Origin of the sequence: Spirosoma soli (assembly GCF_042684525.1) — a bacterium.
GTDB classification, from domain to species: Bacteria; Bacteroidota; Bacteroidia; order Cytophagales; family Spirosomataceae; genus Spirosoma; species Spirosoma soli.
On record NZ_JBHULN010000001.1, the window covers coordinates 115344 to 230686 of the forward strand.

Below are 115343 nucleotides of genomic sequence, written 5' to 3' on the forward strand. Positions count from 1 at the left end.
GCGAGGGTAACGTGCGGCACATTATTCAAACCCGCAACGGCCGTTTGCTGGTTGCTAATCTGTTGGGAATACTCCGCTACGAACCTGCTCAGGACCGGTTTGTGCAGGTACCCAATGAGCGGTGCCACGACGAAGACTGTCGGTATGGCCGAGGCATCTCTGAATTACCCGACGGGAAGTTTATTGAGGCAACCTACGGGGGTCTGTTTGTACTCGATTCAGAACTAAGGCCAATCAGCAGAACTGACTCCGGTGGTACGTATTTCGGTGCACTCTACTTCGATGCCGCAACGAATCTAGTGTATGCTGGCCGACGCGATCAGGATCTGGTTATTTACCGCTACGAAAAGGGTCAGCTCAACCCATTGTATGTTACTCTACCCGGTCATAACATCATGCAGATTACAGCTGATGCGGCACGCGGGTGTTTATGGCTTTGTACAGATCGGGGCTTGATACGCTTCGATGCCAAACGACGACGTACCCTCCGTACCTATACCGTCCGCGACGGGTTGCCTGATGACGTCATTTATGGTATGTTAGTGGATAAACGTGGGAGCTTCTGGCTAAGTACGAACAACGGACTGACAAAATTTCTTCCGTCCGAAGAGAAGTTCAGTCCTGTAGTATCTACAAAAGGCCGCGAGTACAACAGCCAGGCGTCGCTGATTGCCTCTGATGGTACGTTTTACTTTGGCGGGGTACACGGTTTAGATCGATTTGTGCCTGAGAAGCTAGACATGTATCGTGCTAACGTACCGATACGCATCGTAGATTTTCGAGTAAATGACAAACCTTACCAGGCTGATGGCTTCGTGGGCGAAACGGGTACGGTAGCCCTTACGCATGAACAACGCACAATCTCAATCGAGCTCGCTGCTTTAGACTACTTTAGCAACGGTAAAAATCAGCTTTTATATCAAATGTCTGGCATTGACCAGAACTGGGTCAATCTTGCAGATGGCAGCTATACGATTCGCTACCCGGATCTGTCGCCTGGTAACTACACATTCCAAGCTCGGGCCATAGACGCCCGGGGTCAACTTACCCCTATCACTCGGTTGACAATATATATACGTCCTCCTTTTTGGCAGCAATGGTGGTTTTGGATGCTCTGCTTATTGATGGTAGCCAGTAGCGTTTTCTTTTGGGTCCGCGCTTATAACCGCCAGAAGCTAAATCGGCAGCGCAGGCTGTTACAGAACACCTTGGCAACGCAGGAAAACGAACGTCAGCGCATTGCGCGAGACCTGCACGACGACGTAGGTAACACATTGGCAGCCGCTAAGGGCGCACTCGAACTGGCCGAAGAACGAAAACCGCCTGGCGTTGAACTGCCGGAGGTAGCAAAGGCGTATGCGCTGATTAACAAAGCAGGCAACGATCTTCGAAGCATTACTCACGACCTGATGCCCGTTGAATTTGAAAAGTATGCCCTTCCTGATGTAGTCGCTCAACTCGTCGAACGAGTTAACCGAACCTCGCCAACCCGGTTTGAGTTCATAATATTTGGTCATGTGCATCGCCTGAAGCCCGAGCGTGAGTTAGTTACATACCGGATCATTGCCGAATTGATTCAAAATGCTTTGAAGCATGGCGGACCGGGAATAGCGATTGTACAAGTAGGATACTATGAGCGTCAAATCAGTATTTTAGTAGAAACACCATTACATAAAGAGAAAGAAAGCTCGCCCTTTTCTGAGCAAGTGTCAGCCGGAATAGGTCAAAAAAATATAACTTACAGGGCAGAATATCTCCGTGCCACGTTGACTACTGATAGCAACGCGGAAAGCTATACGGTTATGCTCGACGTCCCGTATGATTCCACACCGCCCCAGTCCCATTAAAGTCCTTATTGTCGACGATCACCGACTGTTTAACGATGGGTTGGAATCCATGCTTGCCGATGCACCCGATTTAACGATTGTTGGTCAGGTTTACAACAGCCGCGAAGCCCTTGAGGCCGTTTACCAGCTTCGTCCCGATATACTTATCGTCGATTTCAACATGCCCGAAGTTGATGGTCTTGAACTCACTCGGCAAGTCATCGAGCAGTATCCTACGCAACGTATATTGGCCTTAAGTATGTACGGTGAGCAACGGTACATTGATGATTTCAAGAAAGCCGGAGCCGCAGGATATATGCTTAAGACCTCTACTAAAGACGAGCTGTTAACGGCCATTCGGGAAGTAGCGCGCGGCCACTTCTATTTCGACCCCAAACTCGCCGACACTAAGCAGTTCGATAATCATGCCGACGATCTGTTTCTTAAAAAGTATAAACTATCGCCCCGGGAAGTCGAGATCATACGCTACATTAAAGAGGGGCTCAGCAGCACACAAATTGCTAAGAAGGTAAGCTTAAGCCCTTACACTGTTGATACACACCGTAAGAACATACACGCCAAGCTAGGTATTAATACGGTAGCCGAGTTGGTTCGTTTTGCCATTGAAATGGGTATTTAAGCTGCCATATTACTAAATATACCCAAATCTGGGTATTGCGCTTTCTGTAATCAGGAGGGAAATTTGTCTTGTTATCTTCCATCCACACCTCACGATTTTTGATCGGTCGCTCGTCTGCATTTGAGCGACCGATTTTTTTACGCCCACATCATCGGTTTCATCAAATTTTTCTAAACAATGGATTTCTTCCTTGGGTTAAACTTACGAAAGTCTATTAATCTATAGACTAAATAAAAACCCAATAAAACCATAGCATTGTTATGAAAACAATGGAAGAATTCATGGAGCACACGATCCAGGATCTGTACTCTGCTGAGCAACAAGCGCTTGAAGCTATGCCACAATTGGCCCAACGCGTGCAAAACGAGCAACTACGCCAGGCCTTTGAAACGCATCAGCGCGAAACCGAGCAGCAGGTACAACGGCTGGAGCAGATTGCGCAGCAAATGGGCATCGATCCAGAAGGAGAAACCTGTATGGCTATGCAAGGTTTAATTGAAGAAGCCCAGGATTTGCTATCTCAGCTGGAAGATGGCCAGCTAGCCGATGCCGCCATTATTGGTGCAGCCCAGAAGATGGAACACTATGAAATTGCCGCCTATGGCACAGCCCGGACGCTGGCTCAGCAAGCAGGCCAAAACCAGGCCGCTGACCTATTTGAGCAAACATTGAAAGAAGAAAAGTCAACAGACGAAAAACTGACTATGATTGCCACTCAAGGTGTTAACCAGCAGGCAGCTCAGTCATAATAAGCATAAACCGATTGAACAAACAATGCGTGGCTAACCGGTCACGCATTGTTTGTTTTTAAGTACGTAGTCAAAAATAGTCATGAAATGGTCAACAGTCTTACTGATCATGACCAATTCATGACAATACCTGACTATTTTTGACCATGTACTTACTCCATTGCTGCACTAATGCCCGCTACGATCCTCCTTATTGATGACGAACCCCGACTCCGCCAGTTGCTGGCTCGCATTCTTCAGTTAGAAGGGTACACAGTCCTGGAAGCCGAAACAGCCCGCGCTGGCTTGAAAACACTCGAACGAGAGGAGGTTCAGCTGGTGATCAGCGACGTTAAACTGCCCGATAAAAACGGTATTGACCTCTCGGGGCAGATTAAACAACTTTACCCAGCTACGGAAGTGATTGTCCTGACTGCTTACGGCACGATTGCCGATGGAGTTTCTGCCATTAAAAACGGGGCGTTTGACTACATCACGAAGGGCGATGACAATGATAAAATAATTCCCCTAGTCAGCCGCGCCGTCGAGAAAGCGAACTTACAATTCCGGATTAAGCAGCTCGAAGAGCAGGTGAGTCGGCGGTATGGGTTTGAACGCATTGTGGGTAAATCAAAAGCCATTCAGCAAGCCATTGACCTGGCCCGTAAAGTCGCGGTAACCGATACGACCGTGTTGCTGACAGGCGAAACCGGTACGGGTAAAGAAGTATTTGCCCAGGCCATTCATCAGGCTAGTCGACGGCAGCAGGGCCCGTTTGTCGCAATCAATTGTGGGGCACTAGGAAAAGACATTCTCGAAAGCGAACTATTCGGTCACCGCGCCGGTGCCTTTACCGGCGCCAATCGCGACCAGAAAGGGCTGTTTGCGGAAGCTGATAAGGGCACCATTTTTCTGGACGAGATTGGCGAAATGCCGCTAGACTTACAGGCCAAGCTGTTACGTGTATTGGAAACGCACGAATTTTTGCGCGTTGGCGATACTAAACCCACCAAAACAGATGTTCGGGTAGTTGCTGCTACCAACCGGGGCCTCGAACAAGAAGCCAATGCCGGTCATTTTCGGTTGGATTTATATTACCGCTTATCGGTATTTAAGATTGAGCTTCCTCCCCTACGCGACCGACGCGACGACATCCCTGACTTAGCCGAGCAATTTGCCCGGCAGGATGCGGCCAAGATTGGTAAACGTGATATTCGACTCAGCCCTGCCTTCGTGCAGAAACTTCAGCAGAATCCCTGGAAGGGTAATATTCGTGAATTGAAAAATATCATCGAGCGTGCCGTAATTCTGGCCGATTCGCCGGAATTAACTCCTGATCTTTTACCTTACGATCCGGCCTGGGGAGTTACGCAGCATGGCCTCACCGTTGCTGATGAAACCGCCCTGGATTTGGAAACTGTGGAGCGACAACATATCCGACGGGTATTACGGCACACAAACGGCAATAAAACAGAAGCCGCCCGGTTGTTAGGCATTGGTTTAACAAGTTTATACCGTAAACTAGGTGAGATGGACGCACTAACTTGATTTCCGACAGGATTTACAGGATTAGATAACTTAACACAATCCTGTAAATCCTAAATCCTGTTCATCTTGTCAAAATGCCCTCGTCAAGCCTATCTAAAAGCATCATTTTCAACCTACAGCTAGTCATTCATTAGTTTGCCCATGTCTACACACTCTTCGCTCAATAAAGTCTCCGCACAAGGTCTACTAGTGGCCATTGGGATCGTCTTTGGCGATATTGGCACTTCTCCTTTGTATACGTTGTCGGCGGTCATGCGCGGCAAAGATTTGTCAGAAACCCTGATTCTTGGGACATTATCCTGTGTGTTCTGGACGCTCACGCTTCAGACAACCATTAAATATGTAATCATTACGCTACGGGCAGATAATAATGGCGAGGGTGGCATTTTCTCGCTTTACACATTAGTTCGGCGGTTTACGGGACGCTGGTTGATGTACCCAGCCATCATTGGCGGCTCATTCCTGTTGGCCGACGGATTGATTACTCCACCTATTTCGGTTTCATCGGCCATCGAAGGCCTGCTTATTTTCAAACCTGATCTGGATACAGTTCCAATCGTAATTGCCATTCTGATTGCTTTATTTATCAGTCAGCAGTTCGGGACACAATGGCTGGGACGATTGTTTGGTCCTATCATGCTGGTATGGTTTACGTTTATCGGCATCATTGGTTTCCTCGCCCTGCTGCATAATCCGGGGGTTCTAAAAGCCGTTAATCCTGTCTGGGCTGCCCGGCTGCTAACCCAGTATCCGGGTGGTTTCTGGTTGCTAGGTGGTGTGTTTCTCTGTACAACCGGGGCCGAAGCGCTCTACTCTGACATGGGGCACTGTGGCCGGGGTAATATCCGCGTTAGCTGGATTTACGTTAAGCTGACGTTGATACTTTCTTATGCCGGTCAATCGGCCTGGCTCATGCAACACGTTGGGCAGCGCTTAGATGAAACCAGTCCGTTCTACCACATTGTACCGGCTTCTATCTTAGTATTCAGCATTGGATTAGCTACCCTGGCGACGATTATTGCCAGCCAGGCCCTCATTAGTGGCGCCTTTACGTTGGTAGGCGAGGCTATGCGGCTCGATTTATGGCCACGGCAGCGAGTGGTGTACCCAACCAATGTGCAGGGGCAGCTCTACGTACCTTTTATCAACTGGGGGCTAATGGTCGGTTGTATTCTGATTGTGCTTCACTTTCGAGAGTCGAAAAATATGGAAGCCGCCTTTGGCCTGGCCGTTACGCTCACGATGCTGATGTCTACTATTCTGATGAGTACTTACCTACGCGTGAAACGATTTTCTCCCCTACTCACCATATTGACTACGGGCGTGTTCCTGGCCGTTGAAACCACCTTTCTGTCGGCTAACCTGGTTAAGTTTGAAGAAGGTGGCTGGATATCCGTAACACTCGGACTGATGCTCATGGCTTTGATGCTGTTCTGGCAGCGGGGCGAGGCCATTAAAGCGCAACTTACCCGTTATGATTCCTTACCTGATAACCTGCCTATTCTCAAGCAGCTAAGCAATGATCTGGACATACCCAAGTTTGCAACGCATCTGGTCTACTTAACCCGAGCTAACGACTACCGGACCATTGAATCGGAAACACTGTATTCCATCCTGAATCGTGCTCCGAAACGAGCCGAAATGTACTGGTTCATTCACGTTTGCGTGGAAGACGAACCTTATGTCATGCGCTACAAGGTAGATACACTGGCGCACGAAGACGCTTATTTCGTAACGTTTTATCTGGGCTTCCGCGTTGAACCACGTATTAACTTCCTGTTCCGGATTGTGGTTGAAGACATGGTGAGAAACAGTGAAATAAGCATTGATAGCCGTTATCGATCGCTACAAACGCATCGCGTACCAGGCGACTTTAGGTTTGTGCTGTTCCGTAGTTTTCTGTCCTACGAAAACGACTTGCCCATTGGCCAGCAGCTGATCATGAAAGGGTATTTCTTACTGAAGAATATTGCCTTATCGGCGCAGGCAGCGTATGGATTAGACACAAGTAATGTGGTGGTCGAAGACGTTCCGCTGGTGCTAGCCACCCCAAAATCAATTCGGCTGGAACGCGTACCTTCTAAGTTGAAACAGCCGACCAGTTAATTTCTCGTCAGCTTACCATAATGGAAAGCCAACCCTACCAAAATGGAAGGGTTGGCTTTTTGGGTTTCTATGAAACTAAAGTATTTTACAATTTATAGCGCTGATATAAAGCAATTTACGGACAAATAAACTTATAAAGCAACGATTGGAATACTTCTTGGCATAGAGTGATCTGACAAACACTTACAACCAAATCTTCGCATGGGTACTGTCCTGCTTCTAATTGTCTCGGCTCTTCTTTGCTTCGCCGTTTTCTACAAAGCCATTGAGTGGTTCGAGAAAATTTAACTACTAACTATGCTAACGCTTCTGTTTATCGTCTCCCTGCTGGTATTCGCCTACATGCTGTACGTGTTGATTAGGCCAGAGAAATTTTAACTACCCACGGTCCGGCATACTGGCGGACGTCTCACTAAACAAATCATGACTACTGAATTTCTGGGCGTTGTTGTAATGTACGTCCTAACGGTGCTGCTGGCCATCCCACTGGGCAGGTTCATTGCCAAAGTATTTAAGAATGAGCCAAATGCATTCGACTTTATGGCTCCGCTGGAGCGACTTATTTACCGCATTGGGGGCGTTGACCCTAACCGCGACATGCACTGGAAAGAGAACCTGGTGGCTTTATTAACCATCAACCTCGTCTGGTTCGTATACGCGTTTATCCTGCTGATGACGCAGGGAAGCCTTCCGCTGAATCCGGACGGTAACCCGTCGCAAACGGCAGATCTGGCGTTCAATACGGCCATCAGCTTTATGGTCAACTGTAACCTGCAACACTACTCGGGCGAATCGGGGCTGACCTACCTCACACAGTTGGGTGTTGTTACGTTCCTGCAGTTTGTGTCGGCGGCTACGGGTATTGCTTCGCTGGTGTTGATTGTTCGGTCTTTTTTACCCCAAACCACAGACCAATCAGGCAATTTCTACGTGTTTTTCGTCAAATCGCTAACGCGTATTTTGCTGCCATTTAGCTTGGTCATTGCGATTATTCTGGCGTTTAACGGTTCGCCGGCCAGCTTCGATGGCAAGGACACGGTTATCACCATGCAGGGAGACACGGTGGGCGTGTCGCGTGGACCGGCGGCCGGCATGATTGCCATTAAGCACCTGGGCACCAACGGGGGTGGCTGGTTTGGCGCTAACTCAGCGCACCCACTGGAAAACCCGAACTACCTGACCAACATGGTTGAGATGATCGCGCAGGTGCTTCTCCCAATCGCCATGCTGTTTGCCTTAGGATTCCTGATTAATCGGCGCAAGTTTACCTGGGTGGTGTACGGTGTAATGACCATCGGGATGCTCTGTCTGCTGATTCCGACTCTTGTCACAGAAGTGCATGGTAACCCGGCGATTGCTCAGCTGGGCGTTTCGCAACCAACCGGGGCCATGGAAGGCAAAGAAGTGCGATTTGGTCCGCTGGCCTCAGCCTATTGGAGCATCGTCACGACAATTATCTCAACGGGTTCGGTCAACTCCATGCACGATAGCTCGATGGCACTTTCGGGCACCATGGAACTGCTGGGTATGATGACCAACGCCTTCTACGGCGGCTGCGGGGTCGGCTTTCTGAACTACTACTATTACCTGATCATTGCCGTATTTATTTCGGGCCTGATGGTTGGGCGGACGCCAGAATTTTTCGGACGCAAGGTAGAAGCCCGCGAAATCAAGATTGCCTCACTGGTAGCGCTGCTCAGCACGTTACTGGCAAAAGGCGGTACGGCTCTGGCAGCTTATTTGTTCGTTACGTATGGCGATGCGGATTGGGCAGTAAAACCCTCAGCGTGGTTGAACAACCCCGGCTTCCACGGTTTTTCGGAGATGTTGTACGAGTTCACGTCATCCAACGCCAACAATGGTTCCGGCTTTGAAGGACTGGGCGACAATAACTTCTTCTGGAATTTCTCGACGGGTCTTGTCATGATTCTGGGCCGTTTCATTCCGATCATCGGTCCGGTGGCTATTGCGGGTCTGCTCGCTCAGAAGAAATACGTACCCGAATCATCGGGAACGCTGCCCACCGATAACGGAACTTTTGGGCTGATGACCTTCGCCGTCATTATCATTATCACGGCATTATCGTTCTTCCCAGCCCTGGCTTTGGGTCCGCTAGCGGAGTATTTCAGTTTGAAGTAGCGAGTTGTCGACTGATGTGTTGGAGGACTTTCTCCAGTGTCATAGGTTCTGAAGGCAGTACATTTTCTTCGGAGCCGACGTGCTGATGGTGGGGTGGAACAGATTGCGTATGGCGTTCGTGAGCATTATCCCAACGAGCTATTAACACATTGTCTGCGGTTTGCCATTGATAGGAGTATTCATGCCATTCAAGCACCGGGAGATGGTTTTCTCGAACATGTAAGATAGTGCCATTGATAAGTGTAACCTTCAATCTAAAATGAAACAGATCAGGGCGTTGCTTGACTTGGATAACTTCTTGGCCGGAAATCATTTCCAGATACAGCGTAAGGTCAGGAAGCTGCATTGGAAGGGAGTAGTTGAGCCAAGCGCTTTTCGAGGATACGCAGTTGAGCTATCTCCGCTGACCAATCCATGCTATCATCTTCGCGCTCGAAAAGGTCAAACGTCTTAAGCGAAAAAAATTGATTCTTAAACTGCTCATAGTTCATGCCATACTTGCGCTCGAAAACGTCAATGGCGTCTAAACTGACCTTAATTTCTTCTAGTAAAGAATCTCTCAGTTTCTGAGCAGCAAAGTCATAAACGGATTTAAAGCCAATCTGCTGAACAGCTAATTCAATAGCAGCTTGCTGTACGGTCATAACAAATAACATTTTTTCAAAGATACCAAAAATGGCAAAGCAACAATCCCCATCTCTGTTCCAGGGTGAACTGGTGGGAACAGCAATAAAAGAATCATTCACGAAACTCAACCCGGCTGTCCTAATTAAGAACCCAGTGATGTTTACGGTTGAAATCGGCACGGTGATTATGCTGCTGGTGACGATCTACATCGCGCTGTCGGGTGATACATCGCAGGGGAGCCTGGGATATAATATCACGATTACACTCATTTTATTGGTGACGATTCTGTTCGCCAATTTCGCCGAGGCTATTGCCGAAGCGCGGGGTAAAGCACAGGCCGAATCGTTACGCAAAACGCGGCAGGAAACCCCGGCAAAGGTCATCCGTCCGGTAGGCAATTACACCCTGGACGAGATACAAACGATTCCCTCATCGCAACTCAAAAAAGGCGATGTGTTCGTTTGCGAAACGGGCGACATCATCCCGACCGACGGCGAAATCATTGAAGGCCTGGCAACCATTGACGAGTCGGCCATTACGGGCGAATCGGCGCCGGTAATTCGCGAAGCCGGTGGTGACCGGTCTTCGGTGACGGGTGGTACGAAAGTCTTGTCGGACAAGATCAAAGTGTTGGTAACGACCCAACCTGGTGAATCGTTTCTCGACAAAATGATTGCACTCGTTGAAGGAGCCAGTCGTCAGAAAACACCGAATGAGATTGCGCTGACCATTTTGCTGGCCGGTTTCACCCTAATATTCATCATCGTATGTGTGGCCTTACAACCGTTCGCTACGTATGCTAACACGCCGATCACGATTGCGGCTTTGATATCGCTTTTCGTTTGTCTGATTCCGACGACCATTGGTGGGCTGCTGTCAGCCATCGGTATTGCCGGTATGGACCGCGCTTTACGGGCCAACGTCATTGCAAAATCAGGTCGGGCGGTCGAAACGGCGGGTGATATTGACACCTTGCTGCTGGACAAAACGGGTACGATCACGATTGGCAATCGGAAGGCAACTAACTTCTACCCGGCTCCGGGCGTCAACCAGGCCGATATGATTCGGGCGAGTGCGCTGAGTTCGTTGGCCGACGAGACACCAGAAGGAAAATCCATTGTTGAATTAGCTGGTACGGATGTTACGCGTAACCTTTCAACGACTGGTGCCACACTGATTAAGTTTACGGCTGAAACGCGTTCGAGCGGTATCGACCTGCCGATTCGAGGCAGTTCAAAGAGTCGGGCCATAGATGGTCAGGTTATCAGCGAACAGGCGATGGACGTAATTCGCATCCGAAAAGGGGCAACCGACTCGATCCGAAACATCGTAACGCGGGCGGGCAATTCCTTTCCTGAATCGGTAACTGAGCAGGCTAACAAAATCGCGGCCAATGGCGGTACGCCCCTGGTCGTAGCCGAAAACGAGCAGGTTAAGGGGGTTATTGAGCTACAGGATATCATTAAGCCCGGCATCTCGGAACGGTTTGATCGTCTGCGTAAGATGGGCGTAAAAACGGTGATGGTCACGGGCGACAACCCCTTGACAGCGAAGTTTATTGCGGGCAAAGCAGGGGTGGATGATTTTATCGCCGAAGCGAAGCCAGAGGATAAAATGAACTACATCCGGCACGAGCAGCAGAGCGGTAAGCTGGTAGCTATGATGGGCGACGGTACCAACGATGCCCCCGCACTGGCCCAGGCTGACGTAGGGGTAGCCATGAACTCGGGGACACAAGCCGCAAAAGAAGCCGGTAACATGGTGGATTTGGATAATGACCCAACCAAACTGATTGAGGTGGTCGAAATTGGTAAGCAGTTGCTGATCACTCGTGGTACGCTGACAACGTTCTCAATTGCTAACGACGTAGCCAAATACTTTGCCATTGTTCCGGCTTTGTTCGTGGCGTCGATTCCGTCGCTGCAGAAGATCAACCTAATGGGGCTGCACAGTCCCGAATCGGCGATTTTGTCAGCGGTGATTTTCAACGCAATCATTATCCCGATGCTGATTCCGTTGGCGTTACGTGGGGTTGAGTACAAGCCCATCGGGGCCAGTGCGCTGCTCCGCCGGAACCTGTTCATCTATGGCTTCGGCGGTCTGGTTGCTCCCTTCATTGGGATCAAACTAATCGACTTACTAGTAGGCTTATTTGTGTAGATGACCTCACCCCAACCCCTCTCCTAAAACAGGAGAGGAGCTAGAAAACGACCGAGTCTTCACCCCTCTCCTAAAACAGGAGAGGGGCCGGGGGTGAGGTAAATAACAAAACATAACAAAACAATGACAACTCATATTGGACCGGCCCTGCGCCTGACTCTTGTCCTGATTATTATAACCGCCGTGATTTATCCGCTTGTGGTGGCAGGTATTGCCAAGTTGGCACCGGGAGGTGGTGAAGGAGTAAAAATAGAAGCTAAAGGCAGAGTAGTTGGCTATGCAGCCATTGGCCAGGCTTTCACTGAAGATCGCTACTTTAATAGCCGTCCATCGGCCGTCGATTACAATGCTGCTGGATCAGCCGGGTCAAACAAAGGACCTAGCAATCCTGATTACCTGAAAACGGTACAAGCGCGGATTGATACGTTTCTGGTGCATAACCCAGGCGTCAACAAAGCTGATATTCCGGCTGAACTGGTAACGGCTTCAGGTTCGGGTTTAGACCCTGATCTATCGCCCGAAGCCGCTAAGATTCAGGTGGCACGCATTGCTAAAGTGCGTAACCTGCCCGCCGACCGGTTGAAACAGTTAGTCGATGAGCATACTGAAGGACCTTTGCTGGGCATTTTTGGCCCGTCGAAAGTAAACGTTCTGAAACTGAATATAGCGCTGGATGAACTGAAATAAAAACCGGACTCGGGTGTCCGGTTCCTGAGCCGGACACCAGGGCTCAGGAACTAACACTACATGAGTACAGAGATAATTGGGCTAATACTGCTCTTTGGTCTGGCAGTAGGATTGGCGATTCTTTGCGGACGCTACCTAAGCCATGTGTTTAAAGGAGAAGCGAGTTTGCTGGATTTTCTGGCCCCACTCGACCGCTTGCTTTACCGGCTTACAGGGATTGATCCCAAAGTGCCGATGACATGGCAACAATATGCCGGGGCGATGGTAACGATCAACGGCGTCTGGCTGGTTTACGGGCTTATCCTGTTGATGGTGCAGGCCAGTATCCCGGTCTGGAATCAGGGCAAAATTCCCTCCATGGAGTGGACGCTGGCGCTGAATACAGCGATCAGCTTTCTGACGAGTACGAATTTGCAGCACTATTCCGGCGAAAGCGGGGCCACTTACTTTACCCAGATGGCCGTAGTAACGTTCTTACAATTCGTATCGGCAGGAACAAGTCTGGCAGTGGGTGTAGCGGTGGTTAGGTCATTACAGAGCGATACCAGCACAAGCGTAGGCAACTTTTACCAGGATTTTATTCTGTCCATCACGCGGGTGTTTTTGCCATTGTCGCTCCTAGGAGCGGTGTTGCTTCTGTTTACGGGGGTTCCAATGAATTTTGCTCCTTATCAGGTCATAAAAACATTACAGGGGGTCGAGCAAACCGTGGCCCAGGGACCCGTGGCGGCTATGTTGCCCATTAAGCACCTCGGCTCAAATGGCGGAGGTTTTTTTGGGGCAAACACTGCGCACCCATTCGAGAATCCGAATATGGTCAGCTACATCATTAACCTGATCAACGTGTTTCTGCTGCCAATGGCATTTGTCTGCTTTGTCGGGTACTTTCTGAACCGTCGGAAGTTGGGCATCATCCTGTTTACCATCATGACCGGTTGCTGGCTGGCGCTGACGATTCCGATTATAAGCCAGGAAATGGCCGGTAACGAAGCTATTAGTCAACTGGGCATCAATCAGTCGGCAGGGAGCCTGGAAGGAAAAGAAATGCGGTTTGGTACGTTAGCGTCCGCCTTCTGGTGTGGCGTAAACATTGTGATTCCAGCAGGTACGCTCACCTCCATGCACGACAGTTATACCCCCCTTTCGGGAGTGTTCATGCTGCTGGGGATGCAGTTAGATACATTCTACGGCGGAGTGGGTACGGGCTTTCTGTATATGTTTCTGTACATCATCATCGCCATTTTTATTGGTAGTCTGATGATTGGCCGAACACCGGAGCTACTGGGGAAAAAAGTGGGCATACCCGAGATTCAGATTGCCTCGTTTGTGATTGTCATACTGCCGCTGCTTTATCTGGGCGCTACTGGTATAGCCGTATACATTCAGAATACTCATCCGGATATTGGCTGGCTAAGCAACAGAAATTACCACGGTTTTACGACCATGCTTTACGAATACGTTTCGTCGGCGGCTGGCAACGGCTCTGGCTTTGAGGGGTTAGGCGATAACACGCCGTTCTGGAATCTGTCGACGGCCGTGGTCATGTTCTTTGGTCGGTTTATTCCGATTCTTGGTCCACTGGCTATTGGGGGTATCTTGTTTGAAAAACGCTTTGTGCCGCCCACAGCGGGTGTGTTACCAACCGAGTCGTACACATTCGGTTTGTTATTAACCGCCGTCATTATAATCATTGGTGCGCTGTGTTTCTTTCCTGCACTGGCTATGGGGCCAATCGCGGAGTACCTGACCCAATGAACACTTTATCGGTTTCTGGTATAAACGAAACGATCAGCAGTAGAACGCGGGTGAAACCCCCGATTGCTGACTTAAAAAGCGGGTTTCACCCGCGGTACTGTAAGTCTATGGTGCCAATAGTGAATAATTGAAATTTACAACAAAACCATAAACATGAATAAATTTTTTATCACATCGGCTTTTCTTACCGGTGTTATCACATCTACGTTCGCACAAACTACGGATACAACAACGACCTCCGCGCCTACACAAGCCCCAACTATTGCTACGCCCGCTTCGGGCTTAACCTTATCGGGCTATATCGAAGCGTATTATTCACACGATTTCACGGCTCCTAAAACAGCCCAGGAGCGTCCTGGCTTTCTGTATAATCACAAGCGAAATCGGGAGGTCAACATCAATCTAGCGTTTGTCAAAGCCGCTTATACAAGCGAAAGGGTGCGCGGTAACCTGGCCATTCAAGTGGGTACGTATCCGCAGTACAACTATGCCGCTGAACAGGACTTAGTCAAAAACATTTTTGAAGCGAATGCCGGGGTTAAACTGAGCAAAACGCGCGACCTGTGGCTCGATGCGGGTATTTTCTCGTCGCACATTGGCTTTGAAAGCGCCATCTCGAAAGATTGCTGGACGTTAACCCGAAGTATTCTGGCCGAAAATTCACCTTATTACTTGTCCGGTGCAAAACTGACTTATAATACATCGAATGGAAAATGGACTTTATTAGGCTCGGTGCTAAACGGCTGGCAGCGCATCACCAAACTACCCGGCTATAGCGGCCCATCGTTTAGTACGCAGGTTCAGTACCGCCCCTCGTCGAAGCTAACGCTGAACTGGAGTTCCTTCCTGGGCTCGGACCGGCCGGATTCGCTCAAGCAGGGACGTTTCTTTAACAACTTTTACGCCATCATCAACCCAGCGGGTAAGTTTGGCGTAACGTTAGGCTTTGACATTGGCTCCGACCGCAAACCAATTGTCAGTGGCGACCGGCGTGTAGGCAATGGTAGTTACGTGTGGTATTCGCCCGTTGTGATTGCCCGCCTGGCAACGAGTGACCGCAGCTACCTGGCTGGCCGGATTGAGTATTACGACGATAAAAATGGAGTCATCATCGGGACCGGAACGCCTAATGGCTTCCAGACCTGGGGATACTCGCTAAATTACGATTACAAAATCTTGCCGAATGCGCTGTTCCGGATTGAGGGGCGCGTATTTGATAGTAAAGACGCCATCTTTGAAGCTAAAAATAATTCAGTTAGTCGGACAAATACCTCGCTTACAACTAGTTTAGCTATTAGTTTCTAACTTTTATGTCACAGAGATTCAAGGAGGAAGGGAGATACGCGAAGATTACCTATATAGTGTGCATATATCTCCATGTCACCTCCGAGCGTCTCTGTGTTTCAATCTTATGACAACCGATAACCGCGACCAATCTGCTGAACATTTTCTCCGGCTCATCCAGCAATCACGCCGGGGTAAATTCAAGGTGTATATTGGTATGAGCGCGGGCGTAGGCAAGTCATACCGGATGTTACAGGAAGCCCATAGTTTGCTTCGCGGTGGCATCGACGTTAGAATCGGGTTTATTGAAACCCATAACCGGGTTGAAACCGCTGCGCTGGTGGATGGTTTGCCAATCATCCCCCGGCGCAAACTGTTTTACAAAGGACGCGAGCTGGATGAGATGGATGTTCAGGCGGTCATTAATGCGCACCCCGAACTGGTCATTGTTGACGAACTGGCTCATACCAACATTCCTGGCTCGAAGAATGAAAAACGCTGGCAGGACGTACTGGAAATTCTAGACGCGGGCATCAACGTAATTAGTGCTGTTAATATTCAGCACATTGAAAGCCTTTATGACGAAGTGCGCGAAATCACGGGCGTAGACGTGACCGAGCGCGTACCGGATCGGGTGCTGCAACTGGCCGACGAGGTAGTGAACATTGACCTGACCGCCGATGAACTCATTACGCGCCTGAAAGATGGAAAAATTTACGACAAAGCGAAGGTCGAGATGGCCATGCAGAACTTCTTCCAGACCGACAAAATTCTGCAGTTGCGTGAACTGGCGTTACGGGAAGTAGCTACGGCCGTCGAACGTAAGATTGAAATATCGTTGCCACCCGGTACGCAGTCGAAGGCCGAGCGCTTTTTGGCCGCTATTAGTTCAAATCACGAAATTGCCCGGCGTGTCATTCGCAAGACAGCCCGGTTGGCTGCTTATTACAACTCGCGTTGGTACGTACTTTATGTGCAAACGCCCGGTGAGGATTCGGACCGGATTAAACTCGATGTGCAACGACACCTTATCAATAACCTTAAATTAGCGACCGAACTTGGTGCCGAAGTGATTCAGGTTAAAAGCCATGGCATTGTAGATAGCATTGTGCAGGAGGCCGAAAAACGTAAGATTACAACAATTTGCATCGGCAAACCTCATTTAAGTCTGATTCAGATCATCATCCGGACAAACGCCTTTAACCAATTGTTGAATAAGTTATCGGGGTCTGACATCGACCTAATTATACTGTCGTAATTATGACCATAAAAGCCAAAATATCGTCTGCCCTAGCGTTCATGTTTGTTATCATTCTGGCATTGGGAGGCCTGGGCGCTTACTATCTGAATCAACTATCCAACGACTCGCAGGCGATCTTGAAAGATAATTACATCTCTCTGGAATACGCCAGCAATATGCAAAAGGCCTTGTCGGTAATAGGCACTGATCCCGACGCTCTCAATGATTTCGACACAACCCTCAAGAAACAGGAAAACAACGTAACCGAAGTAGGTGAGCAGGAAGCTACCTCTACGCTTCGGCGTGAGTTCAATCGGTTACGTACTACACCTAACGACCTCGCCACGATCGGCCGCATGCGGCAAGTACTATTCCAATTAGATGATCTTAATCGGCAAGCCATTGTTCGCAAAAACGAAACAGCCAAGCAAACGGCTAAAGATGCCCTTGTTTGGGTGGCCGCCGTTGGTACATTATGCTTTCTGATTGTCTTTTCTTTCATTATCAACTTTCCTGGTTACGTAGCCAACCCTCTGCGTGAACTTACGCGTGGTATTAAACAAGTGACCAGCCGCAATTTTGAAGAGCGTCTGCACTTTAGTTCTAGCGACGAGTTTGGCGAATTGGCCCGGTCTTTCAACTCAATGGCTCAGAAACTTGACGAGTATGAGCATTCAAATCTGGCGCGGGTGTTATACGAGAAGCGACGCATCGACACGCTGATTCAGATCATGAGCGAAGGCATTATCGGGCTCGATGAGAACCGGCGTATCCTGTTTGCAAATCCCGTCGCTTGTCGGCTATTAGGCGTTAAAGAGTCTGACATAAAGGCCAAGTACGCTCCCGATGTAGCAACCTCAAACGATCTGATGCGGACACTCATTCAGGATATTATGCCGCAGATGCCGGATCAATCGGACAAGGTTGGGCCCGACAAAAGTTCCATCCTGAAAATTTACGACACTGGCGCCGACGGACGTGGTAAGGAAAGTTACTTCAATAAACGAATTCACACGGTAGACGTTACGCGCACTGGTGAAGACCAATCGCAGTTGGCCGGTTATGTCATTGTTTTAGAGAATATCACTTCGTACAAAGAGCTTGACCTGGCCAAAACAAACTTCATCGCTACCGTTTCGCACGAGTTAAAAACGCCTTTGTCGAGTATCAAGATGAGTTTAAAGCTGTTGGAAGACACTCGCATCGGTCAACTCAACGACGAACAGAAGCAATTAATCACCAATGTTCGCGATGATGCCGACCGGCTTTTAAATCTGACGGGTGAGTTACTGAACATGGCCCAGGTTGAATCCGGCCAAATTCAGTTAAACCTGAAACCCGTTGCGCCAGCCGACATCATTCATTACGCTACGAATGCATTGCGGGTCCAGGGCGAACAAAAACACGTCAGCTTCGATACGAATGTGTCAACAAATCTGCCCCACGTGAAAGCCGACCCGGACAAAGCTTCGTGGGTATTAGTGAACTTTCTTTCCAACGCCGTGCGTCACAGCCCCGAAGAAAATCATGTTGAAATCTCGGCGCAACAGTTAAATGGCTTCGTTGAATTCCGCGTCCGGGATCATGGCGCCGGTATCCGACCTGAGCACCAGGATCGGGTCTTCGACCGATATTTTAAGGCACCAGGCCGAAATGGGCAGTCCAGTGGCACCGGGCTCGGCTTGGCCATTTCGAGCGAATTCATTCAAAGCATGAACGGCCAGATTGGCTTAGACACCAACGTAACCGACGGAGCTGCTTTCTACTTCCGGCTTCCGGTGGCGTAGAGTAGCCTGGCTATTGTACCGTGGGTGGAAACCCGCTTTTTAAGTTAACGTGAATAATGGATAGCGAACGATCTAAAACTTTAGTAGTCAATTTATTGTAAAGATATCTTTTGTCATCCCGACGAAAGGAGGGATCTTCTGTCGCCGGACGGAATGGTAGCCTCACCGGAAGATCCCTCCTTTCGTCGGGATGACAAAGAATGCTTGTTTGAGCTTAGAAAACTACCCCATTGTTCACGTTAAGTTAGCAATCGCGGGTTTCACCCGTGATACAGTCGCTACATTATCAGCCTGCATTACCCGGACCAGCAGTACAGACTCTTAAAAAAACAGCTCGTTTGCCACTCGAAATGTGTTACAATGCGCTTCTACAATGTCCGTTAGCCGGGGCGAATAGCCACCGCCCATTGAGACGGCAATGGGCAAGCTTTGTTTGATTGCCTGCTCGAATACGAACGTATCACGTTGCTTACATCCCTCTCGACTTACCCCCAATTTACCTAATCGGTCCGACGCCAGAATATCAACGCCGGATACATAAAACAGAAAATCCGGTTGCTCGCGCTGGATCAGGCCCGGTAGTGTATCGTACAACGTGTTTAAGTAGACATCATCGCCGGTACCGGTCGGCAGCTCAACGTCTAGATCTGACCGTTCTTTTTTAAGCGGATAATTATCTTTACCGTGCATACTGAACGTAAAAACGCGTGGTTCCCGCTGAAACATGACGGCCGTACCGTTCCCCTGATGAACGTCCAGATCAATGACCAAAATCTTCTTCGACTGGCCCGTTGCAAGCAGGTAGTGAGCGGCTACCCCTACGTCATTGAGCATACAAAATCCTTCGCCCCGATCGGGATAAGCATGGTGAGTTCCCCCCGCAACGTTCATGGCGACACCATCCTGCCGCGCTTTCTGCGTACAATCGATAGTACCCTGCGTAATGATCCATTCCCGCTGAATTAATTCGGGCGTCAAGGGAAAGCCAATCCGGCGTACCATCTTCGGATCAACTGTTAGCGTCTTCAATGCCTGGACATACTCGGGGGTGTGAACGCCCAACACCCAATGATCGTCAACAGGTGCTGGACCAAAGAAATTAGCGTCGGTGCAGGTACCTTCGTAAAGAAGCTGCTCATGAATTAACTCATACTTGAGCATAGGAAACCGGTGCCCTTCGGGCAACCGCAGCCGATAAACCGGCGAAAACGCAATCTGAAGCATGGGGTAGTGCGGGTCGTTACAACCTGTACCGTTTGATAAGGATACTGTCTGATAAAACTAGCTTCTCCTTGTTGTGTTCTATCTTTCTCGTTCTTACACCATCGGATAACTATTGTTTTTATTTCAATCGCTTGCCACTAACGGCTTAGCTACTGTTCATCAAATGCTTATGGTTTAACCTATACCCTTACCTATTCATGATTACTTAATACGCTTTATTCAGCTTGTATGAAAACCGCAATTATCACGGGGGGGGGCCAGGGTATCGGCCGGGTTACGACACAATATTTACTGACACACGGCTACCGGGTAGCTGTTTGGGAAGCTGATACCGACGCGCTGGCCGAGCTCCGCGAAGCATTCAAGGCTTCGTCGGCTCAGGTGCTGTTTGTATCGTGTGACGTGTCTAGTGAGGTTAACGTCAAAAAAGCCGCCGAACAGACCATTAGCCATTTTGGGCATATTGACACGCTCATCAACAACGCAGCCATTATGATTGAAAAGCCGCTCGATAAGCTGACGCTCGATGAGTGGAACCGAGTTATTGGAACAAACCTGACCGGAGCCTTTCTGTGCGCTAAACACACTGCGCCGTATCTGGCTGCTCAAAAAGGTAGTATCATCAACATGTGCTCAACCAGGGCCTTTCAATCTGAACCCGATACATTTCCTTACTCAGCCTCAAAAGGTGGAATTTTGGCCTTAACGCACTCACTGGCCGTCAGCTTAGGTCCCGACATACGCGTCAACGCCATCAGTCCCGGCTGGATTGACGTATCAGCCCTGAAGAAAAAAGCCAAAGCAAAACCCGATGAACTCCGTCCTGAAGATCACGAACAGCATCCGGCTGGCCGCGTTGGCCAGGCCGACGATATTGCCCGGATGATTTTGTTCCTGATCGCACCGGAAAATAATTTCATTACAGGTCAGAATTTCATTGTCGACGGTGGTATGACCCGAAAAATGATTTACGTGTAAACGGCGTAAACATCACCTCTCTTTGTCAAGTTTATATTATCTATCTATTATCTCAACTCACTTATGAATATTGAACTCGCTACCGCATCGAAAACATCTCCTCTAGAAGTCCTGGACTTACAAGTCTCATTACGGCCGTCGGCTGGGCGGTCGTTACTGTCGGTGCGTTTCCTATGTCGTAATGAAACCCATGCAAATCATTTGCACATGCCCACATTGTCGTGGTATGATGCGCATCAGTTGCAGCAGTTTTCGCAGGAACTAGCCACAGCACGTTTCCCCGAAACGTGCCAGACCGACCTCACGGAAGCGGGGCTACGACTAACGGGGTCTGTACGGAGGTTAGCTGGTCGGTGGACAACAGGTCGTACCATTAAGGTCGAACCACTTCCATCTGCACCATCCCAGTTTGCACCGTTTACCATCCATGCCTCTCACCTCGACGTTACGACCTACGCCCAGAAACTGTACAACCGGTTATGGGAAGTATTTACGCGGGCTTAGGTAAGTGTAAGCTGGTGATAGGGCACTCCGGGGGCCACGTCCGGGTATTGAAAAATTACGAATACACCCGGTCGTGGCCCCCGAGTGCTGTATCACTAACATACTTAAACGTTATGGAAAATGTAAATCAGGATGCGATGCTCAATGAGCAATCGCAAACATTCCAACCCGACACGGCTGGACCAGCTCAAGTACCAGACCAGGCCGTAACGATGAACCAAGCCTATAATCCGACGGATCTGTCTGGCGATGCAAATGGGATGCCCATGACACCGACTGATGAGGAAGAAGCCGCTACCGGCAACGATGGTACGGGGGCAGTTTCGGGCAGCCCTAATATGGAGAAAGATGTAACCATGTCAAACTTCGGTAACGGCGATACGATGGGGAATAACGACGGTACTGAAAACGATCCCGAAGAAACTGATTATGACAATCGATCAGCGAGTTAAACGTAAGTACCTCTAACACTGCTATGGTGGGCCGTGCTTGCTGTAGCTATAAAAAACCAAAAGCAGCACTCCAGTTGTGGAGTGCTGCTTTTGGTTTGGGCTAATCCTGGCTAGATACCTAAAGACCCCCCCAATGTAGCATCGTTATTTGAATTATAACGCGGAGTCGTTGACCGATCATCGGAGTCTACGGACCCCGAGTTATAATCCGTGTTGCTCGAGGTCTGCGTACCGCTGTACGACTGACCCGACTGGTAAGTCTGCCCGACGCTGCCACTATCGTTGTAGCGAGTGCCATCAGCGTTTACCGTACCGTACTGATCGCGATTTGAGTCAGTATAAGTTGAGTTGTTATCATCACCTTCGCTAGCCGCCCGCTGATTAATGAATGACTCAGCTAATTGGGTGAGCTTTCGGTCTGTGTTCTTCTCTTCTTCGAGCGTTTGCTGTAGAAGCCGGGCAGCATCATTGTAGCCCAGCACTTTTGCCAGCGTCACTACAGAGCCATACGAAGCAATTTCATGGTGCTCTACTTTTTGAGCCGCCATGATCAATCCAGCATCGCGGGTAAGCGAACCAGATTCCGTATTAGCAACGACACGTTCGCCGTCATCAGCGAGGCCATCTATGGCATCGCAAGTACCTTCGGAAGCATCAATACCAATGCTGCTGAAAACCTGCTCTAGGCGAGCAATTTGACTACGGCTTTCGTCCTGATGCTGAAGGAAAGCACTACGTACTTCATCCGTTGTGGCAGCGTCGGCCTGTACGCCTAAAACGTCAACCGCCTGTCTTTCGGCATAGTAGATATCTTGCAGCTCAGTGACAAACAGGCTACGTAGCCCTTCACCTGTATCACTATCATTACCACTGAAAAAATTCGAGATGCGATCTGTTAGGGAAGCCATAATGAATAATGGTTTAAGGTTAATTGATTGATTTCCCCGTCCATTTAGCCAAATCCATGCCAACCACTGATACTGTGTACTTTATACTTTTACAATAAATAATTGTGTTTATATTTTTCCACAGATATTGTAGAGTAATATCAAGAAGCCTCTGTGCCAGTGTGTAGTTACCTTGTGAGATATTTAACGATATAGTAATTCAGGTTGTGATAGAACCCCCAAAGCCCACCATTTCGGATGAGCTTTTTAGGTTTGTTAGTGACCGATACGGGAATCGAATCGCACCGGCGCACCGGCCGTGTTACCGCCCAGTGAAAGGGCGATGGCCTAACCGCTAAACGAATCGGTCGTCTGGTGAGCAAAACAATTGTGGGCTCATTAGCCCACTGTAAACTTAGGTTTTCGGCATAAAAAAAGCCCACCGTTTCGGATGGGCTTTTTTGTTTTTGTTAGTGACCGATACGGGAATCGAACCCGTGTTACCGCCGTGAAAGGGCGATGTCCTAACCGCTAGACGAATCGGCCGTCTTTGTGAAAAGACCCAACGTTTTAGCTTGTTTGCCGCTGCGTTGGCGAATCGTGGTGCAAAGGTAAGGGGATGTTTTAATAATGCAATAGGCACCGCCAAAATTTTTCCCGAAAAAGGGTTCCTGTGTGTTTTACTGCTATTTTTGAGAACATTAGCGTTTTCATTTTTCACCCCTATACATGAAACATTTTTTGCTGCTGGCAGGCTTGGCCGTTACGTCGTTATCAACTTCGGCGCAAACGACCTCTCCCGCATCGACCACCGTACTATCACCCGCTCAATTTTTAGGCTATAAAGTTGGGGAGCGCTACACTCCTCACCACCGTGTTCTGGCTTACGCTGAGCAAGTGGCCCGGCAATTTCCCAATCGCGTCAAGCTTCTCCCCTACGGCACCACCCACGAAGGTCGCCAGCTGATGGCGGTAGTCGTGGCCTCTGAAGCAAACCTGGCTCGGCTCGAAGAAATTCGGACCAACAACCTCAAACGTATTGGCATGCTCGAAGGTCCCGTCGTGGATTCGAAGCCAACCAGCGCTGCTCAACCTCCTATTGCCTGGTTAAGCTATAACGTGCATGGCAATGAGGCCGTCAGTTCAGAAGCGTTCATGGACGTACTCTATCAACTTATGACCCCATCCGATGCCGTCTCACGAAAAATTATGAATACGACCGTTGTCGTGCTCGATCCAGGACTTAATCCGGATGGTCATGATCGGTACGTGAATTGGTACAACCAGATGATGGGACGCGTCGGCGATCCGACCCCTTCGGCTCGGGAGCACAACGAACCCTGGCCGGGCGGTCGATACACGCATTACTTGTTCGACCCCAACCGCGACTGGGCCTGGCAAACGCAGGAAATCACGCAGCAACGGATGGCGCTCTACCAACAATGGATGCCCCAGCTACACGGTGATTTTCATGAAATGGGTTACAACAGCCCTTACTATTTTGCTCCGTCGGCCAAACCTTATCACGAAGATATTACCCCCTACCAACGGCAGTTCCAGCAAACCATTGGTCAGTATTGCAGCCGATATTTTGACAAAAATGGTTGGCTCTACTACACCCGTGAGCGCTTTGACCTGTTTTACCCAAGCTACGGGGATACCTATCCAACCTACAACGGTGCCATTGGTATGACGTTTGAGCAAGGTGGTAACAGTCGGGCTGGCTTAACCATAGAGAAGGAGGATGGGGATACGCTCACGCTTCGGCAACGCATTGACCACCATGTGGCGGCAAGCATGGCTACGCTGGAGTCCGTTGCTGACCGGCCCGCTGAAATTGTCAAGGAGTTTGGTGCATTCTTCGACAAAGCCCGGAACACTCCCGTTGGTACGTATAAAAGCTACGTTATTAAATCAAACGGTGATGCTGGTCGCATTAAAGCTTTACAGCAATTGTTGGAGCGTAATAAAATCAGTTACGGCTATGCGGGTAAGGCGTTGACAACAACGGGCTTTAACTACACCACTCAGAAAAATGAGAAAAACGTGTCGATTGCCGCTGAAGATGTAGTCATCAGTGCTTACCAGCCAAAATCAACGTTACTAAAGATTCTGTTCGAGCCCAATTCATCGCTGGAAGATTCGGCTACCTACGACATTACAGCCTGGTCCCTGCCTTACGCGTTTGGATTGCAAACGTATGGTCTGACAACCCGCATCACCCCATCGAATACACAGCCAGCATCAAGTTCACCGGCGTCAAAGACACTCGCTGCCGGTAATAAAGCCTACGCTTACATCATAAAGTGGCAGTCGCTGCCCGCGGTGCAGACTCTGGCTTCGCTATTGAAACAAAAAGTTAAAGTACGCGCCGTCGAAAAACCGTTTGAACTGGACGGCCAAACATATCCCTCGGGTACGCTGGTCGTTACCCGGGCAGGCAATGAACGCTTCGGCGATCGATTCGACGCTCTTGTGACGCAAGCTGCTACCCAGTCGGGAGCTAGCTTTGTTCCGGTGCAGACGGGTCTCGTCACGAAAGGTTCTGATTTTGGCTCTGATTTCGTTACGGGCCTGAAATCTCCTCGAATTGGCGTTATTGTCGGCGACGGCACCCCACCTCCATCCGCCGGTGAAGTATGGCATTTCTTCGACCAGGAGCTGAACTATCCCGTTACCCTCATTGATGGCAACACGCTGGGTAATGTTGAATGGAATAAGCTGGACGTGCTGGTGCTGCCAACGAACTACAACTATGGGCGGTTTCTGAATGATAAAACGCTGGCTTCCCTCAGGGAATGGGTCCGGGCCGGTGGTAAACTCATTGCCATGGAGCGAGCCACTTCATTTTTAGTCGGGAAAGAAGGCTTCGAATTGAAAGAAAAGGAGCGGTCGGCCGACGCAGGAAAATCGGGCGATAAAGAAAAGAAAGCCAATCCGGCCGATTCGCTTAAGATTTATATCGACCGCGAACGGACAGCCATTTCCGACGAAACACCAGGTAGCATCTACCGTGTTAACATCGACACAACCCACCCGTTAGGATTTGGCCTGACTGGCCCCTATTATACACTGGTGCAAAACGCTTATAATTTTGATTTCCTGAAAGAAGGCTGGAATGTTGGCTATCTGAAAACGGATAATTACGTAGCAGGTTTTTCGGGCAAGAATGCGAAAGATAAGCTAAGGAACACCCTACTGATGGGCGTACAAAACCTAGGCCGTGGTAGCATTGTCTATCTGGCGGATGATCCACTCTTTCGGGGTTTCTGGTATAATGGAAAAATGTTGTTCAGCAATGCCGTTTTTATGGTGCCTTAAGCCCATTACTTACCGATTAATCAGTAAAAGTGCACCAGCCGCCAACTGGTGCACTTTTACTTAAGTATTAACTGAAAGTTACGTGTTACTTTTGTTGCCATGACCAATAAAAAGTAACTCTGTGAAGTTATATCTACTTTTACTACTGGCGTTAATAACAACTAGCTTTTCTGGGCTTGCCCAGAAAAAGAACGAAGCTTATCAACTCCGTATTGGCCGAGCGGTTTCACCAATCGTTATTGATGGTCATGTAGAAGACCCCGCCTGGCAAGCCACCGAAGTGGCAGGTAACTTCTGGATGGTGTTACCAATGGACACTAGCCGGGCCCGCGTTCGAACGGATGTTCGTATGACTTACGACGATCAGAATATTTATCTGAGCGCGGTTTGTTATCATGGAAGTGTTGCCGGGCCTTACGTGGTCGAGTCGCTCCGACGCGACTGGAATTTCCCACGTAATGACAATTTCATTTTCTTCATCGACACCTTTGACGACCAGACAAACGGTTTTGCCTTTGGTACCAACGCAGCCGGAGCCCAATGGGACGGCCTTCTCTATGAAGGTAGTAAAGCAAATTTGAGCTGGGACAATAAGTGGACATCTGTAGTCCGCAATTACCCGGATCGGTATGTCGTTGAACTGGCCATTCCTTTCAAAACGATTCGCTATAAACAAGGCATTACACGTTGGGGGATTAACTTTAGCCGACAGGATCTCAAGACAACCGAGAAATCATCCTGGACACCCATTCCACGGCAATTTCCCACGGCGTCGTTGGCTTATACGGGCGTGCTGGTCTGGGATCAGCCACCGCCATCACCTGGCCCTAATATTTCGCTTATTCCGTACGTGTTGGGCGGCATGACACGCGATTACGAAAACGGTGTTGCCAATTCAGGACGTTTTGATGCAGGGTTAGATGCTAAGGTGGCGGTTACCTCTTCGCTTAATTTAGACTTAACCGTTAATCCTGATTTCTCGCAGGTTGATGTTGATCAGCAAGTAACTAACCTGGATCGGTATGAGTTATTCTTTCCCGAAAAGCGGCAGTTCTTCCTCGAAAACGGCGATCAGTTCACAAATTTTGGCTACGGTACCATCCGGCCATTTTTTAGCCGACGAATTGGCTTGGGTGGCGTACCGATCCGGTTTGGGGCACGACTCAGTGGTAAGCTTAATAAAGACTGGCGCCTTGGCGTCATGGATATGCAAACCGGTCACGTCGATGCCTTGGGCCTTCCAGCTCAGAATTTCGCAGTTGTTGCCCTACAACGACGCGTTTTTGCCCGATCTAACATTGGGGTGCTGTTTGTTAATAAAGAGTCGCTATCTTATGAACCTGTTGAGAACAAGCCCGTTTATTCTCGTTACAACCGAAATCTGGGTGTAGAATACAATCTGGCTTCAGCCAATAACCTCTGGACGGGAAAAGCTTTATACCTCAAATCATTTTGCCCTACCTCACTTAGTTCAGGTCAGACCAATACGGCAGCAGAGGGTAATGATGCGGTTGTGGCAGCGAATCTGCAGTATAATGACCGCCATTGGCTCATCGGTGGCCAAGTTGAATCGGTAGGCCAAAACTATACAGCCGAAGCTGGTTATGTGCCCCGTCGTGGCTACAAACGGGTGATGGGCACGGTTGGTTATACCTTCATCCCCACCGGTAGTCCTGTTTTAAGTCATGGTCCGACGCTAACGTCTACTTATTTCTTCGACCCATCCGGGCGGCAGAGCGATAACCAAAACTATTTAGGCTACACCGTTACGTTCCGTAGTAAAAGTGTCTTTACGGGTTGGGTTGCCTCAGATTATGTTCGCTTGTTGCAACCGTTTGACCCAACCAATTCAGGACGGCAAACGTTAGCTACGGGCACACAACACCGCTGGACGGCCTGGGGTACCGACTTCGACTCGAAACCACAGAGCTTACTCACCTACGGTTTTACAACCCGATACGGTGGTTACTATGACAATGGTACCCGCCTGAATCTTGCGGCCGACATTGGCTATCGCTTTCAACCGTATGTCAGCTTAGCCGCCAGTGCAAGCTATAATGACATCCGATTGCCTCAACCCTGGGGGCATACCACGTTTTGGCTGGTTGGCCCACGCTTCGATATCACCATGACGAACACCTTATACCTGACCACGTTTGTCCAATATAACGAACAGTTGAAGAACATGAATCTCAACGCCCGTATTCAATGGCGCTATAAACCCGCTTCCGATTTATTCATTGTTTATACAGATAACTACCTACCCAACATGGGTGAACCAGGCCCCTTTTCGGTAAGGAACCGGGCACTCGTCATTAAATTTACGTATTGGTGGAACGTTTGACGCCTGGTATTTAAACAAAGCACCTGTAGCTCAGTTATTTCTCCATTCATCATCAGCGAGGTGACTCACTCACTGCTTACATTAAATCAACGTTCATGAAAACTCTCCTGCGTTATTTTCCGATGGCCTTCGTGGCCATGTTTTTGACTTTGTTTCTAACGAGTTGCGAAGCCATTGGCGACATCTTCAAAACCGGTGTCTGGACCGGCGTCATCTTGGTATTCGTTGGCATTGGTGTCGTCATCTGGCTTGTCTCGAAGCTGTTTGGCGGAGGTGGCAGAAACGGTTAACCTCTACCACAATGACTATAAACAGAAAGGCGCTCTCAAGTTGAGAGCGCCTTTCTGTTTATAGTCGTACGTTGCTGATTATTACGCGACTAATTCTAGTAAGCCATCGCGCTGGAGCACAGCCCGCTGGCGTTCGCCAAGCTCACTAGATGCCTTCATCAAAGGCAAGCGCACCTCCGACGAAATCAGGCCCATAATTTCGAGAATATTTTTTACACCAACCGGATTGCCTTCTTCGTAAAGCAATGGATCAATTCGCAGGAAGTGACCAAGTTGTTTCTGGGCAAAAGCGAAATCACCCTGCAAAGCCGCGTCGATCATACCCGAGAACTTAGCGGGGAATGCATTGGCAATTACTGACATTACGCCAACTCCGCCGATGCTGATGATGGGTACAGCCTGCACATCGTCGCCGGAAATAAGCAGAAAGTCGTCCGGCTTGTCACGAGCGATTTCCATGCACTGCTCAATCACGCAGGAAGCTTCTTTTACACCGACGATGTTAGGATGTTGCGCCAGTTCACAGATCGTTTCGGCAGTCATGTTGATACCTGTGCGGAACGGAATATTATAAAGGATAACCGGCACCGGACTGGCATCAGCAACGCGGGTAAAGTGTTCAATCACCCCACGTTTACCAGGCTTATTATAGTATGGACAAACCGACAGAATTGCATCAACTCCCTCGAAGTCGATGTCCTTCATTCCGGATACAACATCGGCCGTTACATTGCCGCCTACCCCGAATATGATGGGCAGATTCTTGGGGTTGTTTTCTTTGAGGTATTGCAGTAACTGTTTCTTTTCCTGCTTAGTCACCGTGGGCGATTCGCCCGTAGTGCCCTGAAGGACAATGTAACGGACGCCCCCTTCGGAAACGTGCCGGATGATACGACCAAAGCCGTCGAAATCAAGTGAATGATCGGCGTTGAAGGGCGTCACGATGGCAACGCCTACGCCGTGAAATTTGCCGCCGTGAATACGAGTGTCCATTATTGGAAACAGGAGTTTGTTACGGCAAAGTTACGGAATTTAAGACTCGGGCAGGACCTTCGACATTTATTCATTTTCGGCACGGGAGAAGTCTTTGGGGGTAAATTCATCGGTGGGCAGTAACTCAAAAACTTCGTCGTGGATACGGGCAATGTACAATCCAGCCCGGAGGGCTTGTTTCTGCACTTCGTAGGCCCCGTCGACGAAAGCCAGCACAGCGTACAGCTTCTTACCGTTGTGTTCAGGAAAAAACTCATAAAACCGCTCGGTGATTCGTAACATCTGCTCAACATCATGCTCTTTTAAGTGGCTTTTAACTTCCACAATAACCACAGCGTTAACGGTGCCGTTGGCCAGACCAAGCACATCTATTTCGATGGTGTCGCCATTGCGTTGCGCTTTATAACGGGTTGTGACCGTGGTCATGCCAAATTGCTCACGCAACACCCGCTCCATCGATGGAAACGCCATTCCTTCTGTAAACGAGCCGAACTTGTTACCGAGGTCGCCAATTAATTTGGCATTTCGCTTTGTTATTCGGTCTGTTTCCTGCTGGCTTTGCACTATCTCCCGAAGGATCTGGCGGGTATCATCAAAATTAGTAGTCGCTTCCATTAAACAGTGGGTTTACCTTTTACAAACTTAATAAACTCATCATCAATAACTCTTGGTTTGCCAGCCTGGATTTGAATGAGTCGTTTAAAAACAGGCTGAAGCCTGGGCTACATCATTTACTTCTCCAGCATAGCCATGAACTCGTCTTCGCCAATCATCGATACGTTTAGTTTCTGCGCTTTTTCAACTTTCGACGGTCCTGCGTTTTCGCCCACAATGAGGTAGTTCAATTTTTTGGAAATACCACTGAGCACTTTACCACCGTTGGCTGCGATACGTTCCTCCAACTCCTCGCGGCTAAAGTTTTGGAAGGTTCCCGTATACAGAAACGTTTTACCGGCGAGAGAATCGCTTTCGGCCTCCACCACTTTTCGATCCGATGCGAACTGCAGGCCAGCCGCCCGGAGCCGTTCTACTAAGTTGCGGTTATCGGCGTCGGCAAACCAATCGGCCAAACTCTGCGCAATCCGGGGCCCCACATCTGGTACGTTGGCGAGCGTCTCCAGCGACGCGTTCATCAAGGCATCCATCGTACCAAAATACTCTGTTACGCGCTCGGCCGTTGTGTTGCCAACGTAGCGAATGCCTAAGGCGAACAATACGTTCGGAAAGGGCTGCGCTTTGGACCGTTCGATGGCCGTTAGAATATTTTCAACGGTTTTTTCGCGGAAGCTGACGATCCGCTTTTTACCGGTTTCTTCATCTAAAAATATTTTTTCGATACCCAGCAGGTCTTTGGCCGTCAACTGATAAAGATCAGCGGGGGTCTGCACAAGTCCCCGATCAATGAGTAGCTCAATCTTACCTTCGCCCAGGCTTTCAATATTCATGGCCCGGCGCTGGATAAAGTGCTCAAACCGCGCCTGGCGTTGAGGTGGGCATCCTTTCTCGTTTGGACAATAAAAATGCGCTTCCCCTTCTTTCCGGATGAGCGGGGTCCCACAAGCCGGGCATGTGGTTGGATAAACAATTGGTTGGGATTCTGCGGTACGTTTACTTAAATCGACACCCGTAATTTTGGGGATGATCTCCCCCCCTTTTTCAACAAACACATTATCGTGAATCATGACGCCCAGCCGTTCAATTTCATTGGCATTGTGCAGCGACGCACGTTTAACCACGGTACCCGCCAGCAACACGGGCGTTAGTAAGGCAACGGGTGTAACGGCCCCCGTACGACCTACCTGGTACTGAATTCCGTTGAGTTTTGTGTTAGCCGCCAGGGCTTTGTATTTGAAAGCAATGGCCCAGCGCGGGCTTTTAGCGGTATACCCTAACTCACGTTGCTGATCGTAACGATTTACTTTAACCACAATCCCATCCGTGCCAAGTGGCAAATCGAACCGTTTGGTGTCCCATTCATTGATAAACAGCATCACCTCTTTGATGTCGGCGCATTTCCGCCAGGTCTGCGATACGTTGAAGCCCCAGTTCTTCATAGCTACCAAGCTTTCTTCGTGGGTCTGGAACACGTCGGCACCATCCGGTGTGGGGTCCGACAAAAACGAATAGAGATAGCAATCGAGCCGCCGTTTGGCCACAATGGCCGAGTCCTGTTGCTTGAATGTACCCGAAGCCGCGTTTCGGGGATTGGCCAGTAGCGGCTCGCCGATGTCTTCACGTTCTTTATTGATGCGCTCGAACTCGGCTAACGGCAGAAACCCTTCGCCCCGCACCTCAAACAAAGCGGGTACTTCGGCAGCATTCACACGCAGTGGCACAGTCCGAATTGTGCGGATGTTATGCGTTATATCATCGCCCCGAACCCCATCGCCCCGTGTCGCCCCCTGCACTAATACGCCGTTTTCGTAGGTCATACTCAGGGCCACGCCATCAAACTTAAGCTCGCACACGTATTCGTAAGCCTGCCCGTTCAGGCCACGTCGAACACGGCTGTCAAACTCAACGAGGTCTTCTTCTGAATATGTATTGCCCAGTGAGAGCATCGGAAAGCGATGGTACACCGTAGCAAACTCTTTACTAATAGCCCCCCCTACCCGCTGCGTGGGCGAATCGGACCGCCTAAACTCAGGGTATTGCTTTTCAAGGTCATTCAGCTCGGCCAGCAGCTTGTCGAAGGTGAAGTCATCTACTTCCGAAACACTGTTCTGGTAGTATTGATAGTTGTAATAATTTAGTTGATCGGTCAGTTGGGTAATTCGCTCCTGAGGTGTCATACGCGTAAATGGGCAAGAAGCCGTAAACAAAGAATAAATAGCCTGCAGGCTCTTTTGGCCCACTAGTTGTTACGTTCTAAACTGGCAATATTGGTTTTGTTTCTTGATTCGGCCAAAAAAAGGTACTTTTACGAGATAAAAATAGAGATCAATTTGCAGTAAGCGGCAGGTCGCTTGTTTGTTATTCTGCCAACTGTCAGCTATGACCCAACCTCTGATTGCCCCCTCGCTGTTAGCAGCCGACTTTGCAAATCTGCAACGCGACCTGGAATTAATTAACCAGAGTTCAGCCGATTATCTGCATTTTGACGTCATGGATGGGGAGTTCGTTCCTAATATTTCCTTTGGTTTCCCCATCCTGGATGCCGTTCGGCGGCATTGTCAGAAACCGCTTGACGTTCACCTGATGATTACCCAGCCAGACCGTTACCTCGAAGCATTTGCTAAAGGTGGCGCATCGGTCATTCATGTGCATTACGAAGCCTGCATTCACCTTCACCGAACCCTCTCGCACATTCGTGAGCTGGGTTGCCAGGCAGGTGTTGCACTTAATCCGCATACGCCAGTGGCTGGTCTAGAAGATGTGCTGGAGCAGATTGACGTTATTCTGATCATGTCAGTTAACCCTGGTTTCGGTGGACAATCTTTTATTCCGCATACCATTCAGAAAGTAACTAAACTTAAGCAACTGCTGCTGGCCAACCAGTCGTCGGCCCTGATTGAGATTGACGGTGGGGTTGGGCTCAACAATGCCCACCAGTTAGTCAATGCAGGGGCCGATATCTTAGTGGCAGGAAGTTCTGTTTTCGGAGCCGATGATCCCTTGGAAGCGATTCGACAGCTTAAAAACAGCCGCCAGCCCATGGTAGCCTGATCGTAAAATCGTCCAGTAGTCGTAACGCTTAATCTTACTGCTTTAACGAGAGTCAATTCATGAAGAAATCATATCTGGCCGTTGTACTCAGTGCCTTTGCTCTAACAATGGCCTGTCGCGACACTCGAAATAACGATTCTGAGACATCTTTATCCACCACCGATACTACGACCGCTAATGCTCCACCTGCTCCCGAATGGTCTAGAAACGCAACCATCTATGAAGTAAATACTCGTCAGTTTTCGCCAGAAGGTACGTTCAAAGCGGTTGAGGTTCAACTTCCGCGCTTAAAGGAAATGGGTGTAGACATTATCTGGTTAATGCCTATCTACCCCATCAGCCAGAAAAATAAGAAAGGCTCTTTAGGTAGCCCCTATGCCGTATCCGATTTCAAGGCCATAAACCCCGCCTATGGAACGCTGGCCGATTTCAAGGCGCTTGTCAGACGCGCCCATGCCTTGGGGCTACATGTGATTCTCGACTGGGTTCCTAACCATACAGGACCCGATCATGTTTGGGTTAAGGAACACCCCGACTGGTATACGTTGGTAAAGGGGAAAATGATTGCCCCGATAGATCCTAAAACGGGAAAGCCAACCGACTGGACTGACGTTGTCGACCTCAATTACAACAATCCAGATATGCGCAAAGGTATGATTGAGGCTATGCAATACTGGATAAAAGAGTGCGACATTGACGGGTACCGCTGCGATGTGGCCGGTTTTGTACCGAACGACTTCTGGGCCGAACTCCGTCCTGAGCTAGATAAGATTAAAACCGTATTTATGCTCTCAGAATGGGAAGATGAGCCCGACCAGTTTAAATCGTGTTTCAACATGAACTACGGCTGGAGTATGCATAACATGATGAAAGCCGTTGCCAAGGGAGCCCGTACCGCCGACAAAATCGACTCGGTGCGGGAAGCTAACCAGAAACGGTTTCCGGCCTGGTACTATCAAATGATTTTTACTCAGAATCACGACGAGAACACGAATAACGGTACGTTAGCCGAGTCGTTTGGCCCCGCAGCCGACGCATTTGTGGTACTGAGTAGTACGCTCGAAGGTATGCCGCTCGTTTACAACGGGATGGAATCAAACCTGAACAAGCGACTCGCTTTTTTTGAGAAAGATACCATTGCCTGGGGCACTTATGCCAAGAGTGACTTCTTCAAGACATTACTAACCCTTAAACATCGTAACCGAGCTCTCTGGAACGGACTTTCGGGTGGTAAGGCGGTAAAAATTGACACGGACCGCGACGACAAAATCTACGCCTTTCATCGGCAGCGCGACAACGATCAGATAGCCGTTATTATTAACCTGAGCAATCAACCGCAAACCTTCCGGCTGTCGGGCGATGGCTTCGCGGGGGTCTATACCGAGGTGTTCAGCCATCAGTCCATGGAGCTGAAGTCAGAAATGGCAATGACGCTTAAACCCTGGGAATACCGAGTACTGACAAACTAGGTGTTGCGGTATACGCAGCTGTTGCGGGTGATAAACAACGCGTTTAAAACCGACCGCTCATCATTGATTCTTTGTAATAGTTTCGCATACTGCTTAAATTGGAGTTTTCAGTCGAGTATAGTTTTATGCGTACGCTACGTATCCTACTCTGTATTAATCTTGTAAGTTTTGCATTCGGTGGCCTGGCACAAACCGTTCAGTGGGCGAACCGAGTAGTTGGTGTGTCGTCGGAGAAAAAAGGGGAAGTAACCGGTGAGCAATATAAAGCGTCGCAAGCCTTAGGCCGTCCGAGTAAACTCCCTCAACTAGGCGAAACACCCTGCGCCTGGGCCCCCTTTTACGCAGACGGTACGGCTGATGAATGGATTCAGGTGGGATTCGAGAAACCGATACGTGCCCAGCAGATTGTAATAGCCGAAAACGTGAATCCAGGGGCGGTTATTCGAGTGATCGCCATTGATGAGAAAGGTAAGGAGCATGCCGTGTATGAGGCCAATGGCATTCAGGCTCGACAAGACCCGTTGTTGCACGTTTTTTTGAAAGACTCCGCTTTCGTGTGTCATCAGGTTAAAGTAGTCATGAACGGGGCTGCGCTGAAGGGCATTAACCAAATTGATGCCATTGGCATTTCAGAAGATACCAAACCCATTACGGTTAGCATCAACGTCTCAAAGGATACACCTAAAGATATTCAGAAAGAAAACCTCGGTAAAACAGTCAATTCACCCGGACAAGAGGTTGCTCCGGTGATTTCGCCCGATGGACGAACCCTTTATTTCACCCGTAATTTTAACAAGGCGAACGTTGGGGCATCTGATCGGCAAGATGTGTGGTACTCAACTCTTACTTCGGCCAGCAACGGTAATCCAGCGGGTTGGAGCGAGGCCGTCAACATCGGTGCGCCCATCAATAATGGCGGAGATAATGCCATCAGTAGTATTTCTGCCGATGGCAAAACCGCCTACTTGCTTAATGTCTATTTACCAGATGGGTCGATCGTGTATGGCTTATCCAAATCGATTAGGACGAAAAGCGGCTGGACATTTCCGACAGAGCTAAAAATCAAAAACAACTACAACCTGCCCGATAGTGAATCCGATAAAACCGTTACCACAGAGCTAACGGTTTCGCCTGACGAAAAAGTGATGATTTCCTCAGTGCGCCGGAAAGACTCAAAAGGAAACCGCGACTTATACGTATCGTTTCTGCAGGCTGACCATACCTGGAGTGAGCCTGCTCACATGGGTTCTGTGATCAACACCGCTGATATTGAAAGTGCTCCCTTTCTGGCATCAGATAATCGTACGCTATATTTCACATCGGCTGGACATCCGGGCTACGGCAATGGTGATATTTTCGTAAGCCGTCGGCTCGACGATACGTGGAGCAATTGGAGTGAACCTGAGAACCTGGGCCCAACGATCAACACCCCCGAATGGGACGGTTATTTTACCATTCCGGCCTCGGGCGATTATGCCTACCTGAGCTCACGGGCTGGCTCAATGGGCGAAGATGACATTTATCGGCTAAGGCTCTATCCGGCTATTAAGCCTGATCCAGTGGCCATTATATCTGGTCAGGTTTTAGATGCTCAGAGTAAAAAACCGGTAGCCTCCGAAGTAGTCTCGGGCTTGTTGGGCGAGAAAAAAGATGTAGCTAAAGTTGATTACAGTCCGGAGACGGGTGAATATCGAATGATTCTGCCCACTCAGAAAATGTATAACCTCACGGCCAGTAAAGAGGGCTACTTCCCGGCTACTGAAACTCTGGATTTAAGCAAAGACAAACGCTTTCGCGACATTCGTAAGAATCTATATTTAGTTAAAATCGAGCCTGGCCAAAAAATTGTCATGCGGGAAGTATTGTTCCAGCAAAGTCAGTTCGCCCTTGAATCGGGTGCGAGTGTAGAGCTGGACCGCGTTGTTGGCATGATGGAGCAATATCCCAGCATGGAATTGATGGTAGAAGGGCATACTGATAATCAGGGCGAATGGGAGCCTAATATGAAACTGGCCGAGGATCGGGTTCGGGTTGTTAAAGAGTATCTAACGAGTAAAGGCGTTGCCGAGTCGCGTATTCAAACCAAAGCATGGGGCCCCAGCAAACCCGTTGCCAGCAACGAAACCGAAGAGAAACGTAAACTAAATAGACGGGTAGAATTCACTATTCTAAAATTGTAAAACCAGGAATAGCACTACTTTTGCGGCAATGTTCCGCTTATCAAATCGCACTACACTATTTCTGCTAGGCGCTATTTTAGTTCTCGCCTTTGCGTTACGTCTGTACCGGGCTGGCACGTATGGCATCTTTTTCGACGAAAAATCTACGCTACTCATTAGCCAGGGCGTCGTGCTGGAAGGATTCAACCAGAAAGATGTATTCTCAAAAACGTACTTCACCCCGGCCGAATTCTGGAAGCCCAAGACAATAGCCGACTTTATTGAGGCCGATACCAGGAGTGACATCGGCAATAGTCCCTCCTACTACGCTGTTTTGTGGCTTTGGATGGAACTATTCGGTCTAAGTGATTGGTCGCTACGTATGCCCTCGGTGCTATTCAGTACGTTCACCGTTCTACTACTTTATTATTTTGTCAAACGGCATTTCAATTCAGAGAAGCTAGCCATCACAAGCGCATTCGTAGCCGCCATTGAGCCGTTTTTTATTGCGCATAGTCATATCGCCAGGAACTACTCGATGAGTTTTTTTCTAACGTTATTGGCAACTCATCTTTTACTGCTTATTCTCGAAAAAGCACGTACCAACAAACACCCAATCGGTTTGTACGTAGCTTATGGGCTAGTGTTTGTGACATCCGTTTTATCTCATTATTTAACCGTTACGGTATTTTTGTGTCATGGTTTGTACGCATTATTATACCTGCGGAATAAACAGACATGGATTACCTTAGCTTCAGTTGCAGCTCTTGGTTTGGGTTTAGTCTCTTTGTGGTTTTTGTTTGGCGGTGGTAAATACACCTTTTTTACGCTTAATTATCAGGCTCAGCTATACCGTAGTATTGCATTGACGAATCCGACGGGTTCACAGTTCGGCATTGTCTTACCAGCTACCTTTCGCAATATCACCGTCCGGGCGGTGCCGATTTTTGCCGATCTTTTCATAGTTACGAATGGCTTAGGAACGGCCATCCTGGGACTCCGGAACTCAGTCCTGGCCATTGGGCTTGGCAGTGTGGCAACGTTTTTCATCCACCAGTATTGGGCAGACAAGAATCCACCTGTTTGGGTTTATGGTATTGTACCGGTTGTTTTAGCGGTAGGATTACCCATCTACACGGTTGTTCCATTACGCTTCCTGGTATTGTCGACGGCTGTTCCATTCATTTATTTGATTGGTCGCTACGTTGTTAGCTATGTTGGAACATCCCAAAAGCATTTAGTAGTATTGATGTTTCTTTTAGCCTTCATACCCACCTTGTTCTTATTATTTATGGCCTGGCGATCAGGGCATACCTTTGGCATCACTCAGCGCTATTCAGGCTTCTCATTCCCGTACGTTTGTGTTTTCGTAGCCATGGGTTTGCAGCAGTTAATACAGTTGCCAAGATGGTTCAGCTTGCCATTGGGAGCTGTCCTGATTTTACAACTGGGCTTTGTTATACAGTTGCTGGCAGACATATACGCAGACAACCAACCCAAATACACCTACTTCGACCGACCCCGTATTTCTAATCCGTACTTCTACACGGCTCAGAAATTAAAACAGCTTTATGCGCCCGGTGATACGATTCTGTACCCGAATATGAAGCGCGTTATCTACTCGGAAAAAATAGATAAAACATACTCTCCATACGCTTTGCTGGATGCACAGTTAGTAAACGTGTATCTTCCTGAAGATGCGCAGTTTATCCAGCGGGTTGACCCCAATGAGCGTGACCGGGTCGTACTGGTAAAAGGGAAGTCCGGCGAAAAAATTACTATTTTTGACTTTCAGGACAAGAAGTACAGATACTAAGTCTCAGGCTCAAGGCTTTATGGTTAATAATCCCAAATTTGAGATACAAGTAGCCTCCGACATTAAACGACAGACGCGTGCAAACTCCATCCATTGATACTCGACAACTCCAGGGGCAGCTCCGGCTAAAGATTCTGGGGCTTTATAACCAGGCGCATGCCGGTCATATCGGCTGCTCACTGAGCTGCATCGATATGATGATTGCCACGCTGGTAGTGCACAAGCGGGAACAGGATACCTTTTTGTTATCGAAAGGTCACGCAGCGGCTTCTCTATACGCTTGCCTGAATCACCTCGGCGAGATCTCCGACGAGGTTCTGGCAACGTATTATCACAACGGCACCACCTTACCTGCTCATCCAGCACCAAACAAACATCGGGGTATCCCATTCGCAACGGGTTCGCTGGGGCATGGTTTGCCCATTGGTGCCGGTATTGCGCACGCCGGAAAACTTCAGAATGACGGCTCACGCGTTTATGTGCTAATGTCCGATGGCGAAACAAACGAAGGAACAACCTGGGAAGCCGCCCATTTTGCCTTACAGAACGGCCTCGACAACCTGATTGTGCTGATTGATAAAAACGGCCTGCAGGGCTTTGGTATTACTGCTGACGTTTTGGGCGACACAGCCGATGCTCGTAAGTGGGAAGCGATTGGCTTTGACACTATAGAAGTGGATGGTCATGATATTGAAGCGCTTACATCGACGGTTGACCAGTTGACCGCTGCACCAAACGGTAAACCTAAAGTAGTGATTGCCCACACGGTAAAAGGCAAAGGCGTATCGTACATGGAAAATCGGCTTGAGTGGCATTACCTGCCTATGAACTCCGCCCAGTACGAACAGGCTTGTGCCGACGTCACCGAACGCTACCTAACATTATCCCCGAATGTCGCCTAACGAACAACCGTTTACTAATACCATCAAGCAACTCAAGGGTCCCATTGTTGTTTTCGGGGCTAGTGGATTTATCGGTGCCAACCTACTGGAACAACTTTCGCGTGCTCGTCAGCGCAACGGACAGTCCGACGTGTACGCCCTAACGCACGATGCCACCAAAGCCTGGCGCCTAAAATTGCTGGATGTTCCGGCGGAGAATGTTGTTCACTGCGATATTTTATCAGGTACATCGGTTAAAGATGTGTTTGACCGGTACAAGCCCAAAACCATATTCAACCTGGCGGCTTATGGTGCGTACAGTAAGCAGAAAAACGTTGGCCTGACCTACGAAACCAATGTGCTGGGTACGGTTAACATTTTGGAGAATTGCTCGCCCGACATGGTCTACATCCACGCAGGTAGCAGCTCTGAATACGGCTTCAATTGTACGGCTCCCAAAGAGACCGATCCGGTCGAACCTAATAGTCATTACGCTGTATCGAAAGTTTCGGCCGCTTATACGCTGGAATATTACGCTAAAATACACGGTTTAAATACCTTAAACCTGCGGCTGTATTCCATCTACGGGGGTTGGGAAGAACCCGACCGGCTCATTCCAAGATTGGTGGAAGAGGCTCGTCAGCAGAGGCTTCCACCGCTGGTTTCGCCGGATATCAGCCGCGATTTTGTCTACGTCGATGACTGCGTAGAAGCGTTTGTGCTGGCTGCTCTGCGCGTCAATGAAGCCATTCGCGGTCGGTCGTACAACATTGCCACCGGCCAGAAAACCACCATGCGGGAGTTGGTCGACGTAACCCGGCAGACGTTTGGCATTGCGACCGAGCCGGTATGGGGAAGCATGAACAACCGCAACTGGGACCTGGCCGACTGGTACGGTGACCCGACTGCGGCTGAAAACGATCTCGGCTGGAAAGCCCGTACCTCGCTGAGCGACGGCCTTCAGCGAACGGCCGACTGGCAGATTGCCCATCAATACGAAAGTCGTGTCTTGCCCGCCTTTCAAACCCCGACGCTAAACCCGGTTATCTCGCCCATCATCGCCTGCTACAAAGACGCCCAGGCCATACCGTACATGTACGAGCGCCTGGTGAAGACCTTCAATCAGATGAAGGTGCGTTACGAAATTATCTTTGTCAACGATAATTCGCCCGATAACACCGACGAGGTGCTCAGCGAGATTTGTGCGAAGGACCCGAACGTAATTGCCATTAAGCACTCCCGTAATTTCGGCTCTCAATCGGCTTTCCTGAGTGGTATGGAAATCTCAACGGGTGATGCCGTTGTCTTGATGGATGGTGACCTGCAAGACCCTCCCGAGGTTATTCCAGAATTTTACGAGAAATGGCAGCAGGGCTTCGACGTCGTTTATGGTGTTCGGGTGCAGCGGGAAATGGCTCCGCATGTACACTTTTTTTATAAGCAGTTCTATCGGTTGTTCCGCAAAACGGCTTACATCAACATTCCAGTTGATGCGGGTGATTTCTCCATCATTGATCGAAAGGTGGTGCGTGAACTTGTGAACTTGCCCGAAACGGAACAGTTTCTACGTGGCTTGCGGGCATGGGTAGGCTTCAAACAGACGGGTGTCAACTACGTGCGGCCGGAACGGATGTTTGGTGTCTCGACCAATAACTGGACGAAGAACATCTGGTGGGCCAAAAAAGCCATTTTCTCTTTTAGCTTCGCCCCGCTTGAGTTGATGACCTATGCCGGATTCCTGTTAACAGGCTTATCAGTACTAGGCATACTTTGGCAGATTCTTGCCAAATTAGTATTCTTCCCTGATACACCAGCGGGTCTGTCAACGGTTATTATTCTGGTGATGTTTTTTGGCGGCATCAACTTGTTAGGAATCTCGTTCTTAGGCGAATACATCAGTAAGATATTTGAAGAGACAAAAAAACGACCGAAATTCATTCGAACACTGGTGCGTAAGGGTCCACAGATGTACAAAACGGCTGCCGAAATCAACGCCCTGATAGAACAACGTAGAAGTAAGTAGTTTTTGTAGTAATTGAGACGAAGACGATGAACTACCTGGAACGAATTACACTTGATACGCAAATTTGTCATGGCAAACCTTGTATTCGGGGTATGCGGTGGCCGGTTGAGGTAGTCCTTGATCTGCTGGGGTCAGGCATGACAATACCTGAAATAATAGAAGATCATCCTGAGTTGGAACGAGAAGATATTATTGCTTGCCTCAATTATGCCAAAATTACGCTATCGGGTCAGATTCCTCCTGCCATTGCTGCCTGATGAAATTCATTTGCGACGTTCATATACCAATAAAACTGTCAAAATATTTTGTTTCATGTGGGTTCGAATCGCAACACATGACTCGGCTACTCAGAGGAGATTCTACAACTGATTCCGATATTTGTCAATATGCAGATGCGACTGACAGCATTGTTATTACGAAAGACTCTGATTTCAAAAATAGTTATTTGCTACGTCAGACTCCTAAGAAATTGATACGAGTGTGTTTAGGCAATATTCCAAACGAATCCCTAATGGACTTACTGGCAAAACATCTGCCACTTATTGAAAGGCTAAATCGAAATGATGCGTTTTATGTAGAATTACATCCGAACAACATTCTCGTGTTTTCATAAAACCAGTTATTAATTAGATTTTAGCCATTACAAGTATGCGAAAAGAATTTTCAGCCGGTATTGAACGAATTGCCGCGACCGACGACAAGGTGGTGTTCATCACTGGCGACTTAGGGTATAATGCTCTCGAAAACCTTGTCGAGCTGATGGGACCTCGGTTCATAAATGCGGGTGTTGCCGAACAAAATATGGTTGGTGTAGCAGCAGGAATGGCCTACAAAGGTTATAAAGTTTTCTGCTACAGCATCGCTCCTTTTGCCGTTTACCGGTGCCTGGAGCAGTTCCGTAACGATGTTTGCCTGCATAATATGCCCGTTTTCCTGGTAGGAAACGGTGGTGGATACGGCTATGGCATCATGGGCTCAACGCACCATGCTATTGAAGATTTAGCCGCCTTGAGCAGTCTACAGAACGTTAATACGTACATCCCTGCGTTTGCTGATGATGTAGACCCTATGCTTGATCAGATCGTGGCCGAAAGCCGCCCGGCTTACCTTCGTTTGGGAGCTGGCGGTAAAACACCCGATGGAGCCAGCGTAATGGGAACGTTCAAACACGTTGTGCGCAGCAGTGAATCACTTGGTACTGTCGTGGCACTGGGTCCGGTTGTGGGTAACGTATTGACAGCCCTACAGGATGAGCAGCTTAAAGGACAGTTTGATGTGTTTACCGCTACTAACCTTCCGCTCGATTTACCCATTGAACTGGCTCATCGTTGGGCGGGGAAGCCTTTGCTAGTCGTTGAAGAGCACGTATCCATTGGCGGATTGGCCCAACAACTGTCCGTAAAATTATTAACCGACGGAGCCGCCCCGAGCCATTTTGTGAGCCTGTCGGCCCAGGGCTACCCGAACGGGCTTTATGGCGATCAAAAGTATCACCAGCACATGTCGGGTCTGGATGCCGACAACATCGTTCGTCAGCTTTCGAGTTTGCTAATCGCCGGATGACCCCACGCGACCAACCCAACCAAACGCTGTCGACCCGGCCGGACCAAACCAGATCTCACCGGGCAAGCTCACCAACGGCGGCAACTTCCGCGGGCTGGTCGCTGGGCGCCTGGCTTTTTGTTGCGTTGCCGGTAGTTGTTTTCGGGCTGGTCTGGCAATATTACGCGGTTAATGTGCCAAAATGGGACGATCATGCTTTACGGCATTTCCTTTATCTCTTCGATCAGGAAACGACGATTTCAGGCAAAATCTATCAACTATTTAAACAGCATAACGAACACCGCATCGTTTATGACCGTATCATCACAGTAATTGATTACTGGCTGTTTGGCAAGCTCAATTACATTCATTTGATGATCGTTGGTAACCTGGCGGTCGTTGGGTTACTAGCCATATTCATTTCGGTATTACGCCGGAGTGGCCGCTCGGTGTTTTATGCGGTGCCGGTTGCCTTTCTTTTGTTCAACCTCTCGCAGTGGGAGAACATGTTTTGGGGCATGGCTGCCCTGCAAAACTTTTCGGTGGTGCTGTGGATTGTACTGGCCCTTTACTTACTAAGCTATACGAACCGGTTAAGTTTAGCCGTGCTTTCGGCCGTGCTCGCAACACTGACCAGCGGCAATGGCCTTACGGTTTGGCCCCTCGGCGCTGTTCTGCTGGTCTTGCGCCTAAACGACCGGCAACGTAACGCTGAGCAACGTCGATTCAACCCGTTAATCAGTTGGCTTGGTAGTGCAGCGTTAGTAATTGGCCTCTATTTCTATGGGTTCAAGCAACCCGGCGATATAACGTATGTGCAGCCCGGCCTAGTAGCCTTGCTGAAGGGTTGGTTTGCCGTTATTGGTGCCGCTGCCGAAGCCTTTCCTGTAGGATCAGCCCTCACGAATAGCACTTTGTTAGGCTGTTTGATGGTTGTAATCACGCTTGGCGGCATAGGCTGGGGCGTTACCACCAATTGGCGTACCATTCTCCAAACCTTGGGGCAACTAACTAGCTCTTCAACCTACAGTTCTGCTAACAAAACAGTATTGTCATCAGCTACCTTATTTTTTTGGAGTTGTGCAGCTTTTGTGCTGGGAACTGCGGCTATTGTGGCCTGGACACGCACTGGATTTGGTGCTCACCTGCTCATTACGAGTCGCTACAAGCTGTACTCATTGCTGCTATTGTTGTTACTTTACACGTATGCCATTATAGAGTTACCTCAGCGAATTGGGCGCTGGGTCAACGGAATAGGGATCATAGGCAGTATCTCGCTGGCCTGGTTATCGTATTATACCTTCCTGAGCGAGGCCATGTGGTGGCGGCATTGGCTGTTAACTAACCAGTTCAACTGGACGTACAGCACCAATCGCCCGGTTGTCAGACTAGACCCGGTAACTCTCAAGTACACGAAGCCTCAACCAGCCTTCTACGACAAAGTGCTACCAACGTTGTACGGCCCCGGTAACCAGCCTGTTGTACCTATACGTATCACTAAAACATCGGCGGGGTATTCGATCCAGAACGAAACAATTCCGGCATTGGGCCTGCGCGATGAAGGCGCCTATATAGTGGCCCGTTCAAGCCGGCGTACCTATTTGTTTCCGACCCGGCAAAATCAGGCATCTGTCAGCAAAACGAAGCTTCTGCCAGGCCGCCAATTTTCGACTGGCTTTTCGTCCGTTATATCGCCTGCTGAGCTCGAAGCAGGTACGTATCAACTATTCGTGTTGACGGTGGCCAATCAAACAACGCTGTCGCCCACCAACCAAATAATTCGGTCAACTGGTCAGCCGGTTGATATGTCCAAGAAAAACTGGTAAAATCGGTTAGTTGAGTTTATTTCGCTCTGTGCTGATTTATTGATTCAATGATTACTATGCAAACAAACGCCCCAGCAAGCCCCCTAATCCGTCCAACGCTGAACCACCTCAAACAGTTGGATGGAATCCGGTTTATTGCCGTTGGTCTTGTGTTGTTCGATCATTGGATGGTTGGGCGCATCGAAGGGCTAGCGCTGGGGGCATTAGGCGTTACCATTTTTTTCGTCCTGAGCGGCTTTCTGATCACCCGGATCTTGTTGTCGAGTAAAGACAAATTACGGGATCAACCCCATGGCGGTCTAGGTAAGTACCTGAAGACCTTCTACATTCGCCGAACGATTCGCATTTTCCCGGTTTACTACCTGACGTTGTTCGTCTTAGCGCTTGTCAACGAGCCGCCCGTGCGGGAGAAGTTTGCCTGGCTCGCCTTATATGCCACGAACATCTACATGGCCATAAACCACACCTGGATGGGTACGGTAGACCATTTGTGGTCATTGGCGGTTGAAGAGCAAGTTTATCTATTTTTTCCTTTACTACTGTTTTTTGTGCCGCGTCGCTACGTTCCGCTAACATCATTGCTTATGATTATTGGTAGCGTTGGCCTTCGATATATCTTGTTTGCTAAACAACTTCCCTGGTTCATCGGCTACGTTTCCATGCCTACCTGCCTGGACGCCTTTGGCTTAGGGGCTATTATGGCGTACGGCTGGCTGTACCGGCGCGATTGGTTTACCCGGCTCTTTCAATCGTCGGCCTGGGTTATCGTCAGCTTATTGGGGTTTGTGGGCGTTGTCATTCTCACGAACTGGATTGCGCTTGATTCACCCTATGGCTACCACAACGTTATGGCCGATGTGTGGGAACGGCTGGTGGCCTCACTATTCGGTTTTTTCCTGATAGGTCGGGCAGTCCTGGGATACGGTGGGATCATGAAATGGATGTTAGAACATCCGGTAAGCCAGTATCTGGGGCGCATCAGTTACGGCTTGTACCTCTACCACAACTTCGTTTTCAACTTCTACCACACTCCACCCACGCACTTTACGGTGCGAGCCTGGCGACGAATTACAGATCTTCTCCCTTTCTTACAGAGTTCATACTTTTTTGAGTTTTCGTTTTACTTAGCACTAACTGTAGCGCTTGCCACGCTTTCCTGGTTTTTGATTGAAAAACCAATTAACAATCTAAAAGATCGGTTTTCGTATTAATCCATAGTCAGAAGGGCCTTATACTAGAAATTTGTCACTAAAACAGAGCCGATTGATAGATCAACTGGTTTCCCGGTTAATAAACTCCTATTAGCAAACGGTACCGACCCACAACAATTACCTATATTTGTGAAGTTATTAGGCAAGAACAATCTACGTCGGACCCTTTAACCAATTCAGCATTTTACAAAAATCGGTTGTCGAACGACCGACGGATCGCCAACCACCTAAAGTACACTGCATGAGCCTCCTGCTGTCAATCGTAATGCCGGCTTACAACGAAGAAGAAGTAATTGAAGTTGTTGTCAAGCAGTGGACCGATTTACTAACCCGTCAGTTTCCCACCGAAAATACCCGATTGATTGTCGTCAATGATGGCTCGCGTGATAAAACTGGTACCATATTAGATCAAATCAAAGACCGCTATCCTAAATTGGTGGTCGTGCACCAACCCAATGGTGGTCACGGCAATGCCGTTGTAAACGGCTACCGTCAGGCTGTCGCTCTAGACTCTGAATACGTTTTTCAGACCGATAGCGACGATCAGTTCATTACGGATGACTTCGTAAAACTTTGGGCAAAACGGAATGAATCGCCATTTATTCTGGGCTATCGCGAAGAGCGGTACGATGCGCCCGCGCGGTTGGTTATTACGCGGATTCTACGATTGAGTATTGCGTTCATCTATGGCACCTACATCATGGACAGCAATATCCCATTTCGTCTGATTCGGGGCACTTTCTTGCGAAAGCTGTTGGCTCAATTACCTACTCCAACGCCTTTTGCACCAAACATCTTTTTGGCCGTTATGGCTAAAAAGTCAGGTTGTAATCTTTTCGACATCCCTATTACCCATAAAGAACGGCAGACGGGTACCGTGTCCATTCTGAAATGGAAGCTGTTGAAAGTGTGCATTCAAAGTTTTAAAGAGCTGGCTCAGTTCCGCTTCGATCTTGCCGATAAGGTGAAGGCGCTCAAAGCACCGGAACCTGTTGCCGCGTAATCTGATATACGGATGCGCCTGATGGCGAAGATCTTACATTCGTATATTGCATAGTGTAGTTTCCAACTCAACTCATGAATTATAAATACGTCATCATTGGCTCTGGCCCGACGGGTCTGGGAGCCGCTTATCGGCTGAAAGAACTTGGTATCACCGATTTCATTGTTTTAGAAAAAGAAAACCGCATAGGGGGCCTCTCCAAAAGCTTCGTCGACGACAAAGGTTTTACCTGGGACGTTGGTGGTCACGTACAGTTTTCACACTACAAATATTTCGACGATCTGATGCTGAAAGCATTGGGTCAGGATGGCTGGCTCAGCCACCAGCGCGAATCGTGGGTGTGGATTGAAAATCGGTTTGTGCCGTATCCATTCCAGAACAACATTAAGTATCTCTCACCCGAAACGATGTGGAAGTGTCTGGAAGGCATCATCCACAATTATAAGTTTCCGACGAACCAAAAGCCTGCTAACTTCAAAGAGTGGATTTTGGCCACCTTCGGCCCAGGATTAGCTGAAACGTTCATGTTCCCATACAACTTTAAAGTATGGGCGTACCCAACAGAAGAAATGAACGCAGTTTGGGTCGGCGAACGGGTAGCTGTGACTGATTTGCAACGCGTTACCAAGAATATCATTTTCAATCAGGATGATTTTTCCTGGGGCCCTAACAGCACCTTTAAGTTTCCCAAACACGGTGGTACCGGTGGCATCTGGGAAGCTGTCGGTGATCTGATTGGCCGCGAATACGTTAAGCTGAATTGCACCGTTGAGAAAGTCATTGGTCCCGAGAAAAAGATTGTTCTCGCTGATGGATCAACCATTCAGTATGAACATTTGATGAGCACGGTGCCGCTCGACATCTTCACCCGTAAGGTAGAAGGTCTTGACTCGCAAACCGTAGAGACAGCCCAGGGTCTGAAGCACTCGTCGACAAACGTAGTTGGCGTTGGTTTAAAAGGGCAACCTAAAGAGAGCCTGAAAACGATGTGCTGGATGTATTTCCCCGAGTCGAACAGCCCATACTACCGCGTAACGGTGTTCTCGAATTATAGCCCGAACAACGTTCCGGACATTACCCAAAACTGGTCGTTGATGACCGAAACGAGCGAATCGTCGGCGAAGCCGGTTAATCGGGAAACCCTGATTGAGGATACCATTCGGGCTTTAAAGGAAGATCAACTGATTCTGCCCGAAGATGAAGTCGTTTCAACCTGGCACATGGCATTCGATTATGGCTACCCGACTCCATCCGTCGAGCGGGATGCCATCCTGAAGGCTGTATTGCCCAAACTCGAACCCTTTGGTATTTACTCGCGCGGCCGGTTTGGTGGCTGGAAATATGAGGTTAGCAACCAGGATCACTCGCTAATGCAGGGAGTTGAATGGGCAAACCGAGTTGCCGCCAACGTACCAGAATTGACGCTACCCTTCCCCGAAACGGCAAATGCCATGTGGGGCAAGTAAGTTGGTAAGTCGGCGAGTCGATCAGTTAGCCAGTTATAGTAGATTTACTGCCTGACAGACCGACTCGCCAATTGGCTAACTAACTCATTATGAACAAACGCATCTGGATAGGTATCAGTATTGTTGTGTTGCTGCTGGGCGGCTGGTTTGGGTATCGACAGCTCTATCCAGCAAACCGTACCGTCGGCTCACTCATACCACCGGGTGCTTTGCTGGTCCTGACCAGCGATCGTTTACAGGATACCGTTTCGGCGCGAGTGCTGCGAACCGAGATCTCCCTGCGACAGATTCCTATCTTTAATGAAGCCCGCCAACGGCTGGACCGGTTCCTGTATGCTACGGCCGATTCGGCTACCGTTTTGAAGTTTGTAACGGGCCGAAAGATCAGTTACTCGCTTCATTCGGTTTCCAAATTAACGCTAGATTACGTTTTCTACATTCCGCTTACCGACAAAGACCAACCGTTTTTAAATCGACTTGTCGCGCCCGATCCCCGACGCTATCGGGTATTGAACCATACGTTTTCAGGAGAAAAAATTCTGGATTTAGTATCGCGGTCGAACGACCCCGTTGGCTCCTTTATCCTTACCGATAACTACCTTATTGGTAGCGTATCAGGTATTTTGATTGAGAATGTGGCCAGGCGAATGCATCAGCCACTTAAGTTCTCCGGCTCAGAGTCAGCACTCGCCGAAGCAGATTTTCGGTTTGATGCCGACCATCTGGCTGGCCTCTCTATGCGTCCTGAGGTGCTCCAGTCCTTGTTCAGTAATGTCGGGTCGCTGGTGCGGTTGTTTCTACCGGAACAATTAAACTTACAATTTCGCCCTTCCGCTTCCCGATCTCACCTGATTGGTTATGCCGTCGATAATATCGGAGCCCGAAGCGACGTAGCAGCCTTGTTTGCCGGGCAGTCGCCCCAGCGCATTCAGCACGCTAACCTTATTCCGCAGACAACAGCGACGCTTTATCATATTGGCATCAGCGATGCCGCTCGTTTTGGACGCTCACTGAGCCGATTGTTAGGATCAGCCTCCAGCGAGTTCCTGCGTGATCGATTCAGTCAGATCGAACCTGCGACCGGGCCATTATACGAATCGTTAGGTAGAGACATTCTGCTTTGTCGTATGGAGTCGCCAACGGGTGCCGCCCGCCAAGTGCTTATCCTGACGGCGCAGGATGGAAAGAAGCTAGCCAACGCCTACCAGCAAGTTGCCTACCGGGCCGGTGCCAACGCCCGTGTTCCGGTAAAGTCTTTTCTAGGCCATAAAACGCTCTTTCTTAACGTGCCTGAGCTACCAGCCTCGCTGTTCAGTAGCCTTTTTTCAGGCTTTCCGCAAAGCTGGATTACGCAACATGGCTCGTCGTTGATTGTTGCTAATACCGAAGAAGCCATGCAGGATTATCTGCAACAGGTGCAACGTGGGGCGGTCTGGACCTCCGACGAGCGGCAGGCAGAACTTGTTAATACAACTCTTCGCCCGGCTAATTTTACGGCTTTCGTTCGATTGAATCGAGCGCAGATGACCTTACCAGCCACCTGGCCGGTAGCCTGGCAAAACTTAATCGACCAGATTGATCCAACTACGGGCAGCCCTGCGCTGGCGAACCTGGAGAACATGGCCTATCAGGCCAGCTACGGTAACGAAAATATTATCTCCACCGTCATTTTAGGACGTAGTACCCGTCGTGCTAGTCAGGCAGTGTTTAACAGGCTTTTGTTGCAGAAAAAGGTGGAATTCAACGCTTCCCTGATTTCGGCACCAGTGGTAGCCGGTAGTTTGAGCGACGGAGCAGCGCAATTTTACGCGCAGACCAATGCCGGGCAGTTTGTGTTGGTGACGCCCGAAGGCGAAAAAACCGTTCAGGAAACAACCGATGGTCCTATTCGCAGTAATACGCTCGCCGTTGATTTTCTTAACAACGGTCGATTGCAGTACCTATTTATGACCGACAAGACCCTGTACGTAGCCGATCCAGGCACGAACGAGGTTCATCTGCAGGCCATCCGTTTGCCCAAGGGCATTGATACATCGTATCTGGCGCGGCCGCGGGGTAGCCAACGACGGAATCTGGTCGCCCTGATTGCCCACGAAGATGGCCACGTGTATGCCCTGGACCGACAGAGCCGGTCGTTTGTACGAATCATCACAGCCCCGCGTAAAGGCCCTCTCCTACTTCCTTTTCAAGTCATTAACACGCCATCCGGTATGGACATTCTGGCTATGCAACCCGATGGTACGCTGAACCACTGGCGCGAAAATGGCACGCAATACCCTCATTTTCCTGTGCGCATTGAACGGACAAGCGAAGACGAACCCGAAGTTCAGTTTAGGGGCCCAGCCTTGTTGCCCTTTGGCCGTTCCACCATTCATACCATTACCGAAGAGGGTCAGTTGCTGACGTTGACTACAAACGGACTCATTGCCAAACGAACCCAATTATACCGACCCGTTCGTGCCGGCTCATTCCGGCTTTTTCCGGACGAAGAACAGACGAACTGGTTGTTACTTCGCACTACGGATACCGAAGTGGCCGTACTCGATCAGCAGGGACAACGCCGGTTTGAAGTGCGCGCTTTACAATCGGGCCGCAACGACGTTCGTTATCACCGGCTGGGCGCCGGTGTCGAACTGATCAGTGTGAAGTCGGGTGGCTTCACGACGCTCTACGATCTAAACGGCCGTATAGTGGGCGATCGGCCTATTCCGAGCGATTTCCCGGTGGCCTTGCAGTTTGACGAACGTAGTAACGAACTTTACATTCTGAGTGGCGCCAAGCAGGCAGTGCAGTTGTTCAGCATCCGACTTCGCTAATGGGAAGGCTAACACTGTAGTGTAAGCCCTTGACCACTATCAACCACAACTTGTATCTTTGGCCATGCGTATTTTTCGATACCTCGTTCTGTTGGCAGCTGCAGTGCTATGGGCGAGTGGACTTTTATCAACGGTTTCGCACTGGCTTTACGAAGCGAAGGTCATTGTAGATGATTATCGCTACGGCGATCTGTACCGGATTTCAGCCTTACCCCAATTTAAACTACCACAACCCGTTTGTCCGGCCTCGCACCGAGCCAGCGACACGGCATCAACGCACCTCTACCTTATTGGTGACAGTTTTTCGGAAAAAGAGCGCATCAGTCAGAATGACTTTCGGGTGAGCCACTACCAGCGCATACGGTGGGATTTTCCCCAACGCGCTCAACTTGACCCGACCAAGCGGAACGTCTTACTCATAGAAACCATTGAGCGGCATTTTCAGGATCATTTTCGGATGCCAATCAATGATCTTATCGTTGAGAGCGATACGAGTAAGGCGCCCACTCCAAAACAATCCTGGGGGCAACGCTTAGCCAAAGATTTCCACTGGAAAGACGTAGAAGAACGGCTTGAATCCGCTTTATTCAGCCAGGATTGGGCGTTCTGGTTTAAAGAATTGAAAGCCCGGCTCACCCTGAACTGGTTCGACCGGTACAATACAGGCGTCAGTTTATCGAAAGATCGGCGAAACATCTTTTTAAACTCAGACACCGACACCACGAGCCGGTTATCATCGTTCTCCCCCCTGAGCGACCAGGAGGTTGACAAGTTAGTGGATAGCGTCAACGCAGTGGCCGCCCGGTATAAGAAGCTTGGTTTCGACGAGGTCTATCTGTCAATCATTCCGAACAAAGCGACTATTCTTGAGCCGAACCGGGATGTTTACAACCACCTCATCGAGCGAGTTCAACAGCACCCGACTTTAAGGGTGCCAACGATTGATACGTATGATGCCTTCAGAAAGGCTTCTTCATCGCCTTACCTAATAAGCGATACGCACTGGACCTGCGACGGCCGGGCGATCTGGCTTAACCTAGTGAGAACCGAAATCGGCATCTGACGTACTGCTCACACGCAAATACGCCTGTTAATAGAATAAGCAACAAAAAAACAGACCAGCCGAAATCAGCTGGTCTGTTTGATTATGGACTATGTCATGCTAATTAATAGATAATTACTGATCGTAGTTTGTATTCTGCGGATCGAAGTTCGTCCAGCTGGCTAGCCAGTTCTCGGTGCCAAACGCTCCCCGATACGGCACTGCAATAAAGAATTTCTCGGAGTTAGCCTGCCCAACGGTAGCGTCGAGCTTTCCGCCCGTAACAGCGCCCGTTAACAGCGGAGAACCTCCCTGCGGTAAAAAGTTGGGCGCCGTCAGGTTGAAATTCGTAGCGTTCAGGAGCAATGATCCTATATCCGACGATGCAATGATCTGGTTACCGCGACCAGCCGCCGTGAAATAAGCATTCGCCTGGTCAGTCGTGATGGCACCACCGCCCACAACCGGCGTTAGCACGTTGGCGAGGACAATACCTTTCAGGTCTAATGCATTGCTTGTTGCGTTCGCATAGGTACCGGTAGCCGTTCCATCCAGGCGCAAACCTTCAGTATAACCGTAGATTAGTGAATTGTAAATGCTGATGGCGGAATTTCGACGTATATGAATACCCGATTGATAGCCAGCAGCCTCACGTGCAGGAGATGTAATGGTGGTATTGACTCCGAAGCTGCTCATATTGGCAAAAATAGGAGCAGTCTGAGGTAAGCCGTTTCGTGGACTTAAGGGGCTACCATCTGCATTTTCGCCCGGATTAAAATTCTCCGACTCGAAGCCGTTAGACCCTGATGGATCAGAGGTTTGTGGATCACGTAGCGCCACGCCAAACTGAACCCGGCCAATGTATCCCCAATTTGTGCTCCAGTCGTCGTCGTAGGTACGGAAGGCAACTAAGTTCTTAGCCGTTACAGTGCCACCAAACCACCCGAACGCATCGCCACTACTGTGGGAAACTTGTACGTGGTTGATGGTTGTCCTATACCCTACTCCATACAAAGTAAGTCCACTAAGTTTGTTCTCAGCCGGGGTCGAAGGAGCGGTTCCGGCAAACTCAATACGCACGTATTGCAGGGTACCCGAATTATCATCGAATTCAGAGTAGGTTTCAACAGTGCCGCGAACCCCACCCGCAAATAACGTAGTACCGGGCTGGTTAAAGGCCGCTTTACCTACCAGCACGACTCCGCCCCAATCGCCATAGCCGCGCTGTCCCGCTGGTTTCGCCGAGGTAAACACAATAGGTGCGGTAGGGGTACCCATGGCCATTATTTTGCCACGCCGTTCCACAACGAGCGTACCTGCCTGGTTTTTTCCTTCGGGATCTAGCTCCGGCCCGGCTCCTTTAATGACCGTTCCGGGCTGAATAGTCAATGTATAATCAGCCGGGATGTACACCATGCCCCGAAGCAGGTAGATTGTGTCTTTTGACCAGGTTAAATTCATGAATCGAGTACCACGTACTTCCGATATGGGTTTTGCAGATTTTTGCGCCACCGTAAACGTACCCGAGCTTTGCACTGTTTGTCCACCAGCCGTAATACCAATGGGTCCATTAGCCGCGCCTTCTGGCACAACGACGACCAATTGCGTCGGGGATGCAGAGATAACTGTAGCCGGAACGCCACCAATGGTTACGGTGTTGCTACCGGGCGTAGTACTAAAATTTTCGCCGTTGACAACAACGGTGCTGCCAACAGGTGCCGTCGCGGGTTCAATGCTAACGATACGTAGCGCTGGAGCCTGGGGTGGCGTATCCATGCCTGGTTCTTTCTTACAGGCGCTAAGAGCCGCTAATAAACTCAGCGGCAATAGCATTACGTACAACCAATGCTTAAAATGCTTCATAATAGAAAGAAAGTTAAAATGTGATAAGACCTAGTTAAGAGCGCATTTACAGGGTCCCCTATGCACGGGTGCTAGCCTTTAAGTACGGAGTCACTGGCTACTAAGAATTAGTTAACCGTAAGCTTACGATTCCTGACTACTGCATGATAACACCGGACCGTGTTGGCGGTCCGGAACCAATGACGACCTACTTAAAACACGCACTCCAGAATTCGATGCCCCTCAATGTCAATGGGCAATCGGTTAATGACTTTTACCCTACCGCTCTGCACGAAGTGTTCGATTTGGTAATTGCTGGTTTCGTCGACTACGTAAAAATGAGGGTAGTTCGCCTTGTTAAATTTCGTAGTAGGCACTACGTTCTCCACGTTGTATTTCTCGCGCACAGACTTCAGTATTTTGTGCTCCACCGTGGCGCCCAAAATGTTGCCTTCTGTTGCTGCCGTCTCCCAGTCCAACAGATAACAGGCTTTTACTGACTTAACCTGATTCCAGATGGGCAAGAAATAATCGGCCGTTTCGAAGAACACAGGGTAGTTCTTGTTCAGCTGAGGCAGATAGCCCATTACCCCACTAGGGAATATTGCTATTTTCTTATTCTGGTAAAACAAGAAGCCAGCTACGAGCACCATATACACCGGCAGCAGCCTGGCCAGTCGTAAGCGAGGCACCGACTGGCTACCCAGGAAAAAATAGAAGGCGTACACCAACTGATAGATAAGCAGGAGATGACTAGGCCACAGATACCGACTGATGAATACAGACGTATGAACAAGCGTTACCACCAGCGAAATAGTAATGGTAGCCAGGTACACAAAGCCCGCAAACAGGTAAAACAGAAGCGCTTTGTCCTCTCTGACTGCCTGAAAACCCCTACGTACTTGAGTAATAGCGACGTAGCTAAACAAGCCAACGACCAGCACAAACCGCAGAACCGGTAAGAAAAAAAGACTCGTCTTCCGTTCCAGTGTTGACGATATAGTAGGGGCCAGCTCACCAACGGTATTAAAAAATGACCGGAATGTAGGCATCGGTATCCACGAATGAGGTTTACCCGCGTCCGTTTGGATAACGAAGTTTGGATACCAGATAAAAAACCAGCCCAGCAAAACAAGCCCGTAGGTTCCGAGTATTGCCAAATAACGTCGATCCTTCGACCATAGAAACAGCAGGAAAAAGAACGCTCCTGATGCCGCCACATAAAACAGGCCGAAGTTGTGTGTAAAGACAAGCAGTAGCGCAACGATTACATTTGCCACAAGAAGCCGACCCTGTGTGGGCGTGCTCATGAGTCGGTGCGAGATCACAAAAAAGCCAAGGCTAATCAGCAGAAAAAGCGAATACGCCCGAATTTGAGTGGATAGCGTAAGGTTCAGATACGTCAGGCTGATGATGGCGGTGATGAGCACAAAATTCATCACCGGCGTACCAAGCAAAGTCGTTGTATACCTGAAAAAGAAGACAACCGTGATGGCAAAGATCAGCACTGATACCGCCCGCAAAAACTGAGGGTTGGCGCTGATGTAATGCCCGATAAACCAATACACGTTCGCAAAGAATGGGGGGTTGGCATCCATGCCACTGACCACCGCATCGTTCAGGTGCGTGATCGACGGGTCTGAAATGAGTATGTAACTCAGCACCTCGTCCATCCAGAGCCACTGCTCTTTAAAGAACATCGACGTAATGATACTCCCTGTGAGTATGATCAGAAGCGCGATACTTAACAATACGGTTGTTTTTCTGGTACGTCCCATAAGTTGTTCGTCATTAAAAGGCTACAAAATGAGAGGTAGAAGACCCGTCAAACTGTTTTAAGTGCAAACCAGATCAACTCCATCCTACTGGCGAGTCTGCTATCCATTAGCAGAGCACGCTAGTGGGCGTTATACGAGTGGTAAGGATTCCGTTACTTCGAGCTGGATAATTGGGTGATAATATGTTTTGACTAAATGACTGACCTTTGACTCCCAGACCTGCCGCTGCGCAAAATCGAATGCGTTTAACCCCATAGTGACACGCTTATCCTCATTATAGTACATCCATTCAATGGCCTTAGCCAGCTCGGCTGCTACTGTCTCTGGGTCCGTAATCGGCACTCGGATTCCGGTCGTGTCGTTGACGAGTTCCGCCTGGCCGTGCAGGTGCAACGTAACCACGGGTAGCGAATACGCCATGGCTTCCATCAATTGAGCCGGGCCGGTATCGCGTAAGCTCGTGAAATAGAAGACATCGGCCTGTTTGTAATATTCCTTTACTTTCTCGTAGCTCACCTTACCAACCCAGGTTACCCGATTCTCCAGCTTATACTTCGCAATGTATTCGGGTACGTACTTACCCATTTCGCCATCGCCAACAATGGTCAAATGAACGGGAACATCAGCCTGCACCTTACTTAGGCCATGTAACGAAAGCTCAAGGGCTTTCCGGGGCATCAGGCGGCCGACCCAGACGAGCTGCAAAGTGGCACTCGACGAACGGTAGGTCGGTTCGGCCGGAATAAAGTAGCGGCCAACGCCCCCAAACTCCTTTTCAACGGCCTTCACTCGCCCCAGCGAATGAATCATCCGGCGGGTGTCCTCATTCCAGGCCAGCACGTAATCGGCCTGTCGAACAGATTGATAGCAGCCAGGATTGAAACGCAGCATCAGATCGCTGACCATCGAGCGCATCTTCTCTTTTGTCCAGTGTTCCTTAAAATAGTGCCGCATGATGTCGGGGGCTTCCTGACCACCGCCTACCGGCCCGTAGATGAACGGCCGCTTCAGTTTATACAGAAAACTACCTAATTGCAGGCTAGTGTAGCTTACATGATGCACCAGATCAAACTGATGCGCTTTATTGAGTTTGATGGCCATCTGCAACGTGGCCCATTGCCAGTAGATATAGTGAAAATACATACCCAGCAGGCCTCGGCTGTAAGCCTTATCGACCCATTTAGGCACGGTAACAAAAACGAAATTCAGGTTAGGATACGAACACTGTTTCAGTTTTTGTTCAATCTCGGCCTTACCAATGTCGCGGGTCAGGCACCAGACCTGATAGCCTTCCTGACTAACTAACGATGAGTAATACCACCCATTCCCTTCCTCTGACCCCCGGTCAGGTATGCAAGCGTAGGCAGATATCAAGACTTTTTTCATGTTGAGTAATTGTTCAAAGGTTGAGGTATGGTTCGTTTAAGGATGGTGGAATGGCTAGTTGGGCCGCAAAGTCTTATGTCATGTGTGTGCTCTATATCTGGTCAACGCCTTGTCATTAATAGGCAACAGACGCTGATCGGTCCGAATGCGTCTGGCTTATGTTTGCTTTTAAATGATCAGCTAGCATTAAGGCGTGAGCCACAATGGTCAGCGTTGGGTTAGCGTGGCCACCGGTGGGAAACACCGACGAGCCAGCCACGTATAAATTCGATACCCCATACACCTTCGCATTTCGGTCAACGACACCCGTTTGCGGGTCATCCGACATACGGGTGGTGCCAATATGGTGTGCACCCGAATTAAACGAACGTAGCGATTCAGTCAGGTAATCACGCAGTCCCTGTTCTGAGTACTGTATCTCGCCGAGCTTCCTTTCTCTAAAATTTTCGACAAAGAGATTATGCGCCCTAACCACTGACTCGATATCTTCTTCTAAAAAGGCAATGTCTACTTTGGCCCGTGGTACGCCAAATGCATCCTTCTCCGTTTCGGATAAGTACACCCGGCTATCCCGATTGGGCGCCTGCTCCGTCTGAAAATACAGCCCCCAATATGTACTGTTCATGGCCGGAAGAATGTAAGGTAGCCGCCGTTTGGCCATCCGCTTCATGGTCAGCCGAATCAGATCGGGCATCTGCGATAATCCATTTTTAGCGATGTTGACTGAGTGCTCTTTGATTGACGGTAGCAGCTGTTTTGCCTTGCTCATGACACCCGATACCGATCGCTGCCCCGCGATAGAGAGCAAGCCTTTGACGACATAGCGCGACGAAAACATCACATCTCTATGTCCATTTACATCATTGGATAAGTATAGAAAAAAGATACTATTTAACAGCTTATGAGCCTGTTGAGCCTCTTCGGGTATCCACCAGCGCCGACGGCAGTAAACGCCTTCGGTATCGCGCTCGAAATCAACGAGCCAGTTTTCGCGGTTATTGGGGTTCACCTCGGCGTAAATCCCTTTCAGGTGCGCCATGTAGTACCGCCCAACGTTGTCGTTCTGGTTACCCAGCCCAGTCGGAAACTGCTCATTGGCCGACGCCAGCAGTAACCTGGGGTTTTCGATGCCGCCAGCCGCCAGCACAAAGGTTTCGGCCTGAATAGAAAATGAGGTTCCGTTCATCGACACGTCAACCGTCGAAACCTGGTCGCTAGCATCCAACGTATTCATCTTTACTACATTGGCGTTCAAAAGCACCTGGATGTTCTGACTACGTTCCAGCTGGCTCTTATACGTCTTGGCGAAGTTGACGGGCGGGCTCCAGCGCTCCAGCGGAAACGAAACAATCTCTTCCGAATCAAGTCCTTTCAGGATTTCGCGGCTGTTGGCCGGGAACGCTGCATGCGCATTAAACTCGTAGTCGCCAATCTGGCAAAGCTCGGCGGCTTTGCGATAATAAGGCTCTAATGCTTCGTAAGAAAACGGCCAGCCACTGTCTGGCACCCAGTCTCGCTTTTTAAAATCGAGGGGCTCAAACGGAATACAGCGCCCACCCCAGGCCGCTGAGGTTCCGCCAAACTGGCGCCGACGGTTTTCTTCCAGGGGTTCATGCGATCCAGCCTTTGCAACCACGCCCCGGTTTAAATCCTGATTTGCAATCGTTTCAGACCAACCGCCCCCGGCCACAACGACGATATTCCGCTCCGTTGCCGCTAAACCCAGCGCCACAGAAATCGCTGCCGGACCGCTGCCTATAATGCAGACATCGGTGGTCAGCGTCTGTCCTGGTTGAACGTTGTTTTTCGAAATGATCATGCTACCAGCGTTTTAATGGTGGACAGGTGCTGTGGTAAGGACGAGGTGTAACGCAACGCCCCAATGTTGTGCTCCAAATGGGCAATGTCGCTGGTACCGAAGAGAGCTACATCGATGTGTTTATCAACCAGTGCAGCACCGATCAGTAACTGCGGCAGCGATATACCGGCCAGCCCGTCGAGTTTGCGGATGGCTTCGGCCTGTTGCTCGAACTTGGGCAACATAGATTTATAGGGACGCATCACCTGGTTGGCAATGACTGGAATATTGTTGGCCCGACACAATTTGATGATGTCGTCGGCACCGGCGTCATTCCAGCAGGCGGAGGTTTGCACAATCTGCACCTGCCCGCTCCGGACGCCCTCCTCCACAACGCGGTAATCGTTGGTTGAGACGCCCGTATAACGTGCCAGTCCCATTTGCCGAATCTTCTGTAAACCATCCCAGGAGTCGGCATCAGCCATATCTTCCCAGACTGGTTCGTGCAACAGAAACGTATCAGCCGCTTCCAGGCCCAGTCGTCGGTTGCTTTTCTGAAGGCTATCGATCAGGTATGCCGCCGTGTAGTTCTTTTTAGATCCCGCTTTCTGCTTCACTTTTTTGGCCAGCTGATTCAGGGGCGACATCCAGCCGGGTGTATGCACACAAGGTAAACCCGCCTTTGTCACAATGAAGAAAGGAGCATCGTTAGCCTTCACGGCTTTTCGAATCAGCCGTTCGGCATCGCCCGAGCCATAAAAGTCAGACGTATCAATCAGGTTCAGCTTATTAGCGGATGCTATTTTCAGGAAACTACCGAAATACTCCGGCGATAGTCGGCTTCCCAGCGATCCGGCTCGGCTGGTGCCAATGCCTAAACGTGATAGTTGATCCAGCGAAATCATAACGGAGCTCTTGGTTAATATTGCTAAACTTGGTTTTCGAATTCACTCGTTTGTCCTTGTTCAGGACATCCGTTCTTCCACGGTCTCCGGCAATAAGGCCGGATATAGTTCGTCGATGAAGGTTCTGATTTTAGTATCCCATAGTTGCGATTTTGCAAACGCATACCCTGCTTTGCCCATGGCCAATCGCGCTTTTGGGTGGGCAGCCATCCATTCAACCGCTTTCGCCAGATCGGCAACTACCTGATCCGGATTTGTTACGGGTACCCGAATACCCGTTTCGTCGTTGGTTAACTCCGCCTGCCCGTGCAGATCGAGTGTAATCACCGGCAGCGAATACGCCATAGCTTCGAGTAACTGATGCGGACAAGAGTCCCGCAGACTGGTGAAGAAAAAGACATCCGACTGCTCGTAGAACTTCTTTACCTGGTCGTAGGTAACGTGACCCACCCAGTTCACCCGTTCCTTAACCCCATACTGCTCGATGTAGCGGGGAACGTCTTCGGCCATCTCACCCTTACCCCCCACAATGGTCAACGTAACCGGCAAAGCCGGATCAACCTTGCCCAACGCCTGAATCGTTAATTCCAGGGCCTTGCGGGGCAACAAACGACCTACCCACAGCAATTTCAGCGGACCATTGGGTTGATGATCAATGGGTCCTTCGGGTAAGAAAGACGTACTTAATCCAGCGTCCCAAATGCGGTTAACGGGCCTGTCGGGGCGCAGTTTTCGTACTAGCTTCATGGTGTCCATGTTGGTCACCACAACCTGATCAGCAACTTGTAATGTATGGTAATAGGCCGGGTTAACGTACTGTAATATTGTACCGACCAGGTCCCGCATCCACTCCCGCGTCCAGTATTTACCGAAATAACGTTTAAACGCCTGGGGTGCCCGCTGACCACCGCCCACGGGGCCAAACACAAACGGTTTACCCAGCCGGTACATGAAGCTGCCTAACTGAACGCTGCCATACGTAACGTGGTGCACCAGATCAAACCGGTGTTTTCGGTCGAGCTGACGCCCTACTTTAGCGGCTGTCCACTGCCAGTAGAGGTAATGAAAATACATACCAATCAGCCCTTTATGACAGAACTTATCGACCCAATCAGGCAGGGTTACGTAGTGTACAGTCAGGTTCGGAAAAAAGCCGTTGGCCATGATGGGATCAATGACGTCACGCCCGTCTTTTAGCGTCAGGCAATACACCTTCAGGCCATTCTGACTCAGCGTTGTGGCGTATGTCCAGCCGGTGGCCTGTTCAGACCCGTGGTTTGGAATACATGCGTACGCGGATAGAAGCACTTTTTTCATAGCCTTGCCTTACATGGGTTTCATCAACCGAGCCTTACGCAGAAAGAAACCAGCGCAAATCCGACCTACATCACAGAGAAAATACAGGTGCTTCGTTTTAGCGTGCGCGATGGCGAAGTTGTAGCGAACCGTTAAATTCGTTGGCGAACGGATCGACGTAAAGCTGTCGATAAAGCTTTTCCAGCTCTGTTTCTGATTAAGGAACAGCCCCGTTGCCTTGACGTATTCGTAAACCAGGCTTTTCGTGTTCACGATCAGCTTATAACCAGCCTTTTGCGCACGTACCGAAAACTCAATATCGGCCATGTAGTGAGCAAATCGCTTGGAGTCGTAAAGACCAATTTCGGTGAAGACCTGCATCGGAATCAGCGTACCCCGCCCCGGTAACGAATCCGACTTTACGTACGTCGCCCGTTTCACCAGCTCCTTATAATCATAATTGTATTCAGCCGCCAGCGGCCCGCCTTTGGCAAAGTAGAACTCACTGTATGTACCGGCAAATTCGAGCTTGTCTGGGTTGTCGATGTCGACGCTTACCGACCCAATGAGGCACGGCTTATAAGATTCATACGCATCGACCATGGTTTGCAGGTAATCCGGCTTTACTTCGGTATCGTCGTTGAGGGTAAGCACAAAGTTTTGCTCCCCAGCCACGTCATACTCCTGCGCATAGCGGACACCTACATTTGTGGCCTCAGTCCACCACAGATTACCATCTCCTTTCAAAACGATTACGTCGGGAAATTGCTGCCGAATCATCTCGTCGGTTCCATCGGTAGAACCGTCGTCGACGACAACAACCCGGTGGTTGCGATACGTTTGCACAGCCAAACACGCCAGACATCGGCGGGTCAGCTCTCTACGATTGTGGACAGGAATAACGATGGTAATCATATTGAAATTTGCGGAGTATAAACAGTTGGATTGTCTTGATGCTCATCGTCCTCGTTTTCTACCATGTCGTAGTCATCAGGGTTCACGTCGTCGGGTTGACGATGCAGCCCGTAAAACATGCCCAGCCCGACAAAACCCCAGTAAAAAACCGGCAGCTGGTACGAGATGCCAAACAGTAGTCCGCTGGCAATGAAGCCAAACAAGACAGCCTGTTCAGTCGAAAAAGTTGGATTTCGGCGGTACATGACGTACAACGTACCGAGAATGATGAATAAGTTAATGGCCAGGCCGACGACTCCGTAGTTATAGAGCATGTCGACATACTGAGAGTGAATGATGGTGCCTTTTTCCGGAAAATCTTCGTTTTCCATAATTTCGCCCCGGTCGTAGCCTTCGTATCGCCAGCCGAGCAAAGGCCGATCGTTGAACTGGTTCATGTAGTGCGTAATCTGCTCTAGTCGCCAGCTGCCCGTATTATCTTCGGCAGGATCAAAAATACCGGCAATCTGTTCCATAAACCCATCCGCCTTGATCGATCCCATAATCCCTAAAAACGGCAGGGAAGCCAACGTGACGACCATAACCGTGCCTAACGTACGGCGGACATTCAGCGAACCATCGCTGATCTTACCAATGGCTGCCAGCCCGGTTACCAGTAGCCCAGCCACAGCAGCCGACGACATAACCGAACGGTGCAGCAAGAAGACGATGAAGCCGAAAACGGCGACAGATCCGAACAAATCCCAGATTTTCTTTTCCGTAAAGTACCGAACGGTGTAGTACAAAAAAGGAATGACCAGGTAAAATGCTTCGGGGGCGGACGTTGTTCGGGTTTCGGACGTGAGCGCGTAGCTGAAAATCTGTCCCAGAAAAAGCTGGTTGACTACGTACAGCCCAAAAATGATGTTGACTGCATACTTAATCTTTAACACACCTGCCCGGGCGGCCACGAAATAGGCACTTAGCGCCAGACCACAATAGGCAAATCGTTTGATAACGAAATACGAGTAGACAGGCTTACCGTATTCGTACTGCGATTCGATCACCAAGAGAACGACACCCAAAAACAGCGCCCAGGCAGCTACTTTATATACACCTGGTTGATAGAAGTAAAACAGCACCAACGCTGGAATACCCAACAGTGCAATACCATTGACGGCCTTCTCCAGAAACGGGCTGAGCGCATTACCACCATAGGTTAAAGCACTCACCCCAAACAGCAGGGCGTAGAGCGCAATTCGATAGATCCAGGTCTTTATATTCATGTTGAGTGAATCGTTAATGGGCAGTGGTTACGGATTGGCCAGCACTTCCTGGTAAATCGACTCCGTAATGCCAACAATCTGCTGCTGATCAAATCGCTCAAGCGATACCTCCCGAGCTTGTTGAGCCAGCGTTTCGCGCAGAAGGACATTCTCCCACAGAACTTCAACCGCCTTCACAATTTCCGGAACGTTCAGTGTGGTAAGCAGTCCCGTCTTATAATTCTCCACCAACGAAGCAACGCCCCCCACGTCCGACGCCACCACGGGCAGGCCGGCCAGTTGGGCTTCGCAAACACTATTGGGGCTGTTATCAATGTACGACGGGTGCAGCAGGCAAAACGCTTCGTGGTACGTAGCCCAAAGCTGAGCCGCCGATAGCATGCCCCGGTGTTCAATATCTTCGGGTTTGATGTTTTTCAAACCCAGCGTGGTAACCATCTTAAGCAGTTCCTCTTTGTTGCCGCCCCCCGTCACGATAAACCGAATGGGCCGCGTCTTACGTAGTGTATCTATTGTTTGAAGAGCTTCCCGGATTCCTTTGATGTAATTGACGCCCCCTACAAACAGCACGGCATTCCGCTCTGTGCCTGTTGATGGCTCAATTTCCCGGTAAAACTCCGGCCGAATCAGCTCCCAGTTGTGGTGCACAATGGCGTTGGGGTGCATCTGGCGCACAATAGCCTTGTCCCAGTGGGTGCGGCAGATGAAGTGCTTCACACTGGGCATATACCGCTTCTCGTAATAACCAGCGACTAACCACGACAGATGCCGGTATTCAGGACGGCTCGGCAGGTGTCGGTAATACTCCGTGACGAATCCTTGCGCTGACAATACTTTAGGCAGGTTAACCCCATGGCCCATGACGTGGTACTGCTGCTCAGCCCCGTGAATGTGCATGAGGTCGTATTGGCTGGCAATGTCTTTGAGGTAGTTCTGAACCAGCTTGATGCGACCGGTATAGCCACGTAGGAGGTCCCACTTATCGTCGGGTACTTTCAGAAAAGTATATTTCACGCCGTTTTGCACAACCTCTTCGTCTTGTTTGATGAATGGGTTATAGCTCACGACATTGATGTTTACGTCCTGCTTTGCCACCAAACTGTTGGCCAGGGCTGTAATCCAGGGCATCGGATGCCCGGCTTTTGACGAGTGTGACGTAGCAGCCAGCCAGAGAACGTTCATGAGTTCGATGCGGATTGATGATAAAAAGAAATCAAGTCGGCCAACGCCTTTTGGTGATTGAGCTTCAGGTCGGCAAATACCGACTGTGCATTGGCTAGCTGTGTGCGTGCGGCTGGATCGAAATAAGTAGCCACTTCACTGGCCAGGCCAACAACATCGGTTCCTTGCAGGGGTCCGTGGCTTTGCGGAAGCAACTCGGGTACTCCGCCCACCGGAAGCGCCAGTACCGGTGTTTTCACGGCAAAGGCTTCAATGATCGAATACGGACAGTTATCGTTCAGCGCGGTATGAATGTATAGGTCGGTTTGCGCCACCAGTTGCCAGGGCGCTGCCTGCCGACCATAAAATTTCACCTGCTCACCAAGACCCAGGCTTTCAACCAGCTGTTCATACTCGCTACGTTTAGGACCATCGCCAATGAGCCAGATAGCAAAGTTGGTAATACCCCGCTTGCGAAGTTCATGACCAATCTGAATCAACAGCTTCTGGTTTTTCCGTTCGTCAATGTAGCCCACGTTGCTAATTAACAGCGGATCAGATGGGCGACGCGTAACGCGGTTTGCCTTAATGTTGACCGTATTATACAAAATCTGCTTGCTGATGGTAGCAGGCAGCAGATGTCTCGATTTCTCGTAGGCATAATTCGAGACAAACACGTAATGTCTGACATACGAGAAAAGATACTTATACCAGGCCGTGAGCTTTTTCAGAAACCAGCCTTTCAGCGAGTAGGTAGTAGCTAGCTCAGTCACCGGATCATCGTTGAAATGGCAGGTTAGCACAATGGGTACCCGTTTGCCTAGCGCCAGGTAAGCGGCTACGCCCGACCGTGGGTCCTGGGCATGGATGAGATCGAATGACTCGTGGCGACGGTTACGAACAGCCAGGTATAAACCTGTAAAGTAGGCGAACTCATCATAAAAGACGTGGTAAGCGCCACCCAGTGAACGCAGAATGCGCTTCAAAACCGCCAGCATCTTGCGCCAGACATACGGCGTATTGGTCGCACTGACAACGTGCACTCCTACCCCTTCGCGGGCCAGATCATCGGCCAGCGATTTGTAGTAAGTAACGACACCTGAAGGTGAGGTTGCTGCCAGAAATGTTACGATCAACACATTCATCGAATTACTTGTTTAGCATGCGATACAATCGCACGGTAAGTATGCTGTTGGGTTGCTTCCGGAAGTTGTTGAACAGGCTATCCACAGCGGCTTCGCCGTAGATCAGGAAGTTATACATCCGGTTTGCCCGCTTGGCTACCGCCTGCTGCATGGTTTCTTTTAATGACCACCGCAGGAACACCATCAGACCGTATTTGTCGCCGTGCATGTTCTGGAACACCCGGCGCTGGTTGCGAACGGCATAGTACTGTTTCCACGCGCCCGGCCAGGGGATACCGTTCCGATCGAAGGACGGTGGGTGATAGAACACCGAGCGAGGCACTGTAACTACCGGATAGCCCATCTTGATGGCGCGGGTCATGTACTCCACCTCATCGCCCCAAATGAATAATTTTTTATCGGGCAGGCCGATGTTTTTAACGACTTCTGAGTTGATGAGCGTACCGTTGAAGAAAGAAGCCACACCATACACCAGATCGAACTGGGTCATGTCTTCAACTTTCCGATACGAACGATTTGGCCGATCGACGTAGAACGCCAACTCGCTATGATCTTTATTGCTAATTGATACGCAGTTTTTGATGCAGGGCCCAATGTTGGGCGACGTCAGCAGCGTTTCGAGGGCGTCGGGAGCCGCCAGACAATCGTCGTCCATGCACCAGAGCCAGCCGTAGCCACCTTTGTAAGCCGTATCGATACCTGTAGCAAAGCCGCCAGCCCCGCCCAGATTAGGCTGCGTTACGACCGTTAAGCCCGGTTGCTCGGCCAGCCATTCGCCAGTTCCGTCGGTACTGCCATTGTTAATAATGTAGATCGCATTGAGCCGTCGGGTTTGCTCTTGCAAGCTTGCCAGACACTTTTTCAAATCGGCAAGCCGGTTGTAGGTGACCACCACGGCGGCTACGGTCTCTTTCGTGTTCATTTGAATAGTATTGAAAACCTTTCTCTGCCAAAGGCGACAGCTTCCTGTAAACTTTCCCGTTTGATAACCTGAACACCTTTATAGCGCAGGTAACCATACATGGCTATGGCGATATACGCTTCGGCACTTACCCAGGCCCAGGCGGCCCCGATGTAGCCAAATCGCTGAATAAACAGGGCGTTCAACCCTAAACCAATGACTGAACCAATGGCAGTTATCGCGAAAAAGGCCCGATCCATTCGCAGATTCAGCATGGTATGCATGCCTAACAAGTTACTAACACCAATGCAAATCGGTAGTAAGGCCACGATTTGCAACACCTGCACCGCATCCTGAAACTGCTTTCCGTAGAACAGGGTAATAAATACCGGTGCAATGCTCCAGAGTGTTATGGACACGACCAGCATGAAAATCAGCAACGGAAAAAACGTTGTGCGCACAACGCGTAGTCCCTGCTCCCGGCTTTGCCCAAAGGCACTAGCCACAATGGGAAAAAACGCCTGATTCAATGCCAGACTGACAAAAGAGCGCGAAATGCTTTCGAGCCGTGTGCCGGCCGAGAATATTCCGACGTTGTACGCATTGCTCAACAAACCCAGCAGAAACACACTCGAACTGGCGTATAACGTGATCATCAAAGCTGAAAAAAACAACGTACTGTCATCCCGGAACCGCTTCGTTAGCTGCTCGACGCTTGGCCAGCTGAACGTCACTTTAAACCGCTTAATGGCCATTCGTAAAGCCACAACGCTAATCAGTAGCTGCGCTATGCTGAGCGACAAGTTCTGATAGATATAATCGTCGGGCTGGCGGATAAACACAAACACCGACAACGAAAACAGCACTTTCACTATCAGGTTGAACATCGCAACCCGGCCCAGGTCCTCCATGGCCTGATACAGCCAGATCGGAAATAACACGATGCCAATGCAGCTGATGTATGTACAGATATGTAACCACAAATGCGCCCGAAACTCCGGAGCAAACCAGGTAACGGCCGCAAAGATGATTGTCGACAGCCCCCAGAGTAAGGCTTTTCCGGCCAGTACTTCGCTGAATGTTCGGTTCACCAGCTCCTTGTCATTCCGGTTGGCAGCAATGGTTCGGACAGCCGCCATTTCAAACCCGTAGTTGATGATCAACGTGAAGTAGGCGATGTATGCCTGCGAAAAATTAAGCAGTCCTAACCGCTCAGGTCCGATAATGCGAACGATATACGGTACGGTCAGCAACGGCAAAAGCATGTTTGCTACATGGACGCTGAAGAGTGACGCTACGTTGATAGCAAAACGCTTCATAACGGGTTTCGACAACGTTGCCGATGGCTCCTCGGTCTCCGCTACCGCATCCATAGCAGCCGCATCTTTACTGAGCATACAGATCTTTGTTAGTTACTTAAATGGTGAGTATGTGTGCGTCAATCTTAATCCGTTGCAACGCCAAAATACACGTACTCTAAGGGGTCTTCGCCAGTTGCCTGGAGCCGGTGGGGTATGCCAGCCGGAATGCGGACAAACACGCCAGACTCCAACCCGATTTCCTGCCCATTCACCAGATAATACCCGGTTCCTTTCAGGAAGAAAAAACACTCTTCCATGGTAGGGTGCGTGTGCATCTCGCAGTAATCGGTTTTTGTAAACACCCCATAAGCCACCTGTGTGACCTTTGTGGGTGTGTCGCCATTGCGCAGAAACACTTGCTTTGCCCCCTGAACGTGAGCCGTAAGCTCACGTTCAAGATGGCTCAGAGACGCTGTAATTTTCTCCATTAGGCCTCCACTAATTCGGGCACAGCTTCCCGCTTCTTAATCTGCTCCGTAATCCAGGAAAAGGTTTTCTCTACACCTTTCCGCAGCGGAGTCGACGGTGCCCAGCCTAGTTTTTCCTGAATCAATTGGTTATCCGAATTCCGGCCGCGAACGCCCAGCGGACCAGGAATGTTGTTGATCGTTAAGTTCTTGCCTGAGATATCGATCACCATTTTAGCAAAATCGTTGAGCGAGATCATCTCTTCTGAGCCGATGTTAACGGGTCCGGAGAAATCAGACTCCATCAGGCGACGGATACCTTCTACGCACTCATCGACAATCAGGAACGAGCGGGTTTGCTTGCCATCGCCCCATATTTCGATCGAGCCACCGTCTTCGGCCATCGCTACTTTACGGCAAACGGCTGCGGGTGCTTTCTCCCGGCCACCATCCCAGGTCCCCTGTGGTCCGAAGATGTTGTGGAAACGAGCGATACGGGCTTCGATGCCGTGGTTACGCTGATAGGTCAGGAACAACCGCTCCGAGAACAGTTTCTCCCAGCCGTATTCACTGTCTGGCGCTGCCGGATACGCTGAATCCTCCGAGCATTTCGGGTTGTCAGGGTCCATCTGGTTGTACTCAGGATACATGCAGGCTGATGACGAATAGAAGATTTTTTTCACCCCTTTGTTCTTAGCAGCTTCCAGTACGTTCAGGTTGCAGAGTACGGAGTTATGCATGATGCTGGCGTCGTTGGTACCGGTGAACACGAAACCTGCGCCCCCCATATCGGCAGCTAATTGGTAGATTTCATCAAGATCGTCCGTGATCACCTCGTCGGCAACGTTGGGATCTCTCAAATCACCGATAATGAACTCATCGGCGTTATCATTACCGTATTCGTTGTACTTCACATCAACGCCCCGAACCCAATACCCTTCCGATTTGAGCCGGTTTACAAGGTGACCGCCAATAAAACCACCGGCACCACATACAATTGCCTTTTTCATACTTGTGTAGACTGTTTAACGGGTGAAAAAACTTCTTTTAAGTTGAGTATTATAAATAAGGGGACTATCTCCAGATATCGCTTGTATAACCGCTTAGGCTCAGCCGCTAGCCGGAATAACCACTCCAGCGACATGTTCTGCATCCAGCTAGGAGCCTGCGCCACCCGGTCGGTATGGAAGTCGAAAGCGGCTCCTACCGTAACAATGAAGTTGACGTTGGTAAACTGAGCAAGTCGGCGGGCAAACCGCTCCTGCTTCGGAGTGCTTAATCCAATCCAGACGATGTTAGCGCCGGAACGGTTAATGGTTTCGGCCAGCGTTTTGAACTCGTCGTCGCTCATTTCGCGGAAAGGTGGGCAAAACGTACCGACCACGTTGACGTTCGAAAACTTCCGGCCAACGGCTGTTTTTAATTCATCCGCTACACCTTCTTTCCCTCCGCACAAAAAGTGTTTAATGGAGGTGTTGGCACTGTGCTGAAAGACCAGCTTGAAAAAGTCGGGGCCGTAGCAACGATCCATCTGCTTGGCACCTTTGAGCCGACCGACCCAAACACCGGGCATGCCGTCGGGCAAGTTCCAGTGAAACGAATTCAGCACCGATTTAAACTCGGGCTCTTTGAACGCAGTAACCAGCCCGTGCGCACCAGTGGCGCTCACGCACTTGCTTTCTTTGGGCATTGTGGCCTCGCACTGCCCGATCACTTCCTGCACAGCAGAGTGCAACCCAGCATCGTACAGACTGATGTCTAACACTTTGATCATAACTATGAGTGTATTGAGCGAAAAAATTACCAGGCGTTTTTATTTCCTTTGACGGCGGCCTTCACTGTCCACCAGCAGATTTTAGCATCGAGCCGGGACGATTGGCGACGGATGTAAAAATGATCGTAGCGAACCCGGTGGACCATTTTATACAGCTCTTCAGTTTCACCTCTGGCGCCCCGCGACTGAGCCAGACCCGTAATACCTGGTTTAACGGAATACCGCTCTTTGTAGCCAGGCAGGGTATGCCAGTGTTTGGCATCCAGTGGGATCGGGTGAGGCCGGGGCCCCACTACGCTCATATGGCCAGCCAGTACGTTGAGGAACTGTGGCATCTCATCGAGATTCGTTTTGCGCAGAAACCGGCCAATGCGCGTTACCCGCAGGTCATTCCGTTTAGCCTGTAGGAACTGCGCGTTCCGTTCGTAGGTCATTGTCCGGAACTTCAGACACCGAAACGGCCGACCATTCCGACCTGTCCGAAGCTGCACGAAAAGGATTGGCCCTGGCGATGTTGCTCTGATCAATAGACCAAGCAGCGGTAAAAGCCAAATAAGAATTGAGACCGTTACCAAACTCGCAACCACTACATCAAACACCCGCTTCTTCAGATCGACGATCCCTCGCCTATTCGCGTAAGGGCTAGCCTCCGTTTCGTGGTTCACATAGAAGCGAACCGTTTCACTATTGGTAGATACTTGCATCGTAATACTCATTATGGGTGGAGATAGTCGACTCACCTAAACAGCGACGACAATACCCAGCGTTACCTGTCGCCAGTTTATTTGTACGAGTAGCTGTTTTTGTAGTTATTATTGAAGTGATAAGCATCACTACCGCCCACGGCATTCAGAATGATGTTGAGGTTCTGAAAGCGCTGCTCCAGATGGAGTGTATTGAGTATTTTAAGGCAATTTTTTGGCGTAACGCCATGGCGCACCACGAACAAGGTAGCGTCGGCATAGGGAGCGATCAACTGAGCATCCGTTACAATACCGATTGGTGGCGCATCGACTATTACGTATCGGAAATTTTCCCGAAGTCCCTGAATCAGTTCTTTTAATTTCGGACCGCTCAGCAGCTCGGATGGATCTGGTGGCAGTGGTCCGCTCGGAATCAGGAAGTAGTTTGGATAGCCCGGAATCGGCTTTAGAATGTCAGCCAGGCTAGCTTCGTCGTTCAGGAAATTGCTGATTCCGACGCTATTGTCAACGTTAAACACCTGATGCAGCTTAGGCATCCGCAGATCCATTTCCAAAATGACCGTCGGTTGCCGAAGCAGGGCCAGGCTTGCCCCCAGATTCTGCGCCAGGAATGATTTACCCTCGCCACTGATGCTGGACGTGAACAGCATTACCTGGCTGTCATTAATTTCGTTTCGGCCGATGTGCAGGTTGGTGCGGATGGACCGGATCTGCTCGGCAATCACCGATCGGCTGTTCGGGGCAACGACGAGTACGTCGCGTTGGCGCTTGCTCATCACCTCACCCAGAATGGGCACCTGCGTAATACCTTCTACATCACCCCGGCGCATTACTCGGGTGTTCATCGCCGTTTTACCAGCAATGGTTGCCGTTGGAATCAGCAATCCTACTAAGCCGAACAACGCATAAATCACAACGGGCACGGGCTTAATTGGTCCGCTGCTGCTCTCGGCGGCATCGATCGTACGCGTATCGGCGATAGAAGCGGCAAACGTAACGGCCATCTCCTCGCGCTTTTGCAGCAAATACGTATACAGATCGTTCTTGATCGTTTGCTGACGCGTTTTGTCCATCAGCGACCGCTCTTGTTGCGGAATGGTTCGAATTACTTTTTCCAGTTTTTGATTCTCAGCCACATAATGCTCTCTTGAACTGGTCAACATCGACTTCATCGTTCTGACGTTTTGCCGGATGTTGTTCTTAGTCGCTTGAATTTTTTTGTCGATTGACTGTATAATGGGGTTCTCTTCGGGAGTTGTCTGCGCCAGTTGATCCCGCTCCAGTTCCAACTCCGATAATTTGCTAATCTGCCCTAACAGCACGGGATCATCCAGGCCAATGGTAGCCGGGGTACTACCCCGCTTGTCAGCCTGCTGGCTGATGAACTCCTCCAGATTATTCAGGCTCGCCAACCGAATTTTAACCTGGTTCAGTTGCGCGTCATTCTGTTGGGTTGTCTGTAAGAACGATTTTGACTGTTCGCTAAGATCAGTGATGCCCTGGTTAGCCTTATAGCTTTCTACATTCTTTTCAACCGACGCTAACTCACCCTGTACAATTCGAAGACGTTCGTTAATAAACTTCATCGTGCTCGAAGCTACTTTGTTCTTATCGGCAACGGCGGCCAAATTATACTCGTTGATCAGCTGGTTTAAAACGGCTTCTCCTTTTTCCGGAACGGCATCGTCCAATGTCAGATGCACTACCGTAGAGGTCTTGCTGGTCGGTTCAGCTTTTAGCTTACCCAGATAACTATTCACGGCGGCCGTGCGAGGCATAACCTCAACGACCAACGGTTCGGTAGACGCGCTCACCGGTTTGCGGGTCAGCAACCGGAGCTTTCCGTAAGGCGTCCACACACTTTGGTTGAGTGGAATGCGTCGGCCATTGACTGACACTGCCTTATCGCCAAGGAAGGTAATTTCCAGCGGCTTCTTGTATAAGTCTTCGTTGCCCTCTTCAATTAGCACGACAATGGGCGACTGACTATAGATTTCGCGCTTTCCGTATTTCGTATTGCGGTAATAACGAGCTTCTAAATGGAGCGTCTCCACCACCCGGCTCATCAGCGTAGACGAGTGTAGCACTTCCAGCTCGTTTTCAATTACTTTCTTGGGAGTGTATACGTCGAGCTCCTTCAGCGGGTTTGTTTGTGTATTCCCCTTCTTCTCGTCCTGAAGCATCAGACTCGCCTGAATCCGATAAATGGGTTGCTTGTAAAGTAGGTAAACGTAACCACCGGTTAAAGCCAGGCTCAGGCAGAGCAGGTACCAGGGCCAGCTTCTGAGATAGGGTAAAAGATGCGCCTGAATATTTGGGGTGGCGGGCTCTATTACCTGATAAGGTACATACGAACTAACTGATTTGGTTGCCATGTCATTTAAGTGTAACGTTGAGAGTTGAGTTTTTTTAGCGACGCGTTGCGATGATGGCGATAAGCGATAAAATTCCGGTGACAATAGGCGCCAGCTGATACGCTCTGTCGACACTGGTCACTCGTGCTTTACCCGGTTCAACATAGAGAACGTCGTTGGGATGAAGCGAGTAGTACGGCGACCGGAAGGCATCGCGCTTTGTCATATCAATGCGGGCAAAAATTCGTTTGTCGCCCTCTTCCCGAATCACAAGCACATTGTCACGTCGACCATAGATCGTTAAATCGCCTGCGAGCCCTAATGCCTCCGGAATGGTAACCCGTTCGTTGGGTATCGTAAACATCGCGGGATGAGCAACTTCACCCAGTACTGAAATTCTGAAATTCATGTTTCGCACATTAACCGTTGGCTCCTTTAGAAACACTTTTAGCTTACTACTGATCAGTTCGCTAGCCTTTGCATTCGTTAACCCTTCTACAGCCAGTTGCCCAACAAGCGGCAGCTTGATTGTTCCATCGTCGGCTACCAGATAGCCGGATGTTCGGGCCAACGGGTTATTTACATTTGCTGCCGAATTGTTATCGGCCATTGATACCGGATTGAAAAAACCGGACGCTTCCGGGTTTAAGCTGCTTACTTGTACCGAAAGGATATCGCCTTTCTTAATAGTTGGGATGAATGGTTGAGGAATGGCAACGGTGTCTTCTCTGGCAGTCGTTCCCTGAAAATATACTAATCGCTTTGCTGATGTACAGCCTTCTAGAGAAGCCGCCCAAATTGCAATTGCCAGGAATGTAAACCAGAATATTGCGCGTTCATTTGTCTTGTCATTCGTCATTTTTACTGCTGTATGTGTACTCGATAAATGGTACAATCTTGACCACACCTGATACGGATGTGTACATATAGACATAGTCGACCGCGTACCCGTATTTTCTACTCAGTTAATCGGTATTATGCAATAAGTTTGACCACTGGTACTGTCGCCAGACGGATAGTTATATTAAACACCTCCGTTTATTACGTCAGGTTGGTTAAGTAGCCTAGACACCTACGTATCTAGTATATTGAGAGTAATTTTACTTACTCTAGGTCGGCTGGTGGTTGACCGATTCTGTATCTTTGAAGCTACGGGGACATTGCAAACGTTAAAAAGCTTTCCTTTTTAACACCCGCAATAGTATCATGTCTGAAAGGTATGTAAATTGCTATCTGATAAGCAACCTATGCTATTTTTAGCCTCACAAGGCCTTTTAACTAACTCACACTAGGTATTTATTATTTTATTAAATGCTATAACTATAAGTTTACCTTTTTATCAATATGTAAATAATTATGTTGTATTTTTAGAGTCTTGTTTTTAATTATACTTATAAATACCAACTCATACAATTACTAGCCGCTTTAGATAGGTAATTAAAAAAGTCATATTTTTGGCAATGTTAATACAAATATATTTTAGCAATCTATCTTTGAGAAACTTATGAAAATTTATTACTATATAAGGCATATATTAAATATAAACAGCCATATAAACTTATAAAATTTAACAAATAATAATTTTTAGTAACATTAACTCTTCCGTTAGGAAAAAGACTTGTGTAATCATGACGGAACAGGTAGTTACATGGGTAGGCAAATTGTCGTAATATTGTCCTATATACGGTTTATTTTACTAGTATGTCTATTTGTGCCTGGTCATCTTCTCCCTTATTGAAGCCATTTCCTGGGCTTGAGTCGCAATCTGTTGTACTACACAGGCTAATCTGAGCCTGATTTAATAAAGCACCTTTGCTGGTAACACGGGCTCTGAATGATCTGCTGGCGGTCTGCCCAGCGGCAATTATTCCTAAGTTGCAACTAAGTATTTTACCACTACTCGTCCAGGTTTCTCCGCTGGCAAATTCTAATCCGTCGGGAAGTAGATTCTGTACTTGTACAGTATTCGCAGCAGCCCCACCATTGTTGCTTATCGTAATAGTGCAGGTGACAAGTTCGTTGATGGCCACAACTCGACCGCTTATGTCCATACGTAAGCATAAGTCAGCGGTGTTGGCGTCGGGCAACGGCTGGGCCGATACTACCGCCGGCAGAGCGCGCTGGTTGGGGTTAGGTGAAGTAAATACGGCTTCCGTTGGTTCTCCAACCCGAAAGTCGATCATTGCCGAATCATCTTCGCCATCTGCTGTTCCGGAGTCAGGTGTACTGTTAGGGTCTGGTAGGGAAGCCGCTGTCACTTGGGCCGAAAGGCGATATAAACCAGCCACCACTGGTTTAACCTGAAACAAAAACGTAGTATCGGCCAGTAGTCGCAGACTTTGCACATTTCCGGTCAACGTACCGTTCGAGTAGCGCAGTCCGTTGCTTTGCACTACTTGTAAATTGGGTGGCAATTGACAGCTCCACTGAGCCTGAACTGCAGCATCAGCCTTGGTACTGGCTCTATTTCGCAAACGAACCGAAACCCAGGCGAGATTACCGACGGCAAGGCATCGTTTATCTATCTGCATAGACAGTGTGAGGTCGGCCGATTCAGTAGTGACCGAAGACGTAGTTTTGAATAAAACCAGGGACGTAAATGGGGCCAGCTTTATCTGGTTTCTGTACTGATTATACCGTACGTCCTGGTAAGTGGTTTCCAATGAGATGACACTATCCCGCCGTGTGGGGTTGTACACCAGCCGGATGGAGTCACTCGGGTTAACTGCGGCCACGACTCCCTCCTGCAAACGGATGTTATCCAGCCACACGGTCTGGCCGTCTTCCGTTACCTGAAACACTACAATGGTTTTCGCTTCGTCCGCCGTTGCCGTAAATGCCACCTCATAACTCTTACGGACGGTTGTCGCCAGAATAGTCGACCGATTGCTTACGTCATAATAGGGGCCGTCCTGCTGCCGAAGGAACACCTGTACTTTCTTTCCTTCTGCCGATGCGATGGCATCGAACCGAAGCAGATAGCTTTTCGCTTTGCCAACGGTTCCAACCCCGTTGGTGACGATCATGTACGAATCTGACTTACCCGAGGAGTTGGGAAAACTGACCCGTAAGCTTCCGTCGTCCAGCCTGTTTGTATTGTCGAACACGGCCTGACCATTGCCATACGGCCCCCAGGTTGACCAGCCTTCGTTTGTACTCGCAAATTTGTTGTTGAGCCGGTACGTATTACTCAAACTTTTAATGACATATCCTTTATAAGATACAGGGCTATCCTTCGAGTCGGGGTCCTGCTGAAACCGACTGCGCCATTCGCTCAGTGTCAGGTCACTACCTACAATGCCGTTACCGTTGTTGCTAACAGCCCTGATCTTAAACAAATCATCGAATGGCCGGGCATACACGTTCTTGTCAAAGGTGCCATAACTAACCAGGTCATTACTTGTCGACTCGTAGTTAGCGACCAGTTGATGCTGCGACTTCCCGACAAATAGGTTGTTCTGCACCAGGTTATTGCGAGCAGGGCACGCCCCGTTGTTATGTGAGATTGTAAACTGGCTTTCCCGGTTGTTAAAGCTGGTGTTATTCGTTACAGTGATGTTGTTGGTAGCGTGCAGGTAAATGCCCAATCCCGAGCAGTCGAACACAGTATTGCTGCTAAGATCTACGTTCTGGGCACAATCGTCCATATAAATACCATTAGCGCCAGAATAAGCGCCGTTGGGTGCCCCTTCGGGAGCCCCAACCCCATTGTATATGATGTTCGCCTGAATACTGACGTTACTCATTCCCTGTTTGTTACCGTTCCAGGTATAGATGCCTCCCCCATCACTTTTGGTCAGACAAAACGACGAGATCGTATTACGACGAATGATTGCGTTGTTAGTGAAGACGATTCCGTTGTACCCTAGGCTGTCCAGTACGTTATCTTCTATTAGTATGCCGCCAGTACCCGCCGAATGAAGCCCTAAGGCTTGCCCGTCACCACTTTTACTGCGCCCCGGTACCAGCCCAACCCGTCGAATAGCGTTACCCCGAACGGTAACGTTTGTGTACTGCCGGATAACCAAACCGTTGTTATTAGCGCGGTTGATAAGATTGTTTTCAATGCCCAGATTCGCCCCCGTTCCGTCAATTGTTACTGCATCTTCGCCAACGTTGGTAATATCATTATTGCTCAAAATCAGGTCCGACGTGTTGGACGCATATAAACCGGTGCTGCGGGCCTGGGTAATCTGAAGATTCCGGATGGTAACGTATTTGGCGTTTACTACGCTCACAGCCATGTCGAAAGCGGTGGCTGTAATCGCCTGGTCGTTTGGGTTACCCCGGTCGTAATAAAGCCGAACGGTTTTGGCAGTTGGGTCATAATACCACTCGTCAGTCTGGTCGAGGGTGGCGGGGTGGTTCTGAATAAAATAGCCCCAGCCATCGGTCAGATTATAGCCCGAGTTATTAACGAGTGTGAGTGTATTCCCGCTTTGCTGAGAGATGATGGCCCGGTCGAGAATCCACTGAACGGGGCGGACAACGGCTTCGCCCCCTGTCCAGTTTGTCGTAAGCGGTTCCCGGCTGGTTAGCTGCGTTTTGCCCGAATGCGATTCTATGGTTAAATACCCCTTATTGGCGGCATTTAAGTTTGGATAGCGTCCGAGCGGTAAAGGAAAGTTGTTACGGTATATACCCGTTATCTGATTACCACAAGCGGCACAGGGCGCCTGCCAGATGTTACCGCCTACGTTCATCCAGTTCGTTAGAACCGCCGATCCGGCAATTATAGGTTTGTTACCACTACCATAAGCATCGACCACGATCGGTTTGCCCGCTACACCAGACTGCCGTATCGTTAGTGTACCCCGGAACGTATCGCCACGACGAAATAAGACAGCATCCCCCGCCTGTAATGGGAGGCTATTGACTTTAGTTATTGTTTGAAATGGCGTGTTTATGGATTGCCCGTTATTAGCGTCATTACCCGAGCTGGCAACGTAGTATGTTGTTTGCCCCAGGGCGGGGGCTAAGGCAGTAACCAACAAAATATTGGCTAACCAGTAGCCAATGCTTGATATCGGGCTATACGTGTACAACCCAATCCTAGGCAGGTTCTGTCCCTGCTTATTGGCAAAGAACATGCAAGTAGTAAGTTCAAGTTACGGAGATACCTGTACTAATTCACGCATTACCCAGAGTAGTTAACCTCTGGATGACATGTATCACGTACACACAAACTTAATAACCGTTAGCTAAATATTTTATATATGAAATAAATTTTATGTAAATTTTAATTTACCGATATGAAATATTATTAATATAAAATAGCCATTAAAGCCTGTATAGGCAATAGGTTTACATTGACAAAAACTAGCTATAAGGTCTTGTTTTTCGCCAAGTCAAACAGGTACATAAAGGCTGTTCTAAACCTGTCTAGCCTTTGTTGCTTGAGCCTTATGTCGTTCAGAAACAGAACACCCCGGCAAACTCAAGCCAGATGAGTTTGCCGGGGTGTTCTATAAAATTCTGGTCGAGAAAATCTGGCTGTTACAAACCAGCTGATGTTCGTTCGTCTTTTATATCATTCAACTACGGAAGGGGGTTGCCACTTTCGTCGTAATTCATAGTCGCCTTATAGGTTCCTCCTTCTACACCGTCATAATATTTCCCACCTCTGCCTTTAAAGATCTTGTTGTTAGTCAGCGTATTGTTGACCGCCTTACTTCCGTAAGACATAAACGTGGCTTGGTTGACGGAGCTGTTCTTGTTAGAAATGGTATTACCAGTAAACGTATGGTCAGCAGAGTTATCGCAAATGACGGCTTTGTTGGCCGAGCTTTCGATAACGTTTTCTGAAAATGTTCCGCCCTTGGTCGATGAGAACAGCTCCAGCATACCCGTCATGGCAAAGTTGTTTTTCGCGAACGTAACGGCTCCACCGTTGAAGAGCTGTATGCCCCCCGTACAGGTTCCAATCGTCGAGTTACCCGTGATCTCCATGCCGCCAACCAGGCTGCCATTACCACCACCATCGTTAGATCCTTCGAGAAACTTGTCGAATACGCCTTCAAATTTATTGTTAGTGATCTTAACACCCCGGGCCGCTCCGGCGATTTCAATACCAAAATGGCGACAATCCTTAATATGGTTATTGTCTACTGTCAGGTTTTCCAGGGGCCCCGATAAAGAGATGCCAAACCAGCTGTCGTGAAAGAAATTGCCACTAACCTGAATATTCTTTCCAGCGTAGATACTGGGGTTGTCGTGATTAAAGATTTCACAGGCCATTCGCTTGGCTTGTACAGAGTTGTTCCGGACAATGATGTTATCGGCTGTTTTTCCCGCAGGAATTTTTAGCGTGAACCAGTTGGTGCTATCTCTTGCTGCCACATCACTGCTACTACAGTTCTGAACGGTCAGGTTGGTTACCGAAGGACTATCGATGTAAATCGTGCCGAATTTATTCGTACCCGTTTCTGTGGTAGTAACCGTCCACGACAAGCCATCGATCACTACGTTTTTCAGCGGAATCGAGGCATCAATCGCATTGGCCAGTGACACATAGGTTTTCGGCAATGTGATCATGACCTTTCCGGCATTACCCTGCAGCGTCATCTCGCTTCTGAGCCGAACTGTAGTTTGCTGCGTGTATGAACCATCCGGAATCACCAGATTATCAACAGCGTTCACCGCGTTTTGCAGCTCGGGACCGATGTCATCGTCGGACGTTGTTACGCCAAACCAAGTGGCTATACCAGGGCCCGTAAACGCTCGCTTATAGCGGGCGCCGTTCACCGTTACCAGCACCGTTCCCATGTTGTCGGGCGTGGTTCGGTCTCCGGCATCGAGCTTAAAAACACCTTCCATACCTGGGTCAGTGATGCGAATGCTAGTTGGAACCTGGTGTTCGTTGTATTGTCGGGTTTCGGCAATTGTTTTCGCGTCTTCGCGCTCAACAGCGACAAAAGGTTCTGGATCGTTTGGCTTACAAAAAGTAGCTATATATAGAATAGACAACAATGAGCTAATACGAAGCATGATTGAAAATTTCATAACAAGTTGAATAAGTTTAATGATAGATTACTTTGATAGCGCCTTAAGGAGACATCAGTATGTTCGTTTATTTCCACTACTTACCGGCCACAGATCTCTGTAACCTGTACAGAGTTGCTATTAGCGCATACCGGCATACGTTTTAAGTTTGTTATAGATGCGCACAGGAACGCTGTAGCGCCGTAGGGTTTGCCGCTGGTAATAGTCAGTTGTCTCAACTACGTCGGAGAGCTGAAATACCCGTTGCGTTCCATTGTCCAGCTGAGTTTTGTAGCGGTTAAAGATATTCGTGTGCGTAGCCTCCTGACCAAATCCGATGTTCTCTACCTTCGACTGAGTGGGATAAACGGTGATTCCGTTGGCTCTGAAGCGATTGTAGCAGAACCGGATGTCCCAGGCATCGGCCCGCCCCTCCATCTGATCACGTAGCATACCTACCAGGTCCGAACCACCCTGCATAAAGGCTTTCTGCTGGCGGCTATCTCTGATAAACGAGTCGTAATCTGTCATTGCCCAATCAATCGACTGCCAACGATCAGTCCAGGTAGCCCAACCCCACGGACTGTGACGGGGTATAAAATACGAATCGAACTTGTAGCCGGCCGGTCGTTCAAACGGAAACGTATAGCCCGCAATGGAGTAAACGTTCTTGTTGCCTTCGTACTGCTGTAAGCACTGATTCATGTAGTCCAGAAAATTCGGCGTCGTTATCAGATCGTCTTCCACAATGATAGCCGATGGATGACGGTCCAGCACGTACGAAATTCCCCGGATAATAGAGTCCGCGCAACCGATGTTGGTTTTAGCATAATCGCGGTAGATGCTCCGGAATCCGGTAACCTTATCGAGCAGCTCATGAACCTCAGCTACTTTAGGGGCATCCTGAGCACGTTTAGGAGCATCAACAAAAATATACAGATCGCTTTCGGGCGCTAAGTAATTAGCCTGCAGGGCTTGTAGCGTTGCCTTCAGTTCAGCAGGGCGTTTGTAGGCAAATAAAACTATAGGTGCGTTCATAGTTGAGCAGTTAAAATAGTGGAGTGATTAGTATCATTGATTAACTGGATCGTATTACAGGAGACGACTACCTGGGCGAAAAGCCTCTTGGATAAGCAAGTAGTTCAGCACAGGATCAGTTAAACGGAACCCGACCATCAGCCAAACAATACCTGGCCTGCGGGTGGCATGGCCTTCTGTCAAACGTACTGAATGTCGATAGACAAACCTACTCTTTAAGCAGAAAACTAGCTAAGTTCCGTATACATAGTATATAATAAAGAAGAAATGCGCTTTATTATATACGCGAATTGACTGAAATACTTAACTGACAAGCAAGTAGCACGTTGACGACAAGTCTTGGCATGATTAAAGTCCAATTAATAGGTAGGCCGGATATAGTGTCTGATAAATAAGGTACTGCTTAAAGATTAGTGCTCTGTTCAAGCTGGATTGCCGTGTGCTCAAGGCGGCTACGGGATACGGGCAAAACCATTCCATTGAGTAGCTGAACCCAGCCTACCCGACTCTTTTTTTGCTTGAATTCGCGGATGTATGTAGGGTTAACAATTGCTGATTTATGTACTCGTATAAAATTAAACTGACGTTCAAACCATTGAAGTGGTTGAGTCACCATGGTAAACGAACCGTCTTGATAATGCACTCGGGTATAATTAGCTTCTCCTTCCAGCCACATAACCGAATTAATTAATACTGGATATCGGTGACCTGGCAAATTAATAGTAGTCATATAGAGATAATATGATTAATACATAGCAAGAATTGGACCCTATGGCTCCGACTCTATACCTAAATCTACTGACTATTGGATGAAAAGTTACGCCTTGAGTCACTCCCCGTTACCTTACTTTTAAGCCGTTAAAGCTAACTTTCCTTTATACTGAGCAGTATAGAGCTATAGGACCAGAACAGATCTTATTTACCGGTATATATAACTTATAGAATGGGTACACAAATCGTTACGTTTAATATAAAAATCTTCCTATTCGCTTCATTTAGAGCAATATACCCATTAACGGATACACATGTATGACTACTCAACGAACGACTGAAATGCACATCTCACCAGCCAAATTTTCGGGCTTAGAGACACCCCCACAAGCTGACCGGCGAGCGGAGGACGATACGTCGGGCCTTCAATCGCCAGTACCTAATGGTGAAGGAGCAAACCCCGGTGCGCCCGATGCTCAGTTCGTTCAGCACCAGGGAATATCATCAGATCGCCAGCCCCCTAAAAATGAGTCGGTCACTCAGTTTGCCGAGGGTAAGCCAATTAAGGCTATTGTTATTAGTCAGCACACGCCTGCCAAGACAACAACTGCCTTGGCTACGCAAGCGCAATACCCAACTTTAGCGATCAGTCATTCGGCAGTAACGTTCGCCAAAACCCAGCCTGGCAAACAACAGTTTGCGGTATTGACGGTATTGCAACAAGCAGCTGTTACGCCGGTGACGATCACCACCGACGCCCCCGAACATTTTCAGCTAGCCTGCGACAGTCGGCCTGTCTTTTTGCCGCATCTGACATTTACGCCATCGCCAACGGGTTCATATGTGCACGTACGTTACGCACCAAACAAGACTGGAGTACACGTTGGGCAGCTTACGCTAGAGACACCCTATGACACGCAAACGGTTACGCTAACCGGCCAGAGCGGGGCAATACTCTTAAAAGCCCCTGATCTGAGACCAATCATTCAGGCCAGAGGTGCAACCAGACCGTCAGAAAGTTTATCAAGAAAATCGCGCCTTGGTTTGCTGGCATCGCTCCTATTCTGCGGCTTAGCTTATGTGTCGTATTTGAACCGGTGTACCCTGGCTCCCAGCCTATGCCAGACCATGGCTCAGGTAAATGAGAGTGCGCCCCAGGCAGAGTCGTCGTTGACAGCCCGCTCAACGGCTGAACCTGGTTCAGCCGGCGCTAAGGCAATAGAGTCATCAGCTAATCAGACTGTAGCAAAGCGCACCGCTGCTCTAACTGCTAAGAAGGTGAAATCAGCACCAAAGGAGCTAGCCCAAAAACAGCTATTCAGCAAGAACGAGTCTTCCACGAAAGCGGAAAAATCCACTGAAGGTGCCGTTCAATCGTCGAGTACGTATCCATCCAATACATTCCAGAAAACTGAGCAGACTGAACCCCGTCAGCGACAACTTTCTGCGTCTTTACCGAATGCTACGGAAGAAAGTGATCTAGAACGAGAATTAAATCGTAAGTCTGCTGATCATTACTAATTAACTAACTCTTTATTTATGAAACGTTCCTTTATTCTGCTTCTCCTGCTAAGTTTTGGGGCTAAGGCAGTATGGGCTCAAAATGCCCAGAGTATCACCCAGGCTATTCGTTACATTAAGCTCGCCAATACGCTCCGCGCAGTGAACAAGTCCGATGAGTCGGTTAAACTTCTTATGAGGGCCCTGCCCGCCACGGTGCAGGCCAAGAACTTATATTGGGAGGCTGTTACGAATGAATTACTAGGTCTTTCCTACAATGACCTGCAAGACCCCACCCGATCGGTACGCTACCTTGAGAAGGCACGTGAGCAGTACGCCAAACTGAAATACGTGGCCAGCGCCTGGGGAGTCAACGAAGTTATCCGGGACATTTCGGGTAAGAATCTGTACGCCGGTATTCAGATCGGTGCTTCGGATATTAAGCTGGCTATTCTTAAGACAAAGTATGAAACGGATTTCTACGAGAAAGACATCAAATCAACCATCACCATACCTAATCCAACAGTTACGCTGTTTGCCGACGCATCGGGGGCTTTACGGAGTGGTCAGGATGCTCTGAGAGCGTGCCTGGATACGATCCAGCAGTATAACATTCCTAATGAGCGGGTCTTTGTGGTACTCAGCTCGGAGGTTCGGGACCAATTAGTTAAGAATCCGGAAGACCGCAAGAAACTATACGATCAACTGGTGAAGGTGCTGCCCAACAGCAATCTGAAAATCGACACAACGTTGAGCACTACGCGTCAGGCTGAGTTGTTTACGGTGGGCGCCATTCCCCGCAAGGTTTGGCCAACAACGTCGGCTCTTGAGTTAGGCAGTAATCAAACAGTTGGCGGCTATTTCGACGCGAACAAAAAATTTCATAACATAAGCTTCCCGTTCGGCACAAACACACTGGTTAGCCAAATTGACAATAAAGGAACCATGAATCTGGATGCCTTCAAACGTGAGGCCCAGCGGGTAGTTAAAGCAATAGCCGATTCGTCGGTTACGCCCCGTCTGAAGGCCAATGACACAGGTTTGCAACAACGCAGAACGGTGGGGGTAAGCGGTGATATTGTCTGGGCATTGGTGACCTATCTTTACCCCGAAAAATCCGACATTACAGCCGTGGGCATCACCCTGGATGATGTTGAGCGCTTCAAGCGCCTGGCGATGGATGACTTGAAAACACTAACTCGCCCTAATCTGGCCGCCATCGAAGATCCGACGGTGCGTGGCAAAGCAGAGAAAAACCTGAATGTTGTGCAGCAGGCACTCAATGAAAAACAACTTATTGCCGGTGCGTTGTGGCTCGAATCAATCATGAAAAGCTACTCCGCTGACTCGGTTCCAAAACGGTTTGTCTTTATCCGGAATGCCGACATTGGCTGGGTAACGGGCAAATTTCTGGAGACCATCAATTACGAGTACGAGTCGACCATTGCCAAAGGAGCCCTTTACACACGCTAGTCGTGTTGATCAGGAGTTATTCTCTATTGATGATTGTCTAGAGTTTGACCATTCTTGACAATCTTTGACTTCAACACAAAACCGCGCGGCCGCTAACTCATACTTAGCGGCCGCGTTCATTCTGCCCCGTACTTCTGCTCGAATTCTTCGACGTAATTACTGCCCACGGGAATTTCCTGTTTGCCAATGAACACTCGGGTACGTTGAAATGAACTGATTTTGGCCAGTGATACGATAAACGATTTATGCACTCGACAAAACCCATCGGCAGGTAGCTTGGCTTCTATGGCTTTCAGTGTCAGTCGACTTAAATAAGGCGCCGGTTGCTGCACGGTGTAGATTTTTACGTAGTCTTTCAACCCCTCTATGTATAAGACCTCGCTATGGAAAATCTTGATCTCGCGGTATTCGGAGAAAATAAAGAAGAAGTCGACCGGCCGCTCGCTCAGGTTTGCGAGCGTAGCGTCCGCACCCGTCGTTTCCTGAACCGGACTGGCCACTTTGCTTTGGTCGGCTGAGCTTTGCCGAAGCGCGAACAGGTCATACGCTTTATTAACCGCCTTCAGAAATCGCTCGAACGGAATCGGCTTAAGTAAATAATCAACCACCGAAAGCTCGTAGCCTTCCAGGGCATACTGCTCGTAGGCGGTGGTAAAGATCACCATCGGCGGATATTGCCGGGCACTCGTTTTAATTGATCCCCCAACCAGCGTGCGTAAGAACTGCACTCCGGTTAAGGTTGGCATCTGAATGTCCAGAAAAAGCAGATCAATCGGCTCCTGCTGTAACAGTGACAAGGCGTCGAGCGGACTGGCAAACTGACCAACCAGTTCCAGAAAAGAGACTTTCCGAATATCGTCGGCGAGAATTTCCAGGGCAAACGGCTCGTCATCAATGGCGATGCAGCGCAATTTCGGCATGGTGCAAGTGTAACGTTAAAACGACCCGAAACCGATTGTCCTTGTCTGTCAGACTCAACTCGTGCTTATCTGGGTAATGCAAAGTTAACCGCTTCTGTACGTTGCGGATACCAATACCCGAATCAGCGTTGGCCAGATTATCCTGCGTAGCCATGTCAGCTGGTACTCCCGAGGTAGAGATCGGGTTTTCGACACTAAACTTCAGTGTATCCTGAGTTACCTCGAGCCAGATGTTAATGTGGCCTGTTTGTTGACTATGCAGCCCATATTTAAACGCATTTTCTACAAACGGGATAAACAACAACGGCTCAATATGATAAGCGTCGACATCGCCTTCAACGATGAACGTGACCGTGTGGATATCCGTAAGCCGCATTTTCTGGAGGTCGATGTAATGACGCAGGTGTTCGACCTCCTGCCGCAACGGCACTTTATCCTGCTGGGCCTGATAAATCATATACCGCAGCAACTGAGCCAGCGTTACAACGGCGGCTTCGGTCTGCTCTGATTTCTGACGGGCCAGCCAACGAATGTTGTTTAGGGTGTTAAACAAAAAGTGCGGACTCACCTGGAGCTTTAGCATGGCCAGTTCGGCCGAGACTTTTTCCAGGATCATTTGCTGTTGTACTGCCTGACTTCGGGTGTGGTGTTTGAACAACGCAATCAAGGAACTAACCAGCATGGCGAACCCAAACGAGAGCGATGAACCAACCAGCATTGGCCAGGGCCGACGTGGGCCCAGTCTTATCCCATTCTGAAAGGCATTTGGCAACGGATGCGTCCTGAAAGAAGGGGGAAATGCGTAGTAACAGGCCATTCGGACCAGTACCACGCTAACTAGCATGCCAAGAAGCGTCAGCCAAAACCGCTGAACACGCTGCTCCTCAAGCAATGAAGGCGTCAGCGAATTCAGGTTGATATAAAAACACACGATGATCAACGCACTCGAAATAAATTGCGATGCGCCAATACTGATAAGATCCTGCCGGTTTCTGAAAAAATCAGGTAATGTCAGCATGGGCAGGCTGACGAAGACGACCCAGCCTATTACGTGCAGCCAGCGTTGATAGCGTTCCAGGACATTCATAATACCACAAGGTACGCACCATCCGGCTGATCTGAAGTTATTCCAGGCACTTTGCCGACACAGAGCCGCCTTCTGCCGACAAACGGCCTAAGCACCTTCCCCTGGCCCCGGTTTTCTTGTCTGTCTACACATTGGGCCCCTACGTCGGCACAAGTCATTAAATGCTCGTTAAATCTGGAGTAAGTCGTAACGCAGCTGCAACACTCAACTTTTCGGCAACGTAACAGTGTGCAGACAGAGCATTACACTCGCTTTGTCGTACAGACCAACATGAAAAAACACGTTATGAACCATGCCCTTAGGGGCTATTCTGCGCAGGGACGCATTGCTGGTGCCTCCTTAACATGGCTGTTGTTAGCCGGGTTCATTGTCTCACTCTCCGGCTGCCATAAAGCAGCCGATGATGCCGTTACCCCGCAGGCCACCAACGATAACCTGGCCGTGAACAACTGGATTCTGGACAACATGCGGGACTTGTATTACTGGAATGATAAGATTCCGGCTAACCCGGATAAAACGTTGGCTCCATCCGATTTCTTTAAGTCAATCCTTAACACATACGACGCCACAACGAACCCCACCGGTGATCGTTTCTCGTGGATTGAGCCAAGTGCCGACGACCTCGAAGCAAGCTTAAGTGGCGAAACTACAACAACCGGTATGGAATTCGCCCTGTATCTGCGCTCGTCGGGCTCCGACGACGTCATTGCGCAGGTGCTTTACGTATTACCCAACTCTCCGGCCGAAAAAGCCGGTCTTATGCGGGGCGACATCATCTCGAAAGTCAACGGCCAGGCGATTACCAAAACCAATTACTCTGATCTGCTATATTCAGGAACGACTAATTATACCTTTGGTTTGGCCACAGTCAGTAACCAAACCATAGTAGACACCGACCAGACCCGTAGCGTTACCGCAACGGTTTACCAGGAAAACCCCGTATTCCTCGACTCGGTGTACACAGTTGGTGGTAAAACGGTTGGTTATCTGGTCTACAATCAGTTTGTACCCGGTGCTAACGGCAGCAAGGCCGATGAATATGATGCTCAGGTTGATGCCATCTTCAGCAATTTCAAAGCGAAAGGGGTAAACGAGTTAGTGCTCGACCTACGCTACAATCCGGGCGGCTACACCTCTTCATCGGCCAACCTGGCCAGCCTGATCGGGAAGGGTGTCAACTCCAGCAAACTCTACTTCCGGGAGGAGTGGAATTCGACCATTACACCGTCGCTACGTCAGGAATACGGCGATAGCTTCTTTATTCAGAATTTCGCCGATAAAGCGCAAAACATTGGAAATAACCTCTCGCGGGTGTTCGTGCTGACTACCGACTACACAGCTTCGGCCAGCGAACTGATCATTAATGGTCTCCGGCCATACATGACCGTAACCACGATCGGCACAACCACGTACGGCAAAAACGTCGGCTCCATCACCATCACCGATGAAACGGGCGTGATTAAGTGGGGCATGCAGCCCATTGTGTTTAAATCGTTCAACAGTGCCGGCCAGTCCGATTATTCGATGGGCTTTGCGCCAAATTTCGAGGTTGAAGAGCCGATCAATCTCTTGCCGCTGGGCGATACGCGCGAAGCCTTATTAAGCACAGCTCTCAGCCAGATCACCGGTACGTCGGCACCAGCCCGGCAAGGCGTTGTAAACTCAAATCCATTGACAGCGCTGGGGTCGTCCATTCAACGGAAAGCGGGCGGGGCCCTTATGGTAAAGACGCTGAAGACACTTCACTGGTAATTAAAGTTTTTTAACATCTCAGGCCACCAACCCCTGGTTTGCGGATTGGGTCACCAAAGCAAGTGGCTCAATCGGCAAACCAAACGTATTCACTCACATCTCTCATTCCCATTATTATGCTTCGTGTTTCATTTCAGCTCTTTCAAAAATCTATGTCAGCTCAATTTCGCGTTCTGAGTACTCGTCTGTCTGGAAAACAAGGTAACTGGCTACTCGGTCTGCTCTGCGTTGGCTGGGCGGGTCTGCTCATCGGCTGCTCCAAGTCTGAAGATACCTCGACACTGGGTGACTGGCGACGGCGCTCCGATTTTGAAGGCGTTGCCCGCAACGCAGCCTCAGGATTCGTTATCGGCAGCATCGCCTATATCGGTACAGGCACTAACGCCGATAATGAACGATTAAATGATTTTTGGGCCTATGATCCGACCCGCAATACCTGGACCCAGGTTGCTGACTTTGCTGGCACAGCTCGGAATGCAGCCGTGGGCTTCGCGGTAGGCAACAAAGGGTACGTAGGCACAGGGTTAAATGCTAACAGCGACCGGTTGAAAGACTTCTGGGAATTTGATCCGACCGCGAATACCTGGCGACAAATCGCCGATTTTGGTGGTACAGGCCGACGCAATGCCGTAGCCTTTTCCATTGGCAACAAGGGATACGTGGGCACCGGCTTTGACGGTAATTACCTCAAAGATTTCTGGGCCTATGACCCCACCCAGAACACCTGGGTTAAAACAGCCAGCTACGGTGGTGCCAAGCGAATCGGCGCCGTTAGCTTCGTTATCAATGGCCAGGCCTATGTTGGCACGGGCAACAACAATGGCTCAGCCGAAAAAGATTGGTACGCTTACGATCCGGCTCAGGATATCTGGATCGAAAAAACCGCCTTTAGCACCGACAATGCCATTGCCCGAAGCTATGGCGTAGGTTTTGCCATTGACTCGCGTGGGTACGTAACGGTTGGTGATGCCAACACGACGGTCTGGCAGTATAACCCCGATGACGATACCTGGGCCACACTCGGCACGTTTGAAGGAGCCGCCCGACAATACGCCCTGGGTTTCGCCATTGCTGGCAAGGGATACGTGACCACGGGCAGCAATGGCACGGGCCGCTTCGATGATCTGTGGGAGTTCGATCCAACCGTTGCCCAGGATACTGATGCCAACTAAAGCTAGTTCTCCAATTACGGGTTCGTCACCGCAGGGGCGGAACCTGACCCGGCAATTGCTTTTGCTCATTCTGGTGGGTTTAGCCATTGTGACCGTTTATCAGCTCTACCGACAGCAACCGCATTATCGGGTTCAGGTGTTTCAGACCCCAAACGGCTGGGGGTACACCGTGCTGGACAACGGCATTGAACGGATTTATCAGCAACGCATACCGGGCCAATCTGGAACAAAAGGGTTTGCCTCCGAAGAGCAAGCCCGGCAGGTAGGCGAGCAGGTTGTTCTTAAGCTTCAGCGCGGGAAGGGCCTGCCAACCTTAACGCCCGCCGAACTCCGCCAGCTGGGGGTTACTGTTCCCTAACGAAGCTCTCCGTAGGGCTATGTCCATTTAATTATTAACCATTTACCACCCCTCACATGGGTAGATACAGGTGCATTGGCTTGCTGGTCGTATTAATCAGCATCGTGATATCGGCTTGCCAGTCGGGCGACCTCGACGTTGGGCAGTCGGTCATTAACCCGAATGAATTACAGGTTCAATCCATTGATTCGGTGACGATTCAAACGTCTACCGTTATCATACCCGACTCGTTTGTCACCTCTGCTGACAGCAGTATTCTGGTAGGCCAATGGACCGACGCCCAAACAGGACAGCTGCTAGCCCAGGGGTTTACCTCGGTCGACTACGTCACGAACGACCTCGACCAGACAATAGACAACACGCGCTCTGACGTACGGCTCGACTCGCTGGTGCTCGAATTGGGCTATTCGTTTGCCTATGGCGACACGGCCTCTTTATTCGAATTAGGGGTATACCGACTGAAGACTCCGCTAACTACGGGTCAGCTCTATTACAACACCAATACGGCCCCTTACGAAGCGAATCCTTTGCTTACGAAAACGGTAGTACTTCATCCTGGCAGTGGCACCCGGCAGATTCGCTTCCCGATAGCCAATGACTTAGCCCAGTCGTTCTTTGCTAAACTGGTCAGTGGCGATATCAACGACGCCACAACCCTTTCCGAATTCTGGCCCGGATTTGCCTTTGTTGGAAAGTCAACCGCCAACTCGTTTGCAGGCTTCTCAACAACATCGGCGCTAACCGGGCTTCGGTTATACTACCATACCACCGATCTGGATCGAACGGCGTTGTCGGTTCGTTTTCCGATTACAAGTACTCATTTCAGTCAACTGCGGAGCATAGGTAACGGCAGCCTTAACGCTTTACAGCAACGCTCAGACCAAATCAGTAGTACGGCAACCAACCACACTACGTTTGTGGCGCTGGGGTCTTCTTTGTGCACGCGTATTGAACTACCCTACTTGGGCCAGTTCGATAAGCCGGAGCAGTTCGCGGGCTTAAACAGTGCGATTCTCGTGATTGAACCCATCCGCCGGAACTTGAGCGATAACACTTCGCCCCCATCGCTGCTGGCCTTGTACACTACCAACAGTCAGAATGAGATCCTGGGGTCTGTACCCGCCACGGCAACGGGCGGCTCGGCAGCCGTTGCGGCTTATAGCTACGACCCCAATGCCCTGGAACTGAGTGATTCCTATAAATTCGACTTAACTAAATACATCAGTCAAATTATCAGGCGAGAGATACCAAACCGCCCCCTGTTACTGACTAACCCTGCTGGTCAATCAGACTTGCGGACGTTGATTCAGCGGGTGACGTTGGGCGATCAAAATCGATCGACTGACCGTATTCGCTTACGATTACTGATGACGTCTGGCACTTAAGCTTATTGGCTTAGGCAAGGCGGCTTCATAATACGTTGTACAGCCCTATTAGGGTTGGTTAGGGTGGAGGCAGCTTTGCCAATAGGCTATGATTAAGCGAATCTGCTCCTGAAGCCCGGCATATTCAGCCGCTTTCTGATAAAACCCCTGAACGGTGGTGTTATAAGCGGCCCGAATCAGATCCGGATTAGCCGCCGTTGTGAAGTAGACAAAGGGAATGGATTTATTGCGTAAGTATTCATTCTGGATGATGTACTCACGGAGTTCGAGGCCATCCATCTGGGGCATGTTGATATCGCACAGAATCAGAAATGGCTGTTCGTCGGTGGTTTCCAGGTAGTGGAGTGCTTCTTTCCCGTTGAAGAAAGCATACACATCGTTGGTCACCGGCAAATCCTTTATTACTTGTCGAAGAAGATATTGATCGTCTTCATCATCGTCGATCGTGAGAATAGGCCCTTTTAATGACATAAAGCATAAACGTTAAAGAGGAATTTCCTCTTTGTGTCTTAATAGAATCAGCTAACGGACCTTGTACATTTAACTGACCGTAATAGATAAACTTCTGATCCTTAGCCAGATAGTCTACCCATCAAGGCACCAACCGCTATCAGAGTGATTACTGGCTACTGCTGGAATTGGTCAGATTATAACTGCTACAAACGGATTAGGTTTAAAACCGGGTGTAAGGCGAAATTCATGGTTATCGATTCATTGACGTGTTTCGTAAACATAATTCTTTGTTTGCTTTATGAATCTGGCGTTTTGTGCAACGGTGCATTGCAGTCAGACGTACATCAAGGTATAGACTGATTACTTTACTTATTGATGTCATGATGGCCGCTGTTAAAAGACCTTAAAAGAACCTTGTTTTTCGTAAACGATGCGCGACCTGTACGTTACCTTTTAAACCGAGAAACAGCGGTCAAACTGAATAGGTAATCCAATGGCCCCAACAATCGCCCCCCCTGAAGCCGCCCGGCTGGCTAACTTTTCAGGCCCCTCATTAAGCGCTTTACTGTCTCGTTCAGAAGATGATTTCTACGGACGCCTGCAACGCATCTGGAACAACGTGGTGCAGCTTGAAGATCTTGGATTTATTCGGACGGAAGAGGACAAGTTCATCTATGCCTATCGCTTTGCCGAGGCTGAACTGCACCAGGCCTGTACGGAACGGGAAACGGCGATGGCAACCACCGGTTTCAATGTCGCAGCTTTCTGACAACCATGAAAACGTACCAAAACGAACACGTCACGGTCACCGTTGAGAAAGGAGCTCGCCTGCTTCGGCAAACGTGGGTGGGGTTGCCAACCAGCGGTCACTATCAGCGAGGCTCATTGATGTCTGTGGCGTTCACAAAACAGTACGCCGTCAACCGGTGGCTGATCGATTTGCGCCAACTGCGCATCTTTAACCCGATTGACATTCAATGGTTCGTGCAACAGTGCCTTCCGGCTTTAGCAGGTTGTTGGCCCAAAAACACGAAGATTGCTGTGCTTCTCAACAATGCTAATCAATTCGCTAAACTAGGTACTGACATAGTTCTGAAAGCCGCCATGGCTACGAACCAGACGTTGGCAAGCCGGTACTTTCTGGATAATGACGATGCCCGCTATTGGTTAATGAATGATTACTGATCTGGTCAGATACCATACGCTAACATATTACCCTAAAGCTGGTTACCGCTTACCCCGTTAGGTTCTGTGGATCAGAGGGATAAAGCATTTTGTTTGTACCCGAACGGTAGATAAAAGTTTCTAATTGCACGAGTAGATTACTGCGTCAATCTAGTATATTAGATGACCTTACGCTAACCTGGCTTTTGCCAATTAAACGTTTATAACCAGTTTGTTACCCTCGAGTTATACTGACTACGGGTGTAGTAGATTTAGTTGATTGCCGGCCTATCTTTCACGAGGTAATCTTAAGTGGAGTACTATAAACCAAATGAATTTGTAACAGATTTAATCCGTCGTTAACCCTATTACCGTATGCGCCTGTTTACTAAGCAGTTCGCTGTTGTGCTTCTGGCGCTGAGCGCTTCTATCAGTTGTTTCGCCGTGCATCAGGTAGGCGGGCAATTGGAAATGCGAGCGGTGGGCGACGTGCCCGGTCATTATCGGATTTTAGTTACAAATTACATGGAAAGCGGTCCGCGAGCCGATAACCAGCGAGGTGGGCGACTCGGCATCTTCCGAAAGCGGGACAATTTCCTTATGACGCAGATCAGCCTACAGGAAATAGGTCAGCGGCAATCCATCATCTACGCCAATGAGTATTGTGCCAATCAGCGTAACCTCAAGTTCATTGTTGCCACTTTTGAGGCAGACGTTCAGCTCGACCCAGCTACGTATGCCGATTTGCAGGGATATTACGTTTCTTACCAGACCCGGAATCGCAACGCGGGCATCGATAACATCAACAGCCCCAGCCAGACCGGTTTTACGTTTTACCTCGAATTTCCGGCTCTTCAGCAGAACGGCCAGGTGTTCGTGAATTCCTCTCCTCATTTTGGCCCCATCAACGGCGAATACATTTGCGTTGGAGAACCGTTTATTTATCCGTTTGGGGCGACTGATCCCGATGGAGATGAACTGCGCTACTCACTAGTGACGCCACTGGATCAACGGGGCACGAACCAGAATTCGGTTTCGGCTGGTCCTTATCCGGATGTAAGGTGGCTATCCAGCTACGGCGCAACCAATGCTATTCCCGGTAGCCCCCCCTTCCGCATCGACCCACAAACCGGTCAGTTATCCGTAACGGCAACGCAACTTGGCTTGTTTGTCTTTGCGGTCAAGGTAGAGGAGTATCGAAATGGAATAAAGATTGGCGAAGTACGGCGTGACTTCCAGTTTCTGGTGATTGAATGTCCACCCGCAACGACACCAGACCCTGCCGTGCAGATTAGCAATCGCCCGGCTAACCTGCGCAACGCCACAATCTGCCGGGGTGATTCAGCCCTGCTGCAAGCAACCTTTAATAGCAACTGGAATTACCAATGGCGTCAGGATGGCATTAACATTCCAAATGCGACGGGCGCATCCCTGGCGGTACGTGAATCAGGGCGTTATACAGTGGTGGTGTCGCTCAAAACGGCTTGCAGCAAAACGGGTAACTCACAAGATGTTATCATTAACGTTCTGGATAACAATGCTAAGCTCGCCGTAGCGGGCCATCTGTGTGCCACCACGGGTTCCGTAAAGCTCGCCGTACCGGGCGGGTCAGAGGTTAATTACCAATGGTATCGGGACAACCAACCCTTGGCGGGCCAAACAACCGACTCGCTACACATTACGCAGGCGGGTCGCTACTGGACGACGCTGACACACAAAACCGCAGGGTGCGTTTTTCGTACGGACAGCATGTCAATTGAGCGATCGCCAGCGGTGCAGGCAGTTATCCGATCGGCAAGCGGATCGACCCGCATTTGTCCGCAAGACTCCTTACAACTGGAAGGCAGTGGGGGCATTCGCTATCTGTGGCTGAAAGACAACCAGATGATTCAGGGAGCCACCGAGGCTCGTCATTTCGCAAAAACGGCGGGAAGCTACGTCTTAACGGCTAGTGATGCTGATGGCTGCGAGGGCGTTTCAACCCCATTTTTACTTACTCAGGTTCCGCCTATAACCGTTGTTTTTGATTCGATACCGGCCGTTTGTGGGCCAGACAATCCCGTGTATACGCTTGTGAGTAGTCCACAGGGGGGCGAGTTTTCGGGAGTAGGCGTAGTGGGTAACGCCTTCAATCCGAAACAGGCTGGCGTTGGTAATCATCAATTGACCTACACTGCCAAAGCAGCTCCTGAATGCGCCAACGTGACCGTCTCCCGAACGGCCGTGGTTGCCCCCATTCCGACGATTCAGCTCGACGATATAACGACGTATAAAGGAAATACCTTTGAGCTTGCCCCAGCGTTAACGGGCGATCCTGACGTGTTCTCATGGACGCCAACGACGTACCTTTCTGACGCTAGTGTACCGAATCCTTCAGTCGTTTCAATCGCTGGCGACATTACGTATACCATTTCGATCAAGAATGCGTCGGGCTGCGAAGCCAGCGATAGCATTCGTATCACGGTACTGGAACGCGTTTGGATACCAGACGCGTTTTCGCCCAACGGCGACGGTCAGAACGACGTCTGGACACTAGCTGGCATTGAAGCCTTTCCCGACGCCGTTGTTACCATCTTTAACCGTTGGGGCGAAGTTATATATCTGTCTGATAAGGGGTACAGCAAGCCTTTCGATGGCACCATGAACGGAACAGCCTTACCAACCGGCGTTTACCCGTTCACCCTGCGGACAGTTCCCGAACAGCCAGTAGTTCGGGGACGCCTGATGCTGATCCGTTAATGGTTAGCGGTATTGAGCGAGCTCAGTTTCTGACACGGCGGATTAATCTTCCCAGGAGTCAAGACCTAACAATTTGCGCCCCAGCGGAGACAGCTCAGCGGTTTGGTGGCGCTCTTTCTCCCAATTACGGGGATCACCCGGAAACGCATAACCTTCAGGAGCCTGTCGTTCTCGCCAGGAGGTGATCCGCCAATCGCGTAACGCCTGGTTCTCTTCCTGGGCGGGCATCATCGAAATATACTGGGCAATTCGGACTTTATCACCGGAGCGGTTAGGCCGGATACCGTGCGGTTGAGAGCTATTGAAAATCAACAGATCGCCCGCTTCCATCTTCACCTTCACCAAGTCAAAACCCGCCGTATCCGGCTTAAACCGATCCCGGTCAGCGGGCTGAGTGAGTTTCCAGGTGTCGTAGGTGCGGAACAGTTCGGGAATACACTGAAACCCACCCATATTCTCGTCGGTTTGATCGGCCAGAGCGAGTACACCTTGTACGTTCTGGGGTTTGGTTTCGGGGTCATAGTCCCAGTGAATAAACCCTTTGAAGGTATCTTCGGGACGTAGGGGAAAGTTTAAATTAGCCCGGTCGATGGTTACCCACAGCTTTTCGGTTCCCCAGATATCAACAAAGGCGTCGTAAACTCGGGGATACTGGCGGTTGTCCCATTCGAATTGATGGTTGTAAAGTTCAACCATTCCGCTACCGGTTAGCTCCTTCATTTTCATTTCGGCACGGGCCGGAGCATACCAGGTTGATGGATCGTTGGGATCCTTCTCTTCAAACTCCCACAGAAAATCGGCCAGTCGCTTGGCTTGTTCTTTGGGTACCGCCTGCTTAATGACGACGTAGCCGTTTTCGATCCAGAATTTCCAGTCTTCTTCGGACAAAACCCGTAATGGCTTCAGCGGTTCGCCCTCGCGGGTTGATCGGTCGCTTAACTTGATAGAACTACTGGTGGCAGTACTTGGATTTCCCGGAATCTCTTTGTGAGCATTATCAGGAATCATTGCGGCAGGCGTATCTGTAGCCGGTATGCCTGCCGGAGCCATTGTGTTAGTCGCTTCCATGATTTAGGATTTATAAGTCTTTTTGTTGTAACAAAGTTAGCGTCCCTCTTCTGTAGCCTGTTATAACAATAATTACCACTTTTTGCTCTATATTGCTCTTAATAGTTGTATTTACTGGCCAAAGCGTAAAAACATGAGCAAAAACAGGTATGAAAGTGCAGTTTGAAGAAATCAGCCCCGACCGGGATAGCTCATTCCATATTCTGCTGACACCCCATTTGAGCGATGTATTTCTCTGGCATCATCACCCCGAATACGAAATCGTTTATATTGAAGGAGCGAGTGGAACCCGTCATGTTGGCGAACATATTTCTCGCTACGAAGACAGCGATCTGGTATTTATTGGCCCCAATATTCCCCACCTCAATTTCGACTATGGCGTAAAAACGGATTACCAGAAAGTAGTTGTTCAACTGATGCCTAATTTCCTGGGCGAATCTTTCTGGCTGGCCCCTGAGTGCGGGGCAATTCGTGACTTGTTCGAACGAGCCCGTTCGGGGATTTCGTTTCATGGACAAACGAAACAGATCATTGGGCAGGCGCTCAAACAATTGGCTCAGCACCCTCCCTTTAATCGTCTATTGGAGCTGCTCAATATCTTTCAGCAGCTGGCCATGAGTGAAGAATGGACCTCACTGCACGGTAATTCGGTGAACAACTCCTACAACCTGAGCGAACAACTGCGCCTTAAACGTGTCAGCTATTTCATTGCCGAACACTACACCCGCCGGATTGAGATTGATGAAGTGGCCGGATTATCTAACTTAACCAAAGCTGCTTTTTGCCGGTATTTTAAACGAATGACGCACTTGACGTTCACGCAGTATTTGAATCAGTACCGAGTCAACCAGGCCCAACGGCTTCTGTTACAAAACCATACGGTGTCAGAAGCCTGCCTGGCCTGTGGTTTTGAGAGTATGTCCTACTTTAATAAAACTTTCCGGCGTGTCACGGGCGAAAACCCTCTCCAGTTTAAAAAGCGTCACTTGCGTTAGTCAACCAAGACCACTTCGGCGTAAAGAGCTTGCCAATTGAAAACCCCTAAGCCACATCACGATAAGGCAGGTGGTGGAGGCATACCAGCCGGTTTTGACTTATCCTGGGGTAAAGGAATAAACTCCGTGTTGTCATTCGGCGGTAACGCAATGCGCCCCGCTTGCCAATCGGCTTTGGCCTGCTCAATCCGCTCCCGGCGCGAGGAAACAAAATTCCACCGCACCGGCGGCCCGGCATATAAACCGCTCACCCAACGGTTCGCCCCCCAGCAGCATCAATGTGCATCCCTCCTGGGTTACCAGCACAGGATCAATGCCCGCCGTAAACACCAGCAGTTGACCAACCCCATAGGTTCGTCCGCTCACTTCCACGCTCCCTTTAGCCACATAGGCTCCACGCTCGGGATACCCCTGCGGCAAGCCAAACCGAGCGCCGGGCTGCAACACAACGTGGGTATAGAACAAGGGAGAATGGGTTTTCACCTCATTACGTAAACCAAAAGCATCCCCGGCAATCAGCCGTAACCAGACTCCTTTATCGGTGAATACGGGGAGCTCATTGGGCTGATAATTCTCGAACGTTGGATTACTTTCTTCATCAGCCTCGGGCAGCGCTACCCACGTCTGGATCATCTCGAGCGAACCACCCGTCAACGCAGTCGGGTCCTCAAACCGTTCGGAGTGAGCAATACCGCTGCCGGCCGTCATCCAGTTGACCTCGCCGGGACGAATAATCTGTTGTACGCCCAAACTATCCCGGTGGGTCACCTGACCGTCAAACAAATAGCTCACGGTAGACAGGCCAATGTGCGGATGCGGCAATACGTCCATATTGGAAATCTGATCGGGAGCAAGGCTCACCGGGCCGCCGTGGTCCATAAAAATGAACGGTCCAAGCATGCGTCGTAGCCGGTAAGGCAAGATTCGCCGGACGTTGAATCCGTTACCCAGCGAAGCCGGACGAGCGTCAATGACTAGGTCTAACATAGAGTGAACAGTTGATGGAATGAGCGTTGTAATGACCTTATTACGAATCCAAGATAGACACTCTGCGCATCTAAATAGCAGCCAGAACCGCAAAATAACTTGAGTTACTGCCCAGGCTCGCGGACAGTACGCCCAAAGACAGTAAAGGCTTCTAGCTGATTCTCTAAAACGATTAACACAACATCGACCTTTAGCAGGCACCGATTAATCCTGACGGCATCCTGATTTGATAGGACCGTTAGCTTACCAATAAAGTCGATTATAAGACTAGACTAATAAGTAAACAGTTGAACGGTTAGGAACTCGGTTAAGACCGCTGCCCGATATAGTCAGGTGTTTCGGGCCATAAACGTAATCCGCGGAGCCACGAAATCAATGAGCCACTGACACAATGCGCTTCTAATCAGCGATTAGTCAACTGTTACTCAACAACCATGAAAAAAGAACAAATTCATTTAGAAGATTGGCAACGCATTATTGTAGGGAATAACCCACCCGAATTTTTACTCGAAGTACTGCTTCGTTCCGTACTTATTTTATTAGCCTTTCTAATTATCGTTCGGCTGCTGGGTAAGCGCATGAACGGGCAACTTACCCTGACCGAAATGTCAGTGATGCTCACGTTAGGGGCTATTGTTTCACCCATTATGCAGTTACCTGACCGGGGCATCCTGCTGGGAATCGTGATTCTAATCTGTGCGCTGACATTCCAGCGGGGATTGACCTGGCTGGACTTCAAAAGCAAACGGGTCGAAGAGATTACTCAGGGAAAAGAAAGTGTGCTGATCGAGGATGGCGTATTGCAGCTGGATGCTATGGAAGCAGCCCGCATCTCTAAACAGCAGGTTTTTGCCCAGCTACGTAGCAAAAAAATTTATAACGTAAAGAAAGTAAAGCGGATGTATATGGAAGCCTGCGGGATCTTTAGCATCTATACCGAGGAGGAACAAAACCCAGGCTTGTCGGCCTTCCCCGACAAAGACCCTGAGGTTCATATGCTACAGCCTGAAGCCGACTCAGCTATTGTTGCCTGCATGAATTGCGGGAATACCATACAACTCAAAGGCGATCAAAAGCCCTGCCCGGTTTGCCACGAAGTGGAATGGACCCAGGCCGTTTGTTAATTGTAAAGACGATGAAACCAGAACAACTTCACCTGACCGACTGGCAACGCATTTTCATTGGCGATGTGCCGGGCCTGTTTTATATAGAAGTTATTATCAGAACGGCAGTTGTTTACCTGATCCTGATGGCCTCCATGCGGATTATGGGCAAACGCATGGCTGGTCAGTTGAGCCGCACGGAAATGGTGGCCTTAGTAGCTCTGGCGGCTTCGATTGGTATCCCCATCATGGCACCCGACCGAGGGTTGCTGCCCGCTGTTATTTGTGCAGTTGTGATCGTAGCGGGCGAGTGGATTATTTCTAGCATAGCTTCCAGAAATCAAAAAGCAGAATATTTGTTCGAAGATGATCTGGACATCCTGGTCGAGAATTCCGTCATGAAGTTAGACACCATGCTGCACTGCCGGATTACCCGGGAACGGCTGCTGGCGCAGCTTCGATCGGAGGGCTTATACCACCTCGGCTCCGTAAAACGGCTCTACCTCGAAGCGAACGGATCTTTCTCGCTGGTCGAAAATCCTGATCCTACGCCCGGCCTGTCCGTACTTCCCGACTGGGATACTAAGTTTCGGAACAGGCAACGAAAAGTACACAGCCGTTTAGTTTGCGCCAACTGCGGCAATGCTAGTTCGTCGGCGTCACCCGATAACGGGGCCGAATGCACCAATTGCGGCAATGAGGAGTGGACCGAGGCTGTGGAGTGAGCCAAGCTTAAAAACTAGTCGTTATGCCAGCGTCAACAAGGAGTTTAAGAGGGTTAGACTGGGTCAACCTGCTTATGGCGGACGTCAGAGATGGCGTTGGTGTGTATCTGTCCGTCTTTTTGCTTACGGTTCGCGACTGGAACCCGCAGGAAATCGGGATTGTGATTGCCATTCCCGGTATTGTTGGCATATTAGTTCAGCCACCCGCCGGTAGCCTGATTGATCATACCAAATACAAGCGCCTGTTGCTCATCGGCGCGTCGCTCGTTATCGCCGTATGTTGCCTGATTGTGATCTGGAGTGGCGAGTTTTATCCAATATTCATCTCACAGGCAGTGGTTGGGCTTACGCAGTCGGTGTATGCACCCTGCGTGGCCGCCATAAGTCTGGGGATTGTGGGACATGCCATGCTGTCTCAACGAATCGGGCGTAACGAAAGTTTTAACCACCTGGGCAACATGCTGGCTGCCATTGTTGCTGGCCTTCTCGGACGGTTTGTTTCCTACGAAGCTATCTTCTACTTTTCAATCTTCCAATGCGTTGCTCTGGCGTTAGGCGTACTTGTCATTCGGGAAAAAGACATAGATCACAATCTGGCCAGAGCCGCTAGCGACAACGATCAGGCCACCGACGACAATTCCGGTGTCCTGGCGTTGTTAACCAACCGAAACATTCTGGTTTTCACCATAGCCATGGCCCTGTTCCATTTGGCCAATGCAGCCATGCTGCCCCTGGTTGGCCAGAAGATGGGGCTTGTCGATAAGCAGAACTCTTCACTTTACTTGTCGGCGGCCATTATCATGGCGCAGGGAGTCATGGTTTTTGTTGCCTCGTATGCCAGTAAAGTTTCCGAGAACGGGCGAAAGAAAGTGATGTCTATCGCCTTCCTTCTTTTGCCTGTGCGGGCAATTCTCTTTGCCTTCATCGATAATCCGTACGCACTGACAGCCACTCAACTGCTCGACGGCATTGGCGCGGGTATCTTTGGTGTGGTCAGTATTATCATGATTGCTGATCTGAGTAAAGGTACCGGACGATTCAATCTCTTACAGGGCGTTGTCTACTCGGCCATTGGCCTGGGCGCATCCATCAGCAGTATAGTCGGCGGCATCATCGTCAAGCAATACGGCTATGCTATTGGGTTTGGCTCCCTAGCAGGCATAGGTGTGTTCGGTACGCTTTTCTTTTTGATGCTTGTTCCCGAAACCAAGGAAATTAACGCAACAGAATGTGTTGAACCCGACAAATTGAAGAAAGCACTGACCTAAACGGCAAAGCCAGCGGCCGCTTAGAAACGCTGTTTGCGTTAGTTTTCTGGTATAGCGCGGTTCAGCCGGCCCGCCGGTACGGTAGTCTGAAGACTACGCTAGACTGTCATCGCAGTTTCTGACCGGAGTATATCGACGTTTCATTCCGATCACAGACCGGATAACGCCCGGGCATAGACTGAGACTACCGCACCGGCGGACCGGCTCAACCTTACCTTCCCAAACTGCTCATGAGGTATGAATTAGCTACTGAGAATATCGCTCAAACACAAGCGGGGACTCAGTGAGTCCCCGCCTGGTAGTTCCAGAATAAGCGTTACGTAACGCTTGCCATTATCATAGATCTTATTTCGATCCGCCTGACGTGCTACCGCCCGACATTTTGCTTACTACCTCTTTAGCTACTTTCAAGTGCGTTTTCACCAATGGGTGAGCCGCTTTAGCTACGTCTTTCAGGTTACTGTCCGACGCACTCGACTTTACCTGACTCATCACGGCGTCAAGTTTTTCGTGGCCTTTTACACCACTCTCCTGCACATACATCTTGTCGAAATCGGCACCCGACAGACCCTGCATTTTGGTCACCATAGCCTGCGTTTCAGCGTCGGGTGAGCTTGGCAACGTAACACCCTTGGCATCAGCAATCTCTTTCAATTTTGCCGAAAGGCCCGTTTGCTCTTGTACTTCAGCCTGCGCTAGTTGTTTCACTTCGTCGCTGCTGGCGCTTTGCACAGCTATCTTGCTCACTTCCAATTGCATCATGCCGCCTTTGGCCACCTGCATCATCAGATCCTGGTCGGCGCTGGATAGTTTAGCGCTGGTTGGTTTAATAGCACTCACAGCAGCCGCGCCCTTCTGATTCATGCGGTCAAAAGCCGATTTGCTCTCTTTACCAACCATGTTCGTTGATCCAGAGCCTGCCATACCACTGTTTTGTTGAGCGAACGTAACGCTCGTTACCGACAAAGCCATCAGTAGGCCCAGCGCGATCGATTTGGTTTTCATAACGTATGTTAGTTTGTAAACTAATTGTTGAGTTAATACTACCCTGTAACGGCTTGCTTTGGGCAAGTGTTTAGATATTCCCCTTAAAATCTATAGAGTTTTATCTAAATCCAATAATCAAACATATAGGTAACAGAGGATTCACCCAGATTATAGAGTTTTTCAACTGCTTGGCAAGCTATATAACGAAACCTTTGTGATCTCCGTGCGACCCTCTGTTGCCTCCGTGTTTAAAAAGCATTACCGAATCAGCATGATAGCGGCCATCATGTCGATGCCTTCCCACAGATACTGCACTTTCACGTTTTCGTTCTCGGCGTGCTGGTTGTTGTCGTAATTCACGACGGGCACCGAGACTACGTTAGCCTTCAGCACCTTCTCAAATAAATAAAGGGGTAAGCTCCCGCCCGCCGAAGGTAAGAGAACAATTGGATCGGCAGAAGTAGTTTGCACAGCCTTGATAACTTCCTGAGCAATCGGTAAATCCATGGAGGTTCGCTGGGCGTTGTAGCCCGTAGCTGCTTTAATCATGATGAGTTTTGGATGCTGCTGCCGTTCGGCGTCGGTGGGTTCGCGGTCGATAATATGATAGCCACGACTACGAATGTGGTCTTTAACACGTTCAATCTGCCGGGAAACCTCATTGCCCCGAACCATCCGCAAATCCAAAACGGCTTCGGCTTTTGTCGGAATAATGTTACCAGCCATTGCCCCGACATTAGCGCTCTGAAGCCCATTAATGTTTAACGTTGGTATCATCATCAGATCCATAAAGGACGCTCCTCCCCCGTCTGGTCTGGCAATACCCAGCTCCTTTTTTAGGGCCGCTTCCATGTTCGGTACGGCGGCCATAGCTTGCTTCTCGCGGTCCGTCAGCGGTGTTACGTCGTCGTAGAAGCCCTCAATGAGCACCCGGCCTTCATCATCTTTCATGCTGGCGAGTAGGCTCACTAGCCGTTGGGCCGGATTAGGGGCCCAATTGCCGTAATTACCGCTGTGCAGAGGACGCTTAGGCCCAAAAACGGTGAGGTAGAGATTCACATCGCCCCGAACGCCAAACTGCACAAGCTTTTTCCCCGAAACGTGCCGGGGTCCATCGGCAATAATCCAGAGATCGCTTTTTAGCTTGTCCTGGTGCTTTTGGAAGATGTCGCCGAGGTGCGTTGATCCGACCTCCTCTTCGCCTTCAAAGAAGAACTTCAGATTAGCCGTTAGTTTGATATTACTCTTGACCAGCGCATCGTAAGCGTTCAGAATGGTCATGACCCCGGCTTTATCGTCGGCACTTCCTCGCCCTGCCAACCGCCACGACGGGTCAATAAACTCTCCTGCTTTATACGTGGTTACAATTGTACCACCCTGCTCCACGGGAGCCGTAATGAATACGGGCTTAAAAGGTTCCAGTCCCTCCGCCCACTGCTTCGGGTTGACTGGCTGACCGTCGTAATGAGCGTAAAATGTCAATGTTTTGGTAGCACCCGGCACGCGGACCTCGCCAAACACTGCGGGGGTTATGCCCGGACGGGTACCGTCTAACAACTGAGCCGGAATGCCCCGCTGCTGCATCATTTGCAAAATGAAAGCCGCGTTTCTGCGAATGTTAACCGAGTCTGCCGATACGTTAGGGATTGCCAGAAACTGCCAATATTCGTTCATCAGCGTTGTCTCGTGGGCCTTACGGTAGGCCTGAACACGCTGCAGCGGTGTTTGGGCGCTGGCCGTAACAGTAGTTTTTTGCCCTTGTGTCGGTCGAGATATGCCAACAATAAAAAAAGCGAGCAGAATGACAAGGTGGTAGCGAAATTTCATACGGACAGTTTATGCCCCAAGATACGATTTTCTGACAACCAGTCAGCCACTCGCTCGGCCTGCAACAGATGCCGCTGCTCGTGCGCGATCAAAAACCGAAACGTATCCCCTACGCTTAGCTTTATCCAGCGGGCAATGGAGATTGGCACGGTTAGAGCACCAATGTTAACCTGCTGTGCTCGCTCCAAAAGTTGTAGTAGCTGCTGTTGTTGCACCATAAACTCATCTATAACGGCCGATGCATCTAGATGGTGGGCGGGGGTGTGCGCTTTGAAAGCTTTCATGGGCATGGCAATTGTGCCATTGGCTTTAGGTCGCATCGTATTGGCAAAGTAGTTACCTAACCAGCTGCTTCTGAACGTCGGCTGTGCAGACTGGTGCCGTACTTCGCCATATACGATAGCCTGCTCCAGAAGAGGTAAGTAATACCGTCCGTACGTATTAAGATGTTCTAAGCATTGGGCGATACTCCACTTTTCCGGCGATAGTCGTTGGTTCAATTCTTCGGCGGACAAAGCTCCAAAGCGTTTTCTGACTACAGTACTAATATCGTATACAAGAGCTATGTGCTCAATGAGTAACGTTTGGCTATTAAAAGAAGGCATCGTATTTGGGGTTGTATTTTCGATACAAACGTACAGTGACCTCCGGTCTTTAATCTTGGTCCAGACCAAGATTTTAATCATAAATGGCCGTTTTACAGCTTAACCGAAGCCAGTAGTTTGCTGAATGTGGCTGGATCAAGGCCGATGTATGATGCGATATACTTGTGAGGTATCAGTTGAAGCAGACGTGGGCTGCGGGTGAGTAGTATGCGAAACCTCGCTTCAGCACTAAACGTCATCTGCTGAATATGGCGCTCCATTAAACCCGATAACGCCCGACTGGTAGCCCGGCGCGCCCAGGTTTCCAGAATGGGATGCCTGGCTAACAACCTGGCAAAATCGGGATAAGCCAGCCGAAGCAACCGACTAGCCGACAGGGTTTCTAAATAATAGTGAGACGGTTGCTGTAGTTGAAACGAATCGATGATGCCCGAGAAAGAGCCAGCGTAGGAGAAAATCAACGTAACTTCACGTTGTTCTTCGCTCAGCGAGTAAGCCCGCTGTATGCCGTCGAGCACAAAATACGCGTAATGTTCAACGTCGCCAGCCGCAGTCAGTATTGACTTTCGCTTGTACGTAACTGGCTGCCAGCACGTAATGAAATCGCTCCAGACCTCATCTGGTAAAGGGCCTTCAGAAAATACGGCTTGCCTGAGCAGGTCAATTTCGGCAGACGAAGGTATCATTTTTGTATATAGCACTATGCGCTTACCGTTCGGCAACACCCTTTCCTCCACTATCCGGCACTTTCATTAATTCTGCCCCACCCCATCTCAATTTAGCTACTTTACCCTGTGCATCCAGCGAAAACGTAACCGGATCAGCACCGTTCCAGAATTGATCGTAGGTCAGTCGGAACGTATCATAATGCCAGTGGTCGAGCCGCCCCGTCAACACACTGTTTAGAGACAGGCGCAGTTTGCCTTCCTGCATCGTTACTTCAACCTTACCATAAAGCGGGTCGGCATACGAACCGATATAGGCTGTGATGGGCAACGTCGGTTTGGTGTTCATGACCCGCGCACTATCAACTCTTCGCTCAGCCGTTTTTGCCTGCTGCCGGAACCCGCCGTATAGCTGCCGAAATTCAGCGCTCCAATCGTGGTTAACACCCAACGCAAACTCATCGAAGGCACGGTACATCAACGCATGACGCAATTCGGCGTGGTCGAGATTACTTTGTACGTAGACGGCCAGTTTATGACTGGGCAATTGCCCATGGATGGCCACCATGCCCGTTAGGCTACCCGTGTGAAAATTGACACGTTGCCCGCGGTAATCGTGCTGAAACCAGCCCAGGCCGTAGGTCTTCCAGGACGGGTGCGTTAGTTGTTGCGTCGGATAGAACTGGGCATCCGTTACAATCGTCTGCGGCTTAAAAAGCTCCGCCCAGGTTATAGGTTTGAGCAGACGTTTCCCGTCATAGCGTCCGCTATCTATCATACACTGCATCCAGGCGGTAAGATCGTCGGGACATGACCAGACCGAACCGGCTGGCCCAATGGCGTCAACCAATCCTTCTTCCGTAGGGCTATTCATCACCCGAATCGTGTCGCTGATCTCAACATGCGGTTTAGCCCGGTTTAAGTCGGTCACTTCCCGAAATAGCGCCTGCGTCCGGCGCATACCCAGCGGCTCAAAAATACGCGTACGCATGAACCGTTCCCAGGGCATCCCGCTTACCTTTTCGACCACCTTTCCGGCAGCCAGGTACATGATGTTCTGATAAATAAAACTAGACCGAAACGAGTATGTAGGTTTTACGAGCCGTATGCGACGTAAGATCTCATCGGACGAAATCTGCATACTTGCCCACAGAAAATCAGCGTTGCCCACACCCGTGTTATGAATCAGCAGATCGCGCACCCGCAGCTCACGCGTAACGGCCGGATCATAAAGTTGAAAATCGGGCAGGTAATCAGTAACCGGATCGTCCCAGCGGAGTTTACCTTCATCAACGAGCATTCCCAGGCAAGCGGCCGTCATTGCCTTGGTCGTCGACGCCATCGCAAAAAGCGTCTGCGTATTCACCGCATCGGCTTTGCCTACTTCACGGACGCCATACCCTTTCTTCAACAGCACTTTACCGCCCTTCACTACAGTAACGGTGAGGCCAGGGACTTTCCAATCGTTGACGGCCTGTTGCACATACGCATCGTACCGGGCAACGGGATCTGCACTAACCGGCTTTCGCGATTGGGAGAACAGTAGCTGAACGCTACAAACCAGCAGCCAAAGGCAGGACAATAAAGACTTCATGAGCGGGCATTTGTCGACCAAGATACTAAAGCTCCGGTAGAGTTCGGCACAAACCAAGCTGATTCAAAACGTCAAATCAGCTCAAACTACCAGGAAAGCAATTTTAGAGCAGGTGAAGAAGCCTGTTTATGGCTTACTGTGACTTGTAATAACTAGAGTAGGGTATGGAAGAGATGGCATTAAGTAGTTTTCGCCGTTCCAGAATGCATTGTTGGTTGCGTCAAATGATTGCATAGGCAGCTTAGTGTATGTAGCCTGTTCCGTAGCCTTAAACGGCTTTACATTTTCTGATTGACGCTGGGTAATCACAAAATCGACCCGAGATCGAAATGGAAAGTCAGAAGCGGTATACGTAAATGTATTCTCGACACTCCCCCCTTGAAAAGACCAACGATTATCAAACTTGGTGTAACTAACGGTATAGTCACGATTTTGTAATTTGGTCGAATACACCTGAGCGTACTTGCTCTTGTTTACTATAGCCAGGCCTTTCTCTGTCAATTTATATTCGGCCCTGACAATGGCTAAGCTCTCAGCCGCTATGAACAGCTTACCAGCAAAATAGCCAGTTGTTACGTAAAAAGTGCGGGGTTTAAAGTTGATGATATAGACGGGTTGATCACCAATAAGGGTTTGGCCTGCCAGCTCAAAAACATAATCTTTGTTTAGCTTTCCGTTGCGGAATAAAAATTCCTGGTACTTAACAATGTCCAGCATGTTACTAACCCAAGGGCCTGGGGTCAGAACGGGTACCGTAAACGTAGTTAAAGGTTTGCGACGACCTTTAATGAAGCGTATTTGGTCATCCTTTTTAGTGAAATAGTACGACGGTTTATATACATCGATCAATCCTTCGGTATATGAAACGCACACATTGGGTTGTTGCTTCTCAATGGTCTCCCGGTAAAATCCGTGCAACAAGGTAGGTTCATTGGTATAATTTTTAGCAATAACCGCTACTGCCTTCAACAGTGTATCCCTGGCCTGAAAGGAGCGCTCAAGGCTAAAATACGTATCAAGAATTGAAGCCTGGGCCTGGTAGGAAACTGGAGCAAGTTGAACAACAGCATGGGTCGCTGGTAAAGTTGACAGTGGCATCTGAGTCAACCGATAGTTGATCGCTGTAAGTGTCAGGGTATCCTGCTTAAGCTGCTTAGGCAGATCCAACATGAAATAGCCATCAGCATTTGTTTCATTGCTTATTTTCCCCTCAGCGACGGAGAGAGTAACAAAAGGAACCGGCTTTCCCGTTTTTGCATCGACAACTTGCCCTTGAATGGTATAATCCGATTGGGCGTAGATTCTCACAGAATTCGCCAAAAATAGAGTCAGGAAAACGCCCCTGGTAGCAATGCTGCTTAATTTAGATTGACGGCTCATCTGAAGAGATTTTTCGGTAGAAATACTACGCATAAACTTTAAACGTATAACAAATCTGGAGAAATTTTGGCTGGGGTATGCTACGGATAGAGTTGGACAGTTATTAAGATAACCAGTTGAGATAAGGCACAAATAGTTGAGCGGCAATGGTGCATGTTGTCGCTGACTGGATATACCCAAACAGACTGCTGTCTATGTATTCTAGGGCACAAACGCCTTTCATGTTTACGCAATCCTACGAAAATCACCAAAAAACGTGAATCATTCCGACCTGCGAAGTAGATTTGCTTATAGCCAATCATATCTTCTTTAACGGTTCGAATGCTTTATCCGAATTACTCCTTTTTATCAGCTGCCCGACGGTTATTAGCCAGCTCAGCCGTCGCTATGTTGCTGCTGGGCAACTCCCACGCTTACGCCCAATCGAAAGCCAGCCCGTCTAAAACAGCGAACGCACTGTCGTCGATCACCGAACGTGACATCAAACGCGACCTGTTTGCCTTAGCAGGTGATCACTTTCGGGGTCGCGAAGGCGGCACGCTCGATGAGCTCAAAGCATCCGTCTGGATTGCCGAGCAAATGCGCGCTATGGGCATCCAACCCGCTGGCGACGACGGTACGTACTTCCAGTTCTTTCATATTCAGCGGACTCGAATTACGGAAACGAGTCGACTCAACATCGGCAATCACCAGTTGACGCACGGACAAGACGCGTTTATCCTGGCTCCGGCTATTGCGTCGGTCGATGCTCCGCTGGTCTTTGTTGGCAAAGGCACACCCGAAGAGGTGGCGAAGGTGGACGTCAAAGGAAAAGCGGTAGCACTGGAGTTTTCAGGAACGCCCCCGGCTGAGTTAAGCTACAGACGCTTTCTATTCGGAACCATGACGCGCCGGGCCGCTGACCTCATCAAAGCGGGTGCGTTGGCGGTTGTTTGGGTGTCGGACAAAGAAGCTCAGTTTTACTTCGAACGCTGGACAACCGGCCTCGAACGCGGGCGTTACGACCTACCCGGCGGTCCTAATACGCGGGTATTCTCGCAGGCGCCAACCGTCTGGTTACCAGCCAGTGCTCTGGACTGGATCAAACAACCGGGGCAGCAGTTCACGAATGTCGTTAACGTAGAAAGTTTCAATTATCCGTCCGTTAACATCGTAGGCAAGGTACCCGGCACGGACCCAAAGTTGAAAAATGAGTACGTATTGATTAGCACTCACCAGGACCACGACGGCGTTCGGCGGGCCGTAGCGGGCGACTCGATCTGGAACGGGGCCGACGATAACGCGACGGGTTGCGCAGCTGCGTTGGCCATTGGGCGGGCGTTTGTCCAGAAACCCGGTAAACGATCCGCCTTGATCGTATTTCATGGGGCCGAAGAACGGGGCTTACTAGGATCTCGCTATTACTCGGCAAATCCGACGGTGCCCCGCGAATCGATCGTGGCCGTGCTCAATGGCGAAATGATGGGACGTAATGCACCCGATAGTGCAGCCCTGCTCGGCTCGCAGCCTCCGCACATGAACTCACTTGATCTGGTCAACAGCGCCATGGCCGCTAACCAGGGCTTAACCAAGTTCAAACTCGACACGCTGTGGGACAGACCCGACCATCCGGAAGGCTGGTACTTTCGGAGTGATCACCTCCCCTATGCCCGGCTGAATATTCCGGCCATCTGTTTCACCTCCCTGCTTCATCCCGACTACCACACACCCAAAGACGAACCCGAACGTATTGACATCCCTAAGCTGACGAACATGACCCGGTGGATGTACCTGACCGGCTGGGACATCGCCAACCGCCCAACTCGACCGGCTTTGGTCAAGGATTTTAAACTAGAACGGTGAGGTTTTCTTGACGTTTCTTGACATTCTCATGTTTAGCGTAGTCTGGAGACTACGCCACAGCGTTATTCGGTCTCTGACCGGTCTGCTATTGCAATTTCTTGCAGAGCAGGCTGGGCTACCTGTTGAGCCAAACCACTTAAACGATACAAACCACAAAGGCCACGGCGTTATGTCGTGACCTTTCTGGTTTGTATATTCTGATGTGAATATTACCGGCCACCCCGATGGAAGCCGCCACCCATACCGCCGTGGAAACCGCCCCCGAAGCTAGATCCTCGAAAACCACCGCTAAATGGCCGTCCACCACCCCAGGCTTGGGCATGGTAGCCTCCGGCGTTCGACTCCAGAAAACGTCCCGTAACGGCGGGGCGATTAACCGGCATCCAGTTTCCCGGACGATGATAGGTGCCGGCATGGGTTAACCAGTTCGCCCGCACATTGTTGAAGCCAGCCGCCGGGCCAAACGTACGGTGAGCGGCCGTCATAAATCCGGCGTTGCCCGGTGTCCAGAAACGGTGTTCGCCCATCGTACGAACGTAATAGTTGTTAAATCCACGATAAAGGTGTGGATAATAGGTTGGTCCTCTCCGGAAGAACCAGGTTGAGAAACTAATGGAGGGCAGGCCGAATAAAACCAGATTACCGCCCCCTCCGAAGTAAAACCCAGTGCCGTACCACCAGGCAGATGGATACCAGAGTGGCGATGCATACCAGTAAGGGTAGCCGAACCAGAATGGATACGGGTTTTGATAGTAGTAATTGCTGTTGACCCAGGCCGGGTTTGGATTAATGCCGGTATTGTATCCATTGGCTTTAGCGTAGGCCAGCCCTGCCTGCTGCAGCTCCTGTTTTGCCTGCGGATCTTTGTCGAGTTCATTCTGATACTCGGCCAACTCCTGCTGATTCTGCACATTCAGACTATCGTGCAAAGCCGTTAACTCCTTTGTCACCTCATCAGGATTAGCCCGATAAGCCTCTCCAAGCTGCTTTGTTTTGTCAATCTGATCAGTGAGTTGCGATAGTACGTCCGGCATTTCAATGAGCTTTCGGAAGGCATTCTGTGTCGCACCGTCGAGCGGTTGAATCAGCCGATTAAACTCCTGCTCGGCCTGCTGATTGAGATTGTCCATCTGAACCAGTTCGTCGCGATTGTGCCGATATAACTTCCAGGCTGACTCCTGTAGGTCGGTTGGTAAGTCTTTAGTAAGTGCCGTCACGGTTGGCTTATCCGAATGGGGGGCCAGCGTTGCCAGATCGTGCACCACATTCGGGTAACGGCTCAAATCGTAAAACCAGCCTTGTTTTTTCTGGTCATACGACTGAATAAGGCGCGTAAAGGCCTGCTGAGTATTGTCGCGCTGCTGAGCCAGGCTGGTTAACACGTCAGGCTGTTCGCTAACGAGCAGAATAGCCTGACGAACATCGTCGCGATACGGGGCGATGGCCGATACAATTACCTTGTCATTATTAATTGCGGGTTGCTCATCCCCTGTGTTTTGGGCTGGTGTAACTTGCCAGCTCATCATCAATAGCCCAACGGGGATCAACCATCTTCTTTCCTGAATTAAGTGAATGAACGCTTTCATAACTGGTAACTTAATTTTTAGTGAACATAGACGTCTTTTCGGTCTTATTTCATTACCCAAAAACCTACTCGTCAGGTGGTTACCTGACGAAGTAGACATCAGCAGAAGAACTAAAATCCAGATGAAACGGACGTTAATCTTCAGTTAAAAAGCAGTCTTAGTCGGTATTCAAGCCTAATCAGCCCCTTCATTTCCGACACAGCGAACACAACGTAACTTCGTGTCACCTATTGGTGCATGCAGAGCCTTTGTGCTGGAATAATTTACTCATGAGGTCTTTTATCAATACCCACTGGTTTAACCTGAAACTCTTAACTTAGAGCCCTCATTAGTAAAGCGGCCACAATTGCCCAGCTATGTTACCTTCTCTGCGAAACCTTACAGGGCTTATCCTCACGCTTGCCCTCTGGACAGCCTGCCATCGACCACCAGCAAAATCAACTGCTTATTTTCCGCCCAAAGGCGACAACTGGGCGCACCTGGCTCCCGAAAAAGCGGATATGGATGCCGCGCTGCTGGAGCAGGCCGTATCGTTTGCCAAAACGCAGGAGACGACCCAGATGGCCCCCGATTTCTCGACGCAGGAAGTAATTTTCGGTAAGCTCCTCGGGCCAATGCCTACCAGCCGGGCCAAAACCAATGGCATTGTCCTTCGTCACGGCTATATCGTGGCCGAGTGGGGCGACACTCAACGGCCCGATCCGACGTACAGCGTAGCCAAAAGTGTGCTCTCTACGGTGCTGGGAATCACCATTGAAAAGAAAATGATTCCGGACATCCATGACCCGGTGGCGAACCTCATCCACGACGGCGGCTACGAGTCAGCCCAGAACCGACCTGTTACCTGGGAGCATCACGCGCGTCAAACCAGTGAATGGGAAGGAACCATGTGGGGAAAAAACAGTGATTTTGTGGGTAAAGAAGCATTTGGTAAAGGGGAGCGTAAACCCCGTACGCTGCAACAGCCGGGCACGTATTACGAATACAATGATGTGCGTATCAACCGCCTGGCGCTGTCGCTGCTGCGTCTGTGGAAGAAGCCACTCCCCGAAGTAGTACGTGACGAAATCATGAACCCGATTGGAGCTTCGGATACCTGGCGCTACATTCCGTACCCCAATGCCGTAGCCAATATCGATGGCCAAGAGATGCCTTCGGTTAGTGGCGGAACCCGCTGGGGTGGCGGTTTGTGGATCAACACCCGCGACGAAGCCCGCTTTGGGTATTTGTTTCTGCGTCAGGGGCGCTGGAACGACCACCAGATTGTATCGTCGGACTGGGTGAAACAGGCCACAACGCCCGGATCGGTGGGTCCGCCCTACGGCTACCTGTGGTGGTTGAACACGCCTGACCGTACAACGGGCAAAAAGCCCTGGCCCGATGCCCCTACAACTAGTTTTGCGGCTTTAGGAACTGGCCAGAACACCGTCTGGGTTGATCCCGAACATGATATAGTTATTGTATGGCGTTGGCATAATGGCAATCCTAATGAACTGATCAAACGTGTTTTAGCGGCCGTAAAGAAATAACAGTCATAAATAAGATCGTTTACCTAAAAGTGATTCATTTAACGATCAGAGGATCAAACATCCTTGCTCTCAAAACGTTAGATCACAAAAGTATTCATTGACAAAATTTTCTATAAACTCACTATAGATTAGCATTACTTTTGATCAACGTTTAACCACACAACGCATCAACATAAACAGACCACCGTACTCAAATTATGACTGCTATAGCGGAACGCGAACGAATCTACGAACGAGCTGACAATAAAGGCTGGAAAAAATGGGGGCCTTATCTTTCCGATCGTGCCTGGGGCACCGTACGGGAGGATTATAGCCCCTACGGCGATGCCTGGAACTACGTTACCCACGACATGGCCCGCTCGCGTGCTTACCGCTGGGGCGAAGAAGGCATCGGTGGCATCTCTGATAACAAAGGCCATATCTGCTTTGCGCTGGCCTTCTGGAATCACAAAGACAATATCCTGAAAGAACGCCTGTTTGGACTGGCCGGTCCCGAAGGCAATCATGGTGAAGACGTCAAGGAGCTGTACTATTACCTCGACAGTACGCCGACGCACTCTTACATGAAAATGCTGTATAAGTACCCGCAGCAGGAGTTTCCATACAATCGACTCGTGATTGAAACCATGCGCCGAAATCGGCAGCAACCAGAGTTTGAGTTACTTGACACGGGCATTTTCGACAAAGACGAGTATTTCGATATTTTCATTGAGTACGCTAAAGCTGATCAGAACGATTGGCTGGTGAAAATCACGGCCCATAACCGCTCCGATCAGGCGGCTCCGCTGACCATATTACCCACCATCTGGTTCCGAAACACGTGGTCGTGGGGCTATGACCAGTATAACAGTCGGCCGATGCTCAACGGCATCGCTAACAACCAGATTGAGATAAACCACAAGCAGCTAGGCAAGTACAAGCTCTATTGCGAAGACGCCGACGCCCTGCTGTTCTGCGATAACGATACGAATACCGAACGGCTCTACGGTCGGCCGAACGTATCGAAATATCCTAAAG

General features: G+C 49.6%; 90 protein-coding genes, 1 tRNA gene and 1 pseudogene (2 of these 92 cut by a window edge). 50 read left to right on the forward strand and 42 right to left on the reverse strand.

Annotated features, from left to right (window positions below; all coding sequences use genetic code 11):
- The 7 genes from ACFSUS_RS00455 to kdpA (ACFSUS_RS00485) all read left to right on the forward strand — a co-directional run.
- On the forward strand, window positions 1-1847 hold the 3' portion of the coding sequence (locus ACFSUS_RS00455; RefSeq protein WP_381517527.1) for a ligand-binding sensor domain-containing protein. It extends 1246 nt beyond the left edge of the window; only the last 1847 of its 3093 coding nucleotides appear in the window; its start codon lies beyond the left edge, outside the window; it ends in the stop codon at window positions 1845-1847.
- A complete protein-coding gene (locus tag ACFSUS_RS00460; RefSeq protein WP_381517529.1) occupies window positions 1819-2466 on the forward strand; it encodes a response regulator in 648 nt (215 codons plus the stop codon). The genes ACFSUS_RS00455 and ACFSUS_RS00460 overlap by 29 nt, the downstream gene beginning before the upstream one ends.
- A gap of 260 nt (window positions 2467-2726) precedes the next feature.
- Window positions 2727-3215, forward strand: coding sequence for a ferritin-like domain-containing protein (locus tag ACFSUS_RS00465; protein WP_381517532.1), 489 nt, complete (start codon window positions 2727-2729; stop codon window positions 3213-3215).
- A gap of 171 nt (window positions 3216-3386) precedes the next feature.
- The gene (locus ACFSUS_RS00470; protein WP_381517534.1) at window positions 3387-4742 is read left to right on the forward strand and encodes a sigma-54-dependent transcriptional regulator; all 1356 of its coding nucleotides are present in this window, start codon (window positions 3387-3389) and stop codon (window positions 4740-4742) included.
- Window positions 4743-4883: 141 nt separating this feature from the next.
- On the forward strand, window positions 4884-6848 hold the full coding sequence (locus ACFSUS_RS00475; protein ID WP_381517536.1) for a KUP/HAK/KT family potassium transporter: 1965 nt from the start codon (window positions 4884-4886) through the stop codon (window positions 6846-6848).
- A gap of 297 nt (window positions 6849-7145) precedes the next feature.
- Window positions 7146-7226 (forward strand): potassium-transporting ATPase subunit F, encoded by an 81-nt coding sequence (locus tag ACFSUS_RS00480; protein WP_381519141.1) that lies wholly within the window; start codon window positions 7146-7148, stop codon window positions 7224-7226.
- A 45-nt stretch (window positions 7227-7271) separates the two neighbouring features.
- Entirely contained in the window at window positions 7272-8987 is a 1716-nt protein-coding gene (gene kdpA, locus ACFSUS_RS00485; RefSeq protein WP_381517539.1) for a potassium-transporting ATPase subunit KdpA, read from the forward strand.
- Here the strand turns inward: kdpA (ACFSUS_RS00485) and ACFSUS_RS00490 are convergent.
- Window positions 8974-9333: a toxin-antitoxin system TumE family protein gene (locus ACFSUS_RS00490; protein ID WP_381517541.1), complete on the reverse strand. Its 360-nt coding sequence runs from the start codon at window positions 9331-9333 to the stop codon at window positions 8974-8976. The two genes, kdpA (ACFSUS_RS00485) and ACFSUS_RS00490, sit on opposite strands and share 14 nt — an antisense overlap.
- Entirely contained in the window at window positions 9320-9631 is a 312-nt protein-coding gene (locus ACFSUS_RS00495) for a hypothetical protein (protein ID WP_381517544.1), read from the reverse strand. The genes ACFSUS_RS00490 and ACFSUS_RS00495 overlap by 14 nt, the downstream gene beginning before the upstream one ends.
- Window positions 9632-9662: 31 nt before the next feature.
- Here ACFSUS_RS00495 and kdpB point away from each other — a divergent pair, with 31 nt between their 5' ends.
- The 6 genes from kdpB (at window position 9663) to ACFSUS_RS00525 (ending at window position 18527) form a co-directional block, all read left to right on the forward strand.
- Window positions 9663-11774 (forward strand): potassium-transporting ATPase subunit KdpB, encoded by a 2112-nt coding sequence (gene kdpB / locus ACFSUS_RS00500; protein WP_381517547.1) that lies wholly within the window; start codon window positions 9663-9665, stop codon window positions 11772-11774.
- A gap of 123 nt (window positions 11775-11897) precedes the next feature.
- On the forward strand, window positions 11898-12461 hold the full coding sequence (locus ACFSUS_RS00505) for a K(+)-transporting ATPase subunit C (RefSeq protein ID WP_381517550.1): 564 nt from the start codon (window positions 11898-11900) through the stop codon (window positions 12459-12461).
- Window positions 12462-12521: 60 nt separating this feature from the next.
- Window positions 12522-14216 (forward strand): potassium-transporting ATPase subunit KdpA, encoded by a 1695-nt coding sequence (gene kdpA, locus ACFSUS_RS00510; protein ID WP_381517553.1) that lies wholly within the window; start codon window positions 12522-12524, stop codon window positions 14214-14216.
- Between the two features lie 153 nt (window positions 14217-14369).
- Complete coding sequence (locus ACFSUS_RS00515; RefSeq protein WP_381517555.1) at window positions 14370-15521, forward strand: porin; 1152 nt, start codon at window positions 14370-14372, stop codon at window positions 15519-15521.
- Window positions 15522-15627: 106 nt separating this feature from the next.
- Window positions 15628-16758: a sensor protein KdpD gene (locus ACFSUS_RS00520; RefSeq protein WP_381517558.1), complete on the forward strand. Its 1131-nt coding sequence runs from the start codon at window positions 15628-15630 to the stop codon at window positions 16756-16758.
- Window positions 16759-16760: 2 nt separating this feature from the next.
- Window positions 16761-18527, forward strand: a complete 1767-nt coding sequence (locus tag ACFSUS_RS00525; protein WP_381517561.1) for an ATP-binding protein — start codon at window positions 16761-16763, stop codon at window positions 18525-18527.
- 321 nt (window positions 18528-18848) lie between these two features.
- On the opposite strand, the gene ACFSUS_RS00530 is transcribed toward ACFSUS_RS00525, so the two are convergent.
- Window positions 18849-19751 carry a histone deacetylase family protein gene (locus ACFSUS_RS00530; RefSeq protein ID WP_381517564.1) on the reverse strand — a complete coding sequence of 301 codons (903 nt, stop codon included), beginning with the start codon at window positions 19749-19751 and terminating at the stop codon, window positions 18849-18851.
- A gap of 228 nt (window positions 19752-19979) precedes the next feature.
- On the opposite strand from ACFSUS_RS00530, the gene ACFSUS_RS00535 reads away from it, so the two are divergent.
- The 3 genes from ACFSUS_RS00535 to ACFSUS_RS00545 all read left to right on the forward strand — a co-directional run bounded on the left by ACFSUS_RS00535 (window position 19980) and on the right by ACFSUS_RS00545 (window position 21685).
- Complete coding sequence (locus ACFSUS_RS00535) at window positions 19980-20729, forward strand: SDR family oxidoreductase (protein ID WP_381517567.1); 750 nt, start codon at window positions 19980-19982, stop codon at window positions 20727-20729.
- A 63-nt stretch (window positions 20730-20792) separates the two neighbouring features.
- Complete coding sequence (locus ACFSUS_RS00540) at window positions 20793-21233, forward strand: hypothetical protein (protein WP_381517570.1); 441 nt, start codon at window positions 20793-20795, stop codon at window positions 21231-21233.
- 113 nt (window positions 21234-21346) lie between these two features.
- On the forward strand, window positions 21347-21685 hold the full coding sequence (locus tag ACFSUS_RS00545) for a hypothetical protein (RefSeq protein WP_381517573.1): 339 nt from the start codon (window positions 21347-21349) through the stop codon (window positions 21683-21685).
- A gap of 110 nt (window positions 21686-21795) precedes the next feature.
- On the opposite strand, the gene ACFSUS_RS00550 is transcribed toward ACFSUS_RS00545, so the two are convergent.
- Window positions 21796-22593, reverse strand: coding sequence for a YciE/YciF ferroxidase family protein (locus ACFSUS_RS00550; protein ID WP_381517576.1), 798 nt, complete (start codon window positions 22591-22593; stop codon window positions 21796-21798).
- Window positions 22594-23046: 453 nt separating this feature from the next.
- Window positions 23047-23118 (reverse strand) — tRNA-Glu (locus ACFSUS_RS00555).
- A 183-nt stretch (window positions 23119-23301) separates the two neighbouring features.
- Between ACFSUS_RS00555 and ACFSUS_RS00560 the strand changes: the two genes are divergently transcribed.
- The 3 genes from ACFSUS_RS00560 to ACFSUS_RS00570 all read left to right on the forward strand — a co-directional run bounded on the left by ACFSUS_RS00560 (window position 23302) and on the right by ACFSUS_RS00570 (window position 28527).
- Window positions 23302-25893, forward strand: coding sequence for a M14 family metallopeptidase (locus tag ACFSUS_RS00560; protein WP_381517578.1), 2592 nt, complete (start codon window positions 23302-23304; stop codon window positions 25891-25893).
- Window positions 25894-26014: 121 nt separating this feature from the next.
- Window positions 26015-28237 carry a carbohydrate binding family 9 domain-containing protein gene (locus ACFSUS_RS00565; RefSeq protein ID WP_381517581.1) on the forward strand — a complete coding sequence of 741 codons (2223 nt, stop codon included), beginning with the start codon at window positions 26015-26017 and terminating at the stop codon, window positions 28235-28237.
- Window positions 28238-28332: 95 nt separating this feature from the next.
- Window positions 28333-28527, forward strand: a complete 195-nt coding sequence (locus ACFSUS_RS00570) for a hypothetical protein (protein ID WP_381517584.1) — start codon at window positions 28333-28335, stop codon at window positions 28525-28527.
- Window positions 28528-28608: 81 nt separating this feature from the next.
- Here ACFSUS_RS00570 and dapA read toward each other — a convergent pair whose 3' ends face one another.
- The 3 genes from dapA to ligA all read right to left on the reverse strand — a co-directional run bounded on the left by dapA (window position 28609) and on the right by ligA (window position 32312).
- Complete coding sequence (dapA, locus tag ACFSUS_RS00575) at window positions 28609-29520, reverse strand: 4-hydroxy-tetrahydrodipicolinate synthase (RefSeq protein WP_381517587.1); 912 nt, start codon at window positions 29518-29520, stop codon at window positions 28609-28611.
- Between the two features lie 66 nt (window positions 29521-29586).
- Window positions 29587-30135, reverse strand: a complete 549-nt coding sequence (locus tag ACFSUS_RS00580) for a hypothetical protein (protein WP_381517589.1) — start codon at window positions 30133-30135, stop codon at window positions 29587-29589.
- A 116-nt stretch (window positions 30136-30251) separates the two neighbouring features.
- Entirely contained in the window at window positions 30252-32312 is a 2061-nt protein-coding gene (ligA, locus tag ACFSUS_RS00585) for an NAD-dependent DNA ligase LigA (protein WP_381517592.1), read from the reverse strand.
- 202 nt (window positions 32313-32514) lie between these two features.
- On the opposite strand from ligA, the gene rpe reads away from it, so the two are divergent.
- The 15 genes from rpe to ACFSUS_RS00660 all read left to right on the forward strand — a co-directional run bounded on the left by rpe (window position 32515) and on the right by ACFSUS_RS00660 (window position 52461).
- Window positions 32515-33186: a ribulose-phosphate 3-epimerase gene (gene rpe / locus ACFSUS_RS00590; RefSeq protein WP_381517594.1), complete on the forward strand. Its 672-nt coding sequence runs from the start codon at window positions 32515-32517 to the stop codon at window positions 33184-33186.
- A 59-nt stretch (window positions 33187-33245) separates the two neighbouring features.
- Window positions 33246-34655, forward strand: coding sequence for an alpha-amylase family glycosyl hydrolase (locus ACFSUS_RS00595; RefSeq protein ID WP_381517596.1), 1410 nt, complete (start codon window positions 33246-33248; stop codon window positions 34653-34655).
- Window positions 34656-34780: 125 nt separating this feature from the next.
- Window positions 34781-36835 (forward strand): OmpA family protein, encoded by a 2055-nt coding sequence (locus ACFSUS_RS00600; RefSeq protein WP_381517599.1) that lies wholly within the window; start codon window positions 34781-34783, stop codon window positions 36833-36835.
- Between the two features lie 28 nt (window positions 36836-36863).
- Complete coding sequence (locus ACFSUS_RS00605; protein ID WP_381517602.1) at window positions 36864-38630, forward strand: glycosyltransferase family 39 protein; 1767 nt, start codon at window positions 36864-36866, stop codon at window positions 38628-38630.
- A 77-nt stretch (window positions 38631-38707) separates the two neighbouring features.
- Entirely contained in the window at window positions 38708-39532 is an 825-nt protein-coding gene (locus ACFSUS_RS00610; protein ID WP_381517604.1) for a transketolase, read from the forward strand.
- Window positions 39522-41534, forward strand: a complete 2013-nt coding sequence (locus ACFSUS_RS00615; protein ID WP_381517606.1) for an NAD-dependent epimerase/dehydratase family protein — start codon at window positions 39522-39524, stop codon at window positions 41532-41534. Before ACFSUS_RS00610 ends, ACFSUS_RS00615 begins: the two co-directional genes overlap by 11 nt.
- 26 nt (window positions 41535-41560) lie before the next feature.
- Window positions 41561-41791, forward strand: a complete 231-nt coding sequence (locus ACFSUS_RS00620) for a DUF433 domain-containing protein (protein ID WP_381517608.1) — start codon at window positions 41561-41563, stop codon at window positions 41789-41791.
- Complete coding sequence (locus tag ACFSUS_RS00625; RefSeq protein ID WP_381517610.1) at window positions 41791-42147, forward strand: DUF5615 family PIN-like protein; 357 nt, start codon at window positions 41791-41793, stop codon at window positions 42145-42147. The genes ACFSUS_RS00620 and ACFSUS_RS00625 overlap by 1 nt, the downstream gene beginning before the upstream one ends.
- A gap of 35 nt (window positions 42148-42182) precedes the next feature.
- On the forward strand, window positions 42183-43097 hold the full coding sequence (locus tag ACFSUS_RS00630; protein ID WP_381517612.1) for a transketolase family protein: 915 nt from the start codon (window positions 42183-42185) through the stop codon (window positions 43095-43097).
- Window positions 43094-44902: a hypothetical protein gene (locus tag ACFSUS_RS00635; RefSeq protein WP_381517614.1), complete on the forward strand. Its 1809-nt coding sequence runs from the start codon at window positions 43094-43096 to the stop codon at window positions 44900-44902. The genes ACFSUS_RS00630 and ACFSUS_RS00635 overlap by 4 nt, the downstream gene beginning before the upstream one ends.
- A 56-nt stretch (window positions 44903-44958) precedes the next feature.
- On the forward strand, window positions 44959-46113 hold the full coding sequence (locus tag ACFSUS_RS00640; protein ID WP_381517617.1) for an acyltransferase family protein: 1155 nt from the start codon (window positions 44959-44961) through the stop codon (window positions 46111-46113).
- 241 nt (window positions 46114-46354) lie between these two features.
- Window positions 46355-47116 carry a glycosyltransferase family 2 protein gene (locus ACFSUS_RS00645; RefSeq protein WP_381517620.1) on the forward strand — a complete coding sequence of 254 codons (762 nt, stop codon included), beginning with the start codon at window positions 46355-46357 and terminating at the stop codon, window positions 47114-47116.
- 74 nt (window positions 47117-47190) lie between these two features.
- Window positions 47191-48582, forward strand: a complete 1392-nt coding sequence (locus ACFSUS_RS00650; protein WP_381517623.1) for a protoporphyrinogen/coproporphyrinogen oxidase — start codon at window positions 47191-47193, stop codon at window positions 48580-48582.
- A gap of 89 nt (window positions 48583-48671) precedes the next feature.
- Window positions 48672-51398, forward strand: a complete 2727-nt coding sequence (locus tag ACFSUS_RS00655) for a hypothetical protein (protein WP_381517626.1) — start codon at window positions 48672-48674, stop codon at window positions 51396-51398.
- Window positions 51399-51462: 64 nt separating this feature from the next.
- On the forward strand, window positions 51463-52461 hold the full coding sequence (locus tag ACFSUS_RS00660; RefSeq protein ID WP_381517629.1) for a hypothetical protein: 999 nt from the start codon (window positions 51463-51465) through the stop codon (window positions 52459-52461).
- Between the two features lie 114 nt (window positions 52462-52575).
- Here the strand turns inward: ACFSUS_RS00660 and ACFSUS_RS00665 are convergent, their stop codons facing one another.
- The 22 genes from ACFSUS_RS00665 to ACFSUS_RS00770 all read right to left on the reverse strand — a co-directional run bounded on the left by ACFSUS_RS00665 (window position 52576) and on the right by ACFSUS_RS00770 (window position 82181).
- Window positions 52576-54303: an IPT/TIG domain-containing protein gene (locus tag ACFSUS_RS00665; protein WP_381517632.1), complete on the reverse strand. Its 1728-nt coding sequence runs from the start codon at window positions 54301-54303 to the stop codon at window positions 52576-52578.
- A gap of 191 nt (window positions 54304-54494) precedes the next feature.
- Complete coding sequence (locus tag ACFSUS_RS00670) at window positions 54495-56060, reverse strand: hypothetical protein (protein WP_381517634.1); 1566 nt, start codon at window positions 56058-56060, stop codon at window positions 54495-54497.
- Between the two features lie 129 nt (window positions 56061-56189).
- Window positions 56190-57446: a glycosyltransferase family 4 protein gene (locus ACFSUS_RS00675; RefSeq protein ID WP_381517637.1), complete on the reverse strand. Its 1257-nt coding sequence runs from the start codon at window positions 57444-57446 to the stop codon at window positions 56190-56192.
- A 115-nt stretch (window positions 57447-57561) separates the two neighbouring features.
- Window positions 57562-59265, reverse strand: coding sequence for a GMC oxidoreductase (locus tag ACFSUS_RS00680; RefSeq protein ID WP_381517641.1), 1704 nt, complete (start codon window positions 59263-59265; stop codon window positions 57562-57564).
- The gene (locus ACFSUS_RS00685; protein WP_381517643.1) at window positions 59262-60149 is read right to left on the reverse strand and encodes an aldo/keto reductase; all 888 of its coding nucleotides are present in this window, start codon (window positions 60147-60149) and stop codon (window positions 59262-59264) included. The genes ACFSUS_RS00680 and ACFSUS_RS00685 overlap by 4 nt, the downstream gene beginning before the upstream one ends.
- 60 nt (window positions 60150-60209) lie before the next feature.
- Complete coding sequence (locus ACFSUS_RS00690; protein WP_381517646.1) at window positions 60210-61466, reverse strand: glycosyltransferase family 4 protein; 1257 nt, start codon at window positions 61464-61466, stop codon at window positions 60210-60212.
- 9 nt (window positions 61467-61475) lie between these two features.
- Window positions 61476-62360 carry a glycosyltransferase family 2 protein gene (locus ACFSUS_RS00695; RefSeq protein WP_381517649.1) on the reverse strand — a complete coding sequence of 295 codons (885 nt, stop codon included), beginning with the start codon at window positions 62358-62360 and terminating at the stop codon, window positions 61476-61478.
- Complete coding sequence (locus ACFSUS_RS00700) at window positions 62357-63625, reverse strand: O-antigen ligase family protein (RefSeq protein WP_381517652.1); 1269 nt, start codon at window positions 63623-63625, stop codon at window positions 62357-62359. The genes ACFSUS_RS00695 and ACFSUS_RS00700 overlap by 4 nt, the downstream gene beginning before the upstream one ends.
- 27 nt (window positions 63626-63652) lie before the next feature.
- Window positions 63653-64807, reverse strand: a complete 1155-nt coding sequence (locus ACFSUS_RS00705; RefSeq protein WP_381517655.1) for a glycosyltransferase family 4 protein — start codon at window positions 64805-64807, stop codon at window positions 63653-63655.
- The gene (locus ACFSUS_RS00710; RefSeq protein WP_381517658.1) at window positions 64804-65931 is read right to left on the reverse strand and encodes a glycosyltransferase family 4 protein; all 1128 of its coding nucleotides are present in this window, start codon (window positions 65929-65931) and stop codon (window positions 64804-64806) included. The genes ACFSUS_RS00705 and ACFSUS_RS00710 overlap by 4 nt, the downstream gene beginning before the upstream one ends.
- 4 nt (window positions 65932-65935) lie before the next feature.
- Window positions 65936-66853 carry a glycosyltransferase family 2 protein gene (locus ACFSUS_RS00715; protein WP_381517661.1) on the reverse strand — a complete coding sequence of 306 codons (918 nt, stop codon included), beginning with the start codon at window positions 66851-66853 and terminating at the stop codon, window positions 65936-65938.
- Window positions 66850-68229: a flippase gene (locus tag ACFSUS_RS00720; RefSeq protein WP_381517665.1), complete on the reverse strand. Its 1380-nt coding sequence runs from the start codon at window positions 68227-68229 to the stop codon at window positions 66850-66852. The genes ACFSUS_RS00715 and ACFSUS_RS00720 overlap by 4 nt, the downstream gene beginning before the upstream one ends.
- Window positions 68230-68276: 47 nt before the next feature.
- Window positions 68277-68621: a cupin domain-containing protein gene (locus ACFSUS_RS00725; protein WP_381517668.1), complete on the reverse strand. Its 345-nt coding sequence runs from the start codon at window positions 68619-68621 to the stop codon at window positions 68277-68279.
- Complete coding sequence (locus tag ACFSUS_RS00730; RefSeq protein WP_381517671.1) at window positions 68621-69610, reverse strand: NAD-dependent epimerase/dehydratase family protein; 990 nt, start codon at window positions 69608-69610, stop codon at window positions 68621-68623. The genes ACFSUS_RS00725 and ACFSUS_RS00730 overlap by 1 nt, the downstream gene beginning before the upstream one ends.
- Entirely contained in the window at window positions 69607-70374 is a 768-nt protein-coding gene (locus ACFSUS_RS00735) for a WecB/TagA/CpsF family glycosyltransferase (protein ID WP_381517674.1), read from the reverse strand. Before ACFSUS_RS00735 ends, ACFSUS_RS00730 begins: the two co-directional genes overlap by 4 nt.
- 26 nt (window positions 70375-70400) lie before the next feature.
- Window positions 70401-71090 (reverse strand): sugar transferase, encoded by a 690-nt coding sequence (locus ACFSUS_RS00740; protein WP_381517677.1) that lies wholly within the window; start codon window positions 71088-71090, stop codon window positions 70401-70403.
- A gap of 65 nt (window positions 71091-71155) precedes the next feature.
- A complete protein-coding gene (locus ACFSUS_RS00745) occupies window positions 71156-73453 on the reverse strand; it encodes a GumC family protein (protein WP_381517680.1) in 2298 nt (765 codons plus the stop codon).
- Window positions 73454-73487: 34 nt separating this feature from the next.
- Window positions 73488-74291 (reverse strand): polysaccharide biosynthesis/export family protein, encoded by an 804-nt coding sequence (locus ACFSUS_RS00750; RefSeq protein WP_381517682.1) that lies wholly within the window; start codon window positions 74289-74291, stop codon window positions 73488-73490.
- Between the two features lie 829 nt (window positions 74292-75120).
- Window positions 75121-78522: a right-handed parallel beta-helix repeat-containing protein gene (locus ACFSUS_RS00755; RefSeq protein ID WP_381517684.1), complete on the reverse strand. Its 3402-nt coding sequence runs from the start codon at window positions 78520-78522 to the stop codon at window positions 75121-75123.
- Window positions 78523-78970: 448 nt separating this feature from the next.
- Complete coding sequence (locus ACFSUS_RS00760; RefSeq protein WP_381517687.1) at window positions 78971-80434, reverse strand: right-handed parallel beta-helix repeat-containing protein; 1464 nt, start codon at window positions 80432-80434, stop codon at window positions 78971-78973.
- A 120-nt stretch (window positions 80435-80554) separates the two neighbouring features.
- Complete coding sequence (locus tag ACFSUS_RS00765) at window positions 80555-81451, reverse strand: glycosyltransferase family protein (RefSeq protein WP_381517690.1); 897 nt, start codon at window positions 81449-81451, stop codon at window positions 80555-80557.
- A gap of 403 nt (window positions 81452-81854) precedes the next feature.
- Window positions 81855-82181, reverse strand: coding sequence for a LytR/AlgR family response regulator transcription factor (locus tag ACFSUS_RS00770; RefSeq protein WP_381517693.1), 327 nt, complete (start codon window positions 82179-82181; stop codon window positions 81855-81857).
- A 299-nt stretch (window positions 82182-82480) separates the two neighbouring features.
- Here ACFSUS_RS00770 and ACFSUS_RS00775 point away from each other — a divergent pair, with 299 nt between their 5' ends.
- Together ACFSUS_RS00775 and ACFSUS_RS00780 are read left to right on the forward strand one after the other, a co-directional pair.
- Window positions 82481-83683 carry a hypothetical protein gene (locus ACFSUS_RS00775; protein ID WP_381517695.1) on the forward strand — a complete coding sequence of 401 codons (1203 nt, stop codon included), beginning with the start codon at window positions 82481-82483 and terminating at the stop codon, window positions 83681-83683.
- 18 nt (window positions 83684-83701) lie between these two features.
- The gene (locus ACFSUS_RS00780; RefSeq protein ID WP_381517698.1) at window positions 83702-85135 is read left to right on the forward strand and encodes a tetratricopeptide repeat protein; all 1434 of its coding nucleotides are present in this window, start codon (window positions 83702-83704) and stop codon (window positions 85133-85135) included.
- Between the two features lie 116 nt (window positions 85136-85251).
- On the opposite strand, the gene ACFSUS_RS00785 is transcribed toward ACFSUS_RS00780, so the two are convergent.
- Both ACFSUS_RS00785 and ACFSUS_RS00790 read right to left on the reverse strand, forming a co-directional pair.
- Window positions 85252-86055: a LytR/AlgR family response regulator transcription factor gene (locus ACFSUS_RS00785; RefSeq protein ID WP_381517699.1), complete on the reverse strand. Its 804-nt coding sequence runs from the start codon at window positions 86053-86055 to the stop codon at window positions 85252-85254.
- A complete protein-coding gene (locus tag ACFSUS_RS00790) occupies window positions 86027-87142 on the reverse strand; it encodes a sensor histidine kinase (protein WP_381517702.1) in 1116 nt (371 codons plus the stop codon). Before ACFSUS_RS00790 ends, ACFSUS_RS00785 begins: the two co-directional genes overlap by 29 nt.
- A gap of 270 nt (window positions 87143-87412) precedes the next feature.
- Here ACFSUS_RS00790 and ACFSUS_RS00795 point away from each other — a divergent pair, with 270 nt between their 5' ends.
- The 4 genes from ACFSUS_RS00795 to ACFSUS_RS00810 all read left to right on the forward strand — a co-directional run bounded on the left by ACFSUS_RS00795 (window position 87413) and on the right by ACFSUS_RS00810 (window position 91809).
- Window positions 87413-88894, forward strand: coding sequence for a S41 family peptidase (locus tag ACFSUS_RS00795; RefSeq protein WP_381517704.1), 1482 nt, complete (start codon window positions 87413-87415; stop codon window positions 88892-88894).
- Window positions 88895-89046: 152 nt separating this feature from the next.
- Window positions 89047-90066: a Kelch repeat-containing protein gene (locus ACFSUS_RS00800; protein ID WP_381517707.1), complete on the forward strand. Its 1020-nt coding sequence runs from the start codon at window positions 89047-89049 to the stop codon at window positions 90064-90066.
- Entirely contained in the window at window positions 90056-90424 is a 369-nt protein-coding gene (locus tag ACFSUS_RS00805) for a DUF4907 domain-containing protein (RefSeq protein ID WP_381517710.1), read from the forward strand. Before ACFSUS_RS00800 ends, ACFSUS_RS00805 begins: the two co-directional genes overlap by 11 nt.
- A gap of 56 nt (window positions 90425-90480) precedes the next feature.
- Entirely contained in the window at window positions 90481-91809 is a 1329-nt protein-coding gene (locus ACFSUS_RS00810) for a DUF4270 family protein (protein WP_381517713.1), read from the forward strand.
- Between the two features lie 48 nt (window positions 91810-91857).
- On the opposite strand, the gene ACFSUS_RS00815 is transcribed toward ACFSUS_RS00810, so the two are convergent.
- Complete coding sequence (locus ACFSUS_RS00815) at window positions 91858-92280, reverse strand: response regulator (RefSeq protein ID WP_381517715.1); 423 nt, start codon at window positions 92278-92280, stop codon at window positions 91858-91860.
- Window positions 92281-92755: 475 nt separating this feature from the next.
- Here ACFSUS_RS00815 and ACFSUS_RS00820 point away from each other — a divergent pair, with 475 nt between their 5' ends.
- The 3 genes from ACFSUS_RS00820 (at window position 92756) to ACFSUS_RS00830 (ending at window position 96165) form a co-directional block, all read left to right on the forward strand.
- Entirely contained in the window at window positions 92756-93031 is a 276-nt protein-coding gene (locus ACFSUS_RS00820; RefSeq protein WP_381517717.1) for a hypothetical protein, read from the forward strand.
- Between the two features lie 5 nt (window positions 93032-93036).
- Complete coding sequence (locus ACFSUS_RS00825; protein ID WP_381517720.1) at window positions 93037-93447, forward strand: hypothetical protein; 411 nt, start codon at window positions 93037-93039, stop codon at window positions 93445-93447.
- Window positions 93448-93801: 354 nt separating this feature from the next.
- On the forward strand, window positions 93802-96165 hold the full coding sequence (locus ACFSUS_RS00830; RefSeq protein ID WP_381517723.1) for a gliding motility-associated C-terminal domain-containing protein: 2364 nt from the start codon (window positions 93802-93804) through the stop codon (window positions 96163-96165).
- A gap of 42 nt (window positions 96166-96207) precedes the next feature.
- Here ACFSUS_RS00830 and ACFSUS_RS00835 read toward each other — a convergent pair whose 3' ends face one another.
- Window positions 96208-97233, reverse strand: a complete 1026-nt coding sequence (locus ACFSUS_RS00835; RefSeq protein ID WP_381517726.1) for a phytanoyl-CoA dioxygenase family protein — start codon at window positions 97231-97233, stop codon at window positions 96208-96210.
- A gap of 149 nt (window positions 97234-97382) precedes the next feature.
- On the opposite strand from ACFSUS_RS00835, the gene ACFSUS_RS00840 reads away from it, so the two are divergent.
- Window positions 97383-98228: a helix-turn-helix domain-containing protein gene (locus tag ACFSUS_RS00840; protein ID WP_381517729.1), complete on the forward strand. Its 846-nt coding sequence runs from the start codon at window positions 97383-97385 to the stop codon at window positions 98226-98228.
- Between the two features lie 56 nt (window positions 98229-98284).
- Here ACFSUS_RS00840 and ACFSUS_RS00845 read toward each other — a convergent pair.
- A pseudogene (locus ACFSUS_RS00845) lies at window positions 98285-99215 on the reverse strand (pirin family protein).
- A 434-nt stretch (window positions 99216-99649) separates the two neighbouring features.
- Between ACFSUS_RS00845 and ACFSUS_RS00850 the strand changes: the two are divergent.
- The 3 genes from ACFSUS_RS00850 to ACFSUS_RS00860 all read left to right on the forward strand — a co-directional run bounded on the left by ACFSUS_RS00850 (window position 99650) and on the right by ACFSUS_RS00860 (window position 102311).
- Window positions 99650-100339 carry a DUF421 domain-containing protein gene (locus ACFSUS_RS00850; RefSeq protein WP_381517732.1) on the forward strand — a complete coding sequence of 230 codons (690 nt, stop codon included), beginning with the start codon at window positions 99650-99652 and terminating at the stop codon, window positions 100337-100339.
- Between the two features lie 11 nt (window positions 100340-100350).
- Complete coding sequence (locus ACFSUS_RS00855) at window positions 100351-101043, forward strand: DUF421 domain-containing protein (protein WP_381517735.1); 693 nt, start codon at window positions 100351-100353, stop codon at window positions 101041-101043.
- A 74-nt stretch (window positions 101044-101117) separates the two neighbouring features.
- Window positions 101118-102311, forward strand: a complete 1194-nt coding sequence (locus ACFSUS_RS00860) for an MFS transporter (RefSeq protein WP_381517738.1) — start codon at window positions 101118-101120, stop codon at window positions 102309-102311.
- A gap of 345 nt (window positions 102312-102656) precedes the next feature.
- Here the strand turns inward: ACFSUS_RS00860 and ACFSUS_RS00865 are convergent, their stop codons facing one another.
- The 6 genes from ACFSUS_RS00865 to ACFSUS_RS00890 all read right to left on the reverse strand — a co-directional run bounded on the left by ACFSUS_RS00865 (window position 102657) and on the right by ACFSUS_RS00890 (window position 109369).
- On the reverse strand, window positions 102657-103316 hold the full coding sequence (locus ACFSUS_RS00865) for a DUF4142 domain-containing protein (protein ID WP_381517741.1): 660 nt from the start codon (window positions 103314-103316) through the stop codon (window positions 102657-102659).
- Window positions 103317-103556: 240 nt separating this feature from the next.
- Window positions 103557-105125, reverse strand: coding sequence for a M20/M25/M40 family metallo-hydrolase (locus tag ACFSUS_RS00870; RefSeq protein ID WP_381517744.1), 1569 nt, complete (start codon window positions 105123-105125; stop codon window positions 103557-103559).
- Complete coding sequence (locus ACFSUS_RS00875) at window positions 105122-105811, reverse strand: DinB family protein (protein WP_381517748.1); 690 nt, start codon at window positions 105809-105811, stop codon at window positions 105122-105124. The genes ACFSUS_RS00870 and ACFSUS_RS00875 overlap by 4 nt, the downstream gene beginning before the upstream one ends.
- An 11-nt stretch (window positions 105812-105822) precedes the next feature.
- Entirely contained in the window at window positions 105823-106416 is a 594-nt protein-coding gene (locus ACFSUS_RS00880; protein ID WP_381517751.1) for a Crp/Fnr family transcriptional regulator, read from the reverse strand.
- A 22-nt stretch (window positions 106417-106438) separates the two neighbouring features.
- Window positions 106439-107989 (reverse strand): serine hydrolase, encoded by a 1551-nt coding sequence (locus ACFSUS_RS00885; protein WP_381517754.1) that lies wholly within the window; start codon window positions 107987-107989, stop codon window positions 106439-106441.
- Between the two features lie 126 nt (window positions 107990-108115).
- The gene (locus ACFSUS_RS00890) at window positions 108116-109369 is read right to left on the reverse strand and encodes a carboxypeptidase-like regulatory domain-containing protein (protein ID WP_381517757.1); all 1254 of its coding nucleotides are present in this window, start codon (window positions 109367-109369) and stop codon (window positions 108116-108118) included.
- A 321-nt stretch (window positions 109370-109690) separates the two neighbouring features.
- Between ACFSUS_RS00890 and ACFSUS_RS00895 the strand changes: the two genes are divergently transcribed.
- Complete coding sequence (locus ACFSUS_RS00895; RefSeq protein WP_381517760.1) at window positions 109691-111211, forward strand: M28 family peptidase; 1521 nt, start codon at window positions 109691-109693, stop codon at window positions 111209-111211.
- Window positions 111212-111420: 209 nt separating this feature from the next.
- Here ACFSUS_RS00895 and ACFSUS_RS00900 read toward each other — a convergent pair whose 3' ends face one another.
- Window positions 111421-112797 (reverse strand): hypothetical protein, encoded by a 1377-nt coding sequence (locus tag ACFSUS_RS00900; protein ID WP_381517762.1) that lies wholly within the window; start codon window positions 112795-112797, stop codon window positions 111421-111423.
- 356 nt (window positions 112798-113153) lie between these two features.
- On the opposite strand from ACFSUS_RS00900, the gene ACFSUS_RS00905 reads away from it, so the two are divergent.
- Together ACFSUS_RS00905 and ACFSUS_RS00910 are read left to right on the forward strand one after the other, a co-directional pair.
- On the forward strand, window positions 113154-114326 hold the full coding sequence (locus ACFSUS_RS00905; protein ID WP_381517765.1) for a serine hydrolase domain-containing protein: 1173 nt from the start codon (window positions 113154-113156) through the stop codon (window positions 114324-114326).
- 197 nt (window positions 114327-114523) lie between these two features.
- Window positions 114524-115343 carry the 5' end (the start) of an MGH1-like glycoside hydrolase domain-containing protein gene (locus tag ACFSUS_RS00910; RefSeq protein ID WP_381517768.1) on the forward strand. It continues 1856 nt past the right edge of the window, so the window shows 820 of its 2676 coding nt (coding positions 1-820); its start codon is at window positions 114524-114526; the stop codon falls past the right edge of the window.

Bases quoted from the DNA above. Each gene is read 5' to 3' on its own strand.
- ACFSUS_RS00750 (WP_381517682.1), bottom strand. From the start codon at position 74,291: ATGACGAATGACAAGACAAATGAACGCGCAATATTCTGGTTTACATTC.
- ACFSUS_RS00785 (WP_381517699.1), bottom strand. From the start codon at position 86,055: ATGCCGAAATTGCGCTGCATCGCCATTGATGACGAGCCGTTTGCCCTG.
- ACFSUS_RS00905 (WP_381517765.1), top strand. From the start codon at position 113,154: ATGTTACCTTCTCTGCGAAACCTTACAGGGCTTATCCTCACGCTTGCC.
- ACFSUS_RS00775 (WP_381517695.1), top strand. From the start codon at position 82,481: ATGACTACTCAACGAACGACTGAAATGCACATCTCACCAGCCAAATTT.
- ACFSUS_RS00525 (WP_381517561.1), top strand. From the start codon at position 16,761: ATGACCATAAAAGCCAAAATATCGTCTGCCCTAGCGTTCATGTTTGTT.
- ACFSUS_RS00570 (WP_381517584.1), top strand. From the start codon at position 28,333: ATGAAAACTCTCCTGCGTTATTTTCCGATGGCCTTCGTGGCCATGTTT.
- ACFSUS_RS00850 (WP_381517732.1), top strand. From the start codon at position 99,650: ATGAAAAAAGAACAAATTCATTTAGAAGATTGGCAACGCATTATTGTA.
- ACFSUS_RS00760 (WP_381517687.1), bottom strand. From the start codon at position 80,434: ATGAAATTTTCAATCATGCTTCGTATTAGCTCATTGTTGTCTATTCTA.
- ACFSUS_RS00530 (WP_381517564.1), bottom strand. From the start codon at position 19,751: ATGCTTCAGATTGCGTTTTCGCCGGTTTATCGGCTGCGGTTGCCCGAA.
- ACFSUS_RS00755 (WP_381517684.1), bottom strand. From the start codon at position 78,522: ATGTTCTTTGCCAATAAGCAGGGACAGAACCTGCCTAGGATTGGGTTG.
- ACFSUS_RS00765 (WP_381517690.1), bottom strand. From the start codon at position 81,451: ATGAACGCACCTATAGTTTTATTTGCCTACAAACGCCCTGCTGAACTG.
- ACFSUS_RS00615 (WP_381517606.1), top strand. From the start codon at position 39,522: ATGTCGCCTAACGAACAACCGTTTACTAATACCATCAAGCAACTCAAG.
- ACFSUS_RS00875 (WP_381517748.1), bottom strand. From the start codon at position 105,811: ATGATTAAAATCTTGGTCTGGACCAAGATTAAAGACCGGAGGTCACTG.
- ACFSUS_RS00650 (WP_381517623.1), top strand. From the start codon at position 47,191: ATGAATTATAAATACGTCATCATTGGCTCTGGCCCGACGGGTCTGGGA.
- kdpA (WP_381517553.1), top strand. From the start codon at position 12,522: ATGAGTACAGAGATAATTGGGCTAATACTGCTCTTTGGTCTGGCAGTA.
- ACFSUS_RS00605 (WP_381517602.1), top strand. From the start codon at position 36,864: ATGTTCCGCTTATCAAATCGCACTACACTATTTCTGCTAGGCGCTATT.
- ACFSUS_RS00620 (WP_381517608.1), top strand. From the start codon at position 41,561: ATGAACTACCTGGAACGAATTACACTTGATACGCAAATTTGTCATGGC.
- ACFSUS_RS00535 (WP_381517567.1), top strand. From the start codon at position 19,980: ATGAAAACCGCAATTATCACGGGGGGGGGCCAGGGTATCGGCCGGGTT.
- ACFSUS_RS00780 (WP_381517698.1), top strand. From the start codon at position 83,702: ATGAAACGTTCCTTTATTCTGCTTCTCCTGCTAAGTTTTGGGGCTAAG.
- ACFSUS_RS00895 (WP_381517760.1), top strand. From the start codon at position 109,691: ATGCTTTATCCGAATTACTCCTTTTTATCAGCTGCCCGACGGTTATTA.
- ACFSUS_RS00635 (WP_381517614.1), top strand. From the start codon at position 43,094: ATGACCCCACGCGACCAACCCAACCAAACGCTGTCGACCCGGCCGGAC.
- ACFSUS_RS00490 (WP_381517541.1), bottom strand. From the start codon at position 9,333: ATGCAGCTTCCTGACCTTACGCTGTATCTGGAAATGATTTCCGGCCAA.
- ACFSUS_RS00680 (WP_381517641.1), bottom strand. From the start codon at position 59,265: ATGATCATTTCGAAAAACAACGTTCAACCAGGACAGACGCTGACCACC.
- ACFSUS_RS00660 (WP_381517629.1), top strand. From the start codon at position 51,463: ATGCGTATTTTTCGATACCTCGTTCTGTTGGCAGCTGCAGTGCTATGG.
- ACFSUS_RS00465 (WP_381517532.1), top strand. From the start codon at position 2,727: ATGAAAACAATGGAAGAATTCATGGAGCACACGATCCAGGATCTGTAC.
- ACFSUS_RS00810 (WP_381517713.1), top strand. From the start codon at position 90,481: ATGGGTAGATACAGGTGCATTGGCTTGCTGGTCGTATTAATCAGCATC.
- ACFSUS_RS00830 (WP_381517723.1), top strand. From the start codon at position 93,802: ATGCGCCTGTTTACTAAGCAGTTCGCTGTTGTGCTTCTGGCGCTGAGC.
- ACFSUS_RS00540 (WP_381517570.1), top strand. From the start codon at position 20,793: ATGAATATTGAACTCGCTACCGCATCGAAAACATCTCCTCTAGAAGTC.
- ACFSUS_RS00720 (WP_381517665.1), bottom strand. From the start codon at position 68,229: ATGCTCAGTAAAGATGCGGCTGCTATGGATGCGGTAGCGGAGACCGAG.
- ACFSUS_RS00715 (WP_381517661.1), bottom strand. From the start codon at position 66,853: ATGAACACGAAAGAGACCGTAGCCGCCGTGGTGGTCACCTACAACCGG.
- ACFSUS_RS00675 (WP_381517637.1), bottom strand. From the start codon at position 57,446: ATGAAAAAAGTCTTGATATCTGCCTACGCTTGCATACCTGACCGGGGG.
- ACFSUS_RS00805 (WP_381517710.1), top strand. From the start codon at position 90,056: ATGCCAACTAAAGCTAGTTCTCCAATTACGGGTTCGTCACCGCAGGGG.
- ACFSUS_RS00825 (WP_381517720.1), top strand. From the start codon at position 93,037: ATGAAAACGTACCAAAACGAACACGTCACGGTCACCGTTGAGAAAGGA.
- ACFSUS_RS00695 (WP_381517649.1), bottom strand. From the start codon at position 62,360: ATGATTACCATCGTTATTCCTGTCCACAATCGTAGAGAGCTGACCCGC.
- ACFSUS_RS00475 (WP_381517536.1), top strand. From the start codon at position 4,884: ATGTCTACACACTCTTCGCTCAATAAAGTCTCCGCACAAGGTCTACTA.
- ACFSUS_RS00710 (WP_381517658.1), bottom strand. From the start codon at position 65,931: ATGAATGTGTTGATCGTAACATTTCTGGCAGCAACCTCACCTTCAGGT.
- ACFSUS_RS00860 (WP_381517738.1), top strand. From the start codon at position 101,118: ATGGCGGACGTCAGAGATGGCGTTGGTGTGTATCTGTCCGTCTTTTTG.
- ACFSUS_RS00665 (WP_381517632.1), bottom strand. From the start codon at position 54,303: ATGAAGCATTTTAAGCATTGGTTGTACGTAATGCTATTGCCGCTGAGT.
- ACFSUS_RS00630 (WP_381517612.1), top strand. From the start codon at position 42,183: ATGCGAAAAGAATTTTCAGCCGGTATTGAACGAATTGCCGCGACCGAC.
- ACFSUS_RS00580 (WP_381517589.1), bottom strand. From the start codon at position 30,135: ATGGAAGCGACTACTAATTTTGATGATACCCGCCAGATCCTTCGGGAG.
- ACFSUS_RS00855 (WP_381517735.1), top strand. From the start codon at position 100,351: ATGAAACCAGAACAACTTCACCTGACCGACTGGCAACGCATTTTCATT.
- dapA (WP_381517587.1), bottom strand. From the start codon at position 29,520: ATGGACACTCGTATTCACGGCGGCAAATTTCACGGCGTAGGCGTTGCC.
- kdpA (WP_381517539.1), top strand. From the start codon at position 7,272: ATGACTACTGAATTTCTGGGCGTTGTTGTAATGTACGTCCTAACGGTG.
- ACFSUS_RS00640 (WP_381517617.1), top strand. From the start codon at position 44,959: ATGCAAACAAACGCCCCAGCAAGCCCCCTAATCCGTCCAACGCTGAAC.
- ACFSUS_RS00560 (WP_381517578.1), top strand. From the start codon at position 23,302: ATGAAACATTTTTTGCTGCTGGCAGGCTTGGCCGTTACGTCGTTATCA.
- ACFSUS_RS00740 (WP_381517677.1), bottom strand. From the start codon at position 71,090: ATGAGTATTACGATGCAAGTATCTACCAATAGTGAAACGGTTCGCTTC.
- ACFSUS_RS00870 (WP_381517744.1), bottom strand. From the start codon at position 105,125: ATGAAATTTCGCTACCACCTTGTCATTCTGCTCGCTTTTTTTATTGTT.
- ACFSUS_RS00470 (WP_381517534.1), top strand. From the start codon at position 3,387: ATGCCCGCTACGATCCTCCTTATTGATGACGAACCCCGACTCCGCCAG.
- ACFSUS_RS00550 (WP_381517576.1), bottom strand. From the start codon at position 22,593: ATGGCTTCCCTAACAGATCGCATCTCGAATTTTTTCAGTGGTAATGAT.
- ACFSUS_RS00595 (WP_381517596.1), top strand. From the start codon at position 33,246: ATGAAGAAATCATATCTGGCCGTTGTACTCAGTGCCTTTGCTCTAACA.
- ACFSUS_RS00545 (WP_381517573.1), top strand. From the start codon at position 21,347: ATGGAAAATGTAAATCAGGATGCGATGCTCAATGAGCAATCGCAAACA.
- ACFSUS_RS00670 (WP_381517634.1), bottom strand. From the start codon at position 56,060: ATGGGACGTACCAGAAAAACAACCGTATTGTTAAGTATCGCGCTTCTG.
- ACFSUS_RS00790 (WP_381517702.1), bottom strand. From the start codon at position 87,142: ATGAATGTCCTGGAACGCTATCAACGCTGGCTGCACGTAATAGGCTGG.
- ACFSUS_RS00885 (WP_381517754.1), bottom strand. From the start codon at position 107,989: ATGAAGTCTTTATTGTCCTGCCTTTGGCTGCTGGTTTGTAGCGTTCAG.
- ACFSUS_RS00865 (WP_381517741.1), bottom strand. From the start codon at position 103,316: ATGAAAACCAAATCGATCGCGCTGGGCCTACTGATGGCTTTGTCGGTA.
- ACFSUS_RS00800 (WP_381517707.1), top strand. From the start codon at position 89,047: ATGTCAGCTCAATTTCGCGTTCTGAGTACTCGTCTGTCTGGAAAACAA.
- ACFSUS_RS00815 (WP_381517715.1), bottom strand. From the start codon at position 92,280: ATGTCATTAAAAGGGCCTATTCTCACGATCGACGATGATGAAGACGAT.
- rpe (WP_381517594.1), top strand. From the start codon at position 32,515: ATGACCCAACCTCTGATTGCCCCCTCGCTGTTAGCAGCCGACTTTGCA.
- ligA (WP_381517592.1), bottom strand. From the start codon at position 32,312: ATGACACCTCAGGAGCGAATTACCCAACTGACCGATCAACTAAATTAT.
- ACFSUS_RS00835 (WP_381517726.1), bottom strand. From the start codon at position 97,233: ATGGAAGCGACTAACACAATGGCTCCGGCAGGCATACCGGCTACAGAT.
- ACFSUS_RS00645 (WP_381517620.1), top strand. From the start codon at position 46,355: ATGAGCCTCCTGCTGTCAATCGTAATGCCGGCTTACAACGAAGAAGAA.
- ACFSUS_RS00625 (WP_381517610.1), top strand. From the start codon at position 41,791: ATGAAATTCATTTGCGACGTTCATATACCAATAAAACTGTCAAAATAT.
- ACFSUS_RS00840 (WP_381517729.1), top strand. From the start codon at position 97,383: ATGAAAGTGCAGTTTGAAGAAATCAGCCCCGACCGGGATAGCTCATTC.
- ACFSUS_RS00685 (WP_381517643.1), bottom strand. From the start codon at position 60,149: ATGATTTCGCTGGATCAACTATCACGTTTAGGCATTGGCACCAGCCGA.
- ACFSUS_RS00795 (WP_381517704.1), top strand. From the start codon at position 87,413: ATGAAAAAACACGTTATGAACCATGCCCTTAGGGGCTATTCTGCGCAG.
- ACFSUS_RS00600 (WP_381517599.1), top strand. From the start codon at position 34,781: ATGCGTACGCTACGTATCCTACTCTGTATTAATCTTGTAAGTTTTGCA.
- ACFSUS_RS00745 (WP_381517680.1), bottom strand. From the start codon at position 73,453: ATGGCAACCAAATCAGTTAGTTCGTATGTACCTTATCAGGTAATAGAG.
- ACFSUS_RS00520 (WP_381517558.1), top strand. From the start codon at position 15,628: ATGACAACCGATAACCGCGACCAATCTGCTGAACATTTTCTCCGGCTC.
- ACFSUS_RS00690 (WP_381517646.1), bottom strand. From the start codon at position 61,466: ATGAAAAAAGTGCTTCTATCCGCGTACGCATGTATTCCAAACCACGGG.
- ACFSUS_RS00900 (WP_381517762.1), bottom strand. From the start codon at position 112,797: ATGAAAGCGTTCATTCACTTAATTCAGGAAAGAAGATGGTTGATCCCC.
- ACFSUS_RS00505 (WP_381517550.1), top strand. From the start codon at position 11,898: ATGACAACTCATATTGGACCGGCCCTGCGCCTGACTCTTGTCCTGATT.
- ACFSUS_RS00705 (WP_381517655.1), bottom strand. From the start codon at position 64,807: ATGAACGTTCTCTGGCTGGCTGCTACGTCACACTCGTCAAAAGCCGGG.
- kdpB (WP_381517547.1), top strand. From the start codon at position 9,663: ATGGCAAAGCAACAATCCCCATCTCTGTTCCAGGGTGAACTGGTGGGA.
- ACFSUS_RS00655 (WP_381517626.1), top strand. From the start codon at position 48,672: ATGAACAAACGCATCTGGATAGGTATCAGTATTGTTGTGTTGCTGCTG.
- ACFSUS_RS00700 (WP_381517652.1), bottom strand. From the start codon at position 63,625: ATGAATATAAAGACCTGGATCTATCGAATTGCGCTCTACGCCCTGCTG.
- ACFSUS_RS00725 (WP_381517668.1), bottom strand. From the start codon at position 68,621: ATGGAGAAAATTACAGCGTCTCTGAGCCATCTTGAACGTGAGCTTACG.
- ACFSUS_RS00480 (WP_381519141.1), top strand. From the start codon at position 7,146: ATGCTAACGCTTCTGTTTATCGTCTCCCTGCTGGTATTCGCCTACATG.
- ACFSUS_RS00820 (WP_381517717.1), top strand. From the start codon at position 92,756: ATGGCCCCAACAATCGCCCCCCCTGAAGCCGCCCGGCTGGCTAACTTT.
- ACFSUS_RS00735 (WP_381517674.1), bottom strand. From the start codon at position 70,374: ATGATCAAAGTGTTAGACATCAGTCTGTACGATGCTGGGTTGCACTCT.
- ACFSUS_RS00730 (WP_381517671.1), bottom strand. From the start codon at position 69,610: ATGAAAAAGGCAATTGTATGTGGTGCCGGTGGTTTTATTGGCGGTCAC.
- ACFSUS_RS00495 (WP_381517544.1), bottom strand. From the start codon at position 9,631: ATGACCGTACAGCAAGCTGCTATTGAATTAGCTGTTCAGCAGATTGGC.
- ACFSUS_RS00890 (WP_381517757.1), bottom strand. From the start codon at position 109,369: ATGAGCCGTCAATCTAAATTAAGCAGCATTGCTACCAGGGGCGTTTTC.
- ACFSUS_RS00460 (WP_381517529.1), top strand. From the start codon at position 1,819: ATGATTCCACACCGCCCCAGTCCCATTAAAGTCCTTATTGTCGACGAT.
- ACFSUS_RS00880 (WP_381517751.1), bottom strand. From the start codon at position 106,416: ATGATACCTTCGTCTGCCGAAATTGACCTGCTCAGGCAAGCCGTATTT.
- ACFSUS_RS00515 (WP_381517555.1), top strand. From the start codon at position 14,370: ATGAATAAATTTTTTATCACATCGGCTTTTCTTACCGGTGTTATCACA.
- ACFSUS_RS00770 (WP_381517693.1), bottom strand. From the start codon at position 82,181: ATGACTACTATTAATTTGCCAGGTCACCGATATCCAGTATTAATTAAT.